Source organism: Nocardioides sp. AN3 (genome assembly GCF_054653495.1).
Genome location: NZ_BAAIGC010000020.1, coordinates 1 through 92618 on the forward strand (window position 1 = coordinate 1; position 92618 = coordinate 92618).

Annotated in this window: 88 protein-coding genes, 1 pseudogene and 1 riboswitch; of the genes and pseudogenes, 56 read left to right on the forward strand and 33 right to left on the reverse strand. The window is 68.0% G+C overall.

All coding sequences use genetic code 11. The features are described 5' to 3' along the window. Positions 1-491: 491 nt before the first annotated feature. From ACYQ1K_RS19090 to ACYQ1K_RS19155, 14 genes are all read right to left on the reverse strand, one after another. A complete protein-coding gene (locus ACYQ1K_RS19090; protein ID WP_459984845.1) occupies positions 492-638 on the reverse strand; it encodes a hypothetical protein in 147 nt (48 codons plus the stop codon). Positions 639-657: 19 nt separating this feature from the next. Continuing rightward, positions 658-1662 (reverse strand): bifunctional lysylphosphatidylglycerol flippase/synthetase MprF, encoded by a 1005-nt coding sequence (locus ACYQ1K_RS19095; RefSeq protein WP_459984846.1) that lies wholly within the window; start codon positions 1660-1662, stop codon positions 658-660. Then, the gene (locus tag ACYQ1K_RS19100; RefSeq protein WP_459984847.1) at positions 1613-2092 is read right to left on the reverse strand and encodes a hypothetical protein; all 480 of its coding nucleotides are present in this window, start codon (positions 2090-2092) and stop codon (positions 1613-1615) included. The genes ACYQ1K_RS19095 and ACYQ1K_RS19100 overlap by 50 nt, the downstream gene beginning before the upstream one ends. A 12-nt stretch (positions 2093-2104) precedes the next feature. Further along, complete coding sequence (locus tag ACYQ1K_RS19105; RefSeq protein WP_459984848.1) at positions 2105-3232, reverse strand: hypothetical protein; 1128 nt, start codon at positions 3230-3232, stop codon at positions 2105-2107. Next, positions 3229-3708, reverse strand: a complete 480-nt coding sequence (locus ACYQ1K_RS19110) for a type II toxin-antitoxin system RatA family toxin (RefSeq protein WP_459984849.1) — start codon at positions 3706-3708, stop codon at positions 3229-3231. The genes ACYQ1K_RS19105 and ACYQ1K_RS19110 overlap by 4 nt, the downstream gene beginning before the upstream one ends. 71 nt (positions 3709-3779) lie before the next feature. Then, a complete protein-coding gene (locus tag ACYQ1K_RS19115) occupies positions 3780-5024 on the reverse strand; it encodes an aspartate aminotransferase family protein (protein WP_459984850.1) in 1245 nt (414 codons plus the stop codon). Further along, a complete protein-coding gene (locus ACYQ1K_RS19120) occupies positions 5021-6055 on the reverse strand; it encodes an SDR family oxidoreductase (RefSeq protein ID WP_459984851.1) in 1035 nt (344 codons plus the stop codon). The genes ACYQ1K_RS19115 and ACYQ1K_RS19120 overlap by 4 nt, the downstream gene beginning before the upstream one ends. A gap of 1 nt (position 6056) precedes the next feature. Further along, a complete protein-coding gene (locus tag ACYQ1K_RS19125; RefSeq protein ID WP_459984852.1) occupies positions 6057-6512 on the reverse strand; it encodes an SRPBCC family protein in 456 nt (151 codons plus the stop codon). A gap of 178 nt (positions 6513-6690) precedes the next feature. Continuing rightward, the gene (locus ACYQ1K_RS19130) at positions 6691-8151 is read right to left on the reverse strand and encodes an MmgE/PrpD family protein (RefSeq protein WP_459984853.1); all 1461 of its coding nucleotides are present in this window, start codon (positions 8149-8151) and stop codon (positions 6691-6693) included. Then, positions 8148-9053 carry a class I SAM-dependent methyltransferase gene (locus ACYQ1K_RS19135; RefSeq protein ID WP_459984854.1) on the reverse strand — a complete coding sequence of 302 codons (906 nt, stop codon included), beginning with the start codon at positions 9051-9053 and terminating at the stop codon, positions 8148-8150. The genes ACYQ1K_RS19130 and ACYQ1K_RS19135 overlap by 4 nt, the downstream gene beginning before the upstream one ends. Positions 9054-9055: 2 nt before the next feature. Further along, positions 9056-10165 (reverse strand): fatty acid desaturase family protein, encoded by a 1110-nt coding sequence (locus tag ACYQ1K_RS19140; protein ID WP_459984855.1) that lies wholly within the window; start codon positions 10163-10165, stop codon positions 9056-9058. Positions 10166-10168: 3 nt separating this feature from the next. Next, positions 10169-11098, reverse strand: a complete 930-nt coding sequence (locus ACYQ1K_RS19145) for a diacylglycerol/lipid kinase family protein (protein WP_459984856.1) — start codon at positions 11096-11098, stop codon at positions 10169-10171. Next, positions 11095-13197, reverse strand: a complete 2103-nt coding sequence (locus tag ACYQ1K_RS19150; RefSeq protein WP_459984857.1) for an MMPL family transporter — start codon at positions 13195-13197, stop codon at positions 11095-11097. The genes ACYQ1K_RS19145 and ACYQ1K_RS19150 overlap by 4 nt, the downstream gene beginning before the upstream one ends. Before the next feature lie 14 nt (positions 13198-13211). Further along, positions 13212-14180 (reverse strand): hypothetical protein, encoded by a 969-nt coding sequence (locus ACYQ1K_RS19155; RefSeq protein WP_459984858.1) that lies wholly within the window; start codon positions 14178-14180, stop codon positions 13212-13214. Positions 14181-14314: 134 nt separating this feature from the next. Here ACYQ1K_RS19155 and ACYQ1K_RS19160 point away from each other — a divergent pair, with 134 nt between their 5' ends. Further along, positions 14315-14560 (forward strand): hypothetical protein, encoded by a 246-nt coding sequence (locus tag ACYQ1K_RS19160; RefSeq protein WP_459984859.1) that lies wholly within the window; start codon positions 14315-14317, stop codon positions 14558-14560. Positions 14561-14612: 52 nt separating this feature from the next. Next, positions 14613-15092: a flavin reductase family protein gene (locus tag ACYQ1K_RS19165; RefSeq protein ID WP_459984860.1), complete on the forward strand. Its 480-nt coding sequence runs from the start codon at positions 14613-14615 to the stop codon at positions 15090-15092. Positions 15093-16226: 1134 nt separating this feature from the next. Here the strand turns inward: ACYQ1K_RS19165 and ACYQ1K_RS19170 are convergent. After that, a complete protein-coding gene (locus tag ACYQ1K_RS19170) occupies positions 16227-16619 on the reverse strand; it encodes a hypothetical protein (protein ID WP_459984861.1) in 393 nt (130 codons plus the stop codon). A gap of 157 nt (positions 16620-16776) precedes the next feature. Between ACYQ1K_RS19170 and ACYQ1K_RS19175 the strand changes: the two genes are divergently transcribed. Further along, positions 16777-17646 carry a dihydrodipicolinate synthase family protein gene (locus ACYQ1K_RS19175; protein WP_459984862.1) on the forward strand — a complete coding sequence of 290 codons (870 nt, stop codon included), beginning with the start codon at positions 16777-16779 and terminating at the stop codon, positions 17644-17646. Between the two features lie 22 nt (positions 17647-17668). Here ACYQ1K_RS19175 and ACYQ1K_RS19180 read toward each other — a convergent pair whose 3' ends face one another. Next, entirely contained in the window at positions 17669-19408 is a 1740-nt protein-coding gene (locus ACYQ1K_RS19180) for a gamma-glutamyltransferase family protein (RefSeq protein ID WP_459984863.1), read from the reverse strand. 305 nt (positions 19409-19713) lie between these two features. On the opposite strand from ACYQ1K_RS19180, the gene ACYQ1K_RS19185 reads away from it, so the two are divergent. From ACYQ1K_RS19185 to ACYQ1K_RS19220, 8 genes are all read left to right on the forward strand, one after another. After that, positions 19714-20859, forward strand: coding sequence for a sugar ABC transporter substrate-binding protein (locus tag ACYQ1K_RS19185; RefSeq protein WP_459984864.1), 1146 nt, complete (start codon positions 19714-19716; stop codon positions 20857-20859). A 2-nt stretch (positions 20860-20861) separates the two neighbouring features. Then, positions 20862-22412 (forward strand): sugar ABC transporter ATP-binding protein, encoded by a 1551-nt coding sequence (locus tag ACYQ1K_RS19190; RefSeq protein WP_459984865.1) that lies wholly within the window; start codon positions 20862-20864, stop codon positions 22410-22412. Beyond that, on the forward strand, positions 22409-23458 hold the full coding sequence (locus tag ACYQ1K_RS19195) for an ABC transporter permease (protein ID WP_459984866.1): 1050 nt from the start codon (positions 22409-22411) through the stop codon (positions 23456-23458). The genes ACYQ1K_RS19190 and ACYQ1K_RS19195 overlap by 4 nt, the downstream gene beginning before the upstream one ends. A gap of 57 nt (positions 23459-23515) precedes the next feature. After that, positions 23516-24565 (forward strand): alpha/beta hydrolase, encoded by a 1050-nt coding sequence (locus ACYQ1K_RS19200; protein WP_459984867.1) that lies wholly within the window; start codon positions 23516-23518, stop codon positions 24563-24565. After that, entirely contained in the window at positions 24562-25428 is an 867-nt protein-coding gene (locus tag ACYQ1K_RS19205; protein WP_459984868.1) for a mycofactocin-coupled SDR family oxidoreductase, read from the forward strand. The genes ACYQ1K_RS19200 and ACYQ1K_RS19205 overlap by 4 nt, the downstream gene beginning before the upstream one ends. Then, complete coding sequence (locus ACYQ1K_RS19210; protein WP_459984869.1) at positions 25429-26184, forward strand: YoaK family protein; 756 nt, start codon at positions 25429-25431, stop codon at positions 26182-26184. Positions 26185-26219: 35 nt separating this feature from the next. After that, positions 26220-27785 carry a long-chain-fatty-acid--CoA ligase gene (locus tag ACYQ1K_RS19215; protein WP_459984870.1) on the forward strand — a complete coding sequence of 522 codons (1566 nt, stop codon included), beginning with the start codon at positions 26220-26222 and terminating at the stop codon, positions 27783-27785. 127 nt (positions 27786-27912) lie between these two features. Further along, positions 27913-28626, forward strand: coding sequence for a GntR family transcriptional regulator (locus ACYQ1K_RS19220; RefSeq protein WP_459984871.1), 714 nt, complete (start codon positions 27913-27915; stop codon positions 28624-28626). A gap of 24 nt (positions 28627-28650) precedes the next feature. On the opposite strand, the gene ACYQ1K_RS19225 is transcribed toward ACYQ1K_RS19220, so the two are convergent. From ACYQ1K_RS19225 to ACYQ1K_RS19240, 4 genes are read right to left on the reverse strand one after another with little or no spacing between them, the layout of a single operon-like run. Then, positions 28651-29571: an alpha/beta fold hydrolase gene (locus ACYQ1K_RS19225; protein WP_459984872.1), complete on the reverse strand. Its 921-nt coding sequence runs from the start codon at positions 29569-29571 to the stop codon at positions 28651-28653. Next, positions 29571-30521 carry a zinc-binding dehydrogenase gene (locus ACYQ1K_RS19230; RefSeq protein WP_459984873.1) on the reverse strand — a complete coding sequence of 317 codons (951 nt, stop codon included), beginning with the start codon at positions 30519-30521 and terminating at the stop codon, positions 29571-29573. Before ACYQ1K_RS19230 ends, ACYQ1K_RS19225 begins: the two co-directional genes overlap by 1 nt. A gap of 45 nt (positions 30522-30566) precedes the next feature. Then, a complete protein-coding gene (locus ACYQ1K_RS19235; protein ID WP_459984932.1) occupies positions 30567-30965 on the reverse strand; it encodes an iron-containing alcohol dehydrogenase in 399 nt (132 codons plus the stop codon). 23 nt (positions 30966-30988) lie between these two features. After that, positions 30989-31321 carry a dioxygenase family protein gene (locus ACYQ1K_RS19240; RefSeq protein WP_459984874.1) on the reverse strand — a complete coding sequence of 111 codons (333 nt, stop codon included), beginning with the start codon at positions 31319-31321 and terminating at the stop codon, positions 30989-30991. 903 nt (positions 31322-32224) lie between these two features. Here ACYQ1K_RS19240 and ACYQ1K_RS19245 point away from each other — a divergent pair. Then, on the forward strand, positions 32225-33850 hold the full coding sequence (locus tag ACYQ1K_RS19245; RefSeq protein WP_459984875.1) for a class I adenylate-forming enzyme family protein: 1626 nt from the start codon (positions 32225-32227) through the stop codon (positions 33848-33850). Positions 33851-33856: 6 nt separating this feature from the next. Then, a complete protein-coding gene (locus ACYQ1K_RS19250) occupies positions 33857-34759 on the forward strand; it encodes an NAD-dependent epimerase/dehydratase family protein (RefSeq protein WP_459984876.1) in 903 nt (300 codons plus the stop codon). 150 nt (positions 34760-34909) lie between these two features. Here the strand turns inward: ACYQ1K_RS19250 and ACYQ1K_RS19255 are convergent, their stop codons facing one another. Then, positions 34910-35998, reverse strand: coding sequence for an SDR family oxidoreductase (locus ACYQ1K_RS19255; RefSeq protein ID WP_459984877.1), 1089 nt, complete (start codon positions 35996-35998; stop codon positions 34910-34912). 212 nt (positions 35999-36210) lie between these two features. Between ACYQ1K_RS19255 and ACYQ1K_RS19260 the strand changes: the two genes are divergently transcribed. The 13 genes from ACYQ1K_RS19260 to ACYQ1K_RS19320 all read left to right on the forward strand — a co-directional run bounded on the left by ACYQ1K_RS19260 (position 36211) and on the right by ACYQ1K_RS19320 (position 48488). Further along, positions 36211-37338, forward strand: a complete 1128-nt coding sequence (locus ACYQ1K_RS19260; protein WP_459984878.1) for an ABC transporter substrate-binding protein — start codon at positions 36211-36213, stop codon at positions 37336-37338. Further along, positions 37335-38204, forward strand: coding sequence for a branched-chain amino acid ABC transporter permease (locus tag ACYQ1K_RS19265; protein ID WP_459984879.1), 870 nt, complete (start codon positions 37335-37337; stop codon positions 38202-38204). Before ACYQ1K_RS19260 ends, ACYQ1K_RS19265 begins: the two co-directional genes overlap by 4 nt. A 5-nt stretch (positions 38205-38209) precedes the next feature. Next, entirely contained in the window at positions 38210-39256 is a 1047-nt protein-coding gene (locus tag ACYQ1K_RS19270; protein ID WP_459984880.1) for a branched-chain amino acid ABC transporter permease, read from the forward strand. After that, on the forward strand, positions 39192-39980 hold the full coding sequence (locus ACYQ1K_RS19275) for an ABC transporter ATP-binding protein (protein ID WP_459984881.1): 789 nt from the start codon (positions 39192-39194) through the stop codon (positions 39978-39980). The genes ACYQ1K_RS19270 and ACYQ1K_RS19275 overlap by 65 nt, the downstream gene beginning before the upstream one ends. A 49-nt stretch (positions 39981-40029) precedes the next feature. After that, a complete protein-coding gene (locus tag ACYQ1K_RS19280; protein ID WP_459984882.1) occupies positions 40030-40680 on the forward strand; it encodes an ABC transporter ATP-binding protein in 651 nt (216 codons plus the stop codon). A 34-nt stretch (positions 40681-40714) separates the two neighbouring features. Beyond that, positions 40715-41473 carry a carboxymuconolactone decarboxylase family protein gene (locus tag ACYQ1K_RS19285; protein ID WP_459984883.1) on the forward strand — a complete coding sequence of 253 codons (759 nt, stop codon included), beginning with the start codon at positions 40715-40717 and terminating at the stop codon, positions 41471-41473. Then, positions 41466-41885: a cupin domain-containing protein gene (locus ACYQ1K_RS19290; RefSeq protein ID WP_459984884.1), complete on the forward strand. Its 420-nt coding sequence runs from the start codon at positions 41466-41468 to the stop codon at positions 41883-41885. Before ACYQ1K_RS19285 ends, ACYQ1K_RS19290 begins: the two co-directional genes overlap by 8 nt. A 151-nt stretch (positions 41886-42036) precedes the next feature. Further along, the gene (locus tag ACYQ1K_RS19295) at positions 42037-42822 is read left to right on the forward strand and encodes a cyclase family protein (protein WP_459984885.1); all 786 of its coding nucleotides are present in this window, start codon (positions 42037-42039) and stop codon (positions 42820-42822) included. Between the two features lie 74 nt (positions 42823-42896). Further along, positions 42897-43508 (forward strand): TetR/AcrR family transcriptional regulator, encoded by a 612-nt coding sequence (locus ACYQ1K_RS19300; RefSeq protein WP_459984886.1) that lies wholly within the window; start codon positions 42897-42899, stop codon positions 43506-43508. Positions 43509-43524: 16 nt separating this feature from the next. Beyond that, a complete protein-coding gene (locus ACYQ1K_RS19305; RefSeq protein WP_459984887.1) occupies positions 43525-44832 on the forward strand; it encodes a PucR family transcriptional regulator in 1308 nt (435 codons plus the stop codon). Positions 44833-45212: 380 nt separating this feature from the next. Next, complete coding sequence (locus ACYQ1K_RS19310) at positions 45213-46229, forward strand: LLM class flavin-dependent oxidoreductase (RefSeq protein ID WP_459984888.1); 1017 nt, start codon at positions 45213-45215, stop codon at positions 46227-46229. A gap of 9 nt (positions 46230-46238) precedes the next feature. Beyond that, positions 46239-47189, forward strand: coding sequence for a hypothetical protein (locus ACYQ1K_RS19315; protein WP_459984889.1), 951 nt, complete (start codon positions 46239-46241; stop codon positions 47187-47189). A 69-nt stretch (positions 47190-47258) separates the two neighbouring features. Next, positions 47259-48488: an MFS transporter gene (locus tag ACYQ1K_RS19320; protein ID WP_459984890.1), complete on the forward strand. Its 1230-nt coding sequence runs from the start codon at positions 47259-47261 to the stop codon at positions 48486-48488. 118 nt (positions 48489-48606) lie between these two features. On the opposite strand, the gene ACYQ1K_RS19325 is transcribed toward ACYQ1K_RS19320, so the two are convergent. After that, on the reverse strand, positions 48607-49545 hold the full coding sequence (locus tag ACYQ1K_RS19325) for a hypothetical protein (RefSeq protein WP_459984891.1): 939 nt from the start codon (positions 49543-49545) through the stop codon (positions 48607-48609). A 54-nt stretch (positions 49546-49599) separates the two neighbouring features. Further along, positions 49600-50340, reverse strand: coding sequence for a GntR family transcriptional regulator (locus ACYQ1K_RS19330; protein ID WP_459984892.1), 741 nt, complete (start codon positions 50338-50340; stop codon positions 49600-49602). Positions 50341-50548: 208 nt separating this feature from the next. Between ACYQ1K_RS19330 and ACYQ1K_RS19335 the strand changes: the two genes are divergently transcribed. The 10 genes from ACYQ1K_RS19335 (at position 50549) to ACYQ1K_RS19380 (ending at position 59742) form a co-directional block, all read left to right on the forward strand. Next, positions 50549-51574 carry an ABC transporter substrate-binding protein gene (locus tag ACYQ1K_RS19335; protein WP_459984893.1) on the forward strand — a complete coding sequence of 342 codons (1026 nt, stop codon included), beginning with the start codon at positions 50549-50551 and terminating at the stop codon, positions 51572-51574. A gap of 12 nt (positions 51575-51586) precedes the next feature. After that, entirely contained in the window at positions 51587-52396 is an 810-nt protein-coding gene (locus ACYQ1K_RS19340; protein WP_459984894.1) for an ABC transporter ATP-binding protein, read from the forward strand. Further along, on the forward strand, positions 52396-53163 hold the full coding sequence (locus ACYQ1K_RS19345) for an ABC transporter permease (RefSeq protein WP_459984895.1): 768 nt from the start codon (positions 52396-52398) through the stop codon (positions 53161-53163). The genes ACYQ1K_RS19340 and ACYQ1K_RS19345 overlap by 1 nt, the downstream gene beginning before the upstream one ends. Beyond that, the gene (locus tag ACYQ1K_RS19350; RefSeq protein WP_459984896.1) at positions 53160-53927 is read left to right on the forward strand and encodes an ABC transporter permease; all 768 of its coding nucleotides are present in this window, start codon (positions 53160-53162) and stop codon (positions 53925-53927) included. Before ACYQ1K_RS19345 ends, ACYQ1K_RS19350 begins: the two co-directional genes overlap by 4 nt. 66 nt (positions 53928-53993) lie before the next feature. Beyond that, positions 53994-54491 (forward strand): flavin reductase family protein, encoded by a 498-nt coding sequence (locus ACYQ1K_RS19355; protein WP_459984897.1) that lies wholly within the window; start codon positions 53994-53996, stop codon positions 54489-54491. Positions 54492-54496: 5 nt separating this feature from the next. Then, positions 54497-55333 (forward strand): EamA family transporter, encoded by an 837-nt coding sequence (locus ACYQ1K_RS19360; protein WP_459984898.1) that lies wholly within the window; start codon positions 54497-54499, stop codon positions 55331-55333. Between the two features lie 104 nt (positions 55334-55437). Beyond that, positions 55438-56778, forward strand: coding sequence for an NAD-dependent succinate-semialdehyde dehydrogenase (locus ACYQ1K_RS19365; protein ID WP_459984899.1), 1341 nt, complete (start codon positions 55438-55440; stop codon positions 56776-56778). Positions 56779-57004: 226 nt separating this feature from the next. Then, the gene (locus tag ACYQ1K_RS19370) at positions 57005-57271 is read left to right on the forward strand and encodes a hypothetical protein (RefSeq protein ID WP_459984900.1); all 267 of its coding nucleotides are present in this window, start codon (positions 57005-57007) and stop codon (positions 57269-57271) included. After that, a complete protein-coding gene (locus tag ACYQ1K_RS19375; protein ID WP_459984901.1) occupies positions 57268-57681 on the forward strand; it encodes a type II toxin-antitoxin system VapC family toxin in 414 nt (137 codons plus the stop codon). Before ACYQ1K_RS19370 ends, ACYQ1K_RS19375 begins: the two co-directional genes overlap by 4 nt. 126 nt (positions 57682-57807) lie before the next feature. Then, complete coding sequence (locus ACYQ1K_RS19380; RefSeq protein ID WP_459984902.1) at positions 57808-59742, forward strand: alpha-amylase family protein; 1935 nt, start codon at positions 57808-57810, stop codon at positions 59740-59742. 106 nt (positions 59743-59848) lie between these two features. Here ACYQ1K_RS19380 and ACYQ1K_RS19385 read toward each other — a convergent pair whose 3' ends face one another. From ACYQ1K_RS19385 to ACYQ1K_RS19405, 5 genes are read right to left on the reverse strand one after another with little or no spacing between them, the layout of a single operon-like run. Then, positions 59849-60793: a carbohydrate kinase family protein gene (locus ACYQ1K_RS19385; RefSeq protein ID WP_459984903.1), complete on the reverse strand. Its 945-nt coding sequence runs from the start codon at positions 60791-60793 to the stop codon at positions 59849-59851. After that, positions 60790-61197 carry a universal stress protein gene (locus tag ACYQ1K_RS19390; protein WP_459984904.1) on the reverse strand — a complete coding sequence of 136 codons (408 nt, stop codon included), beginning with the start codon at positions 61195-61197 and terminating at the stop codon, positions 60790-60792. The genes ACYQ1K_RS19385 and ACYQ1K_RS19390 overlap by 4 nt, the downstream gene beginning before the upstream one ends. Then, positions 61194-62018, reverse strand: coding sequence for an ATP-binding cassette domain-containing protein (locus tag ACYQ1K_RS19395; RefSeq protein WP_459984905.1), 825 nt, complete (start codon positions 62016-62018; stop codon positions 61194-61196). The genes ACYQ1K_RS19390 and ACYQ1K_RS19395 overlap by 4 nt, the downstream gene beginning before the upstream one ends. Then, a complete protein-coding gene (locus ACYQ1K_RS19400) occupies positions 62015-63049 on the reverse strand; it encodes an ABC transporter permease (protein WP_459984906.1) in 1035 nt (344 codons plus the stop codon). The genes ACYQ1K_RS19395 and ACYQ1K_RS19400 overlap by 4 nt, the downstream gene beginning before the upstream one ends. Positions 63050-63070: 21 nt before the next feature. Next, positions 63071-64150, reverse strand: a complete 1080-nt coding sequence (locus ACYQ1K_RS19405) for a substrate-binding domain-containing protein (RefSeq protein ID WP_459984907.1) — start codon at positions 64148-64150, stop codon at positions 63071-63073. Between the two features lie 156 nt (positions 64151-64306). Here ACYQ1K_RS19405 and ACYQ1K_RS19410 point away from each other — a divergent pair, with 156 nt between their 5' ends. From ACYQ1K_RS19410 to ACYQ1K_RS19440, 7 genes are all read left to right on the forward strand, one after another. Then, positions 64307-65293, forward strand: a complete 987-nt coding sequence (locus ACYQ1K_RS19410) for a LacI family DNA-binding transcriptional regulator (RefSeq protein WP_459984908.1) — start codon at positions 64307-64309, stop codon at positions 65291-65293. Between the two features lie 220 nt (positions 65294-65513). Further along, positions 65514-65609: riboswitch (glycine riboswitch) on the forward strand. A gap of 154 nt (positions 65610-65763) precedes the next feature. Beyond that, positions 65764-68670 (forward strand): aminomethyl-transferring glycine dehydrogenase, encoded by a 2907-nt coding sequence (gene gcvP / locus ACYQ1K_RS19415; RefSeq protein ID WP_459984909.1) that lies wholly within the window; start codon positions 65764-65766, stop codon positions 68668-68670. Between the two features lie 7 nt (positions 68671-68677). Beyond that, complete coding sequence (gcvT, locus tag ACYQ1K_RS19420) at positions 68678-69826, forward strand: glycine cleavage system aminomethyltransferase GcvT (protein WP_459984910.1); 1149 nt, start codon at positions 68678-68680, stop codon at positions 69824-69826. Positions 69827-69870: 44 nt separating this feature from the next. Continuing rightward, entirely contained in the window at positions 69871-70245 is a 375-nt protein-coding gene (gene gcvH / locus ACYQ1K_RS19425) for a glycine cleavage system protein GcvH (RefSeq protein WP_459984911.1), read from the forward strand. A gap of 1 nt (position 70246) precedes the next feature. After that, the gene (gene glyA / locus ACYQ1K_RS19430) at positions 70247-71518 is read left to right on the forward strand and encodes a serine hydroxymethyltransferase (protein ID WP_459984912.1); all 1272 of its coding nucleotides are present in this window, start codon (positions 70247-70249) and stop codon (positions 71516-71518) included. 11 nt (positions 71519-71529) lie between these two features. After that, on the forward strand, positions 71530-72474 hold the full coding sequence (locus ACYQ1K_RS19435) for a lipoyl synthase (protein WP_459984913.1): 945 nt from the start codon (positions 71530-71532) through the stop codon (positions 72472-72474). Further along, positions 72474-73847, forward strand: a complete 1374-nt coding sequence (locus ACYQ1K_RS19440; protein ID WP_459984914.1) for an L-serine ammonia-lyase — start codon at positions 72474-72476, stop codon at positions 73845-73847. Before ACYQ1K_RS19435 ends, ACYQ1K_RS19440 begins: the two co-directional genes overlap by 1 nt. 224 nt (positions 73848-74071) lie before the next feature. Here ACYQ1K_RS19440 and ACYQ1K_RS19445 read toward each other — a convergent pair whose 3' ends face one another. Next, positions 74072-74524 carry a MaoC family dehydratase gene (locus ACYQ1K_RS19445; RefSeq protein WP_459984915.1) on the reverse strand — a complete coding sequence of 151 codons (453 nt, stop codon included), beginning with the start codon at positions 74522-74524 and terminating at the stop codon, positions 74072-74074. 183 nt (positions 74525-74707) lie between these two features. On the opposite strand from ACYQ1K_RS19445, the gene ACYQ1K_RS19450 reads away from it, so the two are divergent. The 8 genes from ACYQ1K_RS19450 (at position 74708) to ACYQ1K_RS19485 (ending at position 83649) form a co-directional block, all read left to right on the forward strand. After that, positions 74708-76243 (forward strand): PucR family transcriptional regulator, encoded by a 1536-nt coding sequence (locus tag ACYQ1K_RS19450; protein WP_459984916.1) that lies wholly within the window; start codon positions 74708-74710, stop codon positions 76241-76243. A gap of 178 nt (positions 76244-76421) precedes the next feature. Beyond that, positions 76422-78044: a GMC family oxidoreductase gene (locus ACYQ1K_RS19455; protein ID WP_459984917.1), complete on the forward strand. Its 1623-nt coding sequence runs from the start codon at positions 76422-76424 to the stop codon at positions 78042-78044. Positions 78045-78066: 22 nt separating this feature from the next. After that, on the forward strand, positions 78067-78474 hold the full coding sequence (locus tag ACYQ1K_RS19460) for a gluconate 2-dehydrogenase subunit 3 family protein (protein WP_459984918.1): 408 nt from the start codon (positions 78067-78069) through the stop codon (positions 78472-78474). Continuing rightward, on the forward strand, positions 78471-79910 hold the full coding sequence (locus ACYQ1K_RS19465) for an aminobutyraldehyde dehydrogenase (RefSeq protein ID WP_459984919.1): 1440 nt from the start codon (positions 78471-78473) through the stop codon (positions 79908-79910). Before ACYQ1K_RS19460 ends, ACYQ1K_RS19465 begins: the two co-directional genes overlap by 4 nt. 25 nt (positions 79911-79935) lie before the next feature. Beyond that, on the forward strand, positions 79936-81375 hold the full coding sequence (locus tag ACYQ1K_RS19470; protein WP_459984920.1) for a purine-cytosine permease family protein: 1440 nt from the start codon (positions 79936-79938) through the stop codon (positions 81373-81375). Beyond that, positions 81375-82391 carry an agmatinase gene (gene speB / locus ACYQ1K_RS19475; protein ID WP_459984921.1) on the forward strand — a complete coding sequence of 339 codons (1017 nt, stop codon included), beginning with the start codon at positions 81375-81377 and terminating at the stop codon, positions 82389-82391. Before ACYQ1K_RS19470 ends, speB begins: the two co-directional genes overlap by 1 nt. Positions 82392-82466: 75 nt before the next feature. Further along, a complete protein-coding gene (locus ACYQ1K_RS19480) occupies positions 82467-82928 on the forward strand; it encodes a helix-turn-helix domain-containing protein (RefSeq protein WP_459984922.1) in 462 nt (153 codons plus the stop codon). 19 nt (positions 82929-82947) lie between these two features. Beyond that, the gene (locus tag ACYQ1K_RS19485) at positions 82948-83649 is read left to right on the forward strand and encodes a nucleotidyl transferase AbiEii/AbiGii toxin family protein (protein WP_459984923.1); all 702 of its coding nucleotides are present in this window, start codon (positions 82948-82950) and stop codon (positions 83647-83649) included. A gap of 12 nt (positions 83650-83661) precedes the next feature. Here the strand turns inward: ACYQ1K_RS19485 and ACYQ1K_RS19490 are convergent, their stop codons facing one another. From ACYQ1K_RS19490 to ACYQ1K_RS19500, 3 genes are all read right to left on the reverse strand, one after another. Then, positions 83662-84096 carry a PIN domain-containing protein gene (locus ACYQ1K_RS19490; protein ID WP_459984924.1) on the reverse strand — a complete coding sequence of 145 codons (435 nt, stop codon included), beginning with the start codon at positions 84094-84096 and terminating at the stop codon, positions 83662-83664. Further along, positions 84093-84374 (reverse strand): hypothetical protein, encoded by a 282-nt coding sequence (locus ACYQ1K_RS19495; RefSeq protein ID WP_459984925.1) that lies wholly within the window; start codon positions 84372-84374, stop codon positions 84093-84095. The genes ACYQ1K_RS19490 and ACYQ1K_RS19495 overlap by 4 nt, the downstream gene beginning before the upstream one ends. A 371-nt stretch (positions 84375-84745) precedes the next feature. Further along, positions 84746-86152: a cation:dicarboxylate symporter family transporter gene (locus ACYQ1K_RS19500; RefSeq protein WP_459984926.1), complete on the reverse strand. Its 1407-nt coding sequence runs from the start codon at positions 86150-86152 to the stop codon at positions 84746-84748. A 137-nt stretch (positions 86153-86289) separates the two neighbouring features. Here ACYQ1K_RS19500 and ACYQ1K_RS19505 point away from each other — a divergent pair, with 137 nt between their 5' ends. The 4 genes and pseudogenes from ACYQ1K_RS19505 (at position 86290) to ACYQ1K_RS19520 (ending at position 90594) form a co-directional block, all read left to right on the forward strand. Beyond that, positions 86290-87909, forward strand: a complete 1620-nt coding sequence (locus ACYQ1K_RS19505) for an ATP-binding protein (protein WP_459984927.1) — start codon at positions 86290-86292, stop codon at positions 87907-87909. After that, complete coding sequence (locus tag ACYQ1K_RS19510; RefSeq protein WP_459984928.1) at positions 87906-88619, forward strand: response regulator; 714 nt, start codon at positions 87906-87908, stop codon at positions 88617-88619. Before ACYQ1K_RS19505 ends, ACYQ1K_RS19510 begins: the two co-directional genes overlap by 4 nt. Before the next feature lie 49 nt (positions 88620-88668). Further along, positions 88669-88798: pseudogene (locus ACYQ1K_RS19515) on the forward strand (lipoyl synthase); the annotation flags it as partial. A 380-nt stretch (positions 88799-89178) separates the two neighbouring features. After that, complete coding sequence (locus ACYQ1K_RS19520) at positions 89179-90594, forward strand: ATP-binding protein (RefSeq protein ID WP_459984929.1); 1416 nt, start codon at positions 89179-89181, stop codon at positions 90592-90594. Between the two features lie 212 nt (positions 90595-90806). On the opposite strand, the gene ACYQ1K_RS19525 is transcribed toward ACYQ1K_RS19520, so the two are convergent. Beyond that, positions 90807-90974: a hypothetical protein gene (locus ACYQ1K_RS19525; protein ID WP_459984930.1), complete on the reverse strand. Its 168-nt coding sequence runs from the start codon at positions 90972-90974 to the stop codon at positions 90807-90809. A gap of 322 nt (positions 90975-91296) precedes the next feature. On the opposite strand from ACYQ1K_RS19525, the gene ACYQ1K_RS19530 reads away from it, so the two are divergent. Next, positions 91297-92346 carry an ATP-binding protein gene (locus ACYQ1K_RS19530; RefSeq protein WP_459984931.1) on the forward strand — a complete coding sequence of 350 codons (1050 nt, stop codon included), beginning with the start codon at positions 91297-91299 and terminating at the stop codon, positions 92344-92346. Positions 92347-92618 lie beyond the last annotated feature (272 nt).

Below are 92618 nucleotides of genomic sequence, written 5' to 3' on the forward strand. Positions count from 1 at the left end.
TTGCAGGATCGGGGGTGCGCTCCGGAGGCGGACGCGACGACTACCCGGCTGTCGAGGTCTTCGGCCAGTACGAAGCTGTAGGTTCTGGCATAGGTTCGACTGATGCCGGTGTGACGGAGCCAGCTGTCGTAGCGCGTGGGACGACGGCCTCCGGGTGGGGCGTGCGGTCGGCCGCACCGAGGGCCGCGCGATGCGGGCCTAGGACCCGACACGCCGAGACGGACCGGCGTGTCGGGCATTGTGGGCGCAGCCAGTGGCCCTTCGGACCTTCTTGACCGAGACCAGGCGTGTCGTCGATGCCTTGAGACAGGCTGTCCAGGATGGCTTGAGACATGGGTCCGGGATGTACTGATCCAGCACACTTCATCCGCCACCGACTGGGGAATTGTGGCTCTGGCCAGCGGAAACGTTGGCTAGGGCCTCGTTTGCTCTGTTCGGATGTGTCGGCGAGATCCGGGCGGGATTCCGTGTCCCGACGTGTCCCAGCTCTGTTACTCGCCATCCTCGGCCACTTCGACGAGGGCCTCGATCTGCCTCGTCGCGTGTGCCTGCCGACCGTGCAGGCTCGACGCGTCGACCGGCATGAGGACGGCGACGCTCTGCCCGGCCCAGATCAAGGCGATCGCGGGAAGCGTCACTCCGCCAGCCGCGTGAGATCTAGAGCGAGTTGGTCACCCGCAGGAGCGCCACCAGTGCGCGCAGCGTGAGTCGCTTCTGGAAGGCGATGTACTCCGGCTCGACGAGGTCCAGAGCCCATTTCTCCTTGTAGGCGAGCTGGTCGGCCGCGGGGTAGATGGCTGAGCCCTTGTCGGCGAGGAGGTGCATGATCCGGGTCGTCAGCGGACTTGCGCCTTCGACCTCGTGGGCGGGGTCGAGGCTGGTGAAGGGTGTCATGCCGAAGTGGAGGTAGCCTGCCCCCTCTCCGTGGAAGGCTTCCACGGCAGTGACGACGAGCAGCTCGAGCACCCCGGGAGGCGCGTCGGGCCGGCGCCGTGAGAGGTCGTGCAGCCAGCCGGGGCGACTCCCGAAGACGGGGGAGAAGGAGAGGTAGGCCAGAACCTGGCCACCCTCGTCGCGGGCGACGAAGAGGCGCCGCTGCCTCTGAGCCTCACCGCCGACCTGGCCGACCATCAGCTGGAGCTCCTTGACGTGCTTGCCCTTGGACCTCAGCCAGACGGCGTCGACAGCCTCGAGCTCCTGCTGGAGCTGGGGGGTGTAGGGGCTCTCCGTGACCGTGACCCCGGCTCGCCGGGCGCGAGAGATCTTGTTGCGCAGGGAGACGTGCTTCTTGCCCTTGAGGTCGAACCCGGCGAGCGCTCGCGCGTAGTTCGCGCCGAACTGGTTCACCACGAAGCCCTTGCCGGCATAGAGCTCCGCATCGTCACGGAGCAGCTGGACAGCGACGATGCGCCGGCGCTGCTGCTTCGCGAACGCAGCGAACGCGGCCAGGAGGGCGTCTCGGTCCTCCGGCGCCGCGAAGACGCCGCCGAGCTGGACGAGGGTACGGCGGCCGGCCGGCCGGTAGGCGACCAGGCCGTCGATGCCGGGGGCTCGGAAGTGCTGCGTCCCCTCGTTGAGAGCGAGGTAGGCCGACGGGTTGTCGGCGTACCTCTCAAGCAGCTGCGCGGGCGTGGCTGGGGACTGCAGGGGCAGGGTGGTCATAGCTGTTCACGAGCTCCTGGTAGGCGGGGTGGGTCGCGGGTTCGAAGGAGAGGCCGTAGGGCTTCTGGAAGTTGCCGAAGATCGCGCGGTCGCCGCACTGGTGGATGGGCAGGGCGAGCAGCGCCCACTCGGGGCCGGCGACGAGGCACCAGACCCCGGCGACGAGTGCGGCGCTGAGGTGGGAGTGCATGACGTTGTAGAGCCGGTAGTAGACCAGCGGGATCTGGCCGTCCTTCGACCTGCGAAACGCGATGGCTCCGGGGAGGTAGCCGATCAGGTCGATGTAGAGGAAGAGTGCGATGAAGGGCAGCCAGCGGATGTCGCCGAGGTGGAGGACCGCCAGGACGATGCCGACGGTGAGGGCGAGGGCGTACTCCGCGCGAAGCCAGTACGACGTCGCGCGCGTGAAGAACAGGTTGTGGGAGTCCATGGTCGTCTTCCTCTACAAGGCCAGCGGTTCGCCGGCGAGGTACGCCGCGATCGGGCCGGCGGCTGCTGCACGGGATGGTGGGTGGAAGGCCAGGGCGCGGGTGGCTGCGAGGAGGTAGGCCACCTCACCGCCACCGATGAAGGCCATGCCTCCGGCGGTCGCCGAGGCCGCCATCACCACGCGCTCGATGGTTCCCTCGGTGGCGTAGCGGGCGAACAGCGCACGGGCCAGGAGCTCGTCGTTGTCGTCGGTGGCCTCGGAGAACCGGGCGACCTCCTCCAGCGACGCCATGGCCGCCTCCAGCTCGATGGCGAGGTTCGCACGGTCCTCGGCAGAGCCGCGGTTCTCGCGCAGGACGCGCTCGGCCAGCCGCGTGGCAGCTCCGAGGTACGACGCGGAGACGAGGAGCTCGAACCACACGAAGCCCCGTGACTGGATCGGGTCCATGTGGTCGCCGTCCTCCGGGTAGAAGACGAGCGCGTCAGGGACGAGGACGTCGGTCAGTGTGACCTGGTCGCTCTCCGCGCCGGCAAGGGCCGGCGACTGCCAGAACCTCGTGCGCTCGATGCCCTCGGACTCGGCGGGGATGAGGACGACCGCCAGCCGGTCCGGGCCGCCGTCGGGATCGGCGACGGCGACGCTCGCCGACATCAGGTGCATGGACCACGTCAGCGAGCAGGGCTTCTTCACGCCGTTGACGAGGATCCCGCCCTCGACCGCCGCGCCCCTCATGCCGGGGGACAGGATGTGCTGTCCGGGCTTCCCCTCGGCGAACCCGGACGACAGCAGCCACTGCTGTTCCGCGATCGCGGTCAGCATGGCCCACTCGAAGCCCTCGCCGATCGCGGTCAGCTCCACGAGCGAGGCGACCGAGAAGTGGTGCATCGTGCTCGCGACGGCGAGGCTCGGGGAACGGCTGCCGACGGCGCGCTGGATGCGGACGGCCTCGACGAGGGTCGCGCCCTTGCCACCGAGCTCGGCGGGCACCATGAGGGCCGGTCCCCCGACCTCGCGGAAGACCTCGAGCGCGCCGTTGCCGGGGGCCTCGAGCTCCTCGAGGGGGCGGTCGGCGAGGTACTTGTCCAGGCCGGGCAGGAAGCTCTCGAGCGTCTCCCGCTCGCGCTTCATCAGCGTCATCATGCGACCGCCTTCTCAGCCGGCCTGGTCACGGTCGAGTCATGCAGGACGGCTCCGCCGAGGAGGCCGTTCACAATCGCGACGGTGTTCTCCACCAGCGTGCGGGCAGCGATGGGCTCCAGCGCGTCGGCAAGGCTGGGGATGCCCATGTCGAGCCGTGCCTGGAAGGCGATCCGGGCGTCCTCGCCCTCGTCGAGGCAGTGCCAGGAGCCGTCGAAGACGGCCACGTCGCCCTCGAGCTGGCGGAACGCGATGGTCCTCGCGTCGGCGTCGAAGGTGTCCTCCTCGACCCATCGGAGCAGGCCGTTGCGGAACTTCACCTCCCAGGCAGAGCGGGTGACGTTGTCGGCGACCCGGGTGACGTCGACGCTGTTGACGGCCTCGGCGAGGTCCGGGTAGCGCTCGAAGTCGGCGAGGGCGTCGTACACCTCGACGGCGGTCCTGCCAGGGACGTCGATGAGGAGCTCGATGATGCGCATGCTGGTTTCTCCTTGTTCTACGCGGGTTCTACGCGGGTTCCACACGGGTTTGCCGAGGGTGGGGTGCTGCGTCACGCGGCGGCGGGGAGCGTGTGGCCGAGCGTGGCTGCCGCTCGGTCCAAGGCCCCTTCGAGCCGCCTCAGGTCGCTGTCGGTCAGCACTGCCGGCGGGGTGAGCCGCAGGACGTTGCTGGAGTTGAGGGAGTACGACGGGATGACGCCCTCGTCGAGCAGGGCGATGAGGAACTCGGTGGCGGCCTCGGCGGTGTGGAAGTCCACGCCGATGAGGAGCCCCTCCCCGCGGGTCTCGGACACGAGGTGGCCACAGTGCTGGTCCACCGCGGCCCGGGTCATCTCGAGGATGCGCGGACCGAGCTCGGCAGCCCGCTCGACGAGGCCCTCCTCGTGGAGGGCCCTGATCGTCGCGGAGACTGCGGCGCTCGCCAGCGGGCTTCCGGCGAACGTGCTCGAGTGCAGCAGGGGGTCGGCGTCGAGCGGTGCGAACACCTCGGCGGTGGCGACCACGCCACCGACCGGCATCACGCCGCCACCGAGGATCTTCCCGGTCAGCAGGACGTCGGGGGACACGCCCTCCCGGTCCGCGCCCCACCAGGAGCCGAGCCGGCCCAGACCCGTCTGGATCTCGTCGAGGATGAGCAGCGCCCCGTGCGCGGAGCAGAGCCGGTGCACCGCACGGAGGTAGCCGGGGCTCGGCACCCGCACACCGCCCTCGGCCTGGACCGGCTCGAGGAGGACGACCGCGTCGGGCCCGATCGTCGCCTCCAGCGCGGCGACGTCTCCGAAGGCGACGAACTCGACGCCGGGAAGCAGCGGCCCGAACGGGTCGCGGTACTGCGGCCGGCCGGTCACGCTCAGCGCCCCGGTCGTCTTGCCGTGGAAGCCGCCGTCGGTCGCGATCACGCGGCTCTTGCCGGCCAGCCGGGCGAGCTTGATGCCGACCTCCGTCGCCTCGGCGCCGGAGTTGGTCAGGAACACCTTGTCCAGCCCGTCGGGGGCGACGGATGCCAGGTCCGCGGCAGCCTCGGCAAGCTCGGGATTGAGGAACAGCCTGGTGGCCAGGGGATTCCGGTCCAGCTGGCGGCGTACGGCCTCGGTGACCTTCGGGTGGGAGTGGCCGAGGAGGAAGACGCCGAAGCCGCCGCAGTCCAGGTAGGTCCTGCCGTCGCTGCCGTGGACGTAGGCGCCGTCGGCGTGGGTCTCGACCGGGGTCGAGACCATGCGGGCGATGTTGGCGAGGGAGGAGTTGACGTGCTGGGCGTACCTGGCGAGGACCAGGTCGCGGTCGAGGTTCGTCACGCCGCGCTCCTGCTCGTCCCACACTGGTGGTGGCCCTTGACGTCGGCCCAGTAGTGCAGGCTCGCGGCGAGCGACTCCTGCTGGTCGGGCAACGGCATCGCGCCGAGGGCCTCGAGCTCGCGCAGGCTGCTCGGCTTGGTCCGGCCGTCCTGCAGGTAGGTGGTGAAGAACTCCAGCATCCGCGTCACCGACTTGGCGATGAAGGGCGGCAGCTCGTCGAGGAACACCGGCGCGATCAGGCGGTCCCACATGTCCGGGGTGACGAACCGCGGGGTGTCGACCATGACGCCACACTCGTGGGCCCACGCGACGGCGACGTCCATCGCGTCGTCGAGCCGCAGGGCGCGGTCACCGGCGGTCAGCCAGAACTCCCCTTCCGTGACCCGCTTCTCCACGACCGTGGCGATGCAGTCGGCGACCACATCGTTGGGGATGAAGTCGATCGGCCACGCCGCGTCGAAGGGGATGATCGGCACCAGGCCGTTGAACAGCCCCTGCACGACCTGGTGCAGCCCCTGGAAGGTCGACATCTCGCCGGTCGTGGCGTCGCCGATCACCACACTCGGCCGCAGGATGACGTGGGGGACCCGGGCACGTCGTACGACGTCCTCGCCCTGCGCCTTGGAGGCGGCGTAGCCGGCTGCGCCCTCGCCGCGCCCGACGGTGTTGCCGACCCCGACGAACGCCGTGGACACGTGGTAGAGCAGGGCGTCGGCAGCCTCGGCGAACGCGACGATGTTCCTGGTCCCCTCGATGTTCGTGGCCTCGAGCGTCCCATCGGCCCGGTTGAAGTCGGTGACTGCGGCCGCATGGACGACGACGTCCACCTCCCGCGCGAGCTCCGCGTGGTCGTGCTCGGACAGTCCCAGCGTCGGTGCGGCGATGTCACCGTGCAGGCTGGAGACGCCGTGGTTCGCGACCGGGTTCCGGTGGACCAGTGGGATGACCCGGTCGCCGCTCTGCAGCAGGCGGGGCAGCAGCGCTTGGCCCACGACGCCTGAGGCGCCGGTGAGCAGGATCGTGCGGGTCACGTCAGGCCGCCTTCGTGAAGGACGCGACGAGGCTCTGCAGGTTGGCGCGCACGACCTTGGTCTGCGCCTTCTCGACCAATGGCTCCATGACCTTGCCGAAGGCGCCGCCGAGGCCGGACTCGGCCCGCAGCAGGTAGCGGACCTGGGTGCCGCCGGCGACGGCCGCGACCTCGTACGTCGCGGTGAAGGTCAGCGAGCCCTCGACGCTGCGGCTGGTCGCACTCTGGTCCTGGGTGAGCTCGACGACCTCGGTGGTCCAGGGGAACCTCTTGCCCATGATCTTGCTGACACCCTGGTAGCGGGTCCCGACGGAGATGTCTCCGTGCAGGCCGGCGGCGATGCGGGTGCACTCGGTGATCGAGGAGTCCCACGCCGGCAGGTTCTCTCCTTCGACCAGGTAGGCGAACACGGTCGGCACGGGGGCGGGGATGGTCACGGTTTCGTCGATGACGGGCATGTCGTTGCTGCTTCCTCGGAAGTGGTTACGTCGCATGTCGAGGAGACGCCCGGCGGGCCCGTGATACCCAGGGGCACGTGAAGAGTTCGAGCTGGACAACAGATTCGGCGCGCTCCGCACCTCTCCTGAACCGGAGATGCAGAGCGCGCCGAGGCGGCCGAGGTGGGACCTGGCTTCGCTAGAGGGCGGTGTCCAGCATGAGGCGTACGTCGGAGGGCGAGGCGGTCCTCAGGGACAGGGCGAGGTCGGCGACCTTCTCCTCGCCGCCCACCGAGAGCCACTTGTCCCGGACGAGCGCGGCATGGTCGTCGCGTGACGGGTCTCCGGTCGCACCGACCGGGATCGACCGCTCCTCGGTGTGCACCGACCCGTCGGTGAGCGTGAGGACCACGCGCGCAGGGGTCGCCTTCGCCACGCCGTCGAAGGTCGCCGAGGGCGGCGGGGGCGTGCCGACGAGGTCCACCAGCCAGTCGCCACCGACCTCCGAGAGCCACGTGGCGGCGCGCGGTCCGGCTTGTCGCACAGCCTCGCCGAACGGCACCTCGCACAGCAGCGACTCGCGCGTCATCGCCTCGTCGTGCTCGAGCCGCACCCGCGCGGCCAGGGCCCAGCGGGCGTCGTCGTCGAGCAGGGGCGGCGCGAGGTCGGCCCAGGAGAAGGACCCCGTGAGCAGCATCGTCGCCACGGCGTACGGCGTGTGGAACACCAACGCGTGCACCGGCGAGCCCGGCCCCTCGACGAACGCGCAGGCCCGCTGCTCGACCACGATCGTGTACAGCGAGGTCTCCACCACCACCGAGGCGATGTCGGACTCCTCGAGGATCCCGAGCCGGGACACGAGCTCCGCCGCGCAGTCGACCGCTGCGTCGAGCCCGGGGCCACCCGGGTGCACCTTGAACGACAGGGAGTCGGTGTGCCAGCGCACGCCCAGGTCGAGGTCGACCGCCTCCGGCAGGGGCACCGTCGCGAACCGGGCCAGGAAACCGTCCGGGTCCTCCAGGATCGCGGCGTGCCCTCGGAGCCCCGCGGCTGCCGCGTCGCAGGCGTCCAGCCCGAGCCGCACCGGCACCGAGGCGCTGAGCGTCTTCGCGTCGCTGCTCAAGAAGGCGGGAAGCAACGGGTACGGCGGCAGGCTGAACGCCAGCCCGAGCGCGTCCACCCACTGCTCCCGCGGTGCCGACTCGGCCGCGAGACGCCCGGCGACGGCACCGGCCACGTGCGTGTGCGCGGCGTTCTGCCCCCGGAACCTCCCCAGCGTGGCGGCGGCCGCGATCCGCGCCGCGCACTCGTTGGCCACGACCACCGCCGTGAGCAGCTGCTCGCCGTCCAGCTCGAGCGCGTGCGCATAGGCCATCGGCACGGTCGCCGTCGAGTTCGACAGGTGCCCTGCGTAGGCCGTGTCGTCGAAGTGCAGCCAGGAGGTCAGCGCGGCGAGGACGTAGGCCGACTGCACGGCCGACCCACGGAAGGGCGGCCCGAGCCCGCTGACCAGCTGCTGGCCCAGCGGGTGCTGCAGCCCGGCCCGTGCGGCGGCGAGCTGGGAGAGCACCTGGCTCTCGGCCAGGGCGACCACGCGGTCGGGGACGTCCGAGAGGCGCACCGACGACGCCCACGCCGACAGGCGCTCGATGAGGGTCACGACGCGTCCTCCACTCGCACCCCGGTGACGATCCCGAAGAAGTCGTCGGTGCTGTAGGCGAAGCCGCGCTCCCCGCCGTAGCGGCGTGCCAGCTGTGTCATGGAGAGGTTGTCCTCGACGCGGAAGCCGTGCGCCTCCATGATCCCCTCGGCCCCGTCAGGGGTGAGTCCGTAGGTGTAGGGCTCGCCCCGCTTGGCCACGGCAGCGCGGGCACGGAGGGCGCCTCCGTAGCGAGACGTGCCGTCGACGACCGAAGGGTCGAGGTAGTCCCAGGCGAAGCGGCTGCCGGCGGCCGCGAGCGCGGCCACGTCCTCCAGGGTGGCGCGCACCGCGTCGGGGGTGAGGAAGAAGGACACGCCGTACCAGACGAAGAGCGCGGGCTTCGCGGGGTCGAAGCCGGCGGCGAGCAGCTGTGAGGGGAGCGAGTCCGTCTCGAAGTCGCACGCGACGTAGCGCAGGTCGCCACGAGGCTGCAGGCCCTGGGTGAGGGCACGCTTCACGTCCTGGGTCGGGGGCGCGTCGACCTCGAACAACGTGACCCCGCCGAGGTCGAGCCGCCAGGCCGTCGTGTCGTAGCCGGCGCCCAGGCTCACGACCTGCGTGACACCGCCGGACACGGACTCCGCGAAGAGCTCCTCGAACCACCTGTTGCGCAAGAGGACGACCGCCATGAAGCCGCCGTAGAGCCGGTCGAACACGGTCAGCGTGATGCGGGATGTGAGCCGGTTGCGGATCATGAGCCGGCGCAGCGGGCGAGTGACGAAGACCTGCGCCACAGGGTCGTCGATGAGGCGGCGGTCGCTCGGTCGCAGGGTCTCGGCGGCCCGCTGCGCGCAGGTGATCTCCGCGGTCTGGCTGGGCCGGAGCTGTCCGACGTGCGGGGGGTTCTCGAGCACGGTCATCGTCATCCGGCCTTCCGGGTCGCGGCGATCGCTTGGTAGGACTTCGTGGTGCGATAGAGGTGCGCGATCACCTCGGTGAAGGACCGCACGACGCCGACCTCGTGGTAGGGCAGGCCGATCTCCGCGCAGTAGTCCTTGGTGATCGGTCGTGCGTGACGCAGGCTCTTCCGTGGCATGGCCGGGTAGAGGTGGTGCTCGACCTGGTAGTTCAGCCCGCCGTACAGGAAGTCGATGAGGTAGGACGAGCGGATGTTGCGCGAGGTCACGACCTGGCGTGTCAGCCAGTCCCACTCCTCCTCGGGCAGCTGGATCGGCATCCCCTTGTGGTTGGGTGCGAACACGGCGCCGATGTAGATCCCGAAGATCGCGTTCATCGTCAGCACGAACAGCAGTGCCTTGACCGGACCGAGGACCCACACCAGCGTGCCGAAGTAGAGGGCGAGGTGAGTGACGATCAGGGCGGTCTCCGTGCGGGTGAGCCGCGGCAGCTTGGCCCGCAGCGCCTTGAGGGACTCGGTGCGCAGGCCCAACGACTCGGTGGCCAGAAGGGGGTAGAACAGCACGTGCTGGTGCCGGACGATGAACTGGGTGCCGCGCTTGCGCCGCTTCTCCGCGAAGCCCTGGTCGGGGATGAAGATCGCCCGGCGACGGACGATGTCGGAGTCCTTCTCGAGGTGGTTCGGGTTCGAGTGGTGCTTGTTGTGGTGCCCGACCCACCAGCCGTAGGAGAAGCCCATCAGCAGGTTGCCGTGCAGCAGCCCGAGGAGGTCCTGCCCGCGTCGGCTGCGGGTCACCTGGCGGTGGCCGATGTCGTGGCCGATGAAGCCGGTCTGCGTGTAGCAGAAGGCCATGTACGCCGCGACGGCGAGGAACCACCACGAGCTGCCGACCACGAAGACCGCGACCCAGGACGAGGCGAGCATCGCCAGGTTGAACCCGATCTTCGCCCAGTAGTACGCCGGCTTCGGGTCCATCAGACCGCTCGCTCTGATGCGGCGCTGCAGCTCGATCCAGTGCTCCGGACCCACCTTCGACCACTCGGACCGGGGCAGGGTGCCCGGCCCGGAGGCGGGATGGGCCGGCTGGGCGGGATCTTCGATGACGATGGTCATGACTCACGTTCCTTCGGTAGTGAGGACGTTCAGCGCTCCGGGGAGCACGGTGGCGGTGAGGCGAGGTCCGACGTCGACGACGTTGCCGTCGAACTCAGCGACGAGGGCGCGTCCGTCCGTGCGCTCGACGACCGCCTCCCGCCCGCGGGTGTAGGTGACGCCCGGAAGGTGGAGGTGGTCGCCGGTCGAGATGGTGGCGGCGACCTTCTCGGTCGCCTCGCCGGTCAGGTGGTCGATGGTGCTGACGTCGAGCAGCCCGTCGTCGAGGACCGATCGTGGCAGGAACTCGAAGGAGCGCGCCCGGTGGCGCCCACCTCCGATCGCGACCGAGCTGGTCGGCCCGTCGCAGAGCACGACTCCGTCGACGGTGACGCGGGTCGGGGAGTCGGGCATGTTCGCGAGGAGGCCGGCGGCCGCCGCGTAGTAGCGGTCGATCCCGGACAGCACCCCCTCGTACCCGGCGGCGTCGACGAGCACCTGCGCCAGGAAGCCCGTGGAGGCGCCCAGCACGGAGACGACGTCGAGCTCGGCGAGGCGCAGCAGGTCGATCTGCCATGTCCGGACCAGCCCTCGGGCCAGGAGGCCCGCGACGTCGTGGCACGACCGGTCCCCCCACAGCGCGCGGGCGGTCGAGTTGCCGCTGCCCGCGGGAACCGCGAAGAGCGTACGGTCGGTTCCGGCCAGGACCTGGGTGACCTCGCTGAGGGTCCCGTCGCCGCCGATCGCGACGACGAGCTCGGCGTTCTCGTCTGCGGCGAGCGCCGCGGCGTGGCCGGGGCCTTCGGTGTAGGCGATCCGGAGAGCGCCGTCGAGCGCTCCCGAGTGCGCCAGCGCTGTCGCGAGCAACGAGGCCGTGTCGTCCTCGATGCTGCCGGCCGCCGGGTTGGCGACGACGAGGCAGCCGCGGAACGTCGTGCCTACGGGTGTCCTCATGAGACCACTTCCTCGAGGCTGGCGCGCTGAGAACGCTGTTCCGGCACGACTGTCTGCGACTGCGTCGCTGCCCGGCCCGGCCACCACCAGTTCCGTTCTCCCATCACGGCCATCGCAGCCGGGACGAGCACGCCGCGCACCACGGTGGCGTCGAGGACCACCGAGATCGCCAGGCCGACGCCGAGCTGCTTGAGGGGAGCGAGGTCGGCCATCGCGAAGCCGACGAAGACCGCGACCATGATGGCCGCGGCACTTGTGATCACGCCCCCGGTGTGCTCGACGCCGTCCACGATCGCACCGCGGTTGTCGCCGGTGCGCTCGAAGACCTCCTTCATCCGGGAGATGAGGATGACCTCGTAGTCGGTCGCGAGGGCGACCGTCACCGCGACGATCGTGATCGGCACGATCGGGTGGATGTCGCCCGGACCGTCGGCGCCGATGAGCGCCGACCCCCACGTGGTGCTGGTCAGCAGGAGCAGGGCGCCCAGGCTGGCACCGAGGGAGAGCATGACGAGCACGACCGCCTTGAGCGGCAGGAACACCGACCGCAGGGCCAGGAGGAGCACGCCGGCCACGACGGCGAGCAGGGCGAGGCCCACCCGGGGCAGGCCGTCGAACATCGCCTTGGTCGCGTCCATCGAGGCCGCGGTCTCTCCGCCGACGAGGTAGTCGCCGTCGGCCTTGTCCCGCAGTGCCTGCACGAAGTCGCGGTTCGCCGCGCTGTAGGGGTCGTGCTCGGTGGTGACCGCGAGGGCCGTCCGGCCCTCGCCCAGCGGCACGGCGTCGACCGAGACGACGTCGGGCGATCGCTCCAGCGAGGCCTTCAGGGAGTCGGGCGCGGCGCCGGTGACCACCGTGACCGGCGACATCGCGGTCGGGCCGTAGCGCAGCGCAGCCTGCTCGTAGGCCTGCCGCACCGACGAGTGGGCGGGAAGGGTCGAGGCTCCGGAGATCGAGACGTGGTCGCGAAGTCCGAGCACAGGAAGGGCGAGTGTGAGCAGCAGGCCCGCGCTGGCCACCAGCCAGACGGCTCCCCGTCCCGTGACACGGATCGCCCAGCGCCGCCAGCGGGCGGTCGAGACACCCTGCGCGGCGTGGTGGCGCGGGTGTGCGACGCGGCGGCCGAAGAGCGAGATCAGCACCGGCGCGACGACCAGCGCTGTCAGGCCCGCGAACAGGGTCACCATCACCATGCCGAACGCAGCGGACCGGATCGAGCGGCTGTCGACCAGCAGCAGCGTCGCTTCCGCGGCGAGGACGGTCAGCGCGCTCCAGAGCACGGCCGTGCCGGTCCTGCGCATCGACTCCACGATCGCGTCGTCGGTCCTGACGCCGTGGCGCGTCAGCTCCCGCACCCGCTGCAGCAGGAACATCGCGTAGTCCACCCCGAGTGCGACACCGATCATCGACGCGGAGTTGGTGACGAAGTCCGACATCGGCAGCACGAACGACGCAGCGCCGACCGCTCCGAGACCCATCAGCAGGGCGGACAACGCGATGACCAGCGGCAGGGTCGCGGCCCAGAGGGACCCGAAGGCCAGCAGGAGCACCAGGAACACGATCGGGAGGCCCAGCCGCTCGGCCTGCTCCAGATCGTGCTGGGACAGTGCCGTGAGCTGGTCGCGGTAGGCGCCGAACCCTCCGACGTACACGTTCGTCCCGTCGGGGGCGATGCTGTCAGCGTGGGCGTCGAGCTCGTGGGCGACCTTGATGGCGCCGTCCGTGCCGCCGGTGGTGGACAGGCTCAGCACGACGACCCGCGACCCGTCCTCGGTGACCGCCGGCGTGTCGGGCATCGGGCTGACGTGGGTGACGCCCTTGACCTTCGCGGCCGCGCCGGCCACCTCGGAGGCGAGCCGGTCGCGCAGCGAGGGGGAGGCCCCCTGGGGGACCTGGACGGCGAGGAACAGTGAGGGCAGCGGGCTGTCGGCGAGCGCGCGTGCCACCTTCTCGGAGTCGGCCGAGCTCGGTGCCTCGCCGCCGGAGACGATGCGGCTCGGCAGGCCGGCGGCGAAGGCGGCCCCGACCACGCACAGCAGCGCCCAGACGACCAGGACGCGCAAGCGATGGGCGAGCAGGGCCCGAGCGGCCCTTTCCATGCGCTGTTCCATCGTCAGGCCAGTCCCATGTACGCCAGCCGGCTCTCCTGCATCTCCAGCGACCAGGTGGCGGCGAGCATCATCCGCTCCTCCGCGGTCGTGTCGAGCAGGCGCTTGCCCGGGGCGATCTCGTAGTCGGCCAGCAGCTCCGCGTGCTCGACCATGCCCTGCTGGAAGAGCTGCTCGCGGCGCAGGATCATGTCGAGCACGGGGAGGCTGCCCCAAAGCTCGCGGCCGCGGGTGATCAGCGCCTTGACGCGCTCGAGCTCGTCGGGCCGCTGCTCGAGATACTGCTTGACGATCGAGCTCCCGACCGTGAGGTGGCGGATCTCGTCGACGCCCGCGGCGCGCTCGATCTCGGCGGCGGCCGGGTTCAGCAGCCGCCACTTGCGCTCGCTGAGCTCCGCAGCGGGCGCGAGGACGCCCTCGACGAGCACCGTCAGGACGATCACCCCGCCGATGAAGTCGCCCTGGTCGCGACCCAGGGGCAGGCCGAAGTCCTCGAGCGGGACGAGGATCTGGGCGACGTCCTCGTCGGCGACCCGCTCGATCGTCTCGATGAGCTCGTCCTTGCCGACCCCGAGCTCGAGCAGATGCCCGCGGAAGACCGCGGCGTGACGGGCCTCGTCGAGGAGCTGGGTGGAGAAGAACTCCATGGTGTCGATGTCGGGTGCGTGCAGGACGAGGTACGACAGGGCACGGGTGGCCTTCTCCTCCGCGATGGAGCGGAAGGCGAACTCCTCGACGAGGGCCTGGCGCAGCGGGCCGTCCTGGAGCATGAAGGCGGGGGTGGGAGTCTCGGGCCGGTGGCCGCCCTTCGCGAGGCCCCGCAGCGTGCCTTGCGCGACGGCGCCGATCCAGTACTCCAGGTTGCACTGCTGCGGCGTCAGCTCCAGCGACATCGCGCCGTCCAGGAGGCCGGGCGCTGCCTCGAGGTCAGCCTCGATGGGGGTGTCGGTGATGCTGCCGATCGTCGCGGTCATATCTCGTCCTCAAGGTTCGGGTGGTGGGCGTTGCCAACGGCCGTTCAGGAGCCGCCACGCACCGCCCTGATACCGCCCGGGCCGCTTTTGACCGGCCCGTATCAGCGCGCCGGCGTGCCGCCTCCTGTGACGGCATGAAGAGCTCCGCCAACCGCTCGCTCCCGGTCCTGCTCGTCCCCGGCAGACCCGGCACGGCGCTGCTGTGGGCGCCCCTGCGGGTCGCGCTGGCGGAGACCGGCACGACCGCCGTGCACCTCGTCGGCCACGGGCGGGGCGGCGAGCTCGTCCGCCGGCTGGTCACCGCTGGCCCGCTGGCCTCGGTCACCGCGACCGATGGCCCACCCGGTGCGGGTGCGGTGGTTCACGAGCAGGCCTGTTGACCGAGCGCGAGGAGGATCGATGGGCCAGGACCAGCGTGCATACCGTTCCGCCTTGAGTGGGTTCGCCACGGGCGTGACCGTCGTGTCCACCGCATCGCGCGGCGGCTTCCACGCGACCACGGCGAACTCGTTCACGTCCGTGTCCCTGTCGCCGCAGCTCGTGCTGGTCTGCCTGACCACGGGCAGCCGGACGCTGACCGCGATCGGTTCCTCGGGGTTCTTCGCGGTGAGCGTGCTCTCCTCGGCACAGGAGGACCTCTCCTCGCACTTCGCCAGCCGTGGCCGCCCGCACGGATCTGCCGGCTTGGCGGGCACGCGCTTCACCCTGGACAGGCACGGCTGTCCCCGCTTCACCGGCAGTACGGCGTCCTTCGCCTGCCGGGTGCATGACGTACTCCCCGGCGGGGACCACGTCATCGTCCTCGGCGAGGTCGCGGCGTACACCTCCCAGCCGGGCGCCGACCCCCTCCTCTTCCACGACGGCCGCTACGCGCGCATCCAGCCGGAGGCCGCCCTCGAACTCGCGGGCTAGGCCGAGCTCATCCAGTACCTGAGACGGGCGTCTCACGTCCGATCCGTGTCCGAGCGAACAACGGTTCGCGTTGACCGCCCTCATCGCGGAATCTCCTTACTCCGTCTGCGAATCCGTCGCTGAAGCTTCGAAGGTGCGAATCCTTCACCCGCCACCACTTCACCGCCACGAATGTGATGTCTCAGGACATCGCGGACAGCGGACCTGCGGAGACGTAGGTCCGCTGTCCGTTTCTGGTGTTGTCCTGTTGAGGCGTCTTGCGGGATCGAGGGTGTGCTGCGGAGGAGCTCGCCGGTGGCGGTGTCGACGATGCGGATGTCGAGGTCTTCGGCGAGGAGCAGGACGTAGGTTCCGGTATAGGTTCGACTGATGCCGATGTGGTGGAGCCAGCTGTCGTAGCGCGTAGACGACGGCCGGGTGGGGGCCGGCCACGCCATGCGGGGCCCTGGGCCCGACACGCCGAGACCGACCGGCGTGTCAAGCATTTCGGGCGCAGCCCGTGGCCCTTGCGGACCGTCTTGACCGAGACCAGGGTTACCGAGACGCGACGTTTCGTCGATGTCTTGAGACACATGTCCGGTGTGTCCTGATCGAGCACACTTCACTCGCTACCAACTGCGCAAACGAGGCCCTGACCAGCGGAAACGCCAGCCAGGGCTTCGTTTGCTTCGTCCGGCCAGATCCGGCCAGATCGGGCTTCGAGCGGCTGTCTGGGTCCAATACGGGTCCAAGTTTCAGTCATCGGTGCCTTCCCGGGCATCGGTGAGGGCCTCGATCCGTCGCATCGCCTGGGCCTGCTGGTGGCCGTGCAGGGCGAGGCATAGACCCGCATCAGGCCGCGGCGCTGTGGCCTGCGCGCGTGGCGACCTGGGTCGAGTCGACGCCGGCGCCGAGCCACGTCGTTAGCAGTGCCAGGTCCCGCGTTCCGCGGCGACCTGCGGCGTGCTCGAGCAGCGACGTGATCTCGGCCGCGGGTAGATAGCCAGCCGGTTCGGGGCCACAGCGGCCTTGACGCCCAAGACCGGCCGGGCTTGGGCGACCTGTTCGGGCGCTTCAAGCGAGGCTCGAGTGCCAGCGCCACCGAGAGGGGCGCTCAATTCCGTGGTCGGGTGTCGCCGCTGCCCGATGCGACGGTCACCAGTCGGTCTCATGGCCGGGGATGAGTCGTGCATTGTGCACGGGCGGCTGAGTCTCTTTCGCACGGCTCGTGCCCAGCAGCTCGACGATGTAGTGAGTGCTGTCTTCGGTGCCGACGTTGGTGACCCAGTGATCGGCTGGCAGCCCTTCGGCGCCCACCTCGCGGTAAAGAACAAAGCCTTCGTCGGAGGGCTGACGGATCACGCCGTCCCTTCCGGCCTCGCGTGCTTCCATCAGGGAGGGGTTCGCGTAGACGAGGACGTGATCGTTCGCGTGCATGTGGGGTGCACACGACTCCCCGGGCCTCAAGAACATCCGCCAGACGCGGACGACTCCGTTCTCGAAGAGCAGTTCCGTGCCTACTGCTTGGTTGCGGCTTTGGTCCGGCATGTGTCCTCCTTGAACGATGCTCCTCGCCAGTATATAGGATGCAAGAACAGCTAGATAGCATCCACTACAACGAACGGAGCTCTTGGTGTCCACGACCCCCGCTCAAGGGAAGGCGGTCACTCCTGAGACACCGCTGCCGCAGATTCCTGTCTGGGGCATGGCGCTGACGCCCTTCCACAAGGGCGCCGCAGCCATCGATCATGAATCCCTGCGGCGACACGTTTCCTCCATGGTGGACGACGGCGTGTCCGGACTCGTCGCCTTGGGTGTGATCGCCGAGCCGTCGGCCCTCAGCCGCGAAGAACGTGCGGATGCTTTGGACGCGATCATCGAAGCCGCTGGCGACCGGCCGGTCGTCGCAACGGCCATGACGAGTGACCCTGACCAGCGAGCAGCGGAGCTTCGAGGGATCATCGCGCCTCGAAGCTCGCGCCTCGCCGGCCTCATGCTTCCCGTGTCCTCGCCAGACCCCCGAGTCGTTGCGTCGGTGTTCACAGACGCGCATAGGGCGACCGGCTTGCCGCTGTGGGTGCAGGACTACCCGAACTCGACAGGGGTCCACATCGAGGTCGAGAGCCTGTTGGAGGTGCTCGCCCGAGTTGCGACGATTCGGGGGGTGAAGTGCGAGGCCGCGCCGACGTTCCTACGCATTCGGAGGCTGGCTGCGGAGCGACCCGACCTCCTGTTGCTCAGTGGCCTGGGTGGCAGCAACCTCATCGAGGATCTGGTTGCCGGCGCGCGAGGAGTGGCGTCCGGAATCAGCCGCCCGCGCGCACTCGTCGAAGCGGCATCGGCGTGGGCTGCTGAGGATCTGGTCGGCGCTAGGACGGCTCTGGGGGCGATAGCCGGCTTGGTGGGCATCGAGACCCAGGCGGGGACCAGCATCGCAATTCGCAAAGAGCATTGGCGCCGGCGAGGTGTGATTGCGAGCGCAGACGTCCGTCCCTCGCAACTTCCCTACCCATCGTTTCTCTCGGAGATCAGCGAAGAGCTCGGCTACCCCTTGGGGACAACCGGCGCAGGATAACTCGGATTCAGGGTCGCTCCGATCATCGTCCGACCGCGTAGCCCTGCGCTCCTCGGGGATTGGCTGCCCCGGTCAGCCTCCCGCTGATCTGGTCGCGTTGGACCATCGACAACCGGCCGAGTGACCAAGGGCCGGAAACCTCGACTCTGTGGCCGCGCGACTCCAGCTCGGCGACCAGTCGCGGGTCGAAGCGGGCCTCGAGGACCGCGCCCCCCGGAGTCCATGTCCGCGGCCAGAAGCTCTCTGGGGCGCTTGTGGTGTGGAACATCGGCGCTTCGATTGCTGCTTGAGGACTCATGCCGCCGATTAGGTGCCGGAGCAACATCACCAACTGCCACTGGTCTTGCTGGTCGCCGCCGGGAGTGCCCATGGCCACGAGCCGGTCGCGAGAGGTGATGACAGTGGGTGAGAGCGTAGTCCTTGGCCGCGCCCGCGGACGTAGCGCAGAGGGGCTGGCGGGGTCGAGATGCGTCATTTGGAGTCTCGTGCCGAGGGCAAACCCGAGCTCCGGGATGGTGGGCGAAGACTGAAGCCATCCCCCAGAGGGAGTCGCGGACACAGCGTTGCCCCAACGGTCGATGACATCGATATGGCACGTGTCGCCTCGAGTCTCACCGTTCCACTGCACCGTTGGTTCGCCGATGGTCGCGGCGTGTCGATCGCCGCCCGCGAGCTGCAGCGGTGGCCGGTAAGTCGACAGCCCGGCGCCCGATCCGGGCCGGAAGTCGCGCGAGGAATAGTCGGTGATCAAGCTGCGCCGATGCTTGGCGTACTCCGGCGACAGAAGTGTCCGAAGGCCCACCTTGCTGAGCCCTTCGCCGTAGTGAGAGTCGCGATCGGCCAAGGCCAGCTTGAGAGTCTCGAGCGTCAGGTGCACGCCACCCGGCGTATCCACGTCGAGCTCGTCGTCGCCGTAGCCCTCGAGGATCGCCAGAGCTTGCAGGAGCACCGGACCTTGAGACCAGGGCCCGGCCTTGAAGATGCGGTGGCCGCGAAACCCCAGGGACACCGGGTCTTCGGTGTGAGCGGTGTAATCCGCCATGTCGGCCTTGTCCAATATGCCCCGGTGGATGCGCCCGTCTGCGTGGAGGTGCGCGGAGAGGCCGACGAATGACGCGACGGCGTCGGCTACGAAGCCCGAGCGCCACACCGCGCGGGCGGCGTCAATCTCCACCTCGCGGGCCGCTCCCCGGGTCATCGCTGTCGCTTCATCGCGCAGTCGACGAAGCGTCGCCGCCCACGCGGGATTGCAGTGCGCATCGCCCGGTTGTGGCGCGTGTCCGTCCGGCAGCCACAGGTCGGCAGAGGTCGGCCATGACTCGAGGAAGAGGTACTTCACGTCGGCGATGACACGCGTCGCCGCGGCGAGTAGGGGCTGGCCCTGGTCGGCGTAGGAGATCGCGAACTCGAGGACGTCTCCGAGGCGCCATGTCCCGTAGTCGCGCAACATCAGCAGCCAGGCGTCGACGGCTCCGGGGACGGCCGCGGCCAGCGCCCCTGAGCCAGGAACGGATTCCAAACCCTCGGCAGCGTAGTGCGCGATGGTCGCGGCCCGGGGCGCGGGCCCTTGCCCGCAAACGACTTGCGGCGTGGACCCTGCCCGGGTCACAAGGGCGACCATGTCTCCGCCCGGTCCGTTGAGATGCGGCTCGACGATATGAAGGACGAAGCCTGCGGCTACAGCGGCGTCGAACGCGTTGCCGCCGCGTTCGAGCACCGCCTGTGCTACGGCGGAGCCCACCCAATGGGTCGATGCGCACATGCCGAACGAACCCTGAAGCTCTGGCCTGGCAAGAAACGGAGCACTTGCTGAAGGACGAACCATGGTGGTCTCCTCAAGACGACAGAAATTTCATGCAGATACTGACAGATAGGATGCAATTCGCTAAAGTGTAATGCAGGACACCGGCGATGGGATGCCACAGTCGGTCCAAGACCAGTCCGTAGTCGCGGTGACTCAAGCTCCGAGCCCGCCGCGTTGAAGCGCTTTCACCGCGGGGCACCGCATCCGAATAGAGGAACCGAGGAACGATGATTCGATCGAACAAGCGAGTGGCCGTGTTGGGTATGGCCGCGCTGGGTCTGGCGCTGTCGGCTTGCAGTGGAACGTCGGGGGGCAAGGATTCGAGCAACGTGATTGACCAGACCGCGTCGGCGGGCACGGCCAACAAGGTGCTCGATGGCATCGGAGCGGGGCCGGTCACGTCCTGCACCGCCGGCCGGGGGTTGACGCTGGGGTATGCCGGTGTGTGGAGCTCCAATGCGGGCGGCAAGGCGGGCAACGACGCCTTCGAGGCAGCTGCAAAGGCATGCGGTGCGACGCCGATGGTCGTCGAGGCCAAAGCGGACGACCCGCTGAACACGATGATCACGGCGATGGACCAGATCGTCTCCCGGAAGGCCGACGCGGTCGCCTTCTTCCCACTGTCGCCGGATGTCATGACCGCGCCGAGCAAACGGGCTGTGGCAGCCGGCATTCCGGTCGTCGCCGGAGAGCGGACTAACTTCACGGGTGCCGCGGTCACCTTCCATCAGGATCGGCTCACCGCGGCCGTCAACGCGGCGCGACTCTTCTGCGAGAAGTACCCCCAGGGGGGGCAGTTGGTCTACGGCGCCTACGGCAATCCGCAGCAGGACCTCCTCGACATGCAGAACCGCTTCAACTCGGAGCTGAAGAAGTGCAGCGACGGGCGTCTCTCGGTGGTGGGCACCTATGCCAACAAGACCGACGACATCGCGGGCGGGCTGAGCACCGCTCAGGCGGTGCTGCAGCAGCATCCCGGCGTGCTCGGTGTCGTGGCCTACAGTGACACGGATGCAGTCGCGGCCTCTCGCGCGGCCACGAACCTCGGCGTTCGGGACAAGCTGACGATCGTTGGATACAACGCCGATGCCGTCGGACTCGACGCCCTCAAGAAGGGGACAATCGACTACAGCTTTGTTTGGGGCATCCCCGAGCAGCAGCAGAAGATGGTCAACATCATGATTGCTCTGGCCAAGCGGGAGTCAGCTCCGCGTTTCGTCACCGTCTACCCCAAGTGCATCAGCCGGGCGACGGCGGACAAGGTGCCGTCGATCGCTGTCCGGGTCGCCGGGATCGCCGAAGGCCGTGACATGGCTCCGACCGGAATCCAGCCGATGGTCGAAAGTGACAAGCCGATGCTCGAGGCATCAGCCGCACAGCGGGACGCCGTCGCCTGCCCTCTGGACTGAACATGGCCGCCAGCAATTCCGAGTCCGATACGCTCCTGCGCCTGAGTGGGATCAGCAAGCGGTTCCCGGGAGTCCAAGCCCTGGACGAGGTCGACTTCGACATCCGTCCCGGTGAGGTTGTCGGTCTGGTCGGAGAGAACGGCTCTGGCAAGTCCACTCTTCTCAAAGTCATCGCCGGCAGCCATGCCCCTGACGCGGGCGGGATCGAGTTCGAGGGCCGGTCGGTCACTCTCACCTCCCCTGCGGCGGCTCTCGACCTCGGCATCGCACTCATCGCTCAGGAAGTGCTAGTTCAGCCGAGGCTCACGGTGGCGGAGAACCTGTTGGACAGACGCGCCCCGCGCCGATTCGGGCTTCTCGACTGGCGTCGCCTGTTCCGCACCGCCGCGGAGGAACTCGATGCGTTGGACCTGCCGATGGACCCGCGAGCGGCGGTCGGAGATCTTCCTCTGCACCAACAGCAGATGCTCGCGATCGCGCGGGTTGTACGTCGGCGCCCGCGACTGGTGCTCTTCGACGAGCCGACCAGTTCCTTGACAGGCGACGAGACCGAGCATGTCTACACCATGATCCGGGCCCTCGTGGGCCACGGGGCGGCCGTCGTCTACATCACCCACCGCCTCCGGGAGTACTTCGATCTGACCGACCGGGTCACGATTCTGCGTGACGGCCGCAATGTCGGCGTTCGCAAGACATCGAGCGTCGACGAACCAGAGCTGGTCCGGATGATGGTCGGACGTCAGCAAGTCGAGATCTTCGAGCGTCCGCTCGGCAAAGAGCTGACGAAAGTTCCCGCCACCGCGGAGCCGATCCTCGACGTCCAATCGCTGACGACCGCCCGGCTGTCTCGGATCGACCTTCAGATTCGCCCGGGCGAGATCGTCGGCCTCGCGGGGCAGGCCGGCTCAGGCCGGACGAGCTTGGCGGAGACGCTGTTTGGTCGTTGGCCCTACACGGGCTCAGTCCGTCTTGCGGGCCGCGAGGTCCGGCTGACCTCGCCTCGGGCGGCGATGGACGCGGGGATGGCTCTCGTACCCGAGGACAGGAAGCGGGCGGGCCTCGTGCTCTCGATGTCCGTTCGCGAGAACCTCGCAATGGCCTCGTGGCGACGAACCTGCCCGGGAGGCTGGCGCCGCCTGTCTCGTGAGCTCCAGGCAACCCGAGAGGTTGCCCAGAGCCTCACCATCCGCGCCGCGAATCTCGAAGTCCCGGCGAGCACGCTGAGTGGTGGTAACCAGCAGAAGATCGCGATCGGTAAGTGGTTACTCAACCAACCGTCGGTTCTCATCCTCGATGAGCCGACTCGTGGAGTCGACGTCGGCGCCAAGGCAGAGATCTACGCACTCGTCGAGGAGTTGGCCGCGAGTGGGCTCGCTGTCCTCGTTGTCTCCTCAGAGCTCCTCGAGGTAATGCGCCTAGCCGATCGTGTGGTGGTGATGGCCAAGGGGCGAGTCGTCGGCGAGGAATCGGGTCCGACAGCCACCGAAGAGTCCATTACGCGCATGGCCTTCACATCGCCGGGACCTGATCAGCAATTGAGAGGTGCGTCATGAACCATGACCAGCAGCGGACCGGTAGCACGCTCGCGACCAGTGGATCGGTCGACCCACGGCGGAGAGCGGCCAGGCCTGACTGGCGGCGCCAGTTGGGCGGATCGTCGGCACCGGCGCTTGCGGTCGGAGCCCTCCTGCTGCTCGTCGTTCTCTTCGAGTTGATGACCGATCCGAACTTCTCGTCGTCTGCGAATATGACGAATCTGCTCCGCACCAGTGCCGTGCCGCTCCTGCTGGCAGTGGGAATGACGCTCGTGATCCTGACCGGGGGTATTGACCTGTCGATGGGCGGCATTCTCAGCCTCTGCGGCATCGCCTACGCAAAGCTGGTGATTGCGGGTGTCCCGGCTCCGGCCGCTCTCGTGCTGACGGCTCTGCTCGGTGGGGCTATTGGCTTCTTGATCAACGGGCTGTTGATCGGGCGATTCAAGCTCTCCTTCTTCGTCGTCACCCTCGGCAGCGCCTCTGTACTCGGTGGGGCTGCGCTCCTGTGGTCCGACAACAAGCAGTTCGACATGTCCGCCGACACTCTCTCCAGTAAGCTGGGCAACGACGCGATCGGGGACCTGCTGCCGTATGGCGCGCTGCTCGCACTCGCTGCTGTGGTCGCCGCTGGGATCCTCCTGAAGTACACGATCTTCGGGCGCTCGGTGTATGCCATCGGCGGAAATGCCGAGGCTGCCCAGCTTTCGGGCGTGCGGGCTGAATGGATGATCCCAGCCGTTTACGGCATCAGCGGACTTTGCGCAGGGCTCGCTGGAGTGATGATGATCGGCCGGCAGACGATCGCAGATCCCACTGCGGGTAACAACAGCCTCGTCCTCTACGCGGTCGCGGCCACCTTGCTCGGCGGCGTTTCGATCACAGGAGGCGCCGGGTCTGTCTACGGAGCGCTCGTCGGCACGGCGTTCCTTCAGGTGCTCTCCAATGCGCTCGCCCTGCGCGGATACAACAACGCATGGCAAATGCTGGCCACCGGGGTCATCTTGCTCGTGGCCGTCTACTTCGACCGCGTCCGGCAGCGGCTGGCAGCCAGACGCGCGTGACCCGCTCTTGAGAACTTCCACGAAAGGCACAGCATGAATTCATCCGAGGTCGCTGAGATGGCTCTCGGCACCCGCTCCCGGGCAGTCGCAGCGGGAATCGACGTCCACGAGTATGACGCGATTGTCGCCGGCATCGAGAAGCTGGACAGCTGGTCCGACGGATTCCGTGACGCTGCTGCGAAACATGCAGCGGCAGGTGTCCGCGCTCGCAACGATGGCCGACTGGTGTCGGCGAGACAGTCCTTCTTGAACGCCGCCGTCTGGTACTACTTCGCCGGCGCTTGGCCCTCACCTCGAGTCTCGACATACAAGGAGGCGGCAGCAGCGCTGAGGGAAGCGCTCGCGCTGGCGGAGCCGATCGCCGAACATGTCGACGGGCCTCGATTCCGCGGAATTCTGAGACTGCCGTTCGTCGACGAGTACACGCCGCTCGTCGTCCTCGTGCCGGGCCTGGACGGAGCGAAGGAGGAGCTGACCACGCTCTCCGATGCGCTCCTCGCTCGCGGTTGTGCGACATTCGCGATGGACGGACCCGGGCAGGGGGAACTGGTGGGGGACGTTCCGCCGACCGCTGACTACGCGGCGGTCGTCACGGAGGCTCTGGACGCGATCGAGGAACGCGCGGGTGGCGCATGGCAGCCAGGCAGCATCGGGATTCTCGGCTGCAGCCTGGGTGGCTTCTACGCCACGGCTTCCCTGGCGCACGATCCGCGTCTGCGTGCCGGTGTCATCGTTAGTGGCTTAGTGAAGGCGCCGCCATTCGAGGATCTGCCACCGCTGATTCAAGGCTTGCTTGCCGTGCGCACCGGCACTATTGACGAGGCTCGACAGTTCGTTGCATCGCTGGACATCACGGAGCGCACACATTCGATCTCTGCTCCCGTTTTCGTCGTCGACGGCGACGCAGACCCGTTGGTCCAAGGCGACTTCACAGGTGCCTGGATCGCCGAGAACGTAGCTGGCGCGCAACGGCACGTGGTCCACGGCGGCGATCATAATGTCGCCAACGCCCGGTGGGAATGGCTGCCTTGTGCTGCCGACTGGCTCTCCGCGACGCTACGCCACGCACCATTCTCGGACGACGACGACGTTGAGGAGAAGTCATGAGCTCATTCGAAGGCACAGTGGCGTTCATCACCGGCGGCGCTCGCGGGCAGGGGCGCGAGGCCGCCGTCGAGTTCGCTCGTCGCGGTGCAGACGTGGCCGTGATCGACATCGCCGCGAATGTGGCGAGTGTGCCGTATGAACTTGCCACAACGGAGGATCTCAAAGAGACCCAGCGACTGGTCGAGGCCGAGGGCCGCGCATGCCTGACCGTCGTCGCCGACGTCCGTGATCAAGCGGCCCTCGACGCGGCCGTCGCCAGCACCATGGACCGATTCGGCCGAATCGACAGTCTGCTCGCCAACGCGGGGATCTACGACTGGTCGGACAAGCCATTTTGGGAGACGTCCGACGACGCATGGTACGACCAGATCGGCATCTGCCTCGAAGGTGTCTGGAGGACGGCAAAGGCTGTCGCACCCCACATGGTTGCTGCACGGAGCGGCGCCATGGTCTTCACGAGTTCCAACGTCGGGCAGGAGGGCGCCCCGTGCAGTGCGCCGTACGTCGCGGCCAAACACGGAGTCGTCGGCTTGATGCGCACGGCGGCACTCGAGCTCGGCCCGTTGGGCGTGCGTGTCAACGCCTTGATGCCGTCGACCACCGACACTCTGATCAACGATCATCCGGCCGGCTGGCGGCGCGCCAGCGGCAAGCCAGACGGGACTCGTGAAGACTACCTGTGGGCGGTTCATCATTGGACTGCGATGCGGAACACCGGGGTTCTCCCGCCGCGAGCTGCCGCCCTCGCGGCCGTATGGCTGTGTTCGGACGAAGCGGCCTTTGTCCATGGCATCCAACTGCCGGTTGATGCCGGTCACCTGATCCTGCCCGGCATGAACCCTGCACCGGTGCGGGAGCCCTAGGTGAACCTGCTGACACGTCTCCGTGCAGTCGAGACCGGTCGACTGCACTTGATCTTGATGCTGAGCCTGACGCTGAGCACCGGCGCTGTCGACGCCGTGGGCTACCTCGCTCTCGACCGCGTCTTCATCGGAAACATGACCGGCAATGTCGTGATCCTTGGGATGGGCATCGCCGGAGCCGGAGGCCTCCCGGTCGTCGGACCGCTGCTGGCGCTGTGCGGCTTCCTCACCGGAGCAGCACTGGGCGGTCGAAGCCTGGGACCGACAGGTGGATCGTGGTCCGGTCCCGTCACGGTGCTGCTGTTGGCCGTTGGCGCCACGACGATCGTGGCCGGCGCCGTGCTCGTGCTGGCTCCCGGTCTGCCGCACGGGGCCATGATCGCCATGTCGACCGGTTTGGCGGTGGCACTCGGCGCGCAGGCAGCCACGGCGCGGCATCTCGCGGTCAAGGACGTCACCACCGTGGTGGTCACTTCGACGCTGACCGGCCTCGCGGCGGACTCCGTGTTCGGCAACCGGTCGGGACCGGTGGTCGGCCGACGGATCCTGGCCGTAGGGCTGATGATGGCAGGCGCCGTCGCGGGCGGCCTCGCCGTGCGCCACGTCCCAGGCGGGGGCCTGGTCGGGGCCGGCGCAATCTGCCTCGCGGTTGCTGCGATCGGGGAAGTCCATACACGCCGGACACGCCGGCGCATCGCACCGGGATCCTCGGCAGAGTGCGTCGGGCCTGTCACAGGCACCCGCACATACGTGTGAAGCCACGCTTTGGCCATGCACCCAGAAGGAGCGTTGTGACCAACGTCGCTGCATTGCTCGAGTCCAGTGCCCAAAGGCATCCCGAGAGAGCGGCAATCGTGCTCGGCGACAGTGCCTTGACCTACAGCCAGATCGACCGCGAAGCGAGCCAGATCGCCAATCTTTTGACGTCCCGCGGGGTGCAGCCCGGTGACAAGGTGGCGCTGTCGTGCCCCAATATCCCGGCGTTCACGATCATCTACTACGCAATCCTCAAGGCCGGGTCGACCGTTGTGCCGCTGAACGTGTTGCTGAGGGCGCGAGAGATCGCCTACCACCTCGACGATGCGGACGCCGTTGCCTACTTCGCCTACGAAGGAACTTCCGAGCTTCCGATCGGCGACGCCGCGGCAGAGGGATTCCGCGCGGTTGACGGGTGTCGGCACTTCTTCCTGATCGAATCGGATCCCACGAAGTCCCCGACCGGAGGTCTGACTGCAACGACGCCACTGCTGTCCGACGCACTCCTGCAGGACCAGTCGCCGGTCTACGATGCGGTCGACCGCAGCGACGACGACACGGCGGTCATCCTCTACACCTCGGGCACAACAGGTCAGCCCAAGGGTGCCGAGTTGCGACACCGCAACATGCGGGACAACGTGAGCGCCATGGCAACCGTCCTCGAGACCGACGTGGCGCGGCCCGACACCTTTTTGTGCGTGCTGCCACTGTTCCACTCCTTCGGACAGACAGTCGTCCAGAACCTTGCCATCTCGCAAGGCGGCGTCATCGTGATGTTGCCGCGCTTTGATGCGGGCACCGCCTTGCGCGCGATGGTCGACAGGTCCGTGACGGTCTTCGCCGGAGTGCCAACGATGTATTGGAACCTTCTCCGCAGTCTCGACGAGGTGATCGATGTCGACAAGCTCCCGAGGAGTCTCCGCGTCGCCATATCGGGCGGCGCCGCCCTTCCAGCGGCGGTTCACCACGAATTCCAGGAGCGGCTCGGTGTCACGATCCTGGAGGGCTACGGCCTGTCGGAAACGTCCCCAGTGGCATCATTCTCGCCGCTTCGCGCACCTGTGCGGCCCGGCTCGATCGGGATCCCCATCCCTGGCGTCGAGATGAGGCTGATCGACGCCAACTGGCGAACGGTGCCCGACCATCCGGACAGCATTGGTGAGATTGCCATCAAGGGACACAATGTCATGAAGGGCTACTACAAACGGCCCGAAGCCACGCGTGAGGCCATCAGTGATGGCTGGTTCCGTTCGGGCGACCTCGCCAAGCGTGACCGTGACGGCTACTACTACGTCGTCGACCGCGCGAAGGACATGATCATCCGTGGCGGATACAACGTCTATCCGCGGGAGGTGGAAGAGGTGCTGATGTCTCACCCGGCGGTCTCGCTCGCCTCGGTCATCGGTGTGCCCGACGAAGCGCTCGGCGAAGAGATCAAGGCCGTGGTCATCAGGTCCCGCGAACAGCCCGACATCTCGGAAGCAGAGCTCATCGCCTGGAGCAGGGAAGAGTTGGCGGCATACAAGTATCCGCGCATCGTCGAGTTCCGCGACACGCTGCCGACCACCGCGACCGGCAAGATCCTCAAGCGCGAGATCTAGGTGGCAAGGCCGGGGTCGGCGGCATGGGCAGGTGCGGCGATGGGTTCCTGGCACTTTGCATCCCGGTCGCACGAAATCGGATGCGGTATATTGCGGCCGTCGGCGGACGGGAGAGTACTGGGAGATCATGAGCCAGAGTGACGATGGTCCCCTGGGGGCCGAGTTTGCTGATGCCTCGATAGGCGACCAGGTGGTGACACGCCTGCAGCGACGGATCCTCGCGGGCGAGATCCCGATCGGAACCTGGCTGCGTCACGGAGCGATCGCCGAAGAGTTCGGCGTCAGCCGCACGCCGGTGCGCGAGGCCCTCCGGATCATGGCCGCACAGGGAATCGTCACCATCGTCCCGAACCGTGGCGCCAGGGTGAACGGTCAATCGGGTCAGGACATCCGCGAGATCGGCGAGGTCCGCGCGGAGCTCGAGGGGATGGCGGCGGCCTTGGCCGCCGCTCGCATGGGTGACGATCAGATCCGCCAGATGAACGACTCGTGGACTTCGTTCCGTGACACGCTGAGGCAAGATAACTCGGCCCAAGCGGAAGCGTGGACTCTGGCCAACGAGAGGTTCCACTCGACGATTGTCGACGCTGCGGGAAACCGTCATCTCGCGGCGACAATACGAGAGCTTAGTCGAAAGCTTCCGCACAACCTCTCGTTCGGCGCCTATGCGGGGAACTCGCGGCTGATTGCTCGCAACCTCGAGGAGCACCAGGCGATCGCAGAGGCCATTATCGCGCAAGACGCTGACCGTGCGCGGCTGGAGATGATCGCCCACATCCGATCCTCCATCGACGCGACGGCCCGCTGGGCCGAGTCGAACGCGGCTCATTCCGGCCGCTAAGCCGTCGCGTCGCACGGAACCCGCTCAATCAGGGAGCATCGCGAGGAATTCCAGCAGGAGCCGATTGATTTCGTCGGGCGCCTGCTGGTGCACCCAGTGGCCCGCGCCGACCACTGTCTCGCGCCGTACCTTCCTGAACGTCTCGGCCATGCGCGTCGCGGGCATGAACCTCGCGACTGCGTCCTGGTCACCAGTGACGAAGAGGGCGGGCAGGGCCGTCGTTCGGTCGGCGAGCGCCCGAGTCATGCGCCAGTTTCGCTCGATGTTGCGATAGTAGTTGAGACCGCCGGAGAACCCGGTGCGGGTGAACGTCTCGACGTAGACGTTCAGTTCCTCCTCGGTGAGCCATGAGGGGCGCACCAGGTGGCCGTCGCCGTCGAACGGGGCGAGATCGGAAAACATGGTCATGAAGGTGCGTCTGACGTCTCCCTCGAGAAAGTGCTCCGCTGGACCGTGCGCCTGGAACCGCAACATGTAGAAGTCTCTGCCCAGCCGTCGTTCCATCACCTCCAAAGGAGAGACGGGTGCCGCCGGCGCGAACGGGACGCTGAGGCCCACGATGCCGCGCACCCGCTCTGGATGGCTGAAAGCCAGTGGCCACACGGAGTTGGCGCCCCAGTCATGTCCGACAACGGCGGCTCGACCGACTTTCAAGGCATCGAGCACTCCGATGAGGTCCTCGCCAATCGTGGCCGCGTCGTAGGTCTCTGTAGCCGGAGGACGATCACTTGCGCCGTATCCGCGCATGTCCGGGACGACGACCTGGTAGCCGGCGCCCACGAGTGCCCCCATTTGATGGCGCCACGACACGGCGAGATCGGGGAACCCGTGAACGAGCAGGACCGACGGCCCGTCGCCCGCAACGTGCACGGACAATTCGATGCCGTTCGATCGGATTCGGATCGGCTCCGGCAACGCCTGTGACCGGCTGATCTCCTCGCCCATCAGCCGATCTCGATGACGGCCTTGCCGCCCAGGCGGCGATCGAGCAACGCCGAGTAGGCAGCGCTGGCTCGCGACCAGTCATCCCGCCAGGCGATTCCCGGGTCGAGCCGCCCCGCGGCAACCTGGGTCCCGAGCCAGGTGAGATCGGATTGGAAGTCAGTGTGAGCTCCGAGGAAGAACGTCACGACCGAACGATCGTGACGTCCTGCGTCCCCGAACATGAGTCCGAAGGGGAAAGTCTCGGGCGCGCCGGCCGAGTGCCCCACGGACACGAGCGTGCCGTGCGGCGCGAGGCGGTCGAAGGCGTCCACCAACTGTTGCCCGCCGACCTGGTCCAAGACCCCGTCCACCTGTCCAGGAGTGTCGGCCGGAGTGCTCACCACATGGGTTGCGCCCAGCGACGTCAGTGACGCGCGATTCCGATCAACGTCACCCGTCGACGCAATGACCTCGGCGCCCGCGAGTGCGGCCAACTGGATGGCATAGCGTCCCACCCCACCGGTCGCACCAGTGATCAGCACCCGCTTGCCGAGAAGGTCTCCTACCCGTCGCAGAGCGCGCAGGGCGCTGAGGCCCGCGACCGGAACCGTGCTGATCGCGCCGAGGTCCGACCCTTCGGGAACGATGCCGATCATTGAGTTCGGGACCGCCCGCAACTCCGCCCAGCCACCGGAAGCGCCAAACGTGACCACCGGGGTCCCGGCCGGTGGGCCGCTCCCGTCCTCCGCCGCACGCTCCACTACCCCGGCCGCGTCTGCGCCGAGGACCGTTCCGTGCGGGAATGGGGGTAGGCCGTTGTCTTGCAGGCCATGAGCGTGCACGACCTCGCCGTAGTTGAGCGATGCGGATCGGATCCGGACCAAGACCTCGTCAGGCTCGGGCCGTGGGTCGTTGACCTCCGCGAGGCTCAGCACGTCAGGACCGTGTCTGTTCACGATGATGGCTCGCATTCTTCTTCCTCCAATTGCATGCAACCTTGTCAGAATGGGATGCTATCAAGGTGAGGTGTGGATGGCGAGGCCGGGTTCGCGGCGTGAGCGACGGCTCGCGGCAGACCCAATGCTTGCGCTGGCGTGTGGACGAGGCGATCGCGTTCGCGTTCGGAGAGGCCACCGGAACCGACTCGCCCACCGCGTCGCCGCTGACCAGGCGCGAGCTGGAGGTAGCCGAGCTCGTCGCGCGGCATGACCAACGGCCGCGTCGACCGTCGGGACCGGCACGTGCATCCGAGCCTGGTCGAACACGCCCGCGGCACGGTCACCCAGGCTCACGGCGACCCTGTCGGCGAGGACGCGCTGCCCGGGCGTGGACAGGACCAGCACCTGCTTCAGGCCGAGTCGGTCGACCTCGTCCGGCACGTGTGCGAGGCTGCCGGGGCCGAAGACGACCCGCATCGGCAGGGCGTCGTACACGAAGTTCACGATGTGCCTCCGTCGGGGACCAGCCTCAGGTCGAAGTGGGCGTGCCGGAACGGCACGGAGACCCCTCGGCGCTCAGCCTCCTCCGCGTCGTAGGACTCGGCGAAGTCGCAGACGAGCGACTCCTTCACGGCGAAGACTGCGTCGCTGTCCAGGTAGGGGCTGTCGGCGACGAACATGTGGGTCGTCACCGGCTGGTGCCCGGGTGCACTCGCGAGGACGTGGACGTGGGCCGGCCGGTAGGGGTGCCGGCCGGTGGCCCGGAGCAGGTGGCCCACGGGCCCGTCCGTCGGGATGGGATAGTGCGAGGGGACCGAGGTTCTCGCCGGCATCCGAGATCCGCATGGGCGCGGCGGGCCTCGGCGGGCTTGACAACACCGTCATCGAGAGCTGGCACTCCACCGTGGAGTTAGAGTTGCGCCCGCCCGAGCACTTCGCCACTCGAACAGGCCAGTCGTCAGGTGGCGACCTGGATCGAGGAGTCCAACCACGACCGGCGCCCCTTTTAGCTCGGAATGTGTTCCCCGATCGCCCGCGAGCTCCCGCTCAACTGGGCGGCATCGGAGCGGGATCTCGAGCAGGATCCGGAGTAGGCCGTATGAGTCCCCACGCATGCGTCCTCGCCGACGTCACGGCCAACGCCTCCGGCTGGCCTACCGCCAGGCTCGACCCCGACTCCGAGCGCAGCCTCGGCGCGGGGAGCGGGGGACGCCAGCGTTCCTGAACCGCACTGCAAGATCAGGTCTCTGCGGTCTCAGGGATTGCGGGACGCGCTCGCCGACCATGAAGAAGGCGGCGGGCACATGGGGGAGATGAGGAGGCCGAGGAGTCTGTTTGTCACGCCGGACGCTGGCCGTCGTCGAAGGTGAGCGCGAAGGGCACAGCCGAGCACCGTCGCCGCTGCCGCCGGCGCGGAGGGACCGCGACCACGGATGCCGCCATGGTCATCGACACGCTGAATATCGCGGGTGTGCCGATGCGTCTCACGTCGCTCGCCCCTCGTGCGACTCAACAACCGCGGACCTGCGCAATGACACCCATGAGCTCTCCACGCCGGGCAAACGACGCACGACCGAAGAGGTGCCACGGCCCTCCGGCCGTCAAGCGCCATGGGCACTACCGGCCCAGGGCACCCTTGTGACGAACAGACATGCAACATTGGCTGGTCGACACGATGCGCGGAGGCAGCGCCAGCCGTCATGGTGAGCGAAGGAAGGTGAAGAGAGGGGCGACCTGTGGACGCGTGTGCGCCATCGTGGCTGAAGAACTACCAGGAGAATGGACGTTCTGGCCTGCGGATTGCTGAGCGGTCTCTCGCTAATGCTTGGGAGAGGCGCGTAGCGCGCTCGCCGCGTGACGTCGCGCTTACCTTCTTCGACCGGCACTGGACTGTTGAGGAAGTAGACGAGTTGGCGGCCGCGCTGGCCGCAGGATTACATGGCCGAGGGGTCGACCGCGGAGACCGCGTGGGCATCCACCTGCAGAATGTCCCGCAGTACGCGGTCATCCTCCTCGCGCTCTGGAAACTTGGCGCGATCGCCGTTCTGCTCAATCCCATGTATCGGGGCGAGGAGCTGAGGCATCTTCTCGGGGACTCGGGGGCTGTGGGGGTGTTCGCCGACGTCGCGACGGGGAAGGCCGTCTCCGCCGCCGGGGGAGACATGGTCTCGTGGGTGATCGAGGTCGACGCGCGCACCTGGCAGACTCGAGACGACGGGAGGATCTTCGGTTCGAGCGCCTCGTCGGACACGCTATGCGCCTTCGACCTGCTCATCGAGGAGCACCGTGGTCAGACATGGCAGTCAAGGGATCTCGATCCTGACGCCCTTGCGATGCTCACCTACACCTCAGGGACCACAGGACCCCCCAAGGGGGCTATGAACACACACGGGAATCTGCTCCATGTGGTCCGTGGGTTTGAAGCCTGGCTGAGTCTCGATCATGATGTGGTCCTGGCTCTGGCCCCGCTGTTCCATATCACCGGGGCGGTTGCCAACGCGGCCTTGGCGTTACTTGGCACGTCGCGGCTTGTCTTTGCACATCGCTTCCAAGCTGAGGTGGTCCGGGACGCGATCAGTGAACACGGCGTGACCTTCGCGCTGGGCTCCATCACGGCTTACAACGCGCTTCTTCAGGTTAGCGAGCCTGAGGATCTGAGGTCCCTTCGTCTGGTCTATTCGGGCGGCGCGCCGATTCCGCCCGCGGTCGTGGAGCGTGCCCGTGAACGATTCGGATTCTATATTCACAACGCCTACGGGATGACCGAGACGTCGTCGGCGGTCGTGGCCGTTCCGCCGGGGATCGACGCCCCGGTGCATCAACCCACGGGAACGCTCTCGATTGGCGTGCCGCTTCCCCACGTGGTTGCCCGGGCTGTCGATCAGAACGGGGTCGAGGTTCCGCGAGACGACGAAGGCGAGCTCGAGCTCTCTGGCCCCCAGATCGTGCCTGGCTACTGGAACAACGCTCAGGCGACCGAAAGCACTATGCCAGGCGGTCGGCTCCGGACCGGTGACGTCGCTGTCATCGACGATGACGGCTGGATCTACTTGGTGGACCGCCTCAAGGACCAGATCAACGTCTCCGGCTACAAGGTGTGGCCGCGCGAGGTCGAGGACGCCCTGAGCGAGCACCCCGCGGTCCTCGAGGTAGCCGTAGTGGGCAAGCCTGACGACTACAGCGGTGAGCGGGTCGAGGCATTCGTGTCGCTGCGCGAGGCTGCCGCCCCGGCCACGGGAGACGAGCTTGCGACCTTCGTCCGCGACAGGCTGGCGGCGTACAAGGTGCCGCGAGTGGTCCACGTGGTCGCTACGCTGCCAAAGACTGAGACTGGCAAGATTCGCCGGGCTGCGCTCAGGTAGCTCGCCGTGCATACCATCGTCCTAGGCGCCCGGGGCCACGTCGGATCAAGCATCGTGCGCCTGGCCCGTGATGAGGGCCTGCAGGTCACCGGGCTGGTTCGCACACGCGCAAGTGCTGCGGCATTGGCGCGCCGCGGTGTAGACGCCGTCGTCCATGACCTTGCTCGCCCGCTGAGCCGAGAGTTCTGGCGCAGTTACGACGCCTTCATTCATGTCGCGGCGACGAATCCGACCATCGACCTGCAGATTGCGCATGCGGTCTGTGCCAACTTGGCTACCGGCCAGCGCTGGATCCATACGACCGGTGTCTGGATGTACGGTTCCACACCGCATCTGTCGGCTAGTGCTCCGTTCAACCCGCCCGTGGTTGCCCGTTGGCGCGTCGACGTCGTTGACCGCCTTCGCACCGATACTGCCCTCGACATCCGCCTGATAGCGCCCGCCGTGGTTCATGGAGGCGGCCGATGCGCGTCACTCGATCGACTTCGTGTGGTAACGACCGACGAGCTCGGACGACCGTGCCTGCAGACGGTCGGCTCAGGCGCGCAGCACTGGCCGACTGTCCACGTAACCGATCTCGCCCGGCTCTACCTGATGGCATGCCGAAGCGACGGGCTGCCACACGAGATGATCGGGGCAAGCTCAGAGAGGGTGACTGTCGCCGATCTGTCGCGGCTGATGAGCGAACGAGCCGGGTACGACGGCCGCATCCGATTCGAGTCGGGCGACGAGGCCGTCGAGCGACTAGGGGCGGTGGGGGAGGCCGCATTGCTGGATCAGATAGCCGAGCCGTCGATGGCTGCGGCGATCGGGTGGGAGCCGACAGGCCCCTCACTTGCGCAGGAGATCCGCGCCGGGGACTTCGACTGGGCTGTAGGCTCGGTGCGGCCGTTCAGGCGGGAGAGGTAATGTGCCCGCGGCGGGTCGCGCTAGACCGCGTGCGGTTATGCTGATCGTCTATGACGCGGAGCCGCAACGGCGCGCCGCCGACAGGCCGTCAACGAATGACGTCCGGTTCGGCGGCGGTCTGGGGTCGGGGCATCCGTACAGCAGAGACCTTCACAGCACGGGCATCGGTACGTATCCGTGAGCCTGCATGTCTCGGAGCCAGTAGCGGAACGTGTCGGTGGTGTCGTAGTAGACGTCGAAGCCGGCCTGCCGGAGCTTCACGGTGCTGAGCAGCTTTGTGCGGGGACTCGCCTGGCCGTAGGCGAAGTAGTAGTCGGCCGCGAAGTGCGCCTCGCCGAGAATCTCGTTGATCGTCGTGCTCCGTAGTCTGTGCCTGTCGACAACGGAGGCCCACGTTTCCCGATGCGCGGGAAGGAACTCGCTCAACGAGATCTCTTCCTCCTCACCGAGGTCGACGCCGAGGACCGCCATCATCTCGGGCCACAGGTCTCGCCACGCGAAGATGTCGCCGTTGGTGATGTTGAAGGTCTCGTTGCCGGCGGCTGGCGTCTGTGCTGCCCACGCGAACGCGTGCGCGAGCAGACGCGAGTCGACCGCCTCCCACACGAACGGAGGCCCTCCCGGGAACCCGCAGGGACGCCCCAACTGCTGGCAGACGGCGGCGTATGCCGCAATGACCGGCACCGGATTCATCGCCACGCCGATCGCGCTGCTGATGACCAGCTGAGGGCGAAAGATGGTGAAGCTGAACGCTCCATCCTCGGCGGCGACGCGCAGGTAGTCCTCCTGCAGCCAGTAGAAGTTCCGATGGTCGTCGCGAGGCAGTGACTCGCGAGCCGGGATCGGGATGTCGTGGAGGTGGCTGCCGTAGGCCTTGGTGCCTTGGAGCAGGGACACGTGCCGCAGCGACCGACTGTCCCGGAGCGGATCGACCAGGTTCTGGAGCATCGCCAGATTCGTCTCCATCTGGTCTTGCTCCTGCCATCCCGCGACGAGACCCGGCTTCTCGAACAGCGCGGCGTACACCAGCGCGTCGATGTGGCCGAGCCCGGTCACCGCACGTCTCGTCTCGTCCCGGTTCCGCAAGTCGACAGCGATGTGCTCGAGGTCGTCCGGAAGCTCCGGGCGACGGCGTGACAGCGTGACGACACGCCAGCCCAATGAGGCGAAGTGACGCGCGCTCGCCATCCCGACAGCGCCGCTGGCGCCAGCCACGAGAGCAATCTTTCGATCAACCATTTCCTTACCTTTCAAACCGGCCGACCGGTCGACAGTAGGAGTATGTGAAGGCTTCGTCAAGGATCGGATGACAGCAACGCCGTGAAGAGACAAGCGTAACTTAATGCAAGATCGGTCTTGCGCGTGACGGCGGTCACGCATTACCTTCACCGAAATACAACCGGCCAGCCGGTCGGAACCATCATCAGATCTCGGCGACACCTGGAGCAGTCATGAAGAAGAGCCCGACCCTGAAGATCTTTGCCCTGGCGACGACTACGGCGCTCGCACTGGCGGGTTGCGGGAGCAGCGCCGGCGCCGGGAGCGATAAGGAGGTCCGGGTGGCCGCCGTCCTCGAGCTGACCGGCCAGTTTGCGGGGTTCGGCCAGCAAGCCAAGGCCGGCATCGAAGCGGCGTTGGCGGAGGCGGGCGGCAGCAGCCACATCTCGGTGAAGTACTACGACTGCGGCGCCGGAGCCGAGGCGTGCGTGAACGCGGCTCGGCACGCGATCACGGCGGACGGTGCCTCGGCCGTCATCGGGCCGATGGTGAGCCTGAACCTCATCCCCACGGAAGCTGTGACGACGCAGTTCTCCGTGCCGCAGCTCATGGTCACGGTCAACAAGAGCCTCACTGACGGCCACCCGAATGTGTTCCGGTTCGGCAACACCGAGATCGCGAACAACGAGGTCCAGGCCAAGCTCATCGCCTCCCGGATCAAGCCCGGGCAGAAGGTCGTGATCATGGCGGCAGCCAACGACTTCGGACAGGAGGCGGCCGCCAACCTGACCGAGCTGCTTAAGACGAAGTACGGGATCTCCGTCGCCGAAAAGATCGACCTGCAGCTCGGCCAGCCGGACTACACGCCCGCACTTCTGCGGGCACGCGCGCAGAAGCCGGCCTTTGTTGCTCTCTACACCCAGCCCGCCGCCGACGTCGCCTCAATCCTGAAGGGTGCGAAAGCCACCGGCCTTGACACCCAGTTCCTGATGGACGCCAACCCCGACGTCGCAAGCGTCGCGGGCGCGGCGTCGAACGGTGTCATCCAGGCAGGCCCGTGGTTCCCCATCAAGGGCGACGCGCAGGACGCGAAGTTCGTCGACCTCGCCAGGAAGTCCGCAGACATTCAACAGCCCTCCTGGGTCACCGCGATGACCCATGACGCGACGGCCGCGCTCAACGAGGTCGTGACCAACGGGGCGACGAAGCCGAAAGCCATCACCACCGCTCTCGGCCAGCTGAATGGTTTCCACGGCATCGCGCAGTCCGAAGGCGACTTCGACTCCGAGCGGACGTACATGCGGATGTGCCAGCTCGCTCAGATTGACAACGGAGACTACGTCGAGGTGCCCGAACAGTGAGCGAGCTTGTTCAGCTCCTTGTCGCCGGCGTGACCGTTGGCATCATCTACGCCACGATCGCTGTGGGCTACGCCACGATCTACTCGGCCACCGGCGTGATCAGCTTCACGCTCGGTGCCCAGGCGATGGTCTCGGGCTATCTGTTCTACGTCGTGCTGGCGCCGTGGCCGCCGCTGCCATCCGCCGTTGCTTCGGTCGCCCTCGGGGCCATCACCTCCCTCGCCCTGTGGATTGTGGTCTTCGAACCGATCTTCCGCAGGGAAGGCGCCATGCCGACCGTGATCGCCTCGTTCGCCGTATCCGTGGTGATGCAGGAGACAGTTCGCATTCTGGCAAGCGCGGACGTCCGTGCCGCGCCGAGTCCGTTCGGGGAGAGCATCCTCCGAATTCGAGGCGTCGCGATCACCGCTCACACTCTGGGCACGATCGCGATGGCCGGAATCCTCCTGGCCGCGGTCGGTCTCGCGTTCCGCAGTCGCCGCGCGCTGCTGGTCAAAGCGATCTTCCAAGATCGCATGATGGCCCAAGCCCTCGGAGTCAAGGACAGCATGATCATCAACCTCATCTTCCTTGTGTCCGGAGCCGCGACCGCCGTCGCGGGCGTTCTACTCGCACCGCTGAGCAGTCTCACGCCCTTCACCGGCGTCTATATCGCACTCGTCGGCTTCGTCGGCGCCACCCTCGGAGGGATCACCGGAGTAGCGGCATCCGCACTCGGAGCGATCCTGCTGGGTGTCGTCCAGTCGCTCTTCGCCGGATACGTCTCAGCCAGCTACACGAACGCGTTGGTCTTCGGTGTCCTGGCGGTGGTGCTCATCCTCAAGCCGTCGGGACTTCTGACCACCCATGAGCGAGCAAGGGTGTGATGGCGATGGAGCGGACCGGGACAGCACGCGGACATCGACTCATCCTTGTCATCTTCGCGCTGCTTCTCCTCCTCCCCAGTGTCCTCTCGCTCGGCGAGGTCTATCTGGCGGCCAGCATCGCGATCAACGTGCTCCTCGCGCTCAGCCTGATGACTGTCATGGGCTACGGGGGCTACTTTTCTCTGGGCCAGGGTGTCGTCTTCGGCATCGGCGCCTACACCGTCGCGATCCTCGGAGACCGCACCGGTTGGGACCTGCTCATCCTGCTTCCCGTTGCCGCAGTCGGCGGCGCAATTGCGGGCGCAGCGATGGCCGTCACGTGCCTGCGCACGACGCACCTCTACCTCGCCATGGTGACGCTCGCCTACTCGTTCGTACTCGGTGACGTCGCCACGAACTGGACGAGCCTCAGCGGCGGTGGCCAGGGAATCATCGTCCTCTCGACGCTGGGCGGAGCGCCGGTCGCCGGGAAGACACTGTACTTCCTTGCCCTCGTCGCGATCGGAGTCACGCTCGGCGTCCTTCTCACCGTTCGCCACAACCGGATCGGACGGGCCCAGGGCCTTACCCGGGCGAGCGAGGTGGCGGGCCGATGCGTCGGCATCAATACGAACCGCCTCATGGTCAACACCTTTGCAGCCAGCGGCGTCGTTGCCGCGATTGCGGGAGGGCTCTACGCCTCCTTCATCGGCCTCGTCGATCCTTCGTCGTTCGACTTCGATCGGACGGTCGCAACGCTCACCATCGTCGTGATCGCCGGCGTACGGTCGCCCTTCACCGTCATGGTCATCGCGCCGGTGCTGCTGTACCTCCAGAACAGCAGCGGCAACGAAGCGCTCGCGAACTGGATCCCGCTGGTCTACGCCTGCCTCGTCATTGTCGTGTTGCGGGTAGCGCCACAGGGAATCGGCGGAATCCGGCTGCGGCTTACGCGCCAACTGACGGCCTGGTCCGTCAGATCCCCCGAGGGAATGCAAGGAGTGCGTCATGACCGATCTCCTTGTCGCAACCGGCCTGAAACGAAGCTACGGCGGCGTGCACGCGGTGCGTGATGTCTCCCTCCGATGGCGGTCGGGCGCCATCCACGGACTCATGGGTCCTAACGGCGCGGGCAAGTCGACCGTGCTGAACCTGATCACAGGCTTGAGCAGGCCCGAGGCCGGAACGGTCCAGTTCCAAGGAACTGACGTCACTGGACGCAAGCCCTGGCAGATCGCCAGAGCTGGTGTGAGCCGGACCTTCCAGACATCGATCCTGGACGACGAGGCCACGGTGCTCGACAACGTGGCGGTCGGCGCCCATTCGGGACACCGCTACGGGCCGCCGTGGGGCCTTCTCCCATCCCGCCGCAGCTCCCGCATCGACCGGGAGGTTCTGGCACAGTCGCGAGCGGCGTTGACGCGATTGGGTCTGGCGGAGGCGGCCAACCGACCGGCCAAACAGCTCTCGTACGGCGAGCGCCGACTCGTCGAGGTGGCTCGCGCGAGCGTGGCATCGCCGAAGCTCCTCCTGCTCGACGAGCCTGCCGCCGGGCTGCCGCACAGCGAGGCGATCGAGCTCGGCCGCACCCTGCAGCGGCTCGTCGGCGAGACAGGGATGACAGTCGTACTGATCGAGCACAACGTCCGGATGGTCGTCGACATCTGCGACGAGATCACGGTTCTTGTCGAAGGTGCCGTCATCGAGTCCGGCTCGCCGAGCGCCGTCCTCGCCTCCAGAGCGGTCATCGAGTCGTACATGGGAACCAAGCGCACCGAGGGGTGGAGCCGTGCTTGAGGTCAGGAACCTGTCTGTCGGCTACCCACGTCCGGCCATGGTCCGGAATGTGAGCCTTGAGCTCGAGCTCGGAGAGAAGGTCGCTCTCGTCGGTGCGAACGGCGCCGGTAAGTCGACCACCCTTCGAGGAGTGTTTTGTCTCGCAAACCGGATCGCCGGCGCGGTCTATGTCGAGGGACACCAAGTAGTCCCACGGCCCCAGGCGCTCGTGGACGTGGGGGTGGCCTACGTGCCGGAAGGGCGCCACGTCTTCGGGCAGCTCACCGTCGAAGAGAACTTGGCCGTCGCAGCGCTCGCCTCACCGCGAACACGATCACGCGTCGGCGAGGTCCTCGAGCGCGTCTTCGACTCCTCCGAGCTACTGGCCTCGATGAGGAACCGGCGTGCCGGCGCCCTCAGCGGCGGCCAGCAGCAGCTGCTGGCGATCTGGCGCGCACTGTCGCAGGAACCTCGCTATCTCCTGGTCGACGAGCCGTCCTTGGGACTCTCGCCAGTGGCCGTGGACAGCGTCTATGAGCAGCTGGACCACCTTGTGTCCCGAGGTGTTGCTCTGCTTCTCGTCGAGCAGAACGTGGAGCTCGCACTGTCCTTGTGCAGTCGTGCGTACGTGCTGCAAGCCGGGGAGATCGCGGCCAGCGGCCAAACGTCTGACCTGGCCAACACGGCACTCGTCAGGGAGCTCTACTTCGGTGCAGCCTGACCCACCCGAACGTGCGAACAAAGAAGGAGAAATGATGAGTCTGGACACGACGGCGACGGGGGCAGACGGCTTTGGCCACTACCTCGAACCGACGGCCGTGGCGATCGACCCTCAATTCGTCGCCGCCTATGAGGGTCTTCGAACGGCGGCACAGCGACACGGGTCGCTGACGGTCGCGGAGCGCGAACTCATCGGCCTGGCGGTCAATGCGGCCGTGACACATCTCAATGTGACGGCTGCCGCGCGGCACCTGCGTCGCGCGCTCGACGCTGGCGCTACGCGACTGCAGGTCGTCGAGACACTCCAGATGACCAGCGTGCTCGGCATCCACTCGATCACCGTAGGGCTGCCCATTGTGCTCGACGAGCTCGGCATCGTGTTGTCGGACCGGCTCTCGGACTCTCAGGAGGCAACGAAGAGGATGTTCGTGGAGCGCCGGGGCTCGTGGTCGGACCTGTGGAACAGCGTGATCCAGGTCGACCAGGAGTTCTTCGAGGCCTATCTCGAGTTCTCGGGCGTGCCGTGGGACAACACGGTGGAGGAAGGTGGGCTTTCCCCGAAGATGCGCGAGCTGATCTACGTCGCTATCGACGCGGCTACCCAGCACTTGATGGAACCCGGAATCCGCGGGCACGCACGCAACGCGATCAAGTACGGTGCGACGCTTCGGGACTTCCTCGAGGTGCTCGAACTGGCCGCGCTCGTCGGCATGCAGACCTACATGGCGGGAGTCGACGAGCTCGAGTCCCTGACCAACAGCCCTGTTCGTGAGAAGGAGACCGCCGATGTCTGAGACGCAGCGCCAGATCGGGGGCTACCGGAAGGCCGACCCAGCCCGCCCGGCAGTCGTCCGAGCGGAGGAGTGGACCGCCAACTGGGACGCACCCGGCGCGAGCTCGCCTGGAATGATGAGAGGAATCTGCCGAGGACTGGAAGGCACCAATGTCGCCGTCGGCATGGTCATCATCCCCGCGGGCCAAACGACGCCGCCGCACGACTATTCGGGCGAGCACTTCATCTACCAGCTTCGCGGTGCAACCAGATTCGTCATCGACGACGCGGAGACCGTCGTACGGCCAGGCGATGCACTGTTCATCCCGGCCAACGTCGTCTACCACTACGGCTCCGTCGGCCTTGACGAGTCCGTCTTCGTCAACATCCTCGGGCGACTCGACGATTGGCCTGGTGTCAGCCGGTATGTCTGAGCAGCAAACACGTTACGCAGACCTACCACTGGCCGACGGCGGAGCGCGGAGCGGTTGGGGTGCCTTCGGCGCTGAGGACGAAGTCGGCACCATCTCCAGACTCACGCCCGCACGTGTTCGCGAGGCCGCGAGGCTCGTCCGGACCGGCGACGTGTTTCCGCTGAATGCGCCGCTAGACGAGTTCGACCCGCCACTCTTCGGGCGCGCCCCGCTGAGCCGGACGATCCGTCGCGCCCAAGGCGGTCTGGGTCTGGACGACGTCTACCATGACTTCAACCCGCAAGCCAGCAGCCAGTGGGACGGGCTCGGTCACTTCGCGTTCAAAGAGGACGTGTTCTTCAACGGTGCCTCTCTCGCCGAGGTCGAGGCAGGTCGCAACGGCATCGAAGCATGGGCGACGCGCGGAATCGTCGGACGAGGTGTGCTCCTCGACCTGTGGGAATCGGCGTCGAAGAGCTATGACCCCGGATCAAGCCACACCTTCGGACCAGAGGACCTCGAGGCGGCACGAAACGCGGCTGGCGTCGAGCATCGGCCGGGGGACATCTTGTTGCTCCGGACAGGTTTCCTCAATTGGTATCGGTCCTTGGACCGGAGCGGGCGCGAGAAGCTGGCCGACAAGACGGCCCTGAGGGCCTGCGGGCTCGAACACACCGAACGGATGGCCTCCTACCTCTGGGACCTCGAGCTTGCCGCGGTCGTCGCCGACAACCCATCCCTCGAGGTCTGGCCCCTACAACGAGAGGAGTGGCCGTTCGGTGCCCTACACCACGTGCTCATCGCACAGTTCGGCATGGCGATCGGCGAACTGTGGGACATCGAAGCCCTAGCGGCTGCCTGTCAGGCGGACGGCCGCCATGAGTTCCTTCTCACCAGCGCCCCCCTCCACGCGCGCGGAGGGTTCGGTTCGACAGCGAACGCACTCGCCATCAAGTGACTCCTCATGTCCGGCCGGATACGGGGCCGGGCATGATGGGCCTATTCGTCCCAGTAGAGAGGAGCGCCGGCGGAATGGACAACGCGACGCGTTGGAAGCAGGAGATCAAGAAGCTCCCCATCGAGGACCGGAAGCGAGACATCGTTCTGGCTGCCGCACGTCTGTTTCACCGGACAGGCTTCCACAACACGAGCATGCGAGACATCGCAGAGGAAGCTGGCCTGGCAAAGGGCAGCATCTACCACTACTTCAAGCGCAAGGACGAGATACTCTACTTCGTGCTCGAGGAGTGGGTTGCCATGCTCAGCGACCGCCACGATGCACGGGTCGACGAGGGCGCAAACCCCAGTGAGCTTATCGAAGGGGTCATCAGCGACATCTTCGAGCTGATGGCGGAACACCGCGGCCACGTAGCGGCCTTCTTCGAGAGCTATCGCGACCTCGCGGACCAGGATCGGAGTGTCGTCCGGGACCACAGACTCATCTACCGGGCGAAGATCGAGGAGGCGTTCCGGCGAGGAATCAAGTCCGGAGAGTTCAAGGAAGTCGACGTCAAGCTCGCGACCCTAGCCTTGTTCGGCATGTGCAACTGGGCCTACCGCTGGTACACCCCCGACGGGCCGTACTCCGCGAAGCACGTCGCCTCCCAGTTCTGGCTGCTCTTCCGAGACGGTGTCGGTCCGTAGGGCACGGGGGCTCGCCTTGGAAGGCAATGGCGAATGGACATCAAGATGGTCGGATGCGTCGATGGCTGAATCCACTTATCCCGTCAGCGCCCGCGTCGCTCGCGCGGCGTTGGTCGAGCTGGACCAGACGGTGACGCGGTCCGTCGATAACACATGGGCGTCAATTCCGGCCTATAGCGGCTGTGGAGACCCCGCGCTTCACGAGGATCTCAGGTGCCACGTCGACGCGGTCTTCCGCGTGATACTCCAGACGGCGCTCGACGGCCGAGAGGCCCGATCGACCGACTTTCGCGTCACACAGCAGCAAGCGACCCGTCGCGTCGACCAGGGAGTCGGGCTTGCCGACGTGCTGCGCGCCTTCCGCATCAACCAAGTCATGCTTTGGGAGAGCCTTCTTTGTGCGGCGTCGAGAGAGGCACGCGGTAGCGCTGCGGTCGGGCTGCTCGCCTCCCATGTCATGCAGGTCATCGAGATGGGAAGCTCGGTTCTCACCGATGCGTACCTGGACGCTCAGGAGCTCAACCTCGCTGACTCCGATCCTGCGCTGCGGGTCGTCATCGACGAGCTACTGGCTGGAAACGAGCCGACAGACGCCGAACAACGAGACCTCGTGAGGTCCGCAGGGCTCCATCCCGGGACTCTCTACGTGGTCCTGTCGGCAGTGACCTGTCGTGACGCAACCCGGGCGCGTATCCACGATGCGCTTCGTGTGCTGCGCCCGGCGATCACGCACCGGGCGCGAGGTCTGGTGGCTGTGCGAGACGCCGAGATCGTCGGCGTCGCCCCGCTTGCCGGCACCGACGTGCGGCACCTCATCGATGCGGCCCGTCGTGCCACGGACCTCGCGGCCCGAGCGGACACGGACTTGTCGGTCGGACTGAGCACAGTGCGCACAGGATTCGCCGAGATGCGCGCGGCCTATGACGAGGCTGTCTCAGCTCGCGAAGGTCTCCAGGGACGCGTTGGCGTACTGGCCCTCGCCGAGCTGGGAACGTTCGACTACCTGGTGCTGAAGGCCGCCTCTCATGCGTCTCCTCTGGTGCGCCAGAAGGTGCGCCGTTTCGTCGAGCAAGACCGGGCGCAGGGGAGTGTCTTGATCGACACACTGCTGGCGTACACCGCGTGCGACCTGAACGTGCGGCGCACCGCTTCGCAGCTCAATGTCCATGTGAACACAGCTCGATATCGACTCGACCGGATTGCGGACCGCACCCACTGCGATATCCGCAAGTTTTCGGACGTCGTGGATCTGCTCTCGGCCGTGCGGATGCTTGGTTCAACACGCGTCGAAACTTCTCCTCCGGAGGGAGAGTCCCACCGTTAAGGCGACGCTGATCGCCTGTTGGCCCGGACCCTCCCGCGGGCGGCCCGGAAGGCCTGAGGCGCCGCGCATGAAGATACTGACTGACGGTCTTGGTCGGTGGCATCAGGAGGCATCCGGCCACTTCGCCTCGATGAACCCAAGGGGTAGCTCGACCCAGAGCCGACGCAGCTGCCGCGCTGCATGGCGGACCGGCATGCCGGTCTCGATGTCGAACGCCTCGCCGTTGCGGGCCGCGCCTATCAGACAGCTGTACCGAGGTTGCGCGGTAGCCGCAGGCTCGCTTAGCCTGAGCCTGAACGGCACTTGTCAGACATCTGGCCCGGAGGCTGGAGCGGTGCCCGCAGGAGGTCGCAATGGCGACAGTCGGTTGTTTCGGAGTGATGCATCAGCAGTGGGCGTCGGCGGCGATGTCGGATCGTGAGTCCGTCGAGCAGACCGTGGCGGACGTCGAGCTCGCCGAGGAGCTGGGCTTCGACTCGTTCATGTTCGGGGAGCACCACTTCCCGAAGGGGGACTTCCCGGGAAGGATCGCCTTTCCCGAGCACGTGATGGCGTTCGCCGCCGCCCGCACCGAGAGAATCAAGCTCGGCACGGGCGTCAAGGTGATCTCGTTCGAGAAGCAGTGGCGAGTCGTCGAGTCGATGCTCACCCTTGATCTGCTCGCCCAGGGACGCACCTTCTATGGCCTCGGCGCCGGAGGCGACGAGCCAGCCGTGTTCTTGCCCTACGTCTACAGCTCCGACGAACGGCGAGCCGCATTCAGGGATGCGATGACCGAGCTGCTGGAGCTCCTCCGCACGCAGGGGCGCTCGCGCTTCGAGGATGCGCTCGGCCCCGTGGACGTCGACTCAAGGACCCTGCTCGACCGCTTGTGGGTGGCTGCCCGGGATGAGCCGACGATCGAGTTTGCCGCACGGAACGGGATGAACTTCGTGATGGGCCAAGCCGAGATCCCGGCAGCGCAGGGACCTTATATCGAGACCTACCGCAATGCCGGAGGCCTCGGGGAGACCAGGGCGGTGCGGATCATCGTGGTCGCCCCCACGGACGAGGAGGCAGTCCGTCGAGCGAGTGCGAGCTACGCGGTGTACGCGGACGGGGACCCGCTCAAGGACCGCTACTACTTCGAGGCCGTGCAGAAGGGGTTGTTCAACTCCGAGGAGCCTGTCGACTTCCCGGACGCGCTGGAGCGGCGGGGCTATATCGTGGGCAGCCCAGAAAGCGTCGCCGCACAGCTGGACTCCTACCGCGCCGAGGTGCGGGCCGACCGCCTCGATGTGATGGTGCACCTGCCCGAGCTGAGCCCGGCCGAGGTCCGGGAGTCGCTGCGCCTCTTCGCCTCCGACGTCGCGCCTCGCATGACCGAGAGCGCTGCCGCGCCGCAGCCGGTCGCCTGAGGCCGGACCGTGCCCGTACTCACCTACCCGACCTCGGCCATCGTCGGCGCGACGGACCTGGGCAAGACCGTCGCCTTCTTCTCGACGATCGGCATGCAAGCGACACGGACCATCAATCTGCCTGCCGAAGCAGCAAGCGCCCTCTACGGCCTGGACGGGCCAACCCGCCAGGTGGAGATGACCACGCCAGGGTCGAATCGGACCGTCCGTGTCGTGGAGACCCCTCACGAGGCAGAGCCGTTCGCTCCGCTGCGCGGCGGCCCGTACGCACTGGACTTCTTCTCCAGTGACGTCGAGCTCACCATGGCGTCGGTGATTGCTGCGGGCGCGCACAACGTCAGCGGCTTCGTTGCCTGCGGACTCGAGCCCTCGAGGCACGTCGACGCGGCGAACTGGGGCAAACGCTACGAGTGCCTGTTCCAGGGGCCGGACGAGCTCACGCTCTACATCACCGACATCGAGCGTTCGCCCAACCGCTATCACAGTGTGCTCGACGACGACCCCGACCGCGTGCACTCGGAGCTGATCGAGATCTGCTGGGTGGTCGACGACCTGGGGCGCGAGCGTGCCTTCTGGACCGAGGAGGTGGGCGTGGAGATGGACTTCCACGGGTACGCCGAGAACCAGGCGATGGTCGAGTTGATGTACCACCCCGAACCCATGCTGCTGGAATGCATCAACATCGTCGACGCCGGCTCGAATACCAAGGTCGAGTTCATGGGATACCCCGACCAGACGATCGACATGGTGGCGAACTGGCCGCTGCGCGGCGGATTGTTCGGCTCCCTGTACTGGGCCGACGACCTCGACAAGGTCATCGACACACTGCCCTCCGCCCGCTTCACCGACCCGATCTGCTACCAAGATCCGCGCGACGGCTGGGTCCACGCGGTGACGGCGGAGTCGCCGACGGGAACGCGGTTCGAGGTGCGCTGTCGGATCGACGGACCACGTTCTTGATTCATCTCACCAGGCAGGGGCGCAGACCACAGTCTGCGCCCCTGCGCCCCTGCCCTCCCCAGGAGCCTGATGCATGCCGACTCGCGCCGAACGCCGGCGATCGCCCTCGCGGGTGTGTTGTTCCTAGCCTTCAACCTCCGGCCGGTCGCTGTGTCCGTCGGCCCCCTGCTCGACCAAGTCTCCGAGGGCACCCACCTCGGTCCGATCGGGCGAAGTCTGCTGGCCACGCTTCCGGTGCTGGCCTTCGCGCTCGTCGGGGCGTCGGCGCCGCTCCTGGCCCGCCGATTCGGCGCCGACCGAGTCGCGCTCGCTGTCACAGTCACCTCGGCCGTCGCGCTCCTCGCCCGAGCGATCGTGCACACCGCGCTGCCGTTCCTCTGCCTCACCTTTCTGGCGTTGGCCGCAATGGCCATCGGGAACGTGCTGCTTCCCTCGCTCGTACGGCGCTACTTCCCGGACCGAATCGGCCTGGTCACCGCGCTGTACTCAACCTCGTTCGCCCTCGGAGTCGCAGCGGCCTCGGCTCTGACGGCGCCGATCGCAGCGGAGCTCGGCTCCTGGAGATGGGGCATCGGCATCTGGGCCGGGACAGCCGTGCTCGCCGCACTACCCCTGCTGATGCTCGCGCGCGACAGGCGGGTCGAAGTCCCGACCCCGTCGCCGCTCACCCTGGCGATGGTGGCGCGCACCCGCATCGGCTGGCTCGTTGCAACTGCCTTCGGGCTCCAAGCGGTGCAGGCCTACACCATCTTCGGTTGGCTGGCCACCGTGTACGTCGACAGCGGTACGTCGAGCGTGGACGCCGGCTTCATGCTCGGTCTCATCACCGCCACCAGTGTGCCGCTTTCATTTCTACTGCCTACGGTCGTCTTGCATGGCCGCCACACCGGCTTGCTCTCGATCGGCGTCGTTTCCTGCTACCCGATGGGCTATCTCGGCCTTCTCCTGACACCGCACGCGACACCCTGGTTGTGGGCGGTGCTCATCGGCGTTGGACAAGGGTCCTTCCCCATGATCATGGCCCTCATCGCCCAGCGTGCTCGAACACCCGACGGCACCGCAGCGCTCTCCGCCTTCGCCCAGTCGGTGGGCTATCTGTTCGCGATCCCGGGGCCATTCCTGGTCGGCATCGTCCACGAGGCGACGGCTGGCTGGACGGCGCCGTTGATCGGACTCAGTGTGCTGGTCGGTGCACTCGCGGTGCTCCTCGCAGCCGCCTGTCGCAGCGGCACCGTCGAAGACGAGCTGGCAGCCGCTCAAGGTGGTCACGACGTCCGGCACCGAGCCCTTCTGAAGTGACCCGCGGGGACGGGATCCCAGCAGCGCGTGGACGGCCTCTGGCCTCGCCGAACCGACCGACCCATCAGACATCTCAGCCTACGTCGCCGGGTGCTCAACGAGCACCCGGCGACGGCCGCTACACCTCCCAGAGCTCGAAGCAGACGGAGCCGCTCGGAGAGCGTCCGGCGACGACCCGCTGAGGGCCACGGCCCCGGTCGGCGGTGACGACCGGAGCGAAGGTCGCACTCGGCAGCGCCCGCATCGTCGCCGCGAGATCATGAACGTCGAACGCAACGCTCTTCAAGCCGCCGCGAAGCTGGTCGTGCGGATACGGTGTCAGCGTCTCCTCGGGATAGGAGAGCAGCTCGATCTTGTGATGGCCGACCGCATCGGTGACGTGCACGCAGCGCAGCGGCGAGTTGCGTGGCGTGAACATGAGGGCCTGCATCTCGTCAAGCTCCGGCACCTCGTCCAGCACGACAATCATGCCGACCTCATCGCGCCAGAACCTCAGCTCGAGCTCGATGTCGCCGACGACCCAGACGACCTGCAGCAGCTCGGAATGTGTGCGGGCACTGTCGGTGGACAGCAGCGTGGGCCAAGGGTTGGTCGTGCGGCGGACATCGGTCAAGAACAGGCGCAGCTCCTCGGGCCCGATGACCATGAGCTCGTGGGTGATATGGCCGGTCTCCTCGGGGGCGTGGAATGCCGGGTCGCCGGTGTATCCCACGAGCCGTGAGGTGGTGGTCCCACCGGCAGCTGCGAGCATGCTGAGCGAGAGCTCGAGGTCGCGACTGTAGTAGTCCACACCGTACGGGCCCTCCTGCAACGGGACGAAGGGCAGCGCCGCATGCGGCGTCTGCACGACCCTGATCGTGCCAGCGGAGCCGGGCTCCTCGATCAGCAGCTGCTCCGATGGGCCACTGATGCCGTAGAGGTGCTCGCTCGCCTCCGGGGACAGCACTGGCAACCGCCTCGGCTGTCCGCCGAACACGCCGAGGAACGCGGCGATCGCGCCCATGTCCTGCGCACCCATGACTGCGCCGGAAGGCGCGGGCAGTACGGAGTTCTTCATCGGTTCCACTTCCACTCTGGTCAGTCCACTTGACTGACAAGTGAAGGGATCGTATCAGCGTCGTGCCATGGATCGGATCATCGCGTAGCGGAACGCCTCGGATCTGTGACGCTCTGCTGCCCAGTAGCCAACGCTGCCGGACTTCGTGATGCCGGTGACGTCCAGGGACAGGACGGGGTCGCCGGGCTCGCCTCTCATCACTCCTGCGTCCTCGCCGAGCACCCTCGCGCCCAGCCAGACCGTCTCCCAGTTCGCCGCCGGGTTGCCGAGCAGCTCACACAGCTCGAAGACCGAGAGCCGGGCGTCGACGTCCGACTTGCTCAGGTTCTTCGCCCGCAGCGGGATCGCGTCGTTGGCGAGGATGACCGGGACCTCATCGGCGAGCCATACCTTCTTGGTCCGCAAGACCTCTTGACCCTCGACAAGGCCGTACTCGGCGACCTCCTTCGAGGTGGCCGTGGTCCAGCGGAGCTCGAGCAGGTCGACCTTCGCTTCTTTGCCCATCGCGGTGATGAGGCGGCCGTTCTCGACCTTCTCGTCCAGGCGCGCAGGAATGTCGAGGAGGGCTCGGTTGATCGCAGTGTCCGCGCCTTGACGGCGGGTGATGTAGCCACGCTCCTCGAGTCGCACCAGTGCTTCGCGCAAGGCCGGTCTGCTCGCAGTCAGCTCCTCGGCGAGCGCTGGCTCCCCGGGCAGCAGCTCACCCGCCACCGCCGCACGCTGCCACAGCGCTTCCAGTCGACTGCTCAGTGGCGCCTGCTTGTCGCCGGGCGAAGTCGAGTTCTCATCAGACATGTCGTCGAGCATAGAACCATCGAGCGTCACCGGCCCGCTCAATCGCCGGTTGCGCTCCCGGCGAGTGTCCGGTCTCGAGGGTTCAAAGGAAAATGTTCCCGACTTGTCAGACAAGACTAGGCAAGCACTTGTCTGACGTGTAGCGTCCCATGCACGAAGCTGATCCACCGCGGAACAGCAGGACTCTCGTGTCAGGAAGGCACCATCCATGAAGACTCTGCGATTGAGGCGCCTCGTCGCCGCAGCGATCGCCCTGGCCGGAGTCGCGGCTGCAAGCGCCTGCTCCGCCACCGCCAACGGATCGAGCAGTGATCCGGGAACGTCGCTGACCGTCGGCCTCAGTTACATCGGCACGGTCGAGCACTACGGGCCCTACTACGCCGAGGCAAGCGGTCTCTACAAGAAGGCCGGGCTGTCCGTCACGGTCCAGCCCGGGAGCGACACCCACCCCGCCACCCTCCTGCAAGCGGGACGAATCGACATCGGCGTCATGGACGCACCCGACCTGCTCCAGGCCGTCGAGAAGGGCGCCGACCTCGTCGCGATCGCCACGGAGTTCCAAGAGGCCCCGTTGGCGATGATCTGCCGGCAGGACTCGGGCGTCACGTCCATGAGCCAGCTCGCTGGTCACCGAATCGGGCTGAAGACCTACTCTCGCCCGTACCTGTCGCTGCTGGCACACGCGGCCGGCACCAAGCCTTCCCAGCTCGACGTGGTCCCGATCGGCAATGCGGATGTGTCGACGATCATCGCGGGGAAGGTGGACTGCATCTTCGCGACGTACGCCTTCAACGAGCCGCGCGCGATCGAGTCCCAAGGCGTCAAGGTGAACGTCATCACGCTGGCCGACATGGGCTTCCCGGCTCAGGGCAACGTCTATGTGGTCACGCGCAAGACGCTGGAGAAGCGGCGCAGCGATCTCGTGGCCTGGGTCAAGGCGACTGCGGACGCATGGTCGACGTTCCTCGACGACCCGCAGAAGGCGGCGTCGTACATGGTGCAGAAGCAGTTCGCGACGGGCCTCGACCTGAGCCAGCAGAAGTACCAGGCCACCGCACAGGTTCCCTACATGACGGGGAAGTGGACTGCGGCACACGGCCTCCTCGCACTGGACCCGGCCGCCTGGACGCAGACCTCGGAGGTGGCCGCCAAGGAGGGGCTCACCACGAAGGTCGTCGACCCGGCGCCCCTGCTGGACGACCTGACCGCTGCAGCCGAGACCCCGAAGCGCTGAGGAGGCACGAGGATGAGCGAAACGCTGAACGAACCGCGCACCGCGCTCACCGCCGAGCAAGCGGCCATCTCCTTGCACGACGTCGCCGTCACCTACAGGCGCCGCGGCCAGGTGACGAATGCCGTGCACGACTGCAACCTCGAGCTGCCCAACGGCTCCTGGATGGCGCTCTTGGGCCCTTCCGGATGTGGCAAGTCCACCTTGCTGCGGGTGCTGGCCGACATCATCCAGCCAACCGCGGGCACGGCCCTGCTCAGCGGCAAGACCCCGGCACAGGCGCGCGCCCAACGCGAGTTCGCACTGGTGTCACAACAGGCCGCGATGCTGCCCTGGCGCCGGCTTCGCGAGAACGTCGGCCTCGGACTCGAGGTGGCCGGCGTCGCCAGGCGGGAACGTGAACAGCGCGTCGACGAGGTCATCGACCTGGTCGGCCTCGCCGGCTTCGAGCGTGCCTACCCCCACGAGCTCTCCGGCGGCATGAAACAGCGCGCAGCGATCGCGCGTGCCCTCACCCTTCGACCGAACCTGCTCTTGATGGACGAGCCGTTCGGTGCGCTCGACGAGCTCACCCGAGAGCGCCTCAACTTCGAGGTCCTGCGCATCCTCGAGGAGACCGGCGCCGCTCTGGTGCTGGTCACCCACTCCATCTCCGAGGCGATCATCCTCTCCGACACCGTCGCAGTGATGTCGAGCCGCCCCGGAACGATCTTCCACACCGAACAGATCCCGTTCGGCCGTCGGCGTACGTCCGCGATGCGGGACCATCCGAAGTTCGCCGAGATCGAGGGCGTCCTGCGGCACAAGCTGATGGACGAAGCCTGATGAGCGAGCGTCTCGGCCAAGCCGGCCGGTTCGTCCTCGCCGTCGTCCTCGTCGGCGTGGCATGGCAGACGGTCTCCGGCCTCGGGCTGGTGAAGGTCTACGTGCTTCCGCCACCGACGGACGTCGTGCGGGCCTTCACCGACCATGAGTCCACGATCCTGCATCACGCCTCCGTGACACTCGGCACCTCGATCGCGGGGCTGCTCGTCGGAGCGATCCTCGCCGCCGCGGCCGCCCTTGCCATGGCCTACTCCCACGTCCTGCACCGCGCGTGGCACCCGCTCGTCGTCATGCTCAGCGCCTGCCCGATCATCGGCGTCATCCCGATCCTCGTCGTCGCTTTCGGCGACGGGCTCGGCCCCCGCATCGCCGTCGCCGCCGTCGCCTCCTTCATCGTGACAGCCCTCTACCTGGTCAACGGGCTCAGCCGCACCGATGCGCTGTCCGACGAGCTGATGCACAGCCTCAACGCATCCGCGGGGCAGCGACTGCGCAAGGTGCAGGCGTTCGCAGCCGTCCCCTACCTGATGGCCGCCCTCAAGCTCGCCGTCTCCACCTGCGTGATCCAGGCAATCGTCGCCGAGTGGATCTCAGGCACAAGCGGTCTTGGCTACCTGGTGCAGTTCGCCGGCTACAGCTTCCGGATCGACGTCATGTGGGCCGCCGTGATGACAGCCGTCGTGATGACCCTGGCTCTCCTCGGTCTGCTCTCGCTCATCGAGTCAGTCTTGTTCCCGTGGGCCGCGATCGAAGGGAAGTCACTGTGAAGTCGACGATCAGATCCATCTGGCCACCGGCGTCAGTCCTCCTCGCCATCGTGCTGGCCTGGCAGGCCGCGGTCGTGGCCCTAGACGTCAGCCCCTTCGTCGCGCCCTCGCCCACCGCGGTAGCCACGGCGCTCGTGAACAACCTCTCGACGATCGTCGCCAACACCTGGACGACGCTCGCCGAGGCCGGCCTGGGGCTGGTGTTGGGCAACGTGGCAGCCGTAGCGGTGGCGATCCTCTTCCTCTACGTGCGACAGCTCCGCGAGCTGTTCTTCCCCATGCTCCTCGCTCTCCAAGCGATGCCCATCATCGCGGTGGCACCCATCCTCATCCTGTGGCTCGGCCCCGGTCTCCTGTCGAAAGCGCTGCTGGGAGCCTTCATCACCTTCCCCATCACCCTCGTCAGCCTGGCCAAGGGCTTCGAGTCCTGCCCGCGCGAGGTCCGCGAGCTGCTCTACTCACTCAAGGCGACCAAGCGGCAGGAGATCACCCTCGCTCTTGCACCGGCCGCGCTCCCGATGTTCATGGCCGCCCTCAAGCTCGGTGCAGCGACCGCCGTCCTGGCAGCCCTCGCCGCCGAGTACGTCGGTGCACAGAAGGGGCTCGGATTCCTGATCCAGGATGCGCAGACCAGGCTCGAGGTGCCGCTGATGTGGGGCGTCGTGCTCGTCGTCATGGTGGTCGGAGTCGCCGCCTACGCACTGTTCGCCGCTCTCGAGCGAGCCCTGCCCGCGGAGACCACGACCACGCCGAGCCGCTCCTGACCAGCTCGCTGGTCCCCACGACGAGTTCCGGCCCGAGCCGGGACCGAAACAGAAGGATCAAGTCCCATGACCAACCACCTGACCAAGCTCGACGGGCGGATGCTGCGGAGACTGTTCTCGACAGTGCCCTCAGGTGTCGTCGCACTGTGCGCACGCGTCGATGGGGAGTACGTCGGGATGGCGCTGAGCACCTTCGTGCCCGTATCGCTCGACCCGCCGCTCGTCTCGGTGTGCGTCCAACGCACCTCACGAACGTGGCAGCGGCTCGGTCGTGCGCCGCGGCTCGGAATCAGTGTCCTGGGCGAGGCCCACGACCTGGTGGCACGCTCGCTGGCGATGACGGAGGGGGATCGCTTCGCAGACGTCGAGACCGTGACCACGAACGACGACGCCGTCTTCGTGGCTGGCACCGACCTATGGATCACCGCGCAGATCCACCAGACCGTGGTGGCGGGGGATCACGCCATCGTCGTGCTGGAGATCAAGGACATCACGATGAACGAAGGTGGTGAGCCGTTGGTGTTCCACCGAAGCAAGTTCCGCCGGCTCGAACCGGCCAGCTGACCGACGTGGTCGGCGCCCAGGCGCTGATACTGGCCCTGGTCTCCGCTCTCGCAGCGGGGATCGCTGACTTTCTCGGCGGCCTGGTCGCGAGGCGAACAGGACCGTTCACCACGGCCGTGATGTCGCAGGGCACAGCGGCCCTGGGGTTCGGCGTCATCGCCCTGACCCATCCGGGGACACCACAGGTCACCGACTGGTTCGTGGCCGCCGGCTCCGGAGTGCTCGCGGGTGCCGGAAGCATCTTCCTCTTCCGCGGCCTGTCCCGAGGTCGTGCCGCCGTGGTGGCACCGCTCTCCGCGATCGGCGCCGCTGCAGTGCCGGCCGCGGCCGGGCTGCTGCGCGGCGAGCGACTCACCATGACCATGCTCCTGGCGCTCCTACTTGCGGGGCCGGCGATCGTGGCGCTGTCCTCGGTCTCCGGACCCGGCTCAACCCATCGCGGCATTCTCGACGGCGCGTTCGCGGGCCTCGGACTCGGTGGCAGTCTGGCGGTGCTCACCGGGTTGTCGGGCCACGCTGGTCCGCTGCCCCTGGCCATGGGTTCCCTCACAGCCGTCGTGTCCGTGTCGGCAGCCGCCCGGCTCCGTAGTGAACACTGGCTGCCCGACGATCGGGCAGGCTGGGCGGCCGCAGCCATCGGACCGATCATGGTGACGGGGCTCGGCAGCTTCGTCCTCGCCGTCCGGTCAGGTCCACTCGTCGTCGTCTCGGTCGTCGCCGCCTTGTATCCAGCGGTCACCGTGCTCCTGGCCCTCACCGTGCTCCGGGAACGCATGACCCGGCTGCAGGCCCTCGGGCTGTTGTTGTCCGGGGTGGTCCTCATCGCGATCGCCAGCGGGTGACGGTGGCTCACGGCTCCACCTGGCGCTCGACCCGCTCCCAGCACACCCTTCCCGCGTTCTCTCCCCCCTCCTATCGGCCCATTGACAACGAAGAGGCTCTCCACGTGACGCAGTACCACGTGACCAACCCTGCGACCGGGCAGCTGCTCCGCACCTATCCCACCCAGACCGACGAGCAGGTGGATGCGGCGATCGCCGCCGCGCAGCATGCGTTCCTCTCCTGGAGTCGCGCCAGCGGCGTCACCGACCGGGCGATGCTCATCGGCCGGGTCGCCAAGATGCACACCGAGCGCCGCATCGCCCTCGCCACGGCCATGAACGAGGAGATGGGGAAGCCGATCCACGAGGCGCTCGCTGAGGTCGACTTCAGTGCCTCGATCTACGCGTACTACGCGGAGAATGCGGAGACGTTCCTGGCCGACGAACCCATCAACTTGCGGGAGGGGGAGGGCAGCGCACTGATTCGCCGTCAGCCTGTCGGCGTACTTCTGGGCATCATGCCCTGGAACTATCCGGTGTATCAGGTCGCCCGCTTCGCCGGACCCAACCTCGCGCTCGGCAACACCGTCCTCCTCAAGCACGCGCCCCAATGCCCGCAGTCGGCAGCGTTGCTGCAGGAGGTCTTCCTCGAAGCCGGATACCCCGAAGGCGCCTACACCAACCTCTACGTGAGCAACGGGCAGGTTGCGCAGATCATCGGCGACTCACGGGTTCAAGGCATCTCCCTCACCGGCTCGGAGCGAGCCGGGTCCGCCGTCGCCCAGATGGCTGGACGCCATCTCAAGAAGGTCGTGCTGGAGCTCGGTGGCTCGGACCCGTTCCTCGTCCTCAACGTCGACGACCTCGATGCGACCGTGGAAGCTGCACTCGCCGCGCGGATGGAGAACATGGGCCAAGCCTGCAACGCGGCAAAGCGCATCATCGTGCAAGAGGACCGCTATGACGACTTCGTCGCCACGTTCACGCGCAGCGTCCTTGCCATCAGCCCGGCCCCACTCTCCTCGCTCGCGGCGGCCGAGCGGCTTGAGGAGCAGGTTGCCCAAGCTGTCGCCGAAGGCGCGACGCTGGTGTCGGCCGGTCAGCGCGACGGCGCGCACTACCCGCCAGGAGTGCTCACCGGCGTCTGCCGCAGCAACAGCGCGTATAGAGCAGAGCTCTTCGGCCCGGTCGCGATGATCTTCAAGGTTCGTGATGAGGCCGAGGCGATCGAAGTCGCCAACGACCCCCCTTACGGCCTCGGCTCCTACGTCTTCACCACAGACCCAGACCAGGCGGCTCGGGTCGCCGACCGGATCGAGGCCGGCATGGTGTTCATCAACGGGGTCGGTGCCGAGGGGGTGGAGCTTCCGTTCGGCGGTATCAAGCGGTCCGGCTTCGGCCGCGAGCTCGGCCGCCTCGGCATCGACGAGTTCGTCAACAAGAAGGTCATTCGTACGCTCGCCTGAGATGGTCGCCTACTGCGGCTCGCCCGTCGGTCTGTGCGATCGGTCTCAGAGCGCTGGTCGGTCCACCGAGGACGCATGCGACGGTTTCCCGACTGGTGGACGCACCGCGGCCGTTTGAACGGAGCGGGAGGCTCTCGAGACTGCGTACCGCGTGCGGAAGTCCGCCGGGTGGGAGCGTCGCGCCCAGAGGTGTAGCACCGAATCGCGCCGGTGTTACACTTCGGGTATGCCGACCGCGCGCCCCCGTTACGCGATCACGGAGACCGACCAGATCCATGAGGCGTTGCGCGTCGCCGCCGAGCAGTGGCCCGAGGACAAGGAGAACCCACGCGTGCTGCTCCTGCACCTGGTCGAGACAGGCCTGGTCGCCCTGCGTCGGGAGGGGCGGATCCCTGACCCGCGCCGCCAGGCGGTGCTAGAGACGGCCGGCGCGTTCGGCGACCTCTATCCCGGGGGCTACCTGGACGACCTGCGACAGGACTGGCCCGAGTGAGCGTCCTCGACGCCAGCGTGCTCATCGCACACTTCGCCGCGCACGACGAACACCACGCCACCGCGACCGCCCACCTGGCAAGCACCACCGACCTGTGGATCGGCCCCCTCAACCTCGCCGAGGTCCTGGTCGCCCCCGCCAGAGCCGGCCGCTTGGAGGAGGTCGCCGAGGCCGTCCAGCAGATCGGCGTCCAGGAGGTCCCGATGCCGCCGCAGGCCGCCGTGCAGCTCGCCGACATCCGCGCGCGGACCGGTTTGAAGATGCCCGACTGCTGCGTCCTGCTCACCGCCCAGCAGACCGGCGGGGCCGTGGCGACCTTCGATGACCGCCTGCGTCGCGAAGCTGCGAATCTCGGACTCAATATCGTCACGTGGCCCGACGTCCCTCAAGGCACGTCCAGCGATTCCTGACGGTAGTGCCGGTCGCCGTGGTCCCCGCATCACCGAATCCGGGGACATGAGAGCACGCGGGGCGAGGCGGGTGGAGTCGGAGGTCGCTCCGTGCGTTCGACGGTGACTTGGACTTGAATAGCGGCCGTGGGAGTTGCGGACGTCGTCGCCGAGCTGTGCAGCACGTTGTTGGCGGACCTGAGCGATGAGCGCCGTACGACGTTCCGGTTGCGCACCGAGCGGTGGTGGGCTGACCTGTGTGACGGCCTGGCGACGGCCTATCCGGACCCTGAGGCGCTCGCCGGTCGACTGCTGACGCAGGCGGCACAGGCCTACGCCGTGCGCGAGGCCGATCTGCTCGAGCTCGACGAGCGTCGACTGCTCGAGCCCGACTGGCTCCAGCAGCCCCGGATGTTCGGGTATGCCTGCTACGCCGAACGGTTCGCCGACGATCTCGCCGGCGTCGAGCGACGGCTCGACTACCTGCAGCAGCTGGGGGTCACCTACCTCCACCTGATGCCGCTCCTCCAGCCGCGTCCAGGTGACAACGACGGTGGCTACGCCGTGGCGGACTACCGCTCCGTGCGGCCTGACCTGGGCACGGTCGAGGACCTACGCGCCTTGGCCGGGGCGCTGCGTGAACGTGGGGTCAGTCTCGTGCTCGACCTGGTCCTCAACCACGTCGCCCGCGAGCACGAGTGGGCACAGGCCGCGCGACAGGGCGATGAGAAGTATCGGGCCTACTTCCACATCTACCCCGACCGGTCCGAGCCGGATGCCTTCGAGGCGACCCTGCCCGAGGTGTTCCCTGACTTCGCCCCGGGGAGCTTCACCTGGGACGCCGACCTGTCCGGCTGGGTGTGGACGACCTTCAACGCCTGGCAGTGGGACCTCGACTGGTCCAACCCTGATGTGGTGGCAGAGCTGGTTGACGTCGTGCTCTTCCTCGCCAATCTCGGCGTGGAGGTGCTGCGGCTGGATGCGATCGCCTTCCTGTGGAAGCGGCTGGGAACGGACTGCCAGAACCAGCCGGAGGTCCACGGCATCACTCAGGCGTTGCGCGCTGTCGCCCGGATCGCGTGTCCGGCCCTCGCGTTCAAGGCGGAGGCGATCGTCGGTCCCCGCGACCTGGTGCAGTACCTCGGCGTCGGGCCGCACACCGGGCGGGTGAGCGACCTGGCCTACCACAACAGCCTCATGGTCCAGGCGTGGTCGATGCTCGCCTCGGGCGACACGGTGCTCGCGCGGCAGGCGCTCGCCGCCCTCCCGCCCAAGCCCACCACGGGGACCTGGATCACCTACGCCCGGTGTCACGACGACATCGGCTGGGCGGTCGATGACCGCGACGCCGCCGCCGTCGGCCTCACCGGTGCGGGCCATCGGCACTTCCTGGCCGAGTGGTACGCCGGACAGCACCCCGGCTCCTGGGCCCACGGTCTGGTCTTCCAGCACAACGAGGAGACCGGCGACAAGCGCATCAGCGGCACGGCTGCCGCGTTGGTCGGGCTCGAGAGCGAGGAGAGTGAGGCGAACGCCAACGACGCGAACGAAGCCGGGCTCGCCCGCTTCTTCCTCGTGCACGCGCTGATCGCCGGATGGGGAGGCGTCCCCGTCGTGTGGAGCGGCGACGAGTTGGCCCAGCCGAATGACGAGCACTGGGACGCCGAACCGGGGCACGAGTCCGACAACCGCTGGGCTCACCGGCCGCGGCTGGACTGGTCTCGGGCCGACTCCAGGGCGGACCTGCGGACGGCGCCCGGCAAGGTCTTCCAGGGGATGGCGCACCTGGCCCGGGTGCGGTCGAGCCTCCCGCAACTGCACGGATCAGCGCCCAGCGAGGTGCTGCCGGACACCGACGACGGGGTGCTGGCTGTCCTGCGCGCGCACGCGAGCGGGCCGATGGTCGGCCTCTACAACGTCACGGCAGAGCATCGACCCTTCCCGATGCACCGTCTCCACGATGCCGGACTCGCCTCGCCGTACGAGGCGCTCAGCGGCTATCCGGTGGCGACCGGCGAGGACGGGATGATCTGGCTGCCGCCGTACGCCGCCTGGTGGGTCGTCGACGACCCGACGCAGTGAGCGCTTGCCTACCAGCACTGGATGTCCGAGCACTGGTACGCCGGCCCTGGGGACGGTTCCTGCCAGGGCCGGCGTACGCATCTGGGCCGCGGACGGCAGCTTCGGGTCAGACCAGCTCGAGGTCGGCGCGCTCCTGGAGCTCGGCCCGGGTGGGTGGATTCGCGCCGGGCCGGCTGACGGCGATGGCAGCGACGGTCGCGGCGTAGGTGAGGACGTCGGTCCACCGGACCGCGTCCATCGATCGCAGCCCGTCCCGGCCGTCGGATCCGAGGACGCCGAGGGTCCAGAGCCGGTCGATGACTCCGGCGCAGAAGGAGTCGCCGGCGCCGATGGTGTCGGCAACGGCGACCCGAGGCGCGGGAACTGTGGCAAGCCCATCGCGCGTGATGCAGACAGCACCTGCGCCGCCGCGGGTGACGATGACGGCCGCGGGGCCACGGTCGAGGAGGCGGCGGGCAGCGTCGGTGACCGACACGTCCGGCATCAGGTGGGCGAGGTCCTCGTCCGAGGCCTTCACCACGTCTGCCAGGTCGATGACACGTTCGACGCGCTCCCACAGCGTCCGGGAGCTCCCCATGACGGCTGGCCGGATGTTCAGGTCGTAGGAGATCGTCGCGGTGGGCGAGAGCCGTTCCAGCACGTCGAGGACCACCGAGGCGCCAGGTGCCAGGACGGCACCGAGCGAACCGGTGTGGACCACGCACGCATGGGGCGTCTCCAACGGCAGTGCTGGCTGCCAGCGCAGGTCGAAGGAGTAGGAGGCGCTGCCGTCAGAGCCGATGGTCGCGGTCGCGGTCGACGTGGGAGTGCCCGGCCGCTGGGGGAACATCAGATCCACGTGCTCGGTGCGCAGATGGCGGGCGACGAGGTCGCCGTACCGATCGTCCCCGATGTCGGTGAGCAGGCTCGTCGGGCGCCCGAGCCGGGCCAGCCCGACCGCGACGTTGGCCGGGCTGCCGCCCGCATGCTCGCTCACCGCACCGGAGCGATCGTGGACGATGTCGACCAGGGCCTCGCCGATGACGAGCGCTCTCCGATCACAGTCCGTCACGACGTGGCCTGCCGAGGCGCCTTGACAGCGAGCACCGGGCAGTCGGCCTCCAGGAGCACCACCTGGGAGGTGCTTCCGGTCAACAGCTTGCCGACGGGGGAGCGTCGACGGACACCGATCACGATCAACGTGGCCGAGTAGGTGCGCTCGGCGAGGAGGATCTCATCGGCAGCAGATCTGCCGTTGGTCGCCTGGGCGATCTCATGCCGGATCCCGAGCTGGGTGAGCTGCTCGTCGATCGCGTCGAGCTCGGCCGCGGTCGCGAAGTCGGGGTGGTTGTAGTTCCCGTCGTGGCCGGTGTTGACCACGACGAGCCTCGCGTCCGAGCTCCGGGCAGCGTCGATCGCGGCGTCGAGGGCCGCGAGGCCGGTGGGCGTCGGCACGTAGCCGACCACCACCGTCATGACTGCCGCCCCGGGGTCTCCGCCAGCGTGGTGGCACCGGTCATGATCGCGACGGCCTCCGACATCGTGTGGGACTGCGGCGTGATGACGCCTGCGGACCTGCCGAGCCGCTGGATCTGGATGCGGTCGGCGACCTCGAAGACGTTCGGCATGTTGTGGCTGATCAGGATCACCGGAAGTCCGCGGTTCTTGACCTCCTGGATGAGCTTGAGGACCTGGCCGGTCTCCTTCACGCCGAGGGCGGCGGTCGGCTCATCGAGGATGACGAGCTTGGTCGCGAAGGCAGCGGCGCGGGCCACCGCGACGGCCTGACGCTGCCCGCCGGACAGCGTCTCCACCGCCTGGCCCATGTTCTGGATGGTGCCGATGCCCAGATCGGCGACCGACTTCTCGGCGCTCTCGCGCATCCCGCGCTTGTCGAGCATCCGCAGCACCGACCCGAGGGCGCCCTTGCGGCGGAACTCCCGGCCGAGGAAGAGGTTGCTGGTGATGTCGAGCGCCGGAGCGACCGCCAGGGTCTGGTACACGGTCTCGATCCCAGCCTCTCGGGCGTCCTGCGGCCGTCGGAACGAGACCGGCTTCCCGTCGAGCAGGAGGTCGCCCGCGTCGGGCACGTAGGCGCCGGTGAGGCACTTGATGAGCGTCGACTTGCCGGCCCCGTTGTCCCCGATGATGGCCAGCACCTCGCCGGGATAGAGCGACAGGTCGACACCGTCGAGGCCGACGACGCGCCCGAAGGTCTTGACCAGGGAGCGGGCCTCGAGGACAGGGGTACGACGGTCCGCTGCCGTGCCCGGCTCCTGGATGATCTCGCTGGTCATGCCCGCACCTTCCTGATCCACTGGTCGACCGCGACGGCGGCGATGACGAGGATGCCGATGGCCAGGACCCGGTACTGGTCGTCGACGCCTGCGAGCGAGAGGCCGCTTCGGAAGACGCCGACGATGAGGGCGCCGATGAGCGAGCCGATGACGAGGCCCCGGCCTCCGAAGAGGCTGGTGCCACCGATGACGACGGCGGTGATGCTCTCCAGGTTGGCGTCGGTCAACGCGTTCGGGCTCGCCGATCCGGCACGGCCGATGAGGATCCAGGCGGTGACGCCGAAGATCAGCCCGGCGGTGACGTAGACCGAGAGCAGCACGCGGCTGACGCGGATGCCGGCCAGTCGCGACGCCTCCGGGTCGTCCCCGACGGCGTACACGTGCCGGCCCCAGGCCGTCTGTCCGAGGACGAAGGCGGCAATGACGTACATGACCGCCACCAGGACGACTCCGGTGGTGATGTCGAACTGGCCGATGCGGAACGTCTTGCCGGTCCAGTTGAGGAGGGCCGGCATGGACGACCCCTGGATGCTCTGGGCGTTGGAGTACAGCAGGCCGAGCGCGGTGAAGATGCTGAGGGTGCCGAGGGTGACGATGAACGGCGGCAGCTTGAACCGCGTGACCAGCACGCCGTTGAGGAGGCCGCCGAGAGTGCCGACCGCGAAGCCGGCCAGCAGGGCGAGCCAGCCAGGCCAGCCCTGCTCGGCCGACAGCTTCGCCATCACCATCATGGCCAGGATGGTGAGCGCTCCCACCGACAGGTCGATGCCGGCGGTCAGGATGATGAGCGTCTGCCCGATGGCGAGCGCCGCGACGACGGCGACCTGCTGCAGGACCAGCGAGAGGGACTGCGGGCTGGAGAACCGCGAGTTGATCGAGGCGAACACGATGAAGGAGACGATGAGCACGAGCAGGGGGCTGATCGTCGGATGGGAGTGCAGCACGTGCTGCACCATCTGGAGCGGGGAGCGACGCCGAGCCGCGAAGGTCTCGGCCGCCGTCGCCGGCTGATGGGACATGGTGGTGGACATGAGTGGTTCTCCCTCTCGTCGTCAGCCGACCGAGCCCCAGCAGATCTTGCTGGCCTCATCGGTGTTGATGCTGTCGACGCCGTCGACAGGCTGGTCGGTCACGAGCTGGGCTCCGGTGTCGAAGAAGTCCAGGCCCTGGGTGGTCTGCGGCTTCGCGCCGCCCTTGGCGACCTTGGCGATGGCGTCGACACCGAGCTGGGCCATCTTCAGCGGATACTGCTGCGAGGTCGCCGCGAGCGTGCCGTCCTTGACCTTGCTCACACCGAGGCAGCCTCCGTCGACCGAGACGATCGTGGCCTTCTTGCCCGCGGCGCCGAGTGCCTCGCTCGCGCCGATGCCGGCGGGCTCGTTGATGGAGTAGACGAGGTTGATGTTCGGGTTCTTCTGCAGGGAGCGCTCCATGGCGCTCTTGCCGTCGGGCTGGGCCCCGTTGGTGGGCTCGTTGCAGGCGATGGTGTAGTTGCCGCCGCTGTAGGTCCCGGTCTTGGCCTCGTCGCCGTTCTTGGTCTTGTCCTTGACGTCGATGCCGAGCCCGGTGAGGAAGCCCTGGTCTCGGTTGTAGTCGACCGAGACGACCTTGTCGTTGAACAGATCCAGGAGGGCGATCGTGAGGTCCTGCCCCTTCAGCTTCTGGCCGGCCCACTTGCCGATGAGCTCGCCGGCCTTGAAGTTGTCGGTCGCGAAGGTGATGTCCACGGTGTCGGCGGGGTCGGGCGGGGTGTCGAGCGCGATCACGTAGAGCCCGGCGTCGCGGGCCTTCTTGATCGCGGAGTTCACACCGGGCCCGTTCGGGGTGATGAGGATGCCGTCGTCACCGGCGGCGATCGCGTTCTCGATGAGCGTGATCTGGCCTTCCTCGTCGCCGTCCTCCTTGCCCGCCCCGACCGACAGCTTCACGCCGTCGGCCTTGGCGGCCTTCTTCGCACCCTCCTGCATGGCCACGAAGAACGGATTGATCGAGTCCTTGGTGATCAGGGCGACGGAGACCTTGCCGCCGCTGCCTGACCCGGAGTCGGAGCCGCCACACGCAACGAGCGTGGAGGTCGCGAGCACGGCGATGCCGGCTGCTGCTGCGCGGCGAACGAAGGTGGTGGTCGTCATGGGGGCGTGGCCTCTCTGGTCGGCGTCGTCTGCCTCGGAAGACGGCATGACAACGTTGTCATAGGACAGTACGCCACACGATTCCGCCCTGTGTCAAGCGTCACATCCGAATGGCTATGCTGTGCCGAGACATCGTTGTCAGACAGGAGATCGGCGATGCGGAAGCGAGCCACCATGACAGACGTCGCCGCGCTTGCCGGTGTCGCGCTGAAGACCGTCTCGCGTGTCATCAACGGCGAGCCGAACGTCTCGCCCGAGGTGGTCGAGCGTGTCCGACGCGCTGCTGAGCAGCTCGACTACCGACACAACCTCGCCGCCAGCAACCTGCGCCGCGGAGTGCGCACGCAGACCATCGGCGTCATCCTCCACGACCTCAGCAACGAGTTCGCCGCCGCGCTGCTCCGTGCCATCGACGACCGTGCGCGTGCGGACGGCGTGGCCGTCATCGCCTCGAGTCTGGACGACAGTCAGGAGCGCGAGCGCAACCAGGTGCTCGAGCTGGTCACCCGCCGCGTGGACGGATTGGTCTTGATGCCTGCCAGCGACGACCAGACCTACCTGACGGCGGAGATCCACGCCGGCCTGCCCGTGGTCGCCGTCGACCGGCCCGCGGCTGGCGTCGCTGTCGACACCGTCCTCGTGGACAACCATGACGGCGCGCTCGCGGCCACCAGCTATCTGCTCGACCGCGGTCACCGGCGGATCGCCTGCCTCACCGACCGGTCCTTCCTCTGGACGGCTCGCGAGCGTCGGCGTGGCTACCTCGACGCGCTGGCCCGGGCCGGCGTCGAGGTCGACGAACGCCTGCTCGTGGGTGATGTGACGTCGGCCGATGCCGCATCGCAGGCCATCTCCGAGCTGCTTCGCCTCGACGCTCCGCCGACGGCTGTCTTCACCGCGCGCAACGAGCTCTCGGTCGGAGCGCTGCGAGCCGTTCGTGCCCACCCTGACCCGCCCCTCGCGATCGTCGGGTTCGACGACTTCCCGCTCTCCGACCTGGTCGAGCCTCCCGTCACGGTCGTGCAACAGGATGTCGCCGCCGTCGGTCGTGCCGTCTGCGACCTCCTCTTCGAGCGGATGAACGGAAGTGTGCGCCCTCCCCGGACGGTCATCGTTCCGACCAGGTTGGTCGACCGGGGCTGATAGGCCTCGGGCTTTGTGACCGGGTCCAGCCGCGGCGGCGACGTCAGTCGTAGAGCCTACAAAGTCCACGACATCTCAACGAGTAAAGGCCCGTTGCCTACGCGACAGGAATTTCCGAAGTCGCGGCAAGGTCTTGTGAAGGGGCTCGAATCGACGCTATCTTTCCGGCACCGCGGGCCCACTGGTCCCGAACGGAGTCACAACTGAACAGTGCGCCGCACAAGCCGAAGCGGGAGAGTCCCGGTCGCAACGCGACTGGGCGCCGAAGGAGCAACACTCCCCAGAATCTCTCAGGCCCAGCTACCGCTCCGGTGAGGCGACTCTGGAAAGTCAGGACCTGTGCGTCCTGCGCCAAAGGTGCAAGCCGTCGAGGTGACGGTGAAGCTCTCAGGCATCGATGACAGAGCGGGGAGGTCACCCCTCTACGGGGCCGTCATCGCGCGGTCCCTCGACACCTGGGAGCCTCCCTCATGAGCGATCCGCTCGACCCATCAACCACGCGCGACACCTTCGTCGGCCGCCACATCGGCGCCGATGGGGATGACCAGCTTCGCATGCTCAAGACCGTTGGCTACGAGAGCCTGGACGCACTGGTGGATGCCGCCGTTCCGGTCGGCATCCGCATGGCCGGCGACCTCGACCTCCCCGCGCCGGCGACAGAGCGCGAGGCCGCCGGCGAGCTCGGCGCACTCGCGGCGCGCAACACGGTCGCGACCCCGATGATCGGGCTCGGCTACTACCCGACCATCACGCCGGCGGTGATCCGCCGCAATGTGCTCGAGAGCCCGGCGTGGTACACGGCCTATACGCCGTACCAGCCTGAGATCAGTCAGGGCCGTCTCGAGGCGTTGCTGAACTTCCAGACCATGGTCGGTGATCTGAGTGGTCTGCCGACTGCGAACGCGTCGCTCCTGGACGAGGCCACAGCGGTGGCGGAGGCGATCGGGATCATGCGGCGTGCCGCGAGGTCGACGTCGAACCGGGTGCTCGTCGACGCCGACACCCACCCGCAGACCATCGATGTGGTGCGGACCCGCGCCGCCGCGGTCGGCATCGAGGTCCGCCTGGTCGACCTGGCCGCTGCGCTGCCGGATGGCGACTTCTGCGGGATCGTGGCCTCCTATCCGGGCTCGTCCGGGGAGGTCCGTGATCTGGCGCCGGTCGTCGAGGCCGCCCACGCCTGCGGGGCTTTCGTCACGATCGCGGCTGATCTCCTCGCGCTCACGCTGCTGACCTCGCCAGGGGAGCTGGGGGCTGATATCGCGGTCGGGTCGACGCAGCGGTTCGGGGTGCCGTTGTTCTACGGCGGGCCGCATGCGGGCTACATCGCGGTGCGTACCGGTCTGGAGCGTCACCTGCCGGGCCGGTTGGTCTCGGTGTCGGTCGACTCCAGCGGGCGGCCTGCCTACCGGCTGGCGTTGCAGACCCGCGAGCAGCACATCCGTCGTGACCGGGCGACCTCGAACATCTGCACCGCCCAGGTCCTGCTCGCCGTGGTGGCGAGCATGTACGCCGTCTACCACGGCCCCGAGGGGCTGACTCGGATCGCCGAGCGGATCCACCTGCACGCCAACAAGCTCGCCGCTGCGTTGTGGGCGATCGGCTACCGGGTGGTCAGCCGGTCGTTCTTCGACACGTTCGTGGTCCACGTGCCTGGCGGCGCGGCGGTGGTGGTCGATGCGGCCCGAGAGCGGGGCATCCTGCTCCGGCTGGTCGATGAGGACCACGTCGGGGTGGCCTGCTCTGAGGTGACGACTCGGGAGGACGTCCGGTCGGTCTTCGAGGTCTTCGAGTCGGTCGGGGCTGCCGGGGCCGGGGCTGCCGGGGCTGCGGGTGGGGGGCCGGGTGGCCGGCAGGTTGCGAAGGAGGGCCCGGTCGGGGGGATCCCGAAGCGTCTGCGCCGGACCAGTGTGTTCCTGACTCACCCGGTCTTTCATGAGCACCGGTCCGAGACCGCGATGCTGCGCTATCTGCGGAAGCTGTCCGACCGGGACTTCGCCCTGGACCGGGGGATGATCCCGCTCGGGTCTTGCACGATGAAGCTGAACGCGACCACCGAGATGGAGGCTGTCTCGCTGGCCGGGTTCGCCGACCTGCACCCGTTCGCGCCGCGCGAGCACGCGGCGGGCTACCTGGAGCTGATCGGGCAGCTGGAGTCCTGGTTGGCCGAGGTGACCGGGTATGCGGCGGTCTCGATCCAGCCGAACGCCGGCTCCCAGGGCGAGCTGGCCGGGCTGTTGGCGATCCGCGCCTATCAGGTGGACCGTGGTCAGGGGCAGCGTGAGGTGTGTCTGATCCCGTCCAGTGCGCATGGCACCAACGCCGCGTCGGCGGTGATGGCGGGCATGCGGGTGGTGGTGGTGGCCTCGAACGAGGACGGCACCATCGACCTCGAGGATCTGCAGGCCAAGTGTGAGGCACACGCGAAGGACCTGGCAGCGGTGATGGTCACCTACCCCTCCACCCACGGCGTCTATGAGGAGGGCATCATCGCCCTGTGCGACCTCGTCCACCAGCATGGGGGACAGGTCTATGTCGACGGCGCGAATCTCAATGCTCTGCTCGGTGTCGCCAAACCGGGGCAGTTCGGCGGCGATGTCTCCCATCTGAATCTGCACAAGACCTTCTGCATCCCGCACGGTGGCGGGGGCCCGGGGGTCGGGCCGGTGGCGGTCGCCGAGCACCTGGTGCCCTACCTGCCCACGCACGTGAACCACCCCGACGCGGACCGTCGTGGGGGGATCGGTGCGGTCAGCGCCGCGCCGTACGGGTCAGCCGGCATTCTGCCGATCCCGTGGGCCTACATCCGGATGATGGGCGCGGACGGGCTCACCCAGGCCACCAAGGTCGCCGTTCTCACCGCCAACTATGTCGCCAGCCGGCTGGCGGACAGCTACCCGATCCTGTTCACCGGCGCGGAGGGTCTGGTCGCCCACGAGTGCATCCTCGACGTGCGGCCGCTGACCGCCGCGACCGGCGTGACGGTCGACGACATCGCCAAACGGCTGGTCGACTACGGCTTCCACGCCCCGACGATGAGCTTCCCGGTGGCGGGGACCTTGATGGTGGAGCCGACCGAGAGCGAGGACCTGCGCGAGCTGGACAGGTTCATCGACGCCATGATCGCCATCCGCGCCGAGATCGACCAGATCGCCCGCGGCCAGGTCGCCGTCGAGGACAGCGCCCTGCGGCATGCGCCCCACACCGCCGCCGTTCTGGCCGGTGAGTGGGACCGGCCCTACACCCGCGAGCAGGCCGTCTTCCCCTGCGGCGTCACCGGGGACAAGTACTGGCCGCCTGTGGGCCGCATCGACCAGGGCTACGGCGACCGCAACCTGGTCTGCAGCTGCCCCGACCCGTCCGCCTTCGAGAACTGAGCCACCCATGACTGAGAACCTGTCCAAGACACTTCCCAAGACCACTCCGCTCCACGCCGTCCACGAACGTCTGGGCGCTTCCTTCACCGACTTCGGTGGCTGGAACATGCCGGTGCGCTACACCTCCGACCTCGCCGAGCACCACGCGGTCCGGAAGGCGGCCGGACTGTTCGACCTGTGCCACATGGGCGAGATCGAGATCGTCGGGCCCGATGCTGCCTCCCTGCTGGACTACGCGCTGGTCGGCAAGCTCTCGACCATCGCGGTCGGGAAGGCGAAGTACTCGATGATGTGCGACGGGTCCGGCGGCATCATCGACGACCTGGTCACCTACCGCCTGGCCGAGGACTCCTTCCTGGTGGTCGCCAACGCCAGCAATGCCGAGGTCGTGCTTCGCGCGTTCGAGGAGCGCGCGGGCGGGTTCGACGTCGAGGTGCGTGATGCTCGTGACGAGTGGGCTCTCATCGCCGTCCAAGGGCCGAGTTCGCCCGACATCGTGGCCGCTCTCACCGACTTCCCGCTCACGGAGCTGAAGTACTACGCCGGAGCGCCGTGCACGCTGGCCGGCGTCGAGATTCTGATGGCCCGCACCGGCTACACCGGCGAGGACGGCTTCGAGATCTACTGCCGACCCGAGCACGCCGTCGGGATCTGGGAGGCGCTCGAAGCCGCCGGCCTACCGCACGGCCTGCTGCCGGCCGGGCTCGCCTGCCGCGACACCCTCCGCCTGGAGGCGGGCATGCCGCTCTACGGCCACGAGCTCACCACCGACCTGACCCCCTTCGAGGCGGGCCTCGGGCGTGTCGTCGCCTTCGACAAAGCCCTGGACAAGCCCCTGAACAAACACGGCGGGTTCGTCGGGCGGGAGGCGTTGGCCGCCCGTGCCGCACAAGGACCCGACCGGCTGCTCGTCGGCCTGGTCACGGCCTCGCCACGCTCGCCACGAGCCGGGTACGCCGTCCTGGAGGAGACCGGCGAGCCCGTGGGGGAGATCACCAGTGGCGCGCCCTCGCCCACCCTCGGCCACCCGATCGCACTCGCGTATGTGGCGACCTCGTACGCCGCTCCGGGGACCACCCTCACCGTCGACATCCGCGGCGCTCGCGTCGCCGCCGAGGTCGTCGCCCTGCCCTTCTACCGCCGACCCCAGCACTGAACGCCCAGATCTGACCTTCCGAAACAGAGCCAGGAGACCATGCCATGACGATTCCCGCCGACCTCACCTACACCGCCGAGCATGAATGGCTGCTCATCGATGGCGACATCGCCACCGTCGGTGTGACCGCCTATGCCGCCGACGCCTTGGGAGACGTCGTCTACCTCGACCTTCCTCAGCTCGGTGCGACGCTCACTGCAGGCGAGGCGTGCGGCGAGATCGAGTCCACCAAGTCGGTCAGCGACCTGTTCGCCCCTGCCAACGGCGAGGTCACCGAGATCAACAAGGAGGCCGTGGACGACCCGAGTCTGGTCAACCTCGAGCCGTTCGGCCGTGGCTGGCTGTTCCGGATGACGATCACCGGCACGCTCGAGGGCCTCGACTCCACCGCCTACCAGGCCCTGATCGGCGCTGAGTGACATGACAGTCCTCAACGACTCCCTGGCCCGCTTCGATCCGGAGGTCGATGCGGCGATCCACGCTGAGCTGGCGCGCCAGCAGGGCACCCTGGAGATGATCGCCTCGGAGAACTTCGCCCCCGTCGCCGTGATGGAGGCCCAGGGCTCGGTGCTGACGAACAAGTACGCCGAGGGCTACCCGGGACGCCGCTACTACGGGGGCTGCGAGCACGTCGACGTGATCGAGCAGCTGGCCATCGAGCGGGTGAAGGAGCTGTTCGGTGCCGAGTTCGCCAACGTGCAGCCCCATTCGGGCGCCCAGGCCAACGCCGCGGCGATGTTCGCGCTGCTCGACCCCGGCGACACGATCCTCGGCCTCGACCTGGCCCACGGCGGCCATCTGACCCACGGGATGCGGGTCAACTTCTCCGGCAAGTTCTACGACGTGGTCGCCTACCACGTGGACCCGGTGGACTTCCGGGTCGACATGGCCGAGGTCGAACGACTCGCCCGCGAGCACAAGCCGAAGCTGATCATCGCCGGCTGGTCGGCGTACCCACGTCAGCTGGACTTCGCCGAGTTCCGCCGGATCGCCGACCTCGTCGGCGCCTCCCTCATGGTCGACATGGCGCACTTCGCCGGCCTGGTCGCGACCGGGCTGCACCCGAGCCCGGTTCCGCACGCCGACGTGGTGACCACGACGACCCACAAGACGCTGGGTGGGCCGCGCGGCGGGGTGATCCTCACTAACCGGGCCGACCTGGCGAAGAAGATCAACTCGGCCGTCTTCCCGGGCCAGCAGGGTGGGCCGCTCGAGCACGTCATCGCCGCCAAGGCGGTGGCCTTCAAGATGGCTGCCTCGCCGGAGTTCCAGGGCCGCCAGCAGCGGACTCTGGAAGGTGCCCGCCTCCTTGCTGAGCGGCTGATTCAGCCCGACGTGGTCGAGGCGGGCGTGGCGGTGCTGACGGGTGGGACCGAGGTGCACCTGGTGCTGGTCGACCTGCGTGCCTCCGAGCTCGACGGCCAGCAGGCCGAGGACCGGCTGCACTCGATCGGGATCACCGTCAACCGCAACGCGGTGCCCTTCGACCCGCGCCCGCCCATGGTCACCTCCGGGCTGCGGATCGGCACGCCCGCGCTGGCGACCCGCGGGTTCGGCGCGGAGGCGTTCGCCGAGGTCGCCGAGGTGATCGCGCAGGCGCTCAAGCCGTCCTACGACGACGGCGTGGCCGCCAAGCTCCGCGAGCGGATCGCGACGCTGGCCGCCGCGCATCCGCTCTACCCGGACCTGTGAGGACTCCCGAGGTGAGCGCCGGCATCGTCGAAGGTCGCAAGCTGCTCCGGCTCGAGGTCCGCAACGCGGAGACTCCGATCGAACTGAAGCCGGAGTGGATCAAGACCCGGGCGAAGATGGGCCCGGAATACAGGCACCTGCAGAGCCTGGTGAAGTCCGAAGGTCTCCACACGGTCTGCCAGGAGGCGGGCTGTCCCAACATCTTCGAGTGCTGGGAGGACCGGGAGGCCACCTTCCTGATCGGTGGCGACCAGTGCACCCGGCGCTGTGACTTCTGCCAGATCGACACCGGCAAGCCGCAGCTTTTGGACCGTGACGAGCCGCGTCGGGTGGCGGAGTCGGTGCGGTCGATGGGGCTGCGCTACGCCACCATCACCGGCGTCGCCCGCGACGACCTGCCCGATGGTGGGGCCTGGTTGTATGCCGAGACGGTCCGCGCGATCCACGACCTGACTGCCGACATGGAGGGCGGGGCGACCGGGGTGGAGAACCTGATCCCCGACTTCAACGGCAGGCCGGACCTGTTGGCTGAGGTGTTCGAGTCGCGTCCGGAGGTGCTGGCCCACAATGTGGAGACGGTGCCGCGGATCTTCAAGCGGATCCGGCCGGCGTTCCGCTATGAGCGGTCATTGGAGGTGATCACCCAGGCCCGGGACTTCGGGCTGGTCACCAAGTCCAACCTGATCCTGGGCATGGGCGAGACCCGCGCGGAGGTCTCCCAGGCGCTGGTCGACCTGCATGCGGCGGGGTGTGAGCTGGTCACGATCACGCAGTATCTGCGACCCAGCGTCCGCCACCACCCGGTGGAGCGGTGGGTCAAGCCGGAGGAGTTCGTCGAGCTGCAGGCCGAGGCCACCCAGATCGGATTCTCCGGCGTCATGTCCGGCCCGCTGGTGCGCTCGTCGTACCGAGCCGGCCGCCTGTACCGACAAGCGCTGGAAAGGCGGGCGGCCTGATGGCCCTCAGCGTCTTCGACCTCTACTCCGTCGGCATCGGCCCCTCTTCGTCCCACACCGTCGGGCCGATGAGAGCAGCCAAGAGGTTCGTCGACGGGCTCGACGCCGACGGACGGTTGGACCACGTCACGCGGGTCTGCGCCGAGCTGTTCGGCTCCCTCGGCGCCACCGGACACGGACACGGTTCGGACCGTGCCGTCATTCTCGGGCTGGAGGGGGAGGAGCCCTCGACCGTCGACACCGACAAAGCAGACGATCGCGTCCAGCGCGCTCGGGACGAGGGCAGGTTGGTGCTCGCAGGACGTCACTCGATCGCGTTCGATCTCGGCACGGACCTCACGCTTCATCGTCGTAAGTCCCTACCGGCCCACCCCAACGGCATGACGTTCGCTGCCTATGGCCTCCACGGTGAGGTGGTGCGCGAGCGCACCTACTACTCCGTCGGAGGAGGGTTCGTCGTCGACGAGGACGCCGTCGGTGCCGACCGGATCGTCGCGGACGAGACACCGATCTCCTACCCGTTCGCCAGCGGTGAGGAGCTGTTGTCGATCTGCGAGCGGAAGCAGATGTCGATCAGCGACGTGATGATGCAGAACGAGCTCGCCTGGAGGACCGAGTGGGAGGTCCGGACCGGCCTGCTCGGCCTGTGGCAGGTCATGACCGACTGCGTCCGCAGCGGATATGCGCACGAAGGTGTCCTGCCCGGTGGACTGAAGGTCCAGCGCCGCGCGCCCGCGCTGTATCGCGACCTGCTTCAACGCACACCCGACCGAGACCCTCTGGACGTGATGGACTGGGTCAACCTCTACGCCCTCGCCGTCAATGAGGAGAACGCGTCGGGCGGTCGCATCGTCACTGCCCCCACCAACGGCGCCGCGGGCATCATCCCCGCCGTCCTGCACTACTACGCCGACTTCATCGACGGAGCGGACGAGGACGGCATCATCCGGTTCCTCCTGACCGCAGCCGCCATCGGGATCATCATCAAGGAGAACGCCTCGATCTCAGGGGCAGAGGTCGGCTGCCAGGGCGAGGTCGGGTCAGCGTGTGCGATGGCGGCCGCGGGCCTGTGCGAAGTCCTCGGCGGCACCCCCGAGCAGGTGGAGAACGCGGCCGAGGTCGGCATCGAGCACAACCTGGGCTTGACGTGCGACCCGGTCGGCGGACTCGTCCAGATCCCCTGCATCGAACGCAACGCCATCGCCTCAGTCAAAGCCATCAACGCCGCGCGACTGGCGATGAACGGCACCGGCTCGCACAAGGTCAGCCTCGACAAGGCCATCAAGACCATGCGCGAGACCGGTCGCGACATGCACATCAAGTACAAGGAGACCTCGCGCGGCGGCCTGGCGGTCAACGTCATCGAGTGCTGACGCGACAGAGGTGGCGACGTCAACGATCTCGTGGCGACGGCCGAGCGCAACTGGTCTCAATCGTCAGATTCTCGGCACGGGAATCTGACCGTTCAGACCAGTTGCCGGCCCACCAGCGCACAGGTGGGCTCGCCGCGTCGGACGATCTGGCCCACCTGCACAACGCCTTCCGGGGCGCCTCGCCGGCGCCCTCTCACCCTCACGCTCAACGCCGGACGTGGCTCTCAGGAGGCCAGCAGCACGATCGTCTCCGCCACGCAGGCAGGCCGGGTCTCACCCTGGATCTCCACGGTGTAGCGGAGCTTGGCCTGGACGCCTGCGTCGACGGGGGTGACGGTGACGAGGTCGACCGTCGCGCGGATGTGGCTGTCGCAGCGGACGGGGTTGAGGAACCGGACACGGTCCAGGCCGTAGTTGACGACCGTCGGCCAGCCGTCGAAGGCGTAGGTCTCGGAGCCGAGGAGCGGCACGAGGGACAGCGTCAGGTAGCCGTGGGCGATCGTCGTGCCGAACTGTCCTGCGCGGGCGCGCTCGGTGTCGACGTGGATCCACTGGAAGTCCCCGGTCGCCTCGGCGAAGTCGTTGATGCGCGCCTGGTCGATGCGAAGCCAGGAGGAGGTGCCGAGGGTGGTTCCTTCGGCGGCCTGGAGCTCGGCGAGGTTGTGGAAGGTGTGCATAGGGGGCGTTCTCCGTTCGGATGCGAGCTGGTGGGAGTCTCGCCGCGATGACGGATCATCGGCACGGAGGCATCCCAGACCACAGAAGTAAGCGATCGCTCAGGTATGCGTTCGCTCAGTTTTGTATCACACGAGCGCACACATGTCTCCTCGCGTCGCCGGTCTCGCGCCTATCCTCAGCCCATGGCGATCACGGTCGCGGACCTGCTGGAGATGCCGCACCTGAGGCTGAGTCTGGTCTCCGGCGAGGACGGCGTACGGCGCTCGGTGTCGTGGACCCACGTCTCGGACCTTCCCGAGCCGTGGCGCTGGCTGACAGGCGGCGAGCTGCTGCTGACCAACGGGATGTCCTTCCCAGCGGAGGGGCCTGAGCAGCGCGCGCTGATCGAGAGGCTCGACGAGGCGGGCGCCAGCGCGCTCGCGATCGGCGACCAGATGTACTGCCCGCCGCTGACCGACGAGCTGCTCGCGACCAGCGAGCGGCTCGGTCTGAGTGTGCTGTCGGTCGAGTTCCCGATGCCGTTCGTGGCGATCTCCCAGGCGGTCGCGGCCGCCAACCTCGTCGAGCAGTCGGACCGACTCGTGCGCACGGAGAAGATCTACCGGACCCTGCAGCGCATGGTGAGCACCGATGAGGGGGCGTCCGTCCTGCGCGAGCCTCTGGCGCAGGTCCTCGGCTGCGAGGTCCACGTGTGCCACCGCGCGTCGGGTGAGCCGTGGTATCCGGGCGACCCGAGGTTCGACGCCGTGCTGGCCGGCACGCTCCGGGACATCGCGCACGGCCGAGCCGACCTGCGCGCAGGCGCCCTCGTGGTCCCGTTGCCCGACGGTCGCGACGTGCGGCTGATCGACATCCCGACGCAGCAGGGAGCCCTCATGGTCCTGGTGTCCAAGGGTCGCAACGCCGTCGACGCGATCTTGATGCAGCACGCGGTCACGGTGCTCGCCCTCGAGCTCTCCCAGAGCGTCGTGGCCATGGAGCACCGACGCAGGCTCGGGGCTGAGCTCCTCACGCAGCTGACCGAGGGGCGAGCCGAGCCTCGCGCGGCGCGCCGGCAGCTCCGGGGCCTCGGTCTCGACGTGGCCAGGTCGCGCCTGTACGCCGTGCGCGGGGACGATGCCGAGCGGCTGCGCGATGTCCACATCGCCCTGTGGCGCAACCGCATCGTCCATGCCGTCACCTATCGGTCCGGCGTGCTCCACCTCCTGGCGTCTTCCGCGAGCGAGGTGCATGAGGTGCTGCGCGCCGACCTCGGTCCACACGCGCTGATCGGCGTGAGCGGGCCGCTGGGCGCTGTCGAGCGCGCACCGGAGGCCCTGCGCGAGGCGGCCTGGGCCCTCCGGGCCGCCGAGGGATCGGTCGGCCGCACGTTCCACTACGGCGAGGCGACGCCGTTCATCGGCATCGGCGGGCTCGACGACGCCGCGGCGCTCGTGGCCCGGGTGCTCGGTCCGCTTCTGGAGTACGAGCGCATGCACGACACACCGCTGCTCGCCACCCTGGACAGCTTCCTGCGCTGCCAGCGATCCTGGCAGAAGACGGCGGACACGATGCAGGTGCACCGCCAGACGGTGCTCTACCGGATCCGCAAGGTCGAGGAGATCACCGGCCGTTCGACGAGCGAGACCGCCGACATCGCCGAGCTGTGGCTCGCCCTGCGCGCGCAGTCGCTGATCGCGCCGGCCCGGGGGAGCGGAGCCGCGACGACCCACCCCTGATCGGCTGGCCCGCCGAGCCTGCGGACGCGGTGGAGAAGCGCGCGCATGCGGTTGTGCGATCGCACGAAAGTCTTTGTCGGGGCTGTGGCGAATGGCGGGCAGCGCCAGGACCCGCGTGGCGAGCAGAGTGGTGGCACGCCACAGGGCTCCACCGATCCGACGCGAGGGAAGCATGAACGTGCAGACACCAGTGGAAGACGCCGACGTTCTGATCGTCGGCGCAGGCCCCTCGGGCGCCGTCGCGGCGTACGAGCTGGCGCGGCGCGGGTTCAAGGTCGTCTGCCTCGAGCAGGGCGACTGGAACCTCCCCGACGACTTCACCGGCGACAAGCCGCAGTGGGAGCTGGCGCGGCTCAAGAAGTGGAGCGCCAACCCCAACACGCGGGGCAACGAGGCCGACTACCCGATCAACACCGACAACAGTCCGATGGACCCGTTGATGTTCAACGGCGTCGGTGGCAGCACCATCCTCTACTCCGGCCACTGGGTCCGAGCGCTGCCCTCGGACTTCCGGGTCAAGAGCCTCGACGGCGTGGCCGAGGACTGGCCCTTCACCTATGAGGACCTCCGCCCGTTCTACGACGAGGTCACCCATCACATCGGCGTCTCAGGACTCGAGGGCGACCCGTCGTACCCCGACGCCCACACCTTCCCGCTCCCGCCGCTGCCGATCGGCGAGGCCGGGCTGCGCGCCGCTCGCGGCATGGACAAGCTGGGCTGGCACTGGTGGCCGGCTCCCAACGCGATCGCCTCGCGTCAGTTCCGCAACCGCCCCGCCTGTCAGCGCTTCGGCGCCTGCGAGTCCGGCTGCCCGGCCGGCGCGAAGGCAAGTGCCGACCTGACCTACTGGCCGGACGCCATCGCGGCAGGGGCCGTGCTGATCACCGGTGCCCGGGTCAGCAAGCTCACCCTCGATCCGAACGGCCTGGTCGCCGGCGCCGAGTTCATCGACCGCTCGGGCCAGTGGCACCACCAGAAGGCGGGCATCACGATCCTCGCCGCGAACGGCCTCGGCACACCGCGGATCCTGCTCAACTCGGCGACCGCCGGCCACACCGACGGACTCGGCAACTCCTCGGGCCTGGTCGGCAAGCGGCTGATGATCCACCCCTACGCATCGGTGTACGGCACCTACGACGAGGACCTCGAGGGCCACCTCGGCCCCGCCGGCCAGGCGCTGCAGTCGCTGGAGTTCTACGAGACCGACGAGTCGCGCGGCTTCGTGCGTGGCGGCAAGTGGAACCTCATGCCGACCCCCGGGGCGCTCAACCGGGTGCTCTGGGAGCCGGGCACGGACTGGCGCCAGGGCTTCGGCGCCAACTTCCACCAGCGCCTGGAGTCCACCTTCGGCCGGACCCTCGAGTGGGGCATCACCACCGAGGACCTGCCGGACGAGAGCAACGAGGTCGTCCTGGACAGTGAGCTGACCGACTCCGACGGCATCCCCGCCCCGAGGATCAACTACCGGATCGGCGAGAACAACCAGAAGCTGCTCGACTTCCACATCGCCCGCGCGGTGGAGGCACACGAGGCCGCCGGCGCGAAGAACATCGAGGTCGTCCCGGTCGTCCGCGACAGCGGGTGGCATCTCCTCGGCAGCGCCCGGATGGGCGACGACCGTGCGGACTCGGTGGTCGACCAGTGGGGCCGGTCGCACGACATCGCCAACCTGTTCGTGCTCGACGGCAGCAACTTCGTCACCTCGACCGGCGTGAACCCCACCGCCACGATCATGGCGATCGCGCTGCGTGCCGCCCGCCACCTCGCCGACAACCGGCACCACCAGGTCTCGGCCTCCTGAGACGAGAGAAGGGATGTCTGTGATGCTCGACCCGACCGCCCGTGAGCGCCTCGCCGCCCTGTCCGACGTGCTGATCCCCGGCGCCGGCGACTTCCCGTCCGCCTCCGACGCCGGGGTGCCGACGGAGCTGATCGACCGGGCGCTCGGATTCCGGCCCGACCTCGTGCCCGACGTGGAACAGGCGCTCGCCCTCACCGACGGCCTCGACGCCGCCGCAGCGCTGGACCTGCTCTCGACCGGCTACGCCGAGGTCTTCGCCTCCCTCACCACCGCCATCTCCGGCGCCTACCTGCAAAGCCCGCAGGTGCAGGGCGCCCTCCACTACCGCCCGGCTCCGCGACAGGCACACGACGACGTCGACAGCTATGCCGACCTCCTCGAGGTGGTCGCGGACCGCGGCTTCGACATCCATGGAGCTGATCTCGCATGACGACCACCGTGCTCGACCACATCATCGACGGCGCACCCTGGCAGGGTGACGGTCCGTCGACCCAGGAGGTCGTCGACCCGGCGACCGAGCAGGTCATCACGCACGCCCGCCGCGGCACCCCCGGCGACGTCGACCGCGCGGTCGAGGCGGCGCGGCGCGCCGCGCAGGAGTGGGGCCGGCGTACGCCGAAGGACCGCGCCGACGTGCTCCTCGCCATCGCGGCGATCGTCGAGGACCACGCCGCCGAGCTGGCCCGGCTCGAGTCCCGCAACACGGGCAAGCCCGCCGGCCTGGCCGACGACGACGTCGCCGGGACGGTCGACACCTTCCGCTTCATGGCGGGTGCGGTCCGCGCCCAGGTCGGCCTCGGCTCCGGGGAGTACGTCGAGGGGCGCACCTCGACGATTCTCCGCGAGCCGGTCGGCGTCGTCGGAGCGATCACGCCCTGGAACTACCCGCTCCTGATGGCCGCGTGGAAGCTCGGACCGATCCTCGCCGCCGGCAACACCTGCGTGCTCAAGCCGTCCGAGCAGACCCCGCTGAGCACGCTTCGGCTCGCCGAGCTCGTGCGTGACGTGCTCCCGCCCGGCGTGCTGAACGTGATCACGGGCGACGGAGCGGTCGTCGGTCACGCGATCGCCACCCACCCGGGCATCGACCTCGTCTCGGTGACCGGCAGTGTCCGCAGTGGACAGGCTGTCGCAGCCGCCGCCGCGAGCACCCTCAAGCGGGTCCACCTCGAGCTGGGGGGCAAGGCGCCGGTCCTCGTCTTCGCCGACGCCGACCTCGACGCAGTCGCCGACGGCCTCGTGTTCGCCGGCTTCGGCAACTCCGGCCAGGACTGCGGCGCCGCCTGCCGGGTGCTGGTCGACGCCCGTGTCCACGATGAGCTCGTCGACCGCCTGGTGAAGCGGGTCTCCGCGATGGTCGTCGGCGCGCCGACGGACGGCGACGACGTCGACATGGGCCCGCTGGTCTCACGCGAGCACCGCGACCGAGTGGTCGGCGCGCTGGACCAGGCGAGAGCCGACGGGGCGCGAGCCGCCGTCGGTGGTCAGGCACCGGAGCGACCGGGCTTCTTCGTGGACCCGACGGTGCTCGTCGACATCCCGGCCGGTGCGGCCTGCACGACCGAGGAGATCTTCGGTCCGGTCGTCACCGTGGAGACCTTCACCGACGAGGACGCCGCCGTCGCCGCCGCCAACGCCACGCGCTACGGACTCTCGGCGTCGGTGTGGACCGAGAGCGCCCGACGCGCCGCCACCCTGCCCGGACGCCTCGACTTCGGCACCGTCTGGGTCAACGACCACCTCGCCTTCGCCACCGAGATGCCGTGGGGCGGCTTCAAGTCCTCCGGCTACGGACGCGACCTGTCGGCGTGCGCGCTCGACGACTACTCCCGCACCAAGCACGTCATGGTCAAGCACCACGCGTGACCCTCAGCAGCGAAGGAACACCGTCATGTCGCAGGAAAGCACCCTCGTCGAAGGCCTGACGATCCAACCGGTCCCGGAGTCCCAGCGGACCGGGAAGGTCCAGCACCTATTCTCCTTCTGGTTCACCGTCCAGATCATCCCGCTGGCCGTCGTCACCGGCCTCCTCGGACCGACCGTCTTCGGCCTCGACGTGACGTCGACGGTGCTCGCGATCATCGTCGGCAGCCTGGTCGGTGCGGTCTTCATGGCGCTGCACTCGGCGCAGGGCTCGAAGCTCGGCGTCCCGCAGATGATCCAGGCCCGCGCACAGTTCGGGATGTTCGGATCGGTCCCCATCACGGTGATCGTGATCTTGATCTACGTCGGCTGGATCGTGGCCCTGATGGTCTTGGCCCAGCAGACCCTGGGGGCCGTGTGGACCGGCCTGGGCACCACCGCGGGGTTGTTCCTCAGCACGGGGCTGACCCTGTTCGCCGTCGTTGTCGGCTACCAGCTCATCCTCCGCTTCAACCGCGTGATGGTCTGGCTCTCGGCGGTGGCCCTGGTGCTCACGCTCGTCTACACGGGCATCCACGCCGCCGACGGAGGGGCGGCGCACCTCGCCAGCGCGGGCGGCTCCTTCAACTGGGCGGGCTTCCTCGGCATGGCCTCGGTCGTTGGCGTGTGGCAGCTCTCCTACGCGCCGTACGTCTCGGACTACTCGCGCTACCTGCCCTCGTCCACCTCGACCCGGGCCGCCTTCTGGTACACCTACGCCGGCACCGTCCTGGGCGTCATCGGAGCCATGTCCGTCGGCGCCTTCCTGGTCGCCGGACTCGGCCAGGACGGCGGCCTCGTGGAGCTGGACGGCATCATGCCGCACGCCGTGTTCGTCTTCGTGATGCTGATGTTCTTCCTCGGCGCGATCGATGCGGGTGTCATCAACATGTACGGCTCGTCCCTCTGCGTGCTCACCTGCCTCCAGACCTTCAAGCTGTCCTGGGCGCCGCGGGCCTCCGCCCGGCACCTCACCGCAGTGCTGCTCGCGGTCGCGGTGTTCATCGTCTCGACGACCGTCTCGGACAACTTCGTCACCGACTACACCAACTTCATCCTGGTCCTCGCCTACCTGCTGGTGCCGTGGAGCATCATCAACCTCGTCGACTTCTACCTGGTGCACAAGGGCGACTACGACGCGGACTCGTTCAGCGACCCGAGGAGCGGCTACGGCGCCTTCAACGTCCCGGCCCTGCTCAGCTACGTCCTCGGATGCCTCGTCCAGATCCCCTTCATGTCGACGACGCTCTACGTCGGGCCGATCGCGAAGCAGACGGGAGCCGTCGACACCTCCTGGATCGTGGGGAGCATCGCCACGTGCTTCATCTACCTCGGACTGCTCCAGGTCTGGCGCCGATCAGCCGGCGCGGCATCGCCCGCCCTCGAGCTCGACACCCCTGCCCTCACCCCCGAAACGGAGATCTCCTGATGAACCACCCCAGAACGAGCGCGCACCAGCCGATCGGCGCCCTCGAGGCGACGAAGGTCCCGCGGTACGCCGGCCTGGGCACCTTCGCCCGGATCCCGATGCTCGAGTCGGTGCCCGACTACGACGTCGCCATCCTCGGAGTGCCCTTCGACGGCGGCACCTCCTACCGCCCGGGCGCCCGGTTCGGGCCGATGGGCATCCGGCAGGCGTCGCGGCACCTGCGCCCGCGGTTCCATGTCGAGCTCGACACGGCTCCGCTGGAGGAGATCCAGGTCGTCGACGCCGGCGACGTCCCCTGCACGCCGTACGACATCGCGGAGGCGATGCAGCAGATCGAGAGCATGGCCCGCGACGTGCTCGGCACCGAGGGTCGCCGGATCGTCACCCTCGGGGGCGACCACACCGTCGCGCTGCCGATGCTGCGGGCCGCCCACGCCCAGCACGGCCCGATCGCGCTCGTCCACTTCGATGCCCACCTGGACACGTGGGACACCTACTTCAAGGCGCCCACCACGCACGGGACCGTCTTCCGGCGGGCCTTCGAGGACGGCCTGCTCGCGGAGGACAAGTCGATCCACGTCGGCATCCGCGGTCCCATCTACGACCGGATGGACCTCGTCGACGACGCGTCCTTCGGCTTCCGGATCATCCGCGCCGGCGACCTCGACGTGCTCGGAGTCGACGGCGCCGCGGACGCGATCCGCCAGCGCGTCGGCGACACGCCCGTCTACGTCTCGATCGACATCGACGTGCTCGACCCCGCCTTCGCGCCGGGCACCGGCACGCCGGAGATGGGTGGGTTGAACAGCCGCGAGCTGCTGCATGTGCTGCGAAGGCTCGACGGCTTGAACATCGTCGGCGCCGACGTGGTCGAGACCGCCCCCGACTACGACCATGCGGAGGTCACCTGCGTGGCGGCCGCGACCGTGGCCTTCGACCTCGTCACCCTCATGAGCAAGACGCCGTCCTCCGGGCTCGTGGACGACCGACGCGCCGAGGACGTGGCCTTGGTCTAGGGCAGGGCCGGGCCGGCCGTCGATGCTGTGTTTCTCATCGTAGACATCCGGGTGTCATCGTCTAAAATGAGATACATGCCAGCGACCAGCCCCTCCATGGGCGCCGAGCAGCAGGCGGATCTCGAGCGCATTGGAGCGCGCCTCAGGGAGCGTCGTAAGGCCCTGGGCGTGTCGGCCGTCGCCTGCGCCGAGGCCGCCGGAGTCTCACGTGTGACCCTTCACAGGATCGAGGCAGGCAACCCGTCGGTCACGATCGGCGCCTACTGCAATGTCGCCGGAGCACTGGGGGTCCATCTCATCGTGCCGATCCTGGACGGGCCGGCAGACGAGCCGGAGACCGTCCGCGTGGGCGCGTACCCCGGTCTTCGAGCCCTGGCGTGGCAGACCGATGCTGGGACCACCATCACCGAGACTGAGGCCCTCAACCTCTACGAGCGCGGATGGCGACACCTCGACCAGGAGAATCTGACGGACCGCGAGAAGGCGTTCATCCAGCATCTGGCCGACACCTACAGTCACGGGCGCCTCCTTGTTTAGGCGACGGCACCATCAGCAGGTGGCCGAGCTGCTGTCGACACTGGATGCGTCGCTCCTGGTCGAACACTGTTGCTGGTTCGGAGGTGGCACGGCGATCGTCCTCGCGAACGACGAGTACCGCGAATCGGCGGACATCGACTTCCTCGTCTCTGAGGCTCGTTCCTACCGAGCGCTGCGCGAGGTCGTGCGAGTTCACGGTCTCGACGCCCTGGCCGGGCGAGGGCTGCGCACCCCGCGGCCACCTGTCATCGACGGCTACGGCATCCGCGCCTCAGTTCTCACTGCAGGCGTGCAGATCAAGCTCGAGATCGTGCACGAAGGCCGAATCGACCTCGATGTTCCGGCTCCGGAGCAAGCGATCTGCGGGGTGCGGACCCTGACAAGGGCTGACCAGGTCGCGACCAAGCTGCTCGCCAATGACGACCGCTGGGCCGATACCTCCACCTTCAGCCGCGATCTCATCGACCTTGCCATGATGAGACCCGAGATCGCCGTCCTCCACGCTGGTGCCGCCAAGGCGGTAGGCGCCTACGGAAAGACGGTCGGCGAGAGCCTCAACAAGGCCGTCGAGCGTCTCCGCGAGCGCCCCCAGCGGCTCGATGAATGCATGCGCGCCCTCAGGATGGACGCTCCCCGTGCCGTCGTCTGGCAGAGCATCCGTGACCTGGCCGCAACGTGCGCGAAGATCGAGGTTCTCAACTCGACCACCCTTCCGGGCTGACCGGTCGAAGCATCAGACGTCGAGGACCTCGATGCCGAGCGACCTGCCGACCTGCTTCATGTTCTGGTCGGAGGTGAGCATGGCGCAGTCGGGGACCAGCGAGGCAGTGGCGAGGTGCAGCGAGTCGAGAGTCTTCACATGAGGTCGGATCCGCATGGCCCCCCGCCAGACGTCGTCATCGATGGGCAGGAGCGTGGTCTCCTTCACCCACGCGTCGATGGGGGAGGCGTCCACACCGTCCAGAGCCAGTCGGACCGAGGTTCGTCTCGCCTCGAGCTCGAGCAACCGCGAGGACACCAGTGTCGCTGACCTGCCAGCGGCGACGATGGTTCGGTGCAACGCGGCGGCGTTGTGATCGCCCATGGCCACGCGTATCAGCGACGAGGAGTCCACGTACAGGTACTTCGGCGCGCTCTCGACCGTGACAGCGCCCGTGAGGACGGTCACCGGTCCTCCTCCATATCAGCCATGACAGCATCCAGGTCCACCCCCCTCATCACGGGCAGCCTCGCCAGCGCCTCGGGGTCATGTTGCTTCAGCTCGATCTGGCCCGAGCGCACCAGTCGATCCCAGCGCTCCTGCTTGGTCTCCTCGACAGGTGCGGGTGAGACGAGCACCGCCCGGCCGTCGCGACCGACCACCTTCACGGCTTCGCCGGTCTCGATGACCTGGTTGACGACACGCGAGACCTCCTGGTTGAAGGTGCGTCGGTTTATCGTCCTCATGCCTCCACCGTACGCCCTCATGTAGCCCATGTACTACCTCGGGGCCCGGAGCGCGGTCGGGCGGGCGGGATCGAGTGCGCATGGGTCCGCGATGCACGAAGCTCGGCGGGTCGGCCAGTGCTCGGGTGATGCGGCTGAGCGCTTGGGCGCTTGCCGCGGAGTCGACGCCGAGCCAGGGGAGCGGGAGCTGCGAGAGGTCGAGCGGCACCCGGACTCCGTAGGTGCCGACGGTGGCAGGGAAGCCGTGACAGTCGGCACCCGGCGTGCGGGCAGGACATCGTGATTGAGACGCCGCGCCCGGCAAGGTGACGGGTCCAGGCCTGCCAGCGCAGCGGGCGCCCGGATCCTCCGGGCGCCCGCCGCTCGGCGGATCAGACGAGCTGGAGCCGATCCGCGGCGACCTCGGTCGCGGGCTCGACCTCGGATCCGGTTTGGGTGGTGGGGTGGTCGGCGCGGTCGTCGACCATCGTGGTCTCGTCGAAGGGCGCCGCGCCGGCGAACACGCGGTCCATCTGCGCACGGTCGAGACCGCCGGTCCAGTGGCCGATCAGCACGGTCGCGACCGCGTTGCCGGCGAAGTTGGTCAGGGCGCGGCACTCGGACATGAAGCGGTCGATGCCGACGATGAGCCCGACGCCGTCGACCAGGTCGGGGCGGTGGGCGCTCAGGCCGCCGGCGAGCGTCGACAGGCCGGCGCCCGTGACGCCTGCGGCGCCCTTCGAGGCGATCATCAAGAACACGAGCAACGAGATCTGCTGGCCGATGGAGAGCGGGTCGCCGAGCGCCTGAGCGATGAAGAGCGACGCCATCGTCATGTAGATGGCGGTGCCGTCGAGATTGAACGAGTAGCCGGTGGGCACGACGACGCCGACGGTGGTGCGGTCGACGCCGACGTGCTCCATCTTGGCGATCAGGCGGGGGAGGGCAGACTCGGAGGAGGACGTGGACAGGATCAGCAGGAACTCCCGGCCGAGATAGCGCAGCAAGGAGAAGATGTTGACGCCCGCGGCGACCTTGAGGACGAGCCCGAGCACGACGAACACGAAGAGCGCGCAGGTGAGGTAGAAGCCGACCATCAGCAGGCCCAGGCTCTTCAGCGCCTCCCATCCGCCGGCGCCGGTCACGGAGGCGATGGCGCCGAACGCGCCCACGGGCGCTGCCCACATGATGATCGAGAGCACACGGAACACCAGGCGCTGCACGTGCTCGATCACCCGCAGCACCGGCTTGCCGGCCGTGCCCATCGACTGCACCGCGAACCCGACCAGCAGGGCGACCAGAAGCGTCTGTAGCACTTCCCCGGAGGTGAGAGCGGAGAAGAGCGACGTCGGGATGATGTTGAGGAGGAAGTCGGTCGTGCTGCCGTGGCCGGCGGCGGCCTTCTCCTGCCCGGCCGCGGCAAGCGCGTGGGTCAGGTGCAGGCCGGAGCCCGGGTGGAGCAGGTTGCCCACGACGAGGCCGATCGCGAGGGCGAAGGTCGACATCGCGAGGAAGTAGCCGAGCGCGAGCCCGCCGACCTTGCCGACCCGCGCCGCGCTTGCGACCGACCCGACGCCGAGCACGATCGTGCAGAAGATGATCGGCTGGATCATCATCTTGATCAGCCCGATGAACGCTTCGCCCAGAGGAGCGAGCTTGAGCGCGAACTCGGGGGCGGCGAGTCCGACGACGATGCCGGCGAGCACGGCGCCGACCACGGCGACGTACAGGTAGTGCGTGCGGTCTCGGCGGGCGTGCGGGCCTCCGGTGCGCGGTTCGACGGTGACGCTGTTGCTCATGGTGACCTCCTGGTGGGCCGGGACGTCCCGGCTGACATGCCCACTGTCCGGGTCCTTGTGACCGTCGTCACCGTTGCGGTCATTGTGTTCGTGACGTCGGTCATAGAGCACGTGACCGCCTGGGGGAGAATGCCGAGGTGCTCCGCAGCGCCCACCCCTTCCGGGATGCCTCGGTCGCCCGGCAGGTCCTCCTCCTGCAGGTGGCGGTCGTCGTGCTGCTGGTCCTCTCCGCGATCGGGTTGGCGGCGTACGACGCCCAGCGCGGTGCGCGCGCCCGCGCCACCGAGCGTGCGGTGGACGTCGCCGAGACCGTCGCCGACTCGCCGACGGTCCAACGCGCGGTGACGGGACCGGGCGCGACCGCGGTCCTCCAGCCGTACGCCGAGCAGGTGCGCAAGGACACTGACACCGACTTCGTGGTCGTCATGGCCCTCGACCGCACCCGCTACACCCACCCGAATCCCGCCAACATCGGCAAGCCGTTCGTTGGCGACCTCGGCGGGGCGCCCCAGGGTCGCGTGTTCACCCAGGAGTACGCCGGCACCCTCGGACCATCGGTCCGGGCGGTCGTGCCGGTGTTCGACGGGCATCGGGTCTCGGCGCTCGTGTCGGTCGGGATCGCGGTCAGAGACATCGACCAGGAGCTCCGACGTGACGTGGCCGTGATCCTCGCCGCGGCGGGACTGGTCCTCGTCCTCGGCGTCGTTGCGGCGTGGCTGGTGAGCAGGCGGTTGAAGCGGGCGACCCACGGGATGGGCGAGCGCGAGATCGCCCGGATGTATGAGTACTACTCGGCGGTGCTCCACGCCGTCCGGGAGGGCCTCCTCCTGCTGGACGGCGAGGGGCGCGTCCAGCTCGTCAACGACGAGGCGCGCCGTCTCCTCGACCTTCCCGAGGACGTGGTCGGTCGCCACGTCGGCGAGCTCGGCCTCGCGCCCGGTCTGGTCTCCGCGGCTCTCGGCCGGCAGGCGGAGTCCGACGAGATCTACCTGGCGGGTGACCGCATGCTCGTCGTCTCCACTGCTCCCGCCCACTGGCACGGGCGTGAGGTCGGCTCGGTGGTCACGCTGCGCGACCACACCGAGCTGCGGTCGGTGACCGGCGAGCTCGAGATGGTCCGCAGCCTCACGGAGTCCCTGCGCTCCCAGAACCACGAGGCCGCCAACCGGCTCCACACCGTGGTGTCCCTGATCGAGATGGGGCGCAGCGAGGAGGCGGTGGACTTCGCGACCGAGGAGCTCCAGGTCGCCCAGCTGCTCACCGACAAGGTCGTCGGCGCCGTGGACGACCCCGTGGTCGCGGCGCTCCTGCTCGGCAAGACCGCCGAGGCGGCCGAACGCGGCATCGAGCTGACGGTCGCCGGAGAGGTGCCCGACGCGACGGGCGTCCCGGCCCGCGATCTCGTGACCGTGCTCGGCAACCTCCTCGACAACGCCTTCGACGCGGTCGCGGACGCCAGCACCAAGCGGGTCGCCGTCCACCTCGGCGGAGACTCCACGAGCCTGCAGGTCCGCGTCGGTGACAGCGGCGCCGGACTCGACGCGGAGGCGGCCGCCCGGGTCCTCGACCGCGGCTGGACGACGAAGGCGGCGCCCGGGGCGGGCCGCGGCCTCGGACTGGCCCTGGTGGTCCAGGTCGCGCGCCGCCACGATGGCGACGTGACGATCGGCCGGTCCGAGCTGGGTGGTGCGGAGCTCACCGTCACGCTGGGGCTCGGTCCCGGTCTCGGTTTGGGGCTCGGGGAGGACGGTCGATGACCGTTCGAGTGCTGGTGGTCGAGGACGAGGGGCGCGCGGCGGAGGCGCATGCCTCCTACGTCGGGCGGGTGCCCGGCTTCTCGCTCGCGGGTGTCGCCCGGTCCGCCGCGGAGACGATGCGGGCCCTCGACTCCGCTCGGGACAGGGGCGAGCCGGTCGACCTGGTCCTCCTCGACATGAACCTGCCCGACGGGCACGGGCTGGGACTGCTCCCGAGCCTGCGGTCCGCGGGTCACCTGTGCGACGTGATCGCCGTGACTGCGGCCCGCGACACCGAGGTGGTCCGGCAGGCGGTGGCACAGGGCGTGGTGCTCTACCTCCTCAAGCCGTTCACGTTCGCGACGTTCCGGTCCAAGCTCGAGCAGTACGCCGCCTACCGTGCTCACCTGGAGTCCTCTCCTCGGGAGGTGGTCCAGGACGAGGTCGACCAGCTGCTCGGCGCACTGCGACCGAGGACCGGCGCGCCGCTGCCCAAGGGGATGAGCGCCGAGACTCTTCGCGAGGTGACGAGTGCCGTCCGCGACGCCGGCGACGACCTCTCGGCGAGCGAGGTCGCCACGCTCGTCGGTGTCTCGCGGGTGACCGCCCGCCGCTACCTCGAGCACCTCGCGGATCTCGGGCTCGCCGATCGCCGGCCTCGCTACGGTGGCGGCGGGGGGCGGCCCGAGGTGGCCTACCACTGGCGCCGAGCACCCTCGATGTCTACGTGAGGCACGAAGACTCTCCTGAGGTGCCGTGCCGTGCCGATGACTTGGACTCCGCCACCACCCGGTGGAGCGGTGGGTCAAGCCGGAGGAGTTCGTCGAACTGGAGGCCGAGGCCACCCAGATCGGCTTCTCCGGCGTCATGTCCGGCCCGCTGGTGCGCTCGTCCCGCGCCGGTCGGATCGAAGTTCGTCTCGCATCGAGTTCCAGCAGCCGCGAGGAGGCCAGCGTCGCCCCGGTCCTGCCAGCGGCGACGATGATCTGGTGCAGCGCCGACGCCGCTCATCACGGGCAGATTCTCCAGCGCCTCGGGGTCATGCTCCTTCAGTTGGATCTGCCCTGTACATGCCAACCGATCCCAGCGCTCCTGCTTGGTCTCCTCGGCGGGCGCGGGTGAGACGACCACGGCCCTGCCGTCGCGACCGACCACCCGAGTCCACGTCCCTGACGTAGACGATGTACTACCTCACCTGGAACACCCGGTAGCGAACCTTGGAAGAGACAACTATCATCGGTGATACTAACATGAAATGTAGTATCTCTGATGTGAGCGTGAGGGGTATCGATGTTCGTTGGCCGTGATGACCAGCTACGACGACTGTCTGCGCTCCTCGAGCGCGTCGACGCGTCCGAGGATCGGAAGCCGGGGAAGGCGTTGCTGATCCGCGGGCGCCGCCGAGTCGGCAAGTCGCGCCTCGTCGAGGAGTTCGTCGATCGCTGCGGCGTGCCGTACCTCTTCTATACCGCAGTCGGGCGTCCCGTGCAGGAGGAGCTGCGTCTCTTCTGTGCCGAGGTGGCCGCCTCGGACCTGCCCGGTGCCGCGTTGTTCCGCGGCGTTCAGCTGGACTCATGGGACGCGGCGCTGCGGCTGCTCTCGAGTGCGCTGCCCGAGACGGGGAGCGTAGTCATCTTCGACGAGCTGCCCTACCTGGTTGCGAACGACGACGGGTTCGAGGGCACCTTGCAGCGTTCGTTCGACCGCGACTTGTCTGCGCACCGTGTGCTTCTCATCGGCATCGGGTCGGACCTGGCGATGATGGAGGCGCTCAACGAGTATGGCCGACCGTTCCACCAGCGTGCGACGGAGATGGTGGTTCCGCCGCTGACGCCGGCGGAGGTGGGGGCGATGCTCGACCTTGCTCCGGCGGAGGCGTTCGATGCCTACCTGGTCACCGGCGGGCTCCCGCTGATCTGCGGTGAGTGGCGGCGCGGAATGTCGATGTGGGACTACTTGGAGCAGGCACTCAACGACCCGACATCGGCATTGTTGGTGTCAGCAGAGCGTGCGCTGGCGGCGGAGTTCCCGACGGATGCGCAGGCGCGTCTTGTCCTGGGCACCATTGGTAGCGGTGAGCGGACATTCACGAACATCGGCCGACAGACGGGCGATCTGCCGCAGATGTCGCTGACCCGTTCGTTGAACGTCTTGACGTCCAAGCGCATCGTGGCCGCGGACCAGCCGCTGTCGACGAGATCGGGAAGCAGAGACAAGCGGTATCGGGTGGCGGACCCCTACCTGCGGTTCTGGTTGGCGTTCGTCGGGCCGTACGTCGCGGAGGTCGAGCGAGGTCGCGGCGACCGGGTGCTGGCGCGCGTCCAGGCCTCGTGGACGTCGTGGCGCGGGCGCGCCATCGAGCCGGTGCTGCGCGAGGCGCTCGACCGTCTGGCGCCGCCCGTTGCGGGTGGCGCGAACGGTGCCCCCGGCGTCGTCGGCGGCTACTGGACGCGGACGAACGTGCCCGAGATCGACATCGTGATCGCGGACCGCCAGCCGGTCGCGACGGAGATTCTGGCCGTCGGCTCGATCAAGTGGCTCGAGAACGCTGCGTTCGACGGCAAGGACCTCGGCCAGCTTCTGACGCACCGGACGCAGCTGCCAGGCGCTTCCTCGGACGCCCCGCTGGTTGTGGTGTCCCGATCGGGGTGCGAGGTCGATGGCGTTGCTCACTTCGCCCCTGAGGACCTCATCGCGGCGTACTAGCATTCCTCGACACCCTCCCGGCGAGCGCCCCCGCCGGCAACGAGCGCTGTCTCATTCCGCATACATCGCAAGCAGTCTTGGATGCCTTGCTCGCGGGAATGCGCACAGCGAGGTCCTGCTCCACGTGTGCGGTGCAGAGCCTGTCAGGCACGCAGACAAACGAGAGGGTGCCCCGACCGGATGGCCGGGGCACCCTCTGTCGTCTGTGCCGGCTACTGACGCCCGATACGTGCGTAGGTCGCTGGGCGCGCACGCTTCAAGATGAAGGCGACGGCGACGCCGAGCAGCGCTGATCCGTACAGGATGCCGAAGAACAGCGCCACGATGCGAGTGCCACCTGTGATCAGCAGTTCGATGTTGGTGGTCGCATGGCAGAGCATTCGTGACCTGGCCGCGAAGTGCGCGAAGGTCGAGCCTTTCTCGCCCGCCTTCCGGGGCTGACCGGCCGAACCAGCCAAGCCCGTCACGGCCGACCGGCGGATCGACGTGAGGCATCACGATCAGCGGCCACGTCACGTCCCATGCGTATCCCGAAGCCCGCGATGACCGGAAAGGCTGAGGTGGGCTCGCAGCGTTCGACCATTCCCGCAGGCTTGAGTGTCACCGCCACCCATAGGTGGCGCTGAGACTCAAGCCTCGGCCGCCCTCGCGTAGTTCTTGCGAATCCACCAGCAGAGTGCTGCGAATCCACCAGCATGACTGGTGCTGCAAAACCCGGATGGCCTGCTCGCGGTCGACGAGATCCAGCGAGTGCCAGAGATCGTCCTGGCGGTCAAGCTCGTCGTCGATCGTGATCCTCGGCCGGGGCGCTTCCTGGTCACGGGCTCCGCTGACCTGCTGCGCCTGCCGGCGGCTCAGGACAGCCTGGCAGGTCGCGCCGAGAGCATCGAGCTGCACGGCTTCAGTCAAGGCGAGCTCGCCGGTCACCGCGAGACGTTCCTGGATCGGCTCCTCGCCGGCGAACTGTTCGTCGATGGCGAGAGCTCCCTGACGCGCCACGACTACCTCGAACGGGCCATCGCCGGCGGCTATCCCGAGGCGCTGGCCCGTACGCCGGGGCGCCGTCGCAATGCGTGGCTGGACAACTATCTGCGCCGGATCGTGGAGCGTGACGCACCTGATGTCAGCAACCTCCAGCGGCTCGCTGACCTTCCCTTGCTCCTGCGCTGGCTGGCGGCGCGCAACAGCGAGGAGCTCAACACCGCCGACCTGTCCGACCTGACTGGCATCCCCGCGAGCTCGTTGACTCGACTCATCGAGCTCCTGGAGACCCTTTACCTGATCCAGCGTGTTCCGGCCTGGTCGACCAACCTGACCAAGCGCGTCGTATCGCGTCCGAAAGTGTCCCTGCTCGACACCGGGCTGGCCGCGCGCCTACTCAATGTCTCGGCCGTCGGCGCCGGCCTTGGTGCCTACGCCGAGACAGCGGGTCATCTGCTCGAGGGGTTCGTAGCCGGCGAGCTGCGCCGCCAACGAGCCTGGGCCGAGGAGAGCCTGCAGATCAGTCACTTCCGAGACCGGGCGGGCAGTGAGGTCGACTTCATTCTCGAAGCGCCCGACGGTCGAGTGGCTGGCCTCGAGGTCAAGTCGACCTCCCGCGTGGCCCGCGGCGACAACAAGTGGCTGAGCCAGCTGCGCGACAGGCTCGGCAAGCGGTTTGTCGGTGGACTCATCCTCCATACCGGCATGACCGCGACCCCGTTCGGCGACCAGATCGCCGCCGTTCCCGTGGACACCCTCTGGAGGGCGTGACCTGTGCTCATCGTTCTCAGCCCGTCTTGTGGAGACGCACTTCCTCACTGGCAGGTGAACTCCGGTGCCATTCGTATACGGCCTCCAAGTTCACGTTTGGCTGAACCTAGGCGTTCGCGTGAAGACGCGCGTGGCGGGGCAGTGTCCAGGTTGCGTTGCACAGGGTGTCCACGAAGATCTCCCGGATCACCTCGACTCGTCAGGCGGCGAGGCCGGGCATGGCGTGAGGACCACAGCCGCAGGCGTCGTCGCACGCGAGGTAGACGTGGAGC

Excerpts from the sequence above, each read along its gene's own strand:
- ACYQ1K_RS19095 (WP_459984846.1), bottom strand. The coding sequence starts at position 1,662 with ATGACCACCCTGCCCCTGCAGTCCCCAGCCACGCCCGCGCAGCTGCTT.
- ACYQ1K_RS19100 (WP_459984847.1), bottom strand. The coding sequence starts at position 2,092 with ATGGACTCCCACAACCTGTTCTTCACGCGCGCGACGTCGTACTGGCTT.
- ACYQ1K_RS19105 (WP_459984848.1), bottom strand. The coding sequence starts at position 3,232 with ATGATGACGCTGATGAAGCGCGAGCGGGAGACGCTCGAGAGCTTCCTG.
- ACYQ1K_RS19110 (WP_459984849.1), bottom strand. The coding sequence starts at position 3,708 with ATGCGCATCATCGAGCTCCTCATCGACGTCCCTGGCAGGACCGCCGTC.
- ACYQ1K_RS19125 (WP_459984852.1), bottom strand. The coding sequence starts at position 6,512 with ATGCCCGTCATCGACGAAACCGTGACCATCCCCGCCCCCGTGCCGACC.
- ACYQ1K_RS19135 (WP_459984854.1), bottom strand. The coding sequence starts at position 9,053 with ATGACCGTGCTCGAGAACCCCCCGCACGTCGGACAGCTCCGGCCCAGC.
- ACYQ1K_RS19140 (WP_459984855.1), bottom strand. The coding sequence starts at position 10,165 with ATGACCATCGTCATCGAAGATCCCGCCCAGCCGGCCCATCCCGCCTCC.
- ACYQ1K_RS19145 (WP_459984856.1), bottom strand. The coding sequence starts at position 11,098 with ATGAGGACACCCGTAGGCACGACGTTCCGCGGCTGCCTCGTCGTCGCC.
- ACYQ1K_RS19150 (WP_459984857.1), bottom strand. The coding sequence starts at position 13,197 with ATGGAAAGGGCCGCTCGGGCCCTGCTCGCCCATCGCTTGCGCGTCCTG.
- ACYQ1K_RS19155 (WP_459984858.1), bottom strand. The coding sequence starts at position 14,180 with ATGACCGCGACGATCGGCAGCATCACCGACACCCCCATCGAGGCTGAC.
- ACYQ1K_RS19160 (WP_459984859.1), top strand. The coding sequence starts at position 14,315 with ATGAAGAGCTCCGCCAACCGCTCGCTCCCGGTCCTGCTCGTCCCCGGC.
- ACYQ1K_RS19170 (WP_459984861.1), bottom strand. The coding sequence starts at position 16,619 with ATGCCGGACCAAAGCCGCAACCAAGCAGTAGGCACGGAACTGCTCTTC.
- ACYQ1K_RS19175 (WP_459984862.1), top strand. The coding sequence starts at position 16,777 with ATGGCGCTGACGCCCTTCCACAAGGGCGCCGCAGCCATCGATCATGAA.
- ACYQ1K_RS19180 (WP_459984863.1), bottom strand. The coding sequence starts at position 19,408 with ATGTGCGCATCGACCCATTGGGTGGGCTCCGCCGTAGCACAGGCGGTG.
- ACYQ1K_RS19185 (WP_459984864.1), top strand. The coding sequence starts at position 19,714 with ATGGCCGCGCTGGGTCTGGCGCTGTCGGCTTGCAGTGGAACGTCGGGG.
- ACYQ1K_RS19190 (WP_459984865.1), top strand. The coding sequence starts at position 20,862 with ATGGCCGCCAGCAATTCCGAGTCCGATACGCTCCTGCGCCTGAGTGGG.
- ACYQ1K_RS19195 (WP_459984866.1), top strand. The coding sequence starts at position 22,409 with ATGAACCATGACCAGCAGCGGACCGGTAGCACGCTCGCGACCAGTGGA.
- ACYQ1K_RS19200 (WP_459984867.1), top strand. The coding sequence starts at position 23,516 with ATGGCTCTCGGCACCCGCTCCCGGGCAGTCGCAGCGGGAATCGACGTC.
- ACYQ1K_RS19205 (WP_459984868.1), top strand. The coding sequence starts at position 24,562 with ATGAGCTCATTCGAAGGCACAGTGGCGTTCATCACCGGCGGCGCTCGC.
- ACYQ1K_RS19220 (WP_459984871.1), top strand. The coding sequence starts at position 27,913 with ATGAGCCAGAGTGACGATGGTCCCCTGGGGGCCGAGTTTGCTGATGCC.
- ACYQ1K_RS19225 (WP_459984872.1), bottom strand. The coding sequence starts at position 29,571 with ATGGGCGAGGAGATCAGCCGGTCACAGGCGTTGCCGGAGCCGATCCGA.
- ACYQ1K_RS19230 (WP_459984873.1), bottom strand. The coding sequence starts at position 30,521 with ATGCGAGCCATCATCGTGAACAGACACGGTCCTGACGTGCTGAGCCTC.
- ACYQ1K_RS19235 (WP_459984932.1), bottom strand. The coding sequence starts at position 30,965 with ATGCGGGTCGTCTTCGGCCCCGGCAGCCTCGCACACGTGCCGGACGAG.
- ACYQ1K_RS19240 (WP_459984874.1), bottom strand. The coding sequence starts at position 31,321 with ATGCCGGCGAGAACCTCGGTCCCCTCGCACTATCCCATCCCGACGGAC.
- ACYQ1K_RS19255 (WP_459984877.1), bottom strand. The coding sequence starts at position 35,998 with ATGGTTGATCGAAAGATTGCTCTCGTGGCTGGCGCCAGCGGCGCTGTC.
- ACYQ1K_RS19260 (WP_459984878.1), top strand. The coding sequence starts at position 36,211 with ATGAAGAAGAGCCCGACCCTGAAGATCTTTGCCCTGGCGACGACTACG.
- ACYQ1K_RS19270 (WP_459984880.1), top strand. The coding sequence starts at position 38,210 with ATGGAGCGGACCGGGACAGCACGCGGACATCGACTCATCCTTGTCATC.
- ACYQ1K_RS19275 (WP_459984881.1), top strand. The coding sequence starts at position 39,192 with ATGACCGATCTCCTTGTCGCAACCGGCCTGAAACGAAGCTACGGCGGC.
- ACYQ1K_RS19285 (WP_459984883.1), top strand. The coding sequence starts at position 40,715 with ATGAGTCTGGACACGACGGCGACGGGGGCAGACGGCTTTGGCCACTAC.
- ACYQ1K_RS19290 (WP_459984884.1), top strand. The coding sequence starts at position 41,466 with ATGTCTGAGACGCAGCGCCAGATCGGGGGCTACCGGAAGGCCGACCCA.
- ACYQ1K_RS19300 (WP_459984886.1), top strand. The coding sequence starts at position 42,897 with ATGGACAACGCGACGCGTTGGAAGCAGGAGATCAAGAAGCTCCCCATC.
- ACYQ1K_RS19310 (WP_459984888.1), top strand. The coding sequence starts at position 45,213 with ATGCATCAGCAGTGGGCGTCGGCGGCGATGTCGGATCGTGAGTCCGTC.
- ACYQ1K_RS19320 (WP_459984890.1), top strand. The coding sequence starts at position 47,259 with ATGCATGCCGACTCGCGCCGAACGCCGGCGATCGCCCTCGCGGGTGTG.
- ACYQ1K_RS19325 (WP_459984891.1), bottom strand. The coding sequence starts at position 49,545 with ATGAAGAACTCCGTACTGCCCGCGCCTTCCGGCGCAGTCATGGGTGCG.
- ACYQ1K_RS19330 (WP_459984892.1), bottom strand. The coding sequence starts at position 50,340 with ATGTCTGATGAGAACTCGACTTCGCCCGGCGACAAGCAGGCGCCACTG.
- ACYQ1K_RS19335 (WP_459984893.1), top strand. The coding sequence starts at position 50,549 with ATGAAGACTCTGCGATTGAGGCGCCTCGTCGCCGCAGCGATCGCCCTG.
- ACYQ1K_RS19340 (WP_459984894.1), top strand. The coding sequence starts at position 51,587 with ATGAGCGAAACGCTGAACGAACCGCGCACCGCGCTCACCGCCGAGCAA.
- ACYQ1K_RS19345 (WP_459984895.1), top strand. The coding sequence starts at position 52,396 with ATGAGCGAGCGTCTCGGCCAAGCCGGCCGGTTCGTCCTCGCCGTCGTC.
- ACYQ1K_RS19355 (WP_459984897.1), top strand. The coding sequence starts at position 53,994 with ATGACCAACCACCTGACCAAGCTCGACGGGCGGATGCTGCGGAGACTG.
- ACYQ1K_RS19370 (WP_459984900.1), top strand. The coding sequence starts at position 57,005 with ATGCCGACCGCGCGCCCCCGTTACGCGATCACGGAGACCGACCAGATC.
- ACYQ1K_RS19390 (WP_459984904.1), bottom strand. The coding sequence starts at position 61,197 with ATGACGGTGGTGGTCGGCTACGTGCCGACGCCCACCGGCCTCGCGGCC.
- ACYQ1K_RS19395 (WP_459984905.1), bottom strand. The coding sequence starts at position 62,018 with ATGACCAGCGAGATCATCCAGGAGCCGGGCACGGCAGCGGACCGTCGT.
- ACYQ1K_RS19400 (WP_459984906.1), bottom strand. The coding sequence starts at position 63,049 with ATGTCCACCACCATGTCCCATCAGCCGGCGACGGCGGCCGAGACCTTC.
- ACYQ1K_RS19405 (WP_459984907.1), bottom strand. The coding sequence starts at position 64,150 with ATGACGACCACCACCTTCGTTCGCCGCGCAGCAGCAGCCGGCATCGCC.
- ACYQ1K_RS19410 (WP_459984908.1), top strand. The coding sequence starts at position 64,307 with ATGCGGAAGCGAGCCACCATGACAGACGTCGCCGCGCTTGCCGGTGTC.
- gcvP (WP_459984909.1), top strand. The coding sequence starts at position 65,764 with ATGAGCGATCCGCTCGACCCATCAACCACGCGCGACACCTTCGTCGGC.
- gcvT (WP_459984910.1), top strand. The coding sequence starts at position 68,678 with ATGACTGAGAACCTGTCCAAGACACTTCCCAAGACCACTCCGCTCCAC.
- gcvH (WP_459984911.1), top strand. The coding sequence starts at position 69,871 with ATGACGATTCCCGCCGACCTCACCTACACCGCCGAGCATGAATGGCTG.
- glyA (WP_459984912.1), top strand. The coding sequence starts at position 70,247 with ATGACAGTCCTCAACGACTCCCTGGCCCGCTTCGATCCGGAGGTCGAT.
- ACYQ1K_RS19440 (WP_459984914.1), top strand. The coding sequence starts at position 72,474 with ATGGCCCTCAGCGTCTTCGACCTCTACTCCGTCGGCATCGGCCCCTCT.
- ACYQ1K_RS19445 (WP_459984915.1), bottom strand. The coding sequence starts at position 74,524 with ATGCACACCTTCCACAACCTCGCCGAGCTCCAGGCCGCCGAAGGAACC.
- ACYQ1K_RS19450 (WP_459984916.1), top strand. The coding sequence starts at position 74,708 with ATGGCGATCACGGTCGCGGACCTGCTGGAGATGCCGCACCTGAGGCTG.
- ACYQ1K_RS19460 (WP_459984918.1), top strand. The coding sequence starts at position 78,067 with ATGCTCGACCCGACCGCCCGTGAGCGCCTCGCCGCCCTGTCCGACGTG.
- ACYQ1K_RS19465 (WP_459984919.1), top strand. The coding sequence starts at position 78,471 with ATGACGACCACCGTGCTCGACCACATCATCGACGGCGCACCCTGGCAG.
- ACYQ1K_RS19470 (WP_459984920.1), top strand. The coding sequence starts at position 79,936 with ATGTCGCAGGAAAGCACCCTCGTCGAAGGCCTGACGATCCAACCGGTC.
- speB (WP_459984921.1), top strand. The coding sequence starts at position 81,375 with ATGAACCACCCCAGAACGAGCGCGCACCAGCCGATCGGCGCCCTCGAG.
- ACYQ1K_RS19480 (WP_459984922.1), top strand. The coding sequence starts at position 82,467 with ATGCCAGCGACCAGCCCCTCCATGGGCGCCGAGCAGCAGGCGGATCTC.
- ACYQ1K_RS19495 (WP_459984925.1), bottom strand. The coding sequence starts at position 84,374 with ATGAGGACGATAAACCGACGCACCTTCAACCAGGAGGTCTCGCGTGTC.
- ACYQ1K_RS19500 (WP_459984926.1), bottom strand. The coding sequence starts at position 86,152 with ATGAGCAACAGCGTCACCGTCGAACCGCGCACCGGAGGCCCGCACGCC.
- ACYQ1K_RS19510 (WP_459984928.1), top strand. The coding sequence starts at position 87,906 with ATGACCGTTCGAGTGCTGGTGGTCGAGGACGAGGGGCGCGCGGCGGAG.
- ACYQ1K_RS19520 (WP_459984929.1), top strand. The coding sequence starts at position 89,179 with ATGTTCGTTGGCCGTGATGACCAGCTACGACGACTGTCTGCGCTCCTC.
- ACYQ1K_RS19525 (WP_459984930.1), bottom strand. The coding sequence starts at position 90,974 with ATGCTCTGCCATGCGACCACCAACATCGAACTGCTGATCACAGGTGGC.